At 74.0% G+C, this 112,421-nt stretch carries 117 protein-coding genes, 4 tRNA genes and 1 riboswitch (1 of these 122 running past the window's edge); of the genes, 26 read left to right on the top strand and 95 right to left on the bottom strand.

Annotated features, from left to right (window positions below; all coding sequences use genetic code 11):
• The 9 genes from rimI to glmS form a co-directional block, all read right to left on the bottom strand.
• A protein-coding gene (gene rimI / locus AB2L27_RS09720; protein ID WP_370441264.1) for a ribosomal protein S18-alanine N-acetyltransferase crosses the window boundary here: on the bottom strand, nt 1–492 show its beginning. Its footprint begins 495 nt before the window's first position; only the first 492 of its 987 coding nucleotides appear in the window; it begins with the start codon at nt 490–492; its stop codon lies off the left edge, out of view.
• Nucleotides 489–1,166 carry a tRNA (adenosine(37)-N6)-threonylcarbamoyltransferase complex dimerization subunit type 1 TsaB gene (tsaB, locus tag AB2L27_RS09715; RefSeq protein WP_370441263.1) on the bottom strand — a complete coding sequence of 226 codons (678 nt, stop codon included), beginning with the start codon at nt 1,164–1,166 and terminating at the stop codon, nt 489–491. The genes rimI and tsaB overlap by 4 nt, the downstream gene beginning before the upstream one ends.
• Before the next feature lie 9 nt (nt 1,167–1,175).
• Nucleotides 1,176–1,991, bottom strand: coding sequence for an alpha/beta hydrolase (locus AB2L27_RS09710; protein WP_370441262.1), 816 nt, complete (start codon nt 1,989–1,991; stop codon nt 1,176–1,178).
• On the bottom strand, nt 1,988–2,488 hold the full coding sequence (tsaE, locus tag AB2L27_RS09705; RefSeq protein ID WP_370441261.1) for a tRNA (adenosine(37)-N6)-threonylcarbamoyltransferase complex ATPase subunit type 1 TsaE: 501 nt from the start codon (nt 2,486–2,488) through the stop codon (nt 1,988–1,990). The genes AB2L27_RS09710 and tsaE overlap by 4 nt, the downstream gene beginning before the upstream one ends.
• Nucleotides 2,485–3,555 carry an alpha/beta hydrolase gene (locus tag AB2L27_RS09700; RefSeq protein ID WP_370441260.1) on the bottom strand — a complete coding sequence of 357 codons (1,071 nt, stop codon included), beginning with the start codon at nt 3,553–3,555 and terminating at the stop codon, nt 2,485–2,487. Before AB2L27_RS09700 ends, tsaE begins: the two co-directional genes overlap by 4 nt.
• The gene (alr, locus tag AB2L27_RS09695; RefSeq protein WP_370441259.1) at nt 3,552–4,772 is read right to left on the bottom strand and encodes an alanine racemase; all 1,221 of its coding nucleotides are present in this window, start codon (nt 4,770–4,772) and stop codon (nt 3,552–3,554) included. Before alr ends, AB2L27_RS09700 begins: the two co-directional genes overlap by 4 nt.
• A gap of 32 nt (nt 4,773–4,804) precedes the next feature.
• Nucleotides 4,805–6,244, bottom strand: coding sequence for an NAD(P)H-hydrate epimerase (locus AB2L27_RS09690; RefSeq protein ID WP_370441258.1), 1,440 nt, complete (start codon nt 6,242–6,244; stop codon nt 4,805–4,807).
• A 49-nt stretch (nt 6,245–6,293) separates the two neighbouring features.
• Nucleotides 6,294–6,647: a holo-ACP synthase gene (locus AB2L27_RS09685; RefSeq protein ID WP_370441257.1), complete on the bottom strand. Its 354-nt coding sequence runs from the start codon at nt 6,645–6,647 to the stop codon at nt 6,294–6,296.
• Between the two features lie 92 nt (nt 6,648–6,739).
• Entirely contained in the window at nt 6,740–8,608 is a 1,869-nt protein-coding gene (gene glmS, locus AB2L27_RS09680) for a glutamine--fructose-6-phosphate transaminase (isomerizing) (RefSeq protein ID WP_370441256.1), read from the bottom strand.
• 75 nt (nt 8,609–8,683) lie between these two features.
• On the opposite strand from glmS, the gene coaA reads away from it, so the two are divergent.
• On the top strand, nt 8,684–9,685 hold the full coding sequence (gene coaA, locus AB2L27_RS09675; RefSeq protein WP_370441255.1) for a type I pantothenate kinase: 1,002 nt from the start codon (nt 8,684–8,686) through the stop codon (nt 9,683–9,685).
• Here the strand turns inward: coaA and AB2L27_RS09670 are convergent.
• From AB2L27_RS09670 to AB2L27_RS09425, 50 genes are all read right to left on the bottom strand, one after another.
• Nucleotides 9,661–10,731 carry a GNAT family N-acetyltransferase gene (locus tag AB2L27_RS09670; protein ID WP_370441254.1) on the bottom strand — a complete coding sequence of 357 codons (1,071 nt, stop codon included), beginning with the start codon at nt 10,729–10,731 and terminating at the stop codon, nt 9,661–9,663. The two genes, coaA and AB2L27_RS09670, sit on opposite strands and share 25 nt — an antisense overlap.
• Nucleotides 10,732–10,774: 43 nt before the next feature.
• Nucleotides 10,775–12,139, bottom strand: coding sequence for a phosphoglucosamine mutase (gene glmM, locus AB2L27_RS09665; RefSeq protein WP_370441253.1), 1,365 nt, complete (start codon nt 12,137–12,139; stop codon nt 10,775–10,777).
• Nucleotides 12,140–12,290: 151 nt separating this feature from the next.
• Nucleotides 12,291–12,788: a 30S ribosomal protein S9 gene (gene rpsI / locus AB2L27_RS09660; protein ID WP_370441252.1), complete on the bottom strand. Its 498-nt coding sequence runs from the start codon at nt 12,786–12,788 to the stop codon at nt 12,291–12,293.
• A gap of 50 nt (nt 12,789–12,838) precedes the next feature.
• Nucleotides 12,839–13,282, bottom strand: a complete 444-nt coding sequence (gene rplM / locus AB2L27_RS09655) for a 50S ribosomal protein L13 (RefSeq protein ID WP_370441251.1) — start codon at nt 13,280–13,282, stop codon at nt 12,839–12,841.
• Nucleotides 13,283–13,450: 168 nt separating this feature from the next.
• Nucleotides 13,451–15,160 (bottom strand): ABC-F family ATP-binding cassette domain-containing protein, encoded by a 1,710-nt coding sequence (locus AB2L27_RS09650; protein ID WP_370441250.1) that lies wholly within the window; start codon nt 15,158–15,160, stop codon nt 13,451–13,453.
• 45 nt (nt 15,161–15,205) lie between these two features.
• Nucleotides 15,206–15,748 carry a SixA phosphatase family protein gene (locus AB2L27_RS09645; protein WP_370441249.1) on the bottom strand — a complete coding sequence of 181 codons (543 nt, stop codon included), beginning with the start codon at nt 15,746–15,748 and terminating at the stop codon, nt 15,206–15,208.
• A gap of 46 nt (nt 15,749–15,794) precedes the next feature.
• Entirely contained in the window at nt 15,795–16,685 is an 891-nt protein-coding gene (locus AB2L27_RS09640) for a tRNA pseudouridine synthase A (RefSeq protein ID WP_370441322.1), read from the bottom strand.
• A complete protein-coding gene (gene rplQ, locus AB2L27_RS09635) occupies nt 16,682–17,254 on the bottom strand; it encodes a 50S ribosomal protein L17 (protein WP_370441248.1) in 573 nt (190 codons plus the stop codon). Before rplQ ends, AB2L27_RS09640 begins: the two co-directional genes overlap by 4 nt.
• A gap of 56 nt (nt 17,255–17,310) precedes the next feature.
• On the bottom strand, nt 17,311–18,324 hold the full coding sequence (locus tag AB2L27_RS09630) for a DNA-directed RNA polymerase subunit alpha (RefSeq protein ID WP_367636854.1): 1,014 nt from the start codon (nt 18,322–18,324) through the stop codon (nt 17,311–17,313).
• 149 nt (nt 18,325–18,473) lie between these two features.
• Complete coding sequence (gene rpsK / locus AB2L27_RS09625) at nt 18,474–18,881, bottom strand: 30S ribosomal protein S11 (RefSeq protein WP_106209584.1); 408 nt, start codon at nt 18,879–18,881, stop codon at nt 18,474–18,476.
• 99 nt (nt 18,882–18,980) lie between these two features.
• The gene (gene rpsM, locus AB2L27_RS09620; protein ID WP_366172883.1) at nt 18,981–19,361 is read right to left on the bottom strand and encodes a 30S ribosomal protein S13; all 381 of its coding nucleotides are present in this window, start codon (nt 19,359–19,361) and stop codon (nt 18,981–18,983) included.
• Between the two features lie 186 nt (nt 19,362–19,547).
• Nucleotides 19,548–19,661, bottom strand: coding sequence for a 50S ribosomal protein L36 (gene rpmJ, locus AB2L27_RS09615; protein WP_106209588.1), 114 nt, complete (start codon nt 19,659–19,661; stop codon nt 19,548–19,550).
• Nucleotides 19,662–19,723: 62 nt separating this feature from the next.
• A complete protein-coding gene (gene infA, locus AB2L27_RS09610; RefSeq protein WP_012084955.1) occupies nt 19,724–19,945 on the bottom strand; it encodes a translation initiation factor IF-1 in 222 nt (73 codons plus the stop codon).
• A 171-nt stretch (nt 19,946–20,116) separates the two neighbouring features.
• Nucleotides 20,117–20,929, bottom strand: coding sequence for a type I methionyl aminopeptidase (gene map, locus AB2L27_RS09605; protein WP_370441247.1), 813 nt, complete (start codon nt 20,927–20,929; stop codon nt 20,117–20,119).
• Between the two features lie 11 nt (nt 20,930–20,940).
• Nucleotides 20,941–21,516, bottom strand: coding sequence for an adenylate kinase (locus AB2L27_RS09600; RefSeq protein WP_370441246.1), 576 nt, complete (start codon nt 21,514–21,516; stop codon nt 20,941–20,943).
• On the bottom strand, nt 21,513–22,814 hold the full coding sequence (gene secY / locus AB2L27_RS09595; protein ID WP_370441245.1) for a preprotein translocase subunit SecY: 1,302 nt from the start codon (nt 22,812–22,814) through the stop codon (nt 21,513–21,515). The genes AB2L27_RS09600 and secY overlap by 4 nt, the downstream gene beginning before the upstream one ends.
• A gap of 227 nt (nt 22,815–23,041) precedes the next feature.
• Complete coding sequence (gene rplO / locus AB2L27_RS09590; RefSeq protein WP_370441244.1) at nt 23,042–23,500, bottom strand: 50S ribosomal protein L15; 459 nt, start codon at nt 23,498–23,500, stop codon at nt 23,042–23,044.
• Nucleotides 23,500–23,682, bottom strand: coding sequence for a 50S ribosomal protein L30 (rpmD, locus tag AB2L27_RS09585; protein ID WP_370441243.1), 183 nt, complete (start codon nt 23,680–23,682; stop codon nt 23,500–23,502). The genes rplO and rpmD overlap by 1 nt, the downstream gene beginning before the upstream one ends.
• Nucleotides 23,682–24,332: a 30S ribosomal protein S5 gene (gene rpsE, locus AB2L27_RS09580; protein ID WP_370441242.1), complete on the bottom strand. Its 651-nt coding sequence runs from the start codon at nt 24,330–24,332 to the stop codon at nt 23,682–23,684. Before rpsE ends, rpmD begins: the two co-directional genes overlap by 1 nt.
• Before the next feature lie 31 nt (nt 24,333–24,363).
• Complete coding sequence (gene rplR, locus AB2L27_RS09575) at nt 24,364–24,741, bottom strand: 50S ribosomal protein L18 (protein ID WP_370441321.1); 378 nt, start codon at nt 24,739–24,741, stop codon at nt 24,364–24,366.
• 2 nt (nt 24,742–24,743) lie between these two features.
• Nucleotides 24,744–25,283 (bottom strand): 50S ribosomal protein L6, encoded by a 540-nt coding sequence (gene rplF / locus AB2L27_RS09570; protein WP_370441241.1) that lies wholly within the window; start codon nt 25,281–25,283, stop codon nt 24,744–24,746.
• 13 nt (nt 25,284–25,296) lie between these two features.
• Nucleotides 25,297–25,695, bottom strand: coding sequence for a 30S ribosomal protein S8 (gene rpsH, locus AB2L27_RS09565; RefSeq protein ID WP_367636841.1), 399 nt, complete (start codon nt 25,693–25,695; stop codon nt 25,297–25,299).
• 97 nt (nt 25,696–25,792) lie between these two features.
• Nucleotides 25,793–25,978 carry a type Z 30S ribosomal protein S14 gene (locus tag AB2L27_RS09560; protein ID WP_370441240.1) on the bottom strand — a complete coding sequence of 62 codons (186 nt, stop codon included), beginning with the start codon at nt 25,976–25,978 and terminating at the stop codon, nt 25,793–25,795.
• Nucleotides 25,979–25,980: 2 nt separating this feature from the next.
• Nucleotides 25,981–26,550, bottom strand: coding sequence for a 50S ribosomal protein L5 (gene rplE / locus AB2L27_RS09555; RefSeq protein WP_370441239.1), 570 nt, complete (start codon nt 26,548–26,550; stop codon nt 25,981–25,983).
• Nucleotides 26,550–26,921: a 50S ribosomal protein L24 gene (gene rplX, locus AB2L27_RS09550; protein WP_370441238.1), complete on the bottom strand. Its 372-nt coding sequence runs from the start codon at nt 26,919–26,921 to the stop codon at nt 26,550–26,552. The genes rplE and rplX overlap by 1 nt, the downstream gene beginning before the upstream one ends.
• A 2-nt stretch (nt 26,922–26,923) precedes the next feature.
• Entirely contained in the window at nt 26,924–27,292 is a 369-nt protein-coding gene (gene rplN, locus AB2L27_RS09545) for a 50S ribosomal protein L14 (protein WP_012084971.1), read from the bottom strand.
• A 130-nt stretch (nt 27,293–27,422) separates the two neighbouring features.
• Nucleotides 27,423–27,716, bottom strand: coding sequence for a 30S ribosomal protein S17 (gene rpsQ / locus AB2L27_RS09540; RefSeq protein WP_370441237.1), 294 nt, complete (start codon nt 27,714–27,716; stop codon nt 27,423–27,425).
• Nucleotides 27,713–27,961: a 50S ribosomal protein L29 gene (gene rpmC / locus AB2L27_RS09535; RefSeq protein WP_370441320.1), complete on the bottom strand. Its 249-nt coding sequence runs from the start codon at nt 27,959–27,961 to the stop codon at nt 27,713–27,715. Before rpmC ends, rpsQ begins: the two co-directional genes overlap by 4 nt.
• A 1-nt stretch (nt 27,962) precedes the next feature.
• Nucleotides 27,963–28,379: a 50S ribosomal protein L16 gene (gene rplP / locus AB2L27_RS09530; RefSeq protein ID WP_370441236.1), complete on the bottom strand. Its 417-nt coding sequence runs from the start codon at nt 28,377–28,379 to the stop codon at nt 27,963–27,965.
• 3 nt (nt 28,380–28,382) lie between these two features.
• Complete coding sequence (gene rpsC, locus AB2L27_RS09525; protein ID WP_370441235.1) at nt 28,383–29,186, bottom strand: 30S ribosomal protein S3; 804 nt, start codon at nt 29,184–29,186, stop codon at nt 28,383–28,385.
• Nucleotides 29,186–29,566, bottom strand: coding sequence for a 50S ribosomal protein L22 (rplV, locus tag AB2L27_RS09520; protein ID WP_366172914.1), 381 nt, complete (start codon nt 29,564–29,566; stop codon nt 29,186–29,188). The genes rpsC and rplV overlap by 1 nt, the downstream gene beginning before the upstream one ends.
• A gap of 56 nt (nt 29,567–29,622) precedes the next feature.
• Nucleotides 29,623–29,904 (bottom strand): 30S ribosomal protein S19, encoded by a 282-nt coding sequence (rpsS, locus tag AB2L27_RS09515; protein ID WP_367636833.1) that lies wholly within the window; start codon nt 29,902–29,904, stop codon nt 29,623–29,625.
• A 15-nt stretch (nt 29,905–29,919) separates the two neighbouring features.
• Nucleotides 29,920–30,756 carry a 50S ribosomal protein L2 gene (rplB, locus tag AB2L27_RS09510; RefSeq protein ID WP_370441234.1) on the bottom strand — a complete coding sequence of 279 codons (837 nt, stop codon included), beginning with the start codon at nt 30,754–30,756 and terminating at the stop codon, nt 29,920–29,922.
• A 58-nt stretch (nt 30,757–30,814) separates the two neighbouring features.
• Entirely contained in the window at nt 30,815–31,126 is a 312-nt protein-coding gene (gene rplW, locus AB2L27_RS09505) for a 50S ribosomal protein L23 (protein WP_370441233.1), read from the bottom strand.
• The gene (gene rplD, locus AB2L27_RS09500) at nt 31,123–31,827 is read right to left on the bottom strand and encodes a 50S ribosomal protein L4 (protein WP_370441232.1); all 705 of its coding nucleotides are present in this window, start codon (nt 31,825–31,827) and stop codon (nt 31,123–31,125) included. Before rplD ends, rplW begins: the two co-directional genes overlap by 4 nt.
• A gap of 5 nt (nt 31,828–31,832) precedes the next feature.
• On the bottom strand, nt 31,833–32,492 hold the full coding sequence (gene rplC, locus AB2L27_RS09495) for a 50S ribosomal protein L3 (protein WP_370441231.1): 660 nt from the start codon (nt 32,490–32,492) through the stop codon (nt 31,833–31,835).
• Nucleotides 32,493–32,505: 13 nt separating this feature from the next.
• Nucleotides 32,506–32,814, bottom strand: a complete 309-nt coding sequence (rpsJ, locus tag AB2L27_RS09490; protein ID WP_012084982.1) for a 30S ribosomal protein S10 — start codon at nt 32,812–32,814, stop codon at nt 32,506–32,508.
• 454 nt (nt 32,815–33,268) lie between these two features.
• On the bottom strand, nt 33,269–34,462 hold the full coding sequence (tuf, locus tag AB2L27_RS09485; protein ID WP_370441230.1) for an elongation factor Tu: 1,194 nt from the start codon (nt 34,460–34,462) through the stop codon (nt 33,269–33,271).
• Nucleotides 34,463–34,630: 168 nt separating this feature from the next.
• A complete protein-coding gene (gene fusA / locus AB2L27_RS09480; protein ID WP_370441229.1) occupies nt 34,631–36,733 on the bottom strand; it encodes an elongation factor G in 2,103 nt (700 codons plus the stop codon).
• A 62-nt stretch (nt 36,734–36,795) separates the two neighbouring features.
• On the bottom strand, nt 36,796–37,266 hold the full coding sequence (rpsG, locus tag AB2L27_RS09475; RefSeq protein WP_106209636.1) for a 30S ribosomal protein S7: 471 nt from the start codon (nt 37,264–37,266) through the stop codon (nt 36,796–36,798).
• A 1-nt stretch (nt 37,267) separates the two neighbouring features.
• Nucleotides 37,268–37,642 (bottom strand): 30S ribosomal protein S12, encoded by a 375-nt coding sequence (gene rpsL / locus AB2L27_RS09470; protein WP_012084987.1) that lies wholly within the window; start codon nt 37,640–37,642, stop codon nt 37,268–37,270.
• A gap of 287 nt (nt 37,643–37,929) precedes the next feature.
• Nucleotides 37,930–41,811, bottom strand: coding sequence for a DNA-directed RNA polymerase subunit beta' (locus AB2L27_RS09465; protein ID WP_370441228.1), 3,882 nt, complete (start codon nt 41,809–41,811; stop codon nt 37,930–37,932).
• Nucleotides 41,812–41,925: 114 nt separating this feature from the next.
• Nucleotides 41,926–45,435, bottom strand: coding sequence for a DNA-directed RNA polymerase subunit beta (rpoB, locus tag AB2L27_RS09460; protein WP_370441319.1), 3,510 nt, complete (start codon nt 45,433–45,435; stop codon nt 41,926–41,928).
• 407 nt (nt 45,436–45,842) lie between these two features.
• Nucleotides 45,843–46,232, bottom strand: a complete 390-nt coding sequence (gene rplL / locus AB2L27_RS09455; RefSeq protein ID WP_370441227.1) for a 50S ribosomal protein L7/L12 — start codon at nt 46,230–46,232, stop codon at nt 45,843–45,845.
• 84 nt (nt 46,233–46,316) lie between these two features.
• Entirely contained in the window at nt 46,317–46,844 is a 528-nt protein-coding gene (rplJ, locus tag AB2L27_RS09450) for a 50S ribosomal protein L10 (RefSeq protein WP_370441226.1), read from the bottom strand.
• A gap of 296 nt (nt 46,845–47,140) precedes the next feature.
• Nucleotides 47,141–47,857, bottom strand: coding sequence for a 50S ribosomal protein L1 (rplA, locus tag AB2L27_RS09445; RefSeq protein WP_370441225.1), 717 nt, complete (start codon nt 47,855–47,857; stop codon nt 47,141–47,143).
• 80 nt (nt 47,858–47,937) lie between these two features.
• Nucleotides 47,938–48,369, bottom strand: a complete 432-nt coding sequence (rplK, locus tag AB2L27_RS09440) for a 50S ribosomal protein L11 (RefSeq protein ID WP_367636821.1) — start codon at nt 48,367–48,369, stop codon at nt 47,938–47,940.
• A gap of 171 nt (nt 48,370–48,540) precedes the next feature.
• A complete protein-coding gene (gene nusG / locus AB2L27_RS09435; RefSeq protein WP_370441224.1) occupies nt 48,541–49,485 on the bottom strand; it encodes a transcription termination/antitermination protein NusG in 945 nt (314 codons plus the stop codon).
• 64 nt (nt 49,486–49,549) lie between these two features.
• Nucleotides 49,550–49,783 (bottom strand): preprotein translocase subunit SecE, encoded by a 234-nt coding sequence (gene secE, locus AB2L27_RS09430; protein ID WP_370441223.1) that lies wholly within the window; start codon nt 49,781–49,783, stop codon nt 49,550–49,552.
• 71 nt (nt 49,784–49,854) lie between these two features.
• Nucleotides 49,855–49,927 (bottom strand) — tRNA-Trp (locus tag AB2L27_RS09425).
• 115 nt (nt 49,928–50,042) lie between these two features.
• On the opposite strand from AB2L27_RS09425, the gene AB2L27_RS09420 reads away from it, so the two are divergent.
• The 6 genes from AB2L27_RS09420 to AB2L27_RS09395 all read left to right on the top strand — a co-directional run bounded on the left by AB2L27_RS09420 (nt 50,043) and on the right by AB2L27_RS09395 (nt 55,774).
• Complete coding sequence (locus AB2L27_RS09420; RefSeq protein ID WP_370441222.1) at nt 50,043–51,296, top strand: pyridoxal phosphate-dependent aminotransferase; 1,254 nt, start codon at nt 50,043–50,045, stop codon at nt 51,294–51,296.
• A gap of 56 nt (nt 51,297–51,352) precedes the next feature.
• Nucleotides 51,353–52,600, top strand: coding sequence for a sensor histidine kinase (locus AB2L27_RS09415; protein WP_370441221.1), 1,248 nt, complete (start codon nt 51,353–51,355; stop codon nt 52,598–52,600).
• Nucleotides 52,597–53,226, top strand: a complete 630-nt coding sequence (locus tag AB2L27_RS09410) for a response regulator transcription factor (protein WP_370441220.1) — start codon at nt 52,597–52,599, stop codon at nt 53,224–53,226. The genes AB2L27_RS09415 and AB2L27_RS09410 overlap by 4 nt, the downstream gene beginning before the upstream one ends.
• Nucleotides 53,227–53,362: 136 nt before the next feature.
• A complete protein-coding gene (locus tag AB2L27_RS09405) occupies nt 53,363–54,421 on the top strand; it encodes an adenosine deaminase (RefSeq protein WP_370441318.1) in 1,059 nt (352 codons plus the stop codon).
• Nucleotides 54,422–54,461: 40 nt separating this feature from the next.
• Nucleotides 54,462–55,388, top strand: coding sequence for a hypothetical protein (locus AB2L27_RS09400; RefSeq protein ID WP_370441219.1), 927 nt, complete (start codon nt 54,462–54,464; stop codon nt 55,386–55,388).
• Nucleotides 55,385–55,774 carry a GntR family transcriptional regulator gene (locus AB2L27_RS09395; protein ID WP_370441218.1) on the top strand — a complete coding sequence of 130 codons (390 nt, stop codon included), beginning with the start codon at nt 55,385–55,387 and terminating at the stop codon, nt 55,772–55,774. Before AB2L27_RS09400 ends, AB2L27_RS09395 begins: the two co-directional genes overlap by 4 nt.
• A 20-nt stretch (nt 55,775–55,794) precedes the next feature.
• Here the strand turns inward: AB2L27_RS09395 and AB2L27_RS09390 are convergent, their stop codons facing one another.
• The 8 genes from AB2L27_RS09390 to AB2L27_RS09355 all read right to left on the bottom strand — a co-directional run bounded on the left by AB2L27_RS09390 (nt 55,795) and on the right by AB2L27_RS09355 (nt 59,734).
• The gene (locus AB2L27_RS09390; protein ID WP_370441217.1) at nt 55,795–56,865 is read right to left on the bottom strand and encodes a UDP-N-acetylmuramate dehydrogenase; all 1,071 of its coding nucleotides are present in this window, start codon (nt 56,863–56,865) and stop codon (nt 55,795–55,797) included.
• Nucleotides 56,862–58,115 carry an MFS transporter gene (locus AB2L27_RS09385; RefSeq protein WP_370441216.1) on the bottom strand — a complete coding sequence of 418 codons (1,254 nt, stop codon included), beginning with the start codon at nt 58,113–58,115 and terminating at the stop codon, nt 56,862–56,864. The genes AB2L27_RS09390 and AB2L27_RS09385 overlap by 4 nt, the downstream gene beginning before the upstream one ends.
• Nucleotides 58,112–58,531 (bottom strand): MaoC/PaaZ C-terminal domain-containing protein, encoded by a 420-nt coding sequence (locus AB2L27_RS09380; RefSeq protein WP_370441215.1) that lies wholly within the window; start codon nt 58,529–58,531, stop codon nt 58,112–58,114. The genes AB2L27_RS09385 and AB2L27_RS09380 overlap by 4 nt, the downstream gene beginning before the upstream one ends.
• On the bottom strand, nt 58,528–59,007 hold the full coding sequence (locus AB2L27_RS09375) for an FAS1-like dehydratase domain-containing protein (protein ID WP_370441214.1): 480 nt from the start codon (nt 59,005–59,007) through the stop codon (nt 58,528–58,530). Before AB2L27_RS09375 ends, AB2L27_RS09380 begins: the two co-directional genes overlap by 4 nt.
• Before the next feature lie 32 nt (nt 59,008–59,039).
• Entirely contained in the window at nt 59,040–59,207 is a 168-nt protein-coding gene (rpmG, locus tag AB2L27_RS09370) for a 50S ribosomal protein L33 (RefSeq protein WP_369055894.1), read from the bottom strand.
• A 167-nt stretch (nt 59,208–59,374) separates the two neighbouring features.
• Nucleotides 59,375–59,447: transfer RNA gene (locus tag AB2L27_RS09365), tRNA-Met, on the bottom strand.
• A gap of 28 nt (nt 59,448–59,475) precedes the next feature.
• A tRNA-Thr gene (locus AB2L27_RS09360) sits at nt 59,476–59,547 on the bottom strand.
• Nucleotides 59,548–59,652: 105 nt separating this feature from the next.
• Nucleotides 59,653–59,734, bottom strand: a tRNA-Tyr gene (locus AB2L27_RS09355).
• 96 nt (nt 59,735–59,830) lie between these two features.
• Between AB2L27_RS09355 and AB2L27_RS09350 the strand changes: the two genes are divergently transcribed.
• On the top strand, nt 59,831–60,322 hold the full coding sequence (locus AB2L27_RS09350; protein WP_370441213.1) for a YajQ family cyclic di-GMP-binding protein: 492 nt from the start codon (nt 59,831–59,833) through the stop codon (nt 60,320–60,322).
• 1 nt (nt 60,323) lies between these two features.
• Nucleotides 60,324–61,304 carry an alpha/beta hydrolase family protein gene (locus tag AB2L27_RS09345; protein WP_370441212.1) on the top strand — a complete coding sequence of 327 codons (981 nt, stop codon included), beginning with the start codon at nt 60,324–60,326 and terminating at the stop codon, nt 61,302–61,304.
• Nucleotides 61,305–61,308: 4 nt separating this feature from the next.
• Here AB2L27_RS09345 and htpX read toward each other — a convergent pair whose 3' ends face one another.
• From htpX to AB2L27_RS09330, 3 genes are all read right to left on the bottom strand, one after another.
• Nucleotides 61,309–62,190 (bottom strand): zinc metalloprotease HtpX, encoded by an 882-nt coding sequence (htpX, locus tag AB2L27_RS09340; RefSeq protein ID WP_370441211.1) that lies wholly within the window; start codon nt 62,188–62,190, stop codon nt 61,309–61,311.
• Nucleotides 62,191–62,280: 90 nt separating this feature from the next.
• Entirely contained in the window at nt 62,281–63,645 is a 1,365-nt protein-coding gene (locus tag AB2L27_RS09335) for an LLM class flavin-dependent oxidoreductase (protein ID WP_370441210.1), read from the bottom strand.
• Nucleotides 63,642–64,964 (bottom strand): MFS transporter, encoded by a 1,323-nt coding sequence (locus tag AB2L27_RS09330; RefSeq protein WP_370441317.1) that lies wholly within the window; start codon nt 64,962–64,964, stop codon nt 63,642–63,644. The genes AB2L27_RS09335 and AB2L27_RS09330 overlap by 4 nt, the downstream gene beginning before the upstream one ends.
• A 15-nt stretch (nt 64,965–64,979) precedes the next feature.
• Nucleotides 64,980–65,081, bottom strand: a riboswitch (SAM riboswitch).
• 164 nt (nt 65,082–65,245) lie between these two features.
• On the opposite strand from AB2L27_RS09330, the gene AB2L27_RS09325 reads away from it, so the two are divergent.
• On the top strand, nt 65,246–66,046 hold the full coding sequence (locus AB2L27_RS09325; RefSeq protein WP_370441209.1) for an SGNH/GDSL hydrolase family protein: 801 nt from the start codon (nt 65,246–65,248) through the stop codon (nt 66,044–66,046).
• A gap of 82 nt (nt 66,047–66,128) precedes the next feature.
• Entirely contained in the window at nt 66,129–67,250 is a 1,122-nt protein-coding gene (locus tag AB2L27_RS09320; protein WP_370441208.1) for an alpha/beta hydrolase, read from the top strand.
• Between the two features lie 4 nt (nt 67,251–67,254).
• On the opposite strand, the gene AB2L27_RS09315 is transcribed toward AB2L27_RS09320, so the two are convergent.
• The 3 genes from AB2L27_RS09315 to AB2L27_RS09305 are packed head-to-tail and all read right to left on the bottom strand — an operon-like array spanning nt 67,255 to nt 70,455.
• The gene (locus AB2L27_RS09315; protein WP_370441207.1) at nt 67,255–68,256 is read right to left on the bottom strand and encodes an electron transfer flavoprotein subunit alpha/FixB family protein; all 1,002 of its coding nucleotides are present in this window, start codon (nt 68,254–68,256) and stop codon (nt 67,255–67,257) included.
• Nucleotides 68,253–69,056 (bottom strand): electron transfer flavoprotein subunit beta/FixA family protein, encoded by an 804-nt coding sequence (locus AB2L27_RS09310; protein WP_370441206.1) that lies wholly within the window; start codon nt 69,054–69,056, stop codon nt 68,253–68,255. The genes AB2L27_RS09315 and AB2L27_RS09310 overlap by 4 nt, the downstream gene beginning before the upstream one ends.
• Before the next feature lies 1 nt (nt 69,057).
• On the bottom strand, nt 69,058–70,455 hold the full coding sequence (locus AB2L27_RS09305; protein ID WP_370441205.1) for an FAD-dependent oxidoreductase: 1,398 nt from the start codon (nt 70,453–70,455) through the stop codon (nt 69,058–69,060).
• A gap of 102 nt (nt 70,456–70,557) precedes the next feature.
• Here AB2L27_RS09305 and rarD point away from each other — a divergent pair, with 102 nt between their 5' ends.
• From rarD to AB2L27_RS09290, 3 genes are read left to right on the top strand one after another with little or no spacing between them, the layout of a single operon-like run.
• Nucleotides 70,558–71,556 carry an EamA family transporter RarD gene (gene rarD / locus AB2L27_RS09300; RefSeq protein WP_370441204.1) on the top strand — a complete coding sequence of 333 codons (999 nt, stop codon included), beginning with the start codon at nt 70,558–70,560 and terminating at the stop codon, nt 71,554–71,556.
• Between the two features lie 57 nt (nt 71,557–71,613).
• Nucleotides 71,614–73,356: a bifunctional lysylphosphatidylglycerol flippase/synthetase MprF gene (locus AB2L27_RS09295; RefSeq protein ID WP_370441203.1), complete on the top strand. Its 1,743-nt coding sequence runs from the start codon at nt 71,614–71,616 to the stop codon at nt 73,354–73,356.
• 13 nt (nt 73,357–73,369) lie between these two features.
• Nucleotides 73,370–74,176 (top strand): hypothetical protein, encoded by an 807-nt coding sequence (locus AB2L27_RS09290; RefSeq protein ID WP_370441202.1) that lies wholly within the window; start codon nt 73,370–73,372, stop codon nt 74,174–74,176.
• A gap of 7 nt (nt 74,177–74,183) precedes the next feature.
• Here AB2L27_RS09290 and AB2L27_RS09285 read toward each other — a convergent pair whose 3' ends face one another.
• A complete protein-coding gene (locus AB2L27_RS09285; RefSeq protein ID WP_370441201.1) occupies nt 74,184–74,834 on the bottom strand; it encodes a DUF998 domain-containing protein in 651 nt (216 codons plus the stop codon).
• Nucleotides 74,831–76,087, bottom strand: a complete 1,257-nt coding sequence (locus AB2L27_RS09280; protein WP_370441200.1) for a four-carbon acid sugar kinase family protein — start codon at nt 76,085–76,087, stop codon at nt 74,831–74,833. The genes AB2L27_RS09285 and AB2L27_RS09280 overlap by 4 nt, the downstream gene beginning before the upstream one ends.
• A 70-nt stretch (nt 76,088–76,157) precedes the next feature.
• Here AB2L27_RS09280 and AB2L27_RS09275 point away from each other — a divergent pair, with 70 nt between their 5' ends.
• The 3 genes from AB2L27_RS09275 to AB2L27_RS09265 all read left to right on the top strand — a co-directional run bounded on the left by AB2L27_RS09275 (nt 76,158) and on the right by AB2L27_RS09265 (nt 79,966).
• Nucleotides 76,158–77,204, top strand: coding sequence for an ATP-dependent DNA ligase (locus AB2L27_RS09275; protein WP_370441199.1), 1,047 nt, complete (start codon nt 76,158–76,160; stop codon nt 77,202–77,204).
• Nucleotides 77,201–78,226, top strand: coding sequence for a non-homologous end-joining DNA ligase (ligD, locus tag AB2L27_RS09270; protein ID WP_370441198.1), 1,026 nt, complete (start codon nt 77,201–77,203; stop codon nt 78,224–78,226). The genes AB2L27_RS09275 and ligD overlap by 4 nt, the downstream gene beginning before the upstream one ends.
• Nucleotides 78,227–78,346: 120 nt before the next feature.
• Entirely contained in the window at nt 78,347–79,966 is a 1,620-nt protein-coding gene (locus AB2L27_RS09265; RefSeq protein ID WP_370441197.1) for a methyl-accepting chemotaxis protein, read from the top strand.
• A 73-nt stretch (nt 79,967–80,039) separates the two neighbouring features.
• Here the strand turns inward: AB2L27_RS09265 and AB2L27_RS09260 are convergent, their stop codons facing one another.
• From AB2L27_RS09260 to AB2L27_RS09250, 3 genes are read right to left on the bottom strand one after another with little or no spacing between them, the layout of a single operon-like run.
• On the bottom strand, nt 80,040–81,092 hold the full coding sequence (locus AB2L27_RS09260) for a polyprenyl synthetase family protein (RefSeq protein WP_370441196.1): 1,053 nt from the start codon (nt 81,090–81,092) through the stop codon (nt 80,040–80,042).
• On the bottom strand, nt 81,089–82,369 hold the full coding sequence (locus tag AB2L27_RS09255) for a geranylgeranyl reductase family protein (RefSeq protein WP_370441195.1): 1,281 nt from the start codon (nt 82,367–82,369) through the stop codon (nt 81,089–81,091). Before AB2L27_RS09255 ends, AB2L27_RS09260 begins: the two co-directional genes overlap by 4 nt.
• Before the next feature lie 45 nt (nt 82,370–82,414).
• Complete coding sequence (locus AB2L27_RS09250; protein ID WP_370441194.1) at nt 82,415–83,140, bottom strand: demethylmenaquinone methyltransferase; 726 nt, start codon at nt 83,138–83,140, stop codon at nt 82,415–82,417.
• Between the two features lie 439 nt (nt 83,141–83,579).
• On the opposite strand from AB2L27_RS09250, the gene AB2L27_RS09245 reads away from it, so the two are divergent.
• Entirely contained in the window at nt 83,580–85,259 is a 1,680-nt protein-coding gene (locus AB2L27_RS09245; protein ID WP_370441193.1) for a diguanylate cyclase, read from the top strand.
• A gap of 37 nt (nt 85,260–85,296) precedes the next feature.
• Here the strand turns inward: AB2L27_RS09245 and menD are convergent, their stop codons facing one another.
• A complete protein-coding gene (gene menD, locus AB2L27_RS09240) occupies nt 85,297–86,973 on the bottom strand; it encodes a 2-succinyl-5-enolpyruvyl-6-hydroxy-3-cyclohexene-1-carboxylic-acid synthase (protein ID WP_370441192.1) in 1,677 nt (558 codons plus the stop codon).
• Between the two features lie 62 nt (nt 86,974–87,035).
• Between menD and AB2L27_RS09235 the strand changes: the two genes are divergently transcribed.
• Complete coding sequence (locus AB2L27_RS09235) at nt 87,036–87,437, top strand: hotdog fold thioesterase (protein WP_370441316.1); 402 nt, start codon at nt 87,036–87,038, stop codon at nt 87,435–87,437.
• Nucleotides 87,438–87,441: 4 nt separating this feature from the next.
• Here AB2L27_RS09235 and AB2L27_RS09230 read toward each other — a convergent pair whose 3' ends face one another.
• The 5 genes from AB2L27_RS09230 to AB2L27_RS09210 form a co-directional block, all read right to left on the bottom strand.
• On the bottom strand, nt 87,442–88,530 hold the full coding sequence (locus tag AB2L27_RS09230; protein ID WP_370441191.1) for a DUF5808 domain-containing protein: 1,089 nt from the start codon (nt 88,528–88,530) through the stop codon (nt 87,442–87,444).
• Entirely contained in the window at nt 88,527–88,934 is a 408-nt protein-coding gene (locus AB2L27_RS09225; RefSeq protein ID WP_370441190.1) for a GntR family transcriptional regulator, read from the bottom strand. The genes AB2L27_RS09230 and AB2L27_RS09225 overlap by 4 nt, the downstream gene beginning before the upstream one ends.
• 58 nt (nt 88,935–88,992) lie before the next feature.
• Nucleotides 88,993–90,753 (bottom strand): phosphatidylglycerol lysyltransferase domain-containing protein, encoded by a 1,761-nt coding sequence (locus AB2L27_RS09220; protein ID WP_370441189.1) that lies wholly within the window; start codon nt 90,751–90,753, stop codon nt 88,993–88,995.
• Nucleotides 90,754–90,959: 206 nt separating this feature from the next.
• Complete coding sequence (locus AB2L27_RS09215) at nt 90,960–91,550, bottom strand: response regulator (RefSeq protein WP_370441315.1); 591 nt, start codon at nt 91,548–91,550, stop codon at nt 90,960–90,962.
• Between the two features lie 85 nt (nt 91,551–91,635).
• Nucleotides 91,636–92,673, bottom strand: a complete 1,038-nt coding sequence (locus AB2L27_RS09210; protein WP_370441188.1) for an o-succinylbenzoate synthase — start codon at nt 92,671–92,673, stop codon at nt 91,636–91,638.
• A 64-nt stretch (nt 92,674–92,737) separates the two neighbouring features.
• Here AB2L27_RS09210 and AB2L27_RS09205 point away from each other — a divergent pair, with 64 nt between their 5' ends.
• Complete coding sequence (locus AB2L27_RS09205) at nt 92,738–93,679, top strand: 1,4-dihydroxy-2-naphthoyl-CoA synthase (protein WP_370441187.1); 942 nt, start codon at nt 92,738–92,740, stop codon at nt 93,677–93,679.
• Between the two features lie 59 nt (nt 93,680–93,738).
• Here AB2L27_RS09205 and AB2L27_RS09200 read toward each other — a convergent pair whose 3' ends face one another.
• The 3 genes from AB2L27_RS09200 to AB2L27_RS09190 form a co-directional block, all read right to left on the bottom strand.
• Entirely contained in the window at nt 93,739–94,404 is a 666-nt protein-coding gene (locus AB2L27_RS09200; protein ID WP_370441186.1) for a Rid family hydrolase, read from the bottom strand.
• 44 nt (nt 94,405–94,448) lie between these two features.
• Entirely contained in the window at nt 94,449–95,999 is a 1,551-nt protein-coding gene (locus AB2L27_RS09195; protein ID WP_370441185.1) for a flavin monoamine oxidase family protein, read from the bottom strand.
• Between the two features lie 253 nt (nt 96,000–96,252).
• The gene (locus AB2L27_RS09190) at nt 96,253–98,661 is read right to left on the bottom strand and encodes a putative bifunctional diguanylate cyclase/phosphodiesterase (RefSeq protein ID WP_370441184.1); all 2,409 of its coding nucleotides are present in this window, start codon (nt 98,659–98,661) and stop codon (nt 96,253–96,255) included.
• A 201-nt stretch (nt 98,662–98,862) separates the two neighbouring features.
• Between AB2L27_RS09190 and menE the strand changes: the two genes are divergently transcribed.
• Genes menE through AB2L27_RS09170 form a run of 4 tightly spaced genes read left to right on the top strand, consistent with a single transcriptional unit; the run spans nt 98,863 to nt 101,640 of the window.
• Nucleotides 98,863–100,038, top strand: a complete 1,176-nt coding sequence (gene menE / locus AB2L27_RS09185) for an o-succinylbenzoate--CoA ligase (protein ID WP_370441183.1) — start codon at nt 98,863–98,865, stop codon at nt 100,036–100,038.
• 44 nt (nt 100,039–100,082) lie between these two features.
• Nucleotides 100,083–100,340 carry a PLDc N-terminal domain-containing protein gene (locus AB2L27_RS09180; protein ID WP_370441182.1) on the top strand — a complete coding sequence of 86 codons (258 nt, stop codon included), beginning with the start codon at nt 100,083–100,085 and terminating at the stop codon, nt 100,338–100,340.
• Between the two features lie 51 nt (nt 100,341–100,391).
• Nucleotides 100,392–101,312 (top strand): 1,4-dihydroxy-2-naphthoate polyprenyltransferase, encoded by a 921-nt coding sequence (locus AB2L27_RS09175; protein WP_370441181.1) that lies wholly within the window; start codon nt 100,392–100,394, stop codon nt 101,310–101,312.
• A gap of 37 nt (nt 101,313–101,349) precedes the next feature.
• Nucleotides 101,350–101,640, top strand: a complete 291-nt coding sequence (locus tag AB2L27_RS09170) for a hypothetical protein (protein WP_370441180.1) — start codon at nt 101,350–101,352, stop codon at nt 101,638–101,640.
• Nucleotides 101,641–101,667: 27 nt separating this feature from the next.
• Here the strand turns inward: AB2L27_RS09170 and AB2L27_RS09165 are convergent, their stop codons facing one another.
• From AB2L27_RS09165 to AB2L27_RS09130, 8 genes are all read right to left on the bottom strand, one after another.
• Complete coding sequence (locus AB2L27_RS09165) at nt 101,668–101,946, bottom strand: DUF4229 domain-containing protein (RefSeq protein WP_370441179.1); 279 nt, start codon at nt 101,944–101,946, stop codon at nt 101,668–101,670.
• Nucleotides 101,947–101,949: 3 nt separating this feature from the next.
• Entirely contained in the window at nt 101,950–102,936 is a 987-nt protein-coding gene (ccsB, locus tag AB2L27_RS09160; RefSeq protein WP_370441178.1) for a c-type cytochrome biogenesis protein CcsB, read from the bottom strand.
• Complete coding sequence (gene resB / locus AB2L27_RS09155) at nt 102,933–104,666, bottom strand: cytochrome c biogenesis protein ResB (protein ID WP_370441177.1); 1,734 nt, start codon at nt 104,664–104,666, stop codon at nt 102,933–102,935. The genes ccsB and resB overlap by 4 nt, the downstream gene beginning before the upstream one ends.
• Nucleotides 104,666–105,433: a cytochrome c biogenesis CcdA family protein gene (locus AB2L27_RS09150; RefSeq protein WP_370441176.1), complete on the bottom strand. Its 768-nt coding sequence runs from the start codon at nt 105,431–105,433 to the stop codon at nt 104,666–104,668. Before AB2L27_RS09150 ends, resB begins: the two co-directional genes overlap by 1 nt.
• On the bottom strand, nt 105,430–106,026 hold the full coding sequence (locus AB2L27_RS09145) for a TlpA family protein disulfide reductase (protein ID WP_370441175.1): 597 nt from the start codon (nt 106,024–106,026) through the stop codon (nt 105,430–105,432). Before AB2L27_RS09145 ends, AB2L27_RS09150 begins: the two co-directional genes overlap by 4 nt.
• Nucleotides 106,026–106,664 (bottom strand): histidine phosphatase family protein, encoded by a 639-nt coding sequence (locus tag AB2L27_RS09140; protein ID WP_370441174.1) that lies wholly within the window; start codon nt 106,662–106,664, stop codon nt 106,026–106,028. Before AB2L27_RS09140 ends, AB2L27_RS09145 begins: the two co-directional genes overlap by 1 nt.
• Nucleotides 106,661–108,019 (bottom strand): glutamate-1-semialdehyde 2,1-aminomutase, encoded by a 1,359-nt coding sequence (hemL, locus tag AB2L27_RS09135; RefSeq protein WP_370441173.1) that lies wholly within the window; start codon nt 108,017–108,019, stop codon nt 106,661–106,663. The genes AB2L27_RS09140 and hemL overlap by 4 nt, the downstream gene beginning before the upstream one ends.
• 132 nt (nt 108,020–108,151) lie before the next feature.
• A complete protein-coding gene (locus tag AB2L27_RS09130; RefSeq protein ID WP_370441172.1) occupies nt 108,152–108,739 on the bottom strand; it encodes a hypothetical protein in 588 nt (195 codons plus the stop codon).
• A 150-nt stretch (nt 108,740–108,889) separates the two neighbouring features.
• Between AB2L27_RS09130 and AB2L27_RS09125 the strand changes: the two genes are divergently transcribed.
• Together AB2L27_RS09125 and AB2L27_RS09120 are read left to right on the top strand one after the other, a co-directional pair.
• Nucleotides 108,890–109,507 (top strand): pyridoxamine 5'-phosphate oxidase family protein, encoded by a 618-nt coding sequence (locus tag AB2L27_RS09125; RefSeq protein WP_370441171.1) that lies wholly within the window; start codon nt 108,890–108,892, stop codon nt 109,505–109,507.
• Nucleotides 109,508–109,684: 177 nt separating this feature from the next.
• Complete coding sequence (locus AB2L27_RS09120) at nt 109,685–112,108, top strand: helicase-associated domain-containing protein (protein ID WP_370441170.1); 2,424 nt, start codon at nt 109,685–109,687, stop codon at nt 112,106–112,108.
• Nucleotides 112,109–112,421 lie beyond the last annotated feature (313 nt).

Raw genomic sequence — 112,421 nt, 5'->3', positions numbered from 1 at the left:
GAGGCCGAGCCCGGCCTCGCGGGCGACCAGGGCCCGCAGCTGCGGGCCGGGGTCGGGGACGTCGCCGAACCCCAGCCGCCGGTACCACGGCGCGTTCCACGGCACGTCGGCGAACGTCGTCAGCGTCAGCGCGGGGCGCCCCTGCGCGCGGGTCACGTCGGCGGCCAGCTCCAGCAACCGCCGGCCGGTGCCACGACGGGCGTGGTCGGGGTGGACGCTCAGCCGCTCGACGTGCCCGTTGCCGTCGACGGGTTCGAGGCCCAGCAGCAGGTACCCGACGATCTCCCCGGTCCCCTCCTCGACCGCCACCCAGGCCCGCCCGGCCTCCCGGTGCGCGGCGAGGACGTCCAGCGACGGCGGGTCGTCGTCGGCGACGGCCGCCATGCCCAGGGCCCGGAACGCCTCCCCCGCAGCGCGTTCGACGTCCTGCACCCTCGGCAGGTCGGCGGTCTCGGCCGGGCGCAGCCGCACGCCGGGTCCCCGGTCGCTCACGCCGTGACGCGCTTGCGCGCCCCCGGCGCGGTCGCGTCCGGCCGGCGCAGGTAGAGGGGTTCGGGCGGCAGCAGCTCCGGGCCGGGACGCCCGGCGAGGGCGTCCACGACGACCTGGGCCAGCGCCCCGCCGTCGACGTCGAAGGGGCCCTGCTCCCCGCCGAGGGCGTCGGGGTACAGCCGCGTCCCCGACCCCACGACCGGCACGTCGGCCCCGCCGTCGCCGAAGACGTCGGCCGGGCGCAGCACGTCCGGCCCCGCGGTGCGCCGCACCCCGTCGCCGTCGGCGACGTAGCGCGCCGTGTGGACCTCGCGGCGGCGGGCGTCGGTGGCGACGAGGAACTCCCCCGTCCGGCCCGCGGCGAGCGCCGCGGCGGCGAGGGCGTCCAGGGAGCAGACGCCGTGGACCCGCGTGCCCCAGGCGAGGGCCAGGGTGCGGGCCGTGGCGATCCCCACGCGCAGACCGGTGAAGGGACCCGGGCCCACGCCGACGGCCACGTCGGTCACGTCGCGGCGCTCGCGGCCGGCGGCGCGCAGCACCTGGGCGACGGTGGGGACGAGGACCTCGTTGTGGCTGCGGGCCGTCCCGGCCCGGGCGGCGGCGAGGACCCGCTGCCCGTCGTGGACGGCGACCGCCACCCCGTCGGTCGCGGTGTCGAGGGCGAGCAGCAGCACGGCGGGATTCTAGGCCGGTCCGCCGGGCGTCCCGTCCGGGCGGCCCGGGTGCGCCCGGCGCCGGGCGAAGCGCACCGAGGCGGCGAAGACGGCGGGGGCGTCCCGGTCCGAGGTCAGCTCGTGGAAGCTGCCCGCGTACACCACCTCCGAGACCTCGGCCGAGGAGATCCCGGCCAGGACGGCGCGCGAGGAGGCCGCGGGCACGACGTGGTCGACGCGCGAGCGCAGCAGCAGCACGGGCTGGCGGACCCGCGCGAGGTCTCGCCGCACGTCGCGCCACCCGGCGGTCTGGGAGACGAGGGCCCGCAACGGCGTGCGGTCGTAGGCCAGCACCCGCGCCTCCGGGTCCCGCAGGTCCCCGGCCACACCGGGCCAGCGCGGCAGGACCCGGCCCAGGACCTGCACCGCCGCCAGCTTCCACGGCTCCAGGAGGACGGCCGGGTTGGCCAGCACGAGGCCGTGCACGCGGTCGGGGCGCAGCTCGGCCAGCCGCAGCGCCAACCCGCCACCCATCGAGATGCCGGCCACGAGGACGACGTCGTGGTCCAGCCGGTCCAGCGCGGCCTGCGCCGCCGCGAGCCAGTCGGCCCAGGTCGTGCGGTCGCAGTCGGCGACGGTCGTGCCGTGCCCGGGCAGCAGCGGGACCTCGACGTCGAAGCCCGCGGCGTGGAACTCCTCGGCCCAGGCGGCCACCGACAGCGGGGTGGCCGTGAAGCCGTGCAGGACGAGGACACCGGTGCGGGGGCGCACGGCGTGCCGGCGGGCGAAACCGTGGACGCGGGCGTCGTCGGTGCGGTCGGCGAGCGCACCCGGGTCGGTCCTCACGCCAGGTCCACCTCCGCCCAGCGGGCGCCGATCCCCCGCACGAGCGCGCGCCGCGGTTCGACCGGTGCCTCGGCCTGCGGGTCCTGACCGGCCGGGGCGGCGCCGTGCGGGCGCAGGAGGTCGATCTCGAGCCGGTCCCCGGTCAGCTCCTCGACGAGCCCCCGCCCCCACTCCACGACCGTCACCGCCTCCTCCGCCGCGGTGTCCAGGTCGAGGTCGTCGACCTCGGCCAGCGAGCCGAGCCGGTAGGCGTCGACGTGGACGAGGACGGGCCCGCCCACGAGGGAGGGGTGCTCTCGCGCGATGACGAACGTCGGGGACGTCACCGGCCCCCGCACGCCGAGCCCCTGCGCGAGCCCGCGGGTGAAGGTCGTCTTGCCCGCGCCGAGGTCCCCGGACAGCAGGACGAGGTCACCGGCCCGCAGCAGGCGCCCGACGCGCTCGCCGAGGGCCGCGGTCTCCTCGGGGGTGCCCAGGAGCAGTTCGGCGGCGCTCACCGGCGCCTCCGGCGTCCGCGGCGGGCCAGGGGGAGGACGACCTCGTGCGCGGCGGCCGGTGGGCCGGCGGCGTCGGCGGCCCGGGCCAGCAGCCGCTCCAGCCGGGAGGTCACGACCCCGGGGTGCTCGAGCACGACGAGGTGCCCGGCGCCGCGGACGAGGACGTGCTCGGCCTCCGGCAGCGCGTCGGCGATCTCCCGGCCGTGGGCCGCCGGGGTCATGAGGTCGCGTTCGGCGGCGATCACGAGGACGGGCCGGCCCGCCAGTCCCGCGAGCGCCTCCCGCTCGTCGAGGGTGGCGAAGGCGGGCAGCAGGTCGGCGATGACGTCGACGGGGGTCTGCGCCATCATCCGGGCGGACAGCCGGACCAGCTCGGGGGCGACGGGCCCGGCGAAGCTCCAGTGCCGCACGAGCCGCTGCTCGAGGTCGGCCCCGGCGCGGCGGCTGCGTTCGAGGACGTCGTAGCGGCCACCGGCGCGTTCGAGGGCCAGCTCGGCCCAGCGCACGAGGTGGTGCCCCAGCAGCGGCAGCCCGTGGTCGACGGCCGCCAGCCCGCCCGCGGACGTCGCCACGAGCGCCACGGCCGCGGTGCGGGGCAGCAGGTCCGGCCGGCGCGCGGCGAGCTCCATGACGGTCATGCCGCCCAGGGAGTGCCCGACGAGCACGACGGGCCCGTCGGGGACGACGGCGTCGAGGACCTGGCCGAGGTCGTCGGCGAGGCGGGCCACGCTCACCGGGCCCTCGGGACCGCGCCCGGAGCGGCCGTGGCCGCGCATCTCGGGCAGGACCAGCCGGTACCGGCCGCGCAGGGCCAGGCGCTGGAAGTGCCAGCAGTCGGCCGACAGGGCGTACCCGTGGCACAGCACGACGGTGGGGACCGCGTCGGCGGCCGTCCCGGGGCGGTCGGCCTCGTCGACCTCGACGTGCAGCCGGGCCCCGTCGTCGGTGACGACCTCGACGGGGGTCCCGGCCAGCGGGGGCAGCTCCTCGGGCCGGCCGGACCGGTGACGGCGGACGGGCCGGCGGCGCGCGGGCAGTCCCGGCAGCGCGGTCAGGGCGGGCCTCACGCCGGGACCTCGGCGGGGGCTCCGGCGGGGGCTCCGGCGGGGGTCTGGCCGGGGGTCGGGACGCCGGCGGTCCCGGTGTGCCGGCGGGGCACGCGGGCTCCGACGCGGGTCACGACCTCCCAGGAGATCGTCCCGGCCACCTGCGCCCAGTCGTCAGCCGTCGCCTCCCCGTCGGCGCCGGGACCGAAGACGAGGGCCGCGTCGCCCGGGGCGGCGGTCGCGTCGCCGAGGTCGAGGACGACCTGGTCCATGCAGACGCGGCCGGCGATGCGGTGCCGGGCCCCGCCGACGAGGACCTCCCCGGAGCGCCGCCCGTCCCAGGAGGCGTGCCGGGGCACCCCGTCGCCGTAGCCGAGGGGCACCAGGGCCAGGGTCGTGTCGGTGGCGGTGGTGTACGTCAGGCCGTAGGACACCCCGGCCCCGGCGGGCACGCGGCGCACGTGGGCCAGCCGGGCCGCGAGCGTCATCGCCGGGACCAGGCCCAGCTCGGCCCCGGTGGCGAGGTCGGGGGCGGGGCTGAGGCCGTAGACGGCGAGCCCGGCCCGGACGAGGTCGTAGCGCGCCTGCGGGACGAAGAAGGCGGCGGCGGAGTTGGCGTGGTGGCGCAGGCCCGGGTCGACGCCGTGCTCGCGGGCGCTCGCCAGGGCCGCCTCGAAGGCGGCGAGCTGGGCGGTCACCGAGGGGTCGGCGGGGACGTCGGCGCTGGCGAAGTGCGCCCAGGTGCCGCGGACCTCGACGTCACCGGCGGCGACGTGGTCCGCCACCGCGTCCAGCAGCGCGGGCCACTCCGCCGGGGAGGCGCCCCCGCGGGACATGCCGGTGTCGACCTCCAGGTGCACGCGGGCCCGGCGGCCCGCCTCCCGGGCCGCGGCGACGACGGCCTCCAGGGACCAGGCGGCGGCCACGGACAGGTCGACGCCGGCGCGGACGGCGGGGACGAGGTCGGTGCCGGGGGTGAGGATCCAGGCCAGCACGTCGGCCCCGATCCCGGCCCGCCGCAGGGCGAGGGCCTCGTGGACGTGGGCGACGCCGAGCCAGGTGGCGCCCCCGGCGAGGGCGGCGCGGGCCACGGGGACCAGGCCGTGCCCGTAGGCGTCGGCCTTGACGACGGCCATGACCGCGGCCGGGCCCACGCGCCGCCGCACGGCACCGACGTTGCGGGCGACCGCGTCGAGGTCGACGAGCGCCACGGCCGGCAGCTCGGGAGGCAGGTCCACGCGCCCGACGGTACTCGGCGGGCGCGGAACGCTCAGGGCGTGTCCCACCCCGGCAGGGACGTCAGGGCCGCGGGCACGGCCTCGGCGACGTCGAGCGCGGCCAGCGGCCCGCCTGCCGAGGCCAGGGCCGCGGCGCAGCCGTGCAGGACGGCGGCGTCGGCGGCCGCCAGGGCGACGGCCTCGGGGTCGTGCGGGTCGCGCAGACCGGCGAGCGCCGTGCCGAGGATCCCGGCGAGCACGTCCCCGGCGCCGGCGGTGGCGAGCCAGGCGGGCGCGGCGGCGGCGGTGAGGACGCGGGCCCCCACGACCGTCGTCACGGTGCCCTTGAGCAGGACCGTCGCGCCGGTCTCCTCGTGGACGCGACGGGCGTGGGTCAGCGGGTCGGCCTCGACGGCGGAGCGCTCGGCGCCCAGCAGGCGGGCCAGCTCCCCGGCGTGCGGGGTCAGGACGTGCTGCGGGCCGAGGTCGGGCAGGTCGGTGAGGGCGCCGGCGTCCACGACGGCCGGTTCACCGCCGCGCAGGGCCTCGCGCACGTGGGCCTGCTGGTCGGGGTCGTCCGGGGAGACCCCCGGGCCCAGGACCCACGCCTGCACGCGCCCGGGGCCGGCGACGACCTCGGGCCGGGCGTGCCGGACGAGCTCGCTCGGGTGCGCCGGGCCCACGTAGCGGACCATCCCGGCCCCGGCGCGGACGGCGGCCTGCACGGCCAGGACGGCGGCGCCGGTGTAGTCCGGCCCGCCGGCGACGACGCCGACGACCCCGCGGGAGTACTTGTCGTCCGAGGGCCGGGGCCGGCGCCAGCGGGCCGCGACGTCGGCGGGTTCGACGCGCTCGAGCGCGGGGGCGGGCAGGTCGGTCAGGCCGATGTCGGCCACGAGCAGCCGTCCGCACAGGGCGGCGGCCGGGCCCAGCAGGTGCACCGGCTTGGCCGTCCCGAACGTCACGGTGAGGTCGGCGGCCAGGACCTCCCCGGTCACCGCGCCGGTGTCGGCGTCCAGGCCCGAGGGCAGGTCGACGGCGACGACGGCGGGCCCGTCGAGCGCGGACAGGCCCTCGAAGGCCGGGCGCAGGCCCCCGCGGCCGCCGATCCCGGCGATGCCGTCCAGGAGCAGGTCGGCGCCGGCGCAGACGTCCTCGTCGCCGGGGCGCCACGGCCGGCTGCGGACGCCGGCGCGGTGGGCGTCGGCCAGGGCCTCGTCGTGGACGCGGTCGGCGGTGCGCAGGGCGGTGACGGCGACGCCGCGGCGGGCCAGGCGGGCCGCGGCCAGCAGGGCGTCCCCGCCGTTGTCCCCGGCCCCGGCCAGGACGACGACGCGGCGGCCGGTGAGGCCGCCCGTGGTCTCGCGCAGGACGTCCGCGCAGGCCACGGCGAGGGCGGCGGCGGCGCGCTGCATGAGCGTGCCGGGGGGCAGGGCGGCCATCGCGGCGGCCTCGGTGCGGCGGACGTCCTCGACGGTGTGCGCGGCGATCACGCCCCCACCCTCCCCGCAGGTGCGCCCGGGCGCCCCCCGGGGGCGGCGCTCACCGCGACTCGGCGACCACCATGGCCGTCGCGATGCCCGCGTCGTGGGACAGGGACAGGTGGAAGGTCGCCACGCCCATCTCCTCGGCGGTCTTCCGCGCGCTGCCCTTGACGACGATCTCGGGGCGGTGCCCGTCCTCGCGCTCGACGACGACGTCGCGCCAGACGAGGCCGACGGGGGCGCCGAGGGCCTTGGCCACGGCCTCCTTGGCCGCGAACCGCGCCGCGAGCGACTCCGGCGGCAGGCCCCGCTCACCGTCGCCGAAGAGCCGTTCGAGCAGCAGGGGCGTGCGCTCCACCTGACGTTTGAAGCGGGCCACGTCCACGACGTCGATCCCGATGCCGATGATCACCAGTGCTGTCCCTCCGCCGACGGCGTCCGCGGGCGTCACGCTCCCACGCGGGCCCACGGGGAGGAACAGCGGGGTCCGCCCGACGGCGGGGGTCACTCCACGGTGACGGACTTGGCGAGGTTGCGGGGCTGGTCGACGTCCAGGCCCTTGGCCGCCGCCAGCTCGCAGGCGAAGACCTGCAGCGGCACCACGGCCAGCAGCGGCGAGAGCAGCGTCGACGTCCGCGGCACGCGGATCACCACGTCGGCGTACGGCTCCACGGCCGTGTCGCCCTCCTCGGCGATGACGAGGGTCCGCGCCCCGCGCGCCCGGACCTCCTGGATGTTCGAGACGACCTTGGAGTGCAGGGAGTCCCGCCCGCGCGGGCTCGGCACGACGACGAACACGGGCTGGCCCGGTTCGATGAGCGCGATGGGCCCGTGCTTGAGCTCGCCGGCGGCGAAACCCTCGGCGTGGATGTAGGCGAGTTCCTTCAGCTTGAGCGCGCCCTCCATCGCCACGGGGTACCCCACGTGCCGGCCCAGGAACAGCACCGAGCGGGTGTCGGCCATGTAGCGGGCGATCTCGCGGACCTGCTCGAGGCCGTCGAGGACCTGCTGCACCTGCCCGGGGATCTCGTGCAGCTGCGCGAGGACCTCGGCGACCTCGTCGGAGAACTTGTTCCCCCGCAGCTGGGCCAGGAACAGGCCGAGCAGGTAGCAGGCGGTGATCTGGGCGAGGAACGCCTTCGTCGAGGCGACGGCGATCTCCGGCCCGGCGTGGGTGTAGAGGACCGCGTCGGACTCGCGCGGGATCGTCGAGCCGTTGGTGTTGCAGATGGCCAGGACCTTCGCGCCCTGCTCGCGGGCGTGCCGGACGGCCATGATGGTGTCCATCGTCTCCCCGGACTGGGAGATCGCGACGACGAGGGTGCGCTCGGAGACGACGGGGTCGCGGTAGCGGAACTCGTGGGCCAGTTCCACCTCGACGGGGACCCGGCACCAGTGCTCGATGGCGTACTTCGCCACCTGACCGGCGTAGGCCGCGGTGCCGCAGGCGATGACGATCATCTTGTCGATCGTGCGCAGTTCCGCCTCGGAGATCTTCATCTCGTCCAGCTGCAACCGGCCCGTGCTCTCCTCGACCCGGCCCAGGAGGGTGTCGGCGATGGCCTTGGGCTGGTCGTGGATCTCCTTGGCCATGAACGAGGGGAAACCGCCCTTCTCGGCGGCCGCGGCGTCCCAGTCGACGTGGAACCGGCGGCCCTGGGCGGGCGAGCCGTCGAACCCGGTGACGACGACGCTGTCGGGGGTGATGGTGACGACCTGGTCCTGGCCCAGTTCGAGGGCCTCGCGGGTGGAGGCGATGAACGCGGCGACGTCGGAGCCGAGGTAGTTCGCCCCCTCGCCCAGACCCACGACGAGCGGGGAGTTCCGGCGGGCACCGACGATCGTGTCGGGGGCGTCGGCGTGCACGGCCAGCAGCGTGAACGCGCCCTCGAGCCGGGTGCAGACCGAGCGCATGGCCGCGGCGAGGTCCGCGGTGCCCTCGCAGGCGCGGGCCAGCAGGTGGGCGACGACCTCGGTGTCGGTCTCGCTGGTGAACTCCACCCCGGCCTCGGCCAGGTCGGCGCGCAGGGCCGCGAAGTTCTCCACGATGCCGTTGTGGATGACGGCGACGCGGCCGCCGGTCCCGACGTGCGGGTGGGCGTTGGCGTCGGTCGGGCCCCCGTGGGTGGCCCAGCGGGTGTGCCCGATGGCCGTGGCGGCCGCGGGCAGCGGGTCGGACGCCAGCTCCCCGACGAGGTTGGCGAGCTTGCCCGCCTTCTTGCGGGTCTGGACGCCGTCGGCCGTGACGACGGCGATGCCCGCGGAGTCGTACCCGCGGTACTCCAACCGGCGCAGCCCCTCCAGGACCACCCCGACGCCCGCCCCGTCGTCCCCCGAGCGCTGGGACCCCACGTACCCGACGATTCCGCACATGAGCACGAGGGTACGGTCCGCGGGGGCCCGTCCCGGCCAGGAGAGCCCGGTCCGTCACCCGGTAGCCTCACGCCGGTGAGAACGGGCGCGACGACCACTCCCCCCGCCACCACTCCCGCGACGCCCGGCCCGGCCCCGAGCGGCTCCCCCACGCCGTACGTCGTGCTGGACCGCGCGCACTGGAGCGCCCTGCGGGCCAGCACCCCGCTGACCCTGACCGCCGAGGACGTCACCCGGCTGCGGGGGCTGGGCGACCGGGTCGACCTGCGCGAGGTCGAGGAGGTCTACCTGCCGCTGTCGCGGTTGCTGACCCTGTACGACCGGTCGGCGGGGTCGCTGCACGCGGCGACGTCCACGTTCCTGGGCGAGGCCGTCCAGCGGACCCCGTTCGTCATCGGCATCGCCGGGTCGGTCGCGGTGGGCAAGTCCACCACGGCCCGCGTGCTGCGCGAACTGCTGTCGCACTGGCCCGAGACCCCGCGCGTCGAACTCGTGACGACCGACGGCTTCCTGCTGCCGAACGCCGAGCTGCAGCGGCGCGGCATCCTGCACCGCAAGGGGTTCCCCGAGAGCTACGACCGGCGGGCGCTGCTGCGGTTCCTCGCCGCCGTGAAGTCCGGGGTCCCGCAGGTGCGGGCGCCGGTGTACTCCCACCTCGTCTACGACATCGTCCCCGACGAGGAGGTCCTCGTCCGGCAGCCCGACGTCCTCATCGTCGAGGGGCTGAACGTCCTGCAGCCGGCGCGGGTGCGCGCCGACGGGACGCAGGGCGTCGCCGTCAGCGACTACTTCGACTTCTCCCTCTACGTCGACGCCCGCAGCGAGGACGTCCGCACCTGGTACGTGGACCGGTTCCTGGAACTGCGCCGCACCGCGTTCTCCGACCCCCAGTCCTACTTCCACCGCTACGCCTCGCTCACCGACGACGAGGCCGTGGCCCGGGCCCGTGGCATCTGGAACGAGATCAACGGCCCGAACCTCGCCGAGAACGTGCTGCCCACGCGCGGGCGGGCCACCTGCGTGCTGCAGAAGGGCCCGGACCACTCGGTCCGTCAGGTGCGGTTGCGCAAGGTCTGAACCACCCGCTCCAGCGGCGCCTCGCACTCCTCCTGGAACTCGTCGAGGACGAACCCCAGGGCCTCGTCGACCGCGACCATCGGGGTGTTCGACACCGCGTTCCACGTCGAGACCCGGTGCGCCGCGGGGTTGTCGAGCAAGGCGCGGCGCAGGCAGGCCAGCTTGACGAGCGTGCCGAGGCGGTGGCCGCGGTGCTCGGCCAGGACGAGGGTGTCGAGCTGGACGAGTCGTTCCGGTTCGTGGTCGGAACGCACGAGCACGGTGTGGGCGACGAGCCGGCCCGTGGCGTCCTGCGCGACCGCGACCCACTGGTGCCGCCCCTGCGCCGCCCGCACGGCCTCCACCTCGCGGATCCGCGCCGCGTCCCAGTGCTCCGGTTCGACCGCGAGGTCGCCGTTCGGGGCGTCGGTGCTCATCCGGGACGTCAGGTGGGCCATCTCCTCCAGGTCCTCCTCCGGGACGGGCCCGGCGTGGGCGCGGACCCGGTAGCCGGTGGCGTGCGGGGCGGCCGCGGCCTCCAGCGCCGCGAGCCGGCCCGCGTCCGGCGGGAGGGTGAGCTGCCGCCGCGAGTCGAGCAGCCCGGCCCCGAAGCCCCAGCGGGCCGCGGCGAGCGAGCCGGGCCAGTCCCGCGGCGGACGGTCGGCGGGGCGGTCGACGCACGCCCGCACGGTGGTCCGGCCCTGCGCCGCGGCCACGTCGAGGGCCGCCGCGAGCAGCGCCGACCCCACCCCGCGGCGCCGGTGGGCGGGCGGGACGGCGACGTGCACGTGGGCCAGGTGCCGGTTGTCGGCCAGGGGGCAGCGCACGTCGGCCACGCCCACGACGTCACCGTCCTCCTCGGCGAGCAGGACGTGCATCCGCTCGTCCGCGGCACCCCGCTCCAGCAGGGCCCGCAGTTCCCCGCGGCGCCACGTCGCGGGGTCCGGGCGGTCGACGGCCTCGGCCGCGGCCAGCGCGTCGTACCAGCGGTCGAAGTGGACCCGCGCCCAGTCGCTGCGCCCGGGATCGGCGGACGACGTGCTGCGCAGGGTCGGGGCGGGGGTCACGCGCCCAGTCAGCCAGACCGGACGACCGGAGCGCGAGAGGGTTTCAGAGCGCGAGGCGTTCGCGCACGACGCCCGCGAGGCGGTCGGCGACGTCCTGGGCGTGCTGCGTGTGCGCGGCCTCGACCATGACCCGCACGAGCGGTTCGGTGCCGCTGGGGCGCAGCAGCACCCGGCCGGTCTGCCCCAGCTCGCGCTCGGCGTCGGCGACGGCGGCCAGCAGGTCGGCGTCGCGGCCCGCGCGGGACTTGTCGACCCCGCGGACGTTGACGAGCACCTGCGGCAGCCGTTCGACGACCGAGGCGAGGTCGGCGAGGGACCGGCCCGTCTCGGCCATCCGGGCGGCCAGCTGCAGGCCCGTCAGGACGCCGTCGCCGGTGGTGGCGTGCGCGGGCAGCACGACGTGCCCGCTCTGCTCCCCGCCGATGCTCCAGCCGCCGGCGTTCAGCGCCTCCAGGACGTAGCGGTCCCCCACCCCCGTCTCCACGACGCGGACGCCCTCGCGCTGCATCGCGAGCTTGAGGCCGAGGTTGCTCATGACGGTGGCGACGAGGGTGTCCGCGGTGAGCTGACCGCGCTCGCGCAGGGCCAGGGCCAGGACGGCCATGATCTGGTCGCCGTCGACGGCCGCCCCGGCCGCGTCCACGGCCAGGCAGCGGTCGGCGTCACCGTCGTGGGCCAGGCCGAGGTCGGCGCCGTGGCGCAGGACCGCGGCCGTCACCGGCCCCAGGTGGGTGGAGCCGCAGCCGTCGTTGATGTTCAGCCCGTCGGGGGCGGCGTGCAGGGTCGTGACGCGGGCCCCCGCCTCGCGCAGGACGCGCGGGGAGACGGCGCTGGCCGCCCCCTCGGCGCAGTCCACGACGACGTGCAGACCGGCCAGGGACCCCGGGCCGCCGGGCAGGGTGGACAGCAGGTGCTCGACGTAGGTGTCCTGCGCGTCCTGCTCCACGTCGGGGCCGGCGTGGACCCGCCCGACACCACCGCCGGTGGGCCGTCGCGCCGAACCGGCGCGGTAGGCCGCCTCGATGCGGTCCTCCACCTGGTCGGGCAGCTTCGTCCCGCCGCGGGCGAAGATCTTCAGCCCGTTGTCCGGCATCGCGTTGTGCGAGGCCGAGAGCATGACGCCGAAGTCGGCGCCGGAGGTGTCGACGAGGTGGGCCAGGGCCGGGGTCGGCACGACCCCCACGTCGAGGACGTCGACGCCGGAGCTGGCCAGCCCGGCGACGACGGCGGCCGCCAGGAACTCCCCCGACGCGCGCGGGTCCCGGGCCACCAGGGCGCGGGGGTGCGCCGTCCCGCCCTCCTCGACGAGCACGGTGGCCGCGGCCGCGCTCAGCCCCAGCGCCATCTCGGCGGTCAGGTCGACGTTCGCCAGCCCCCGCACACCGTCGGTCCCGAAGAGCCGCCCCACCCTGTCGTCCTCTCCCTGCGTTCACGGGCCGTGCCCCTGCGGGCACCCGCCCCAGACACCACGACGGCCCCGGGAGAGTTCCCGGGGCCGTCGTGACGGTACTCGCTGCCCGCCGCACCGGGCGGCAGCGGCTGACCGGCGTGCGGCCGGATCAGCGCTTGCTGAACTGCGGCGCCTTGCGGGCCTTCTTCAGACCGGCCTTCTTGCGCTCGATGGCGCGCGGGTCGCGGGTCAGGAAGCCGGCCTTCTTCAGCGCCGGGCGGTTGGCCTCGAGGTCCACCGCGTTGAGCGCGCGGGCCACGCCGAGGCGCAGGGCGCCGGCCTGGCCGGAGGACCCACCGCCGTGGATGCGGGCGATGACGTCGAACGACCCCTCGAGCGCGGTCACGCGGAACGGCTCGTTGACGAGCTGCTGGTGGACCTTGTTCGGGAAGTAGTCGTCCAGCTCACGGCCGTTGATCTTCCACTGGCCGGAGCCGGGGACGATGCGGACGCGGGCGATGGCCTCCTTGCGGCGGCCGGTGGCCCCGCCGGGGGCGATGATGCTGTTGCCGCCGGTGGCCGGGGCGGACGACTCGGACGTGTAGGTCCCGTCGAACTCGTCCGTCTCGGTGACGTCCTCGACGACCTCTTCGGTGTACTCGCTCACAGTGCTCCTCGCTCAGACGGCCGGGACGGCGGATCGGGCTTCGCCGCGGCTCACTGCGCGACCTGGGTGATCGTGAAGGGCACGGGCTGCTGCGCCGCGTGGGGGTGCTCCGGGCCCGCGTAGACCTTGAGCTTGCTCAGGACCTGACGGCCGAGCGAGTTCTTGGGGATCATGCCGCGGATGGCCTTCTCGACGGCCTTCTCCGGGTTCTTGTCGAGCAGCTCGACGTAGCCGGTGGCCTTCAGGCCGCCCGGGTACCCGGAGTGGCGGTAGGCGACCTTCTGCTCGCGCTTGGAGCCCGTGAGGGCCACCTTGGCGGCGTTGACGATGATGACGTAGTCACCGCCGTCGACGTGCGGGGCGAAGGTCGGCTTGTGCTTGCCGCGCAGGAGGGTGGCGGCCTGGACGGCCAGGCGGCCCAGGACGACGTCCTCCGCGTCGATGACGAGCCAGCGGCGGTCGATGTCGCCCGGCTTCGGGGTGAACGTGCGCACGGGGGTTGCCCATCTCCTCGGACTTGTTGCGGACTGGGCCCGCGCTCGAGTCCTCCGGCGCCGGGGGTTCCCGGGCCTACGGCAGGCACTGCGTGGGCACAACGACCCATGACGTTACCCGCCGTCCACCTGACGGGTCAAAACGGCCCGGGCACCCGCTCCCCCGTCTCAGCGCACCCGCTCCACGCGCCGCACGTCCCACACGGGCTCGGGGGTCTCCACGACCCGCCCGTCCTCCCCGAACAGCAGGAAGCGGTCGAAGCCGCGGGCGAACCACCGGTCGTGGGTGACGGCCACGACCGTGCCCTCGAAGGCGGTCAGGGCCTGTTCCAGCGCCTCGGCCGAGTGCAGGTCCAGGTTGTCGGTCGGCTCGTCCAGCAGGAGCAGGGTCGCCCCCGACAGCTCCAGCAGCAGGATCTGCAACCGGGCCTGCTGCCCGCCGGAGAGGTTCTGGAACAGCTGCTCGGCGGCCTCGGCCAGCCCGTACCGGTCCAGCGCCCGCGAGGCGGCCTCGCGGTCCAGGCCGTCGCGGTGGGCGGTGCCGCGGTGCAGCACGTCGAGCAGGGACCGGCCCAGCAGGGCCGGCTGCTCGTGCGTCTGGGCGAACCAGCCCGGCCGCACGCGCGCCCCCAGCCGGACGCTGCCGGTGTGCCGCACCGCCTCCGGCACGTGCTCGTCGACGGGACGGTGCTCGGCGTCGGGGTCGGACCCGCCGGCGGCCAGCAGCCGCAGGAAGTGCGACTTGCCCGAGCCGTTGGAGCCCAGCACCGCGACGCGGTCCCCCAGCCACAGCTCGGCGTCGAAGGGCTGCATGAGCCCGGTGAGCTCCAGGCCCTCCACGACGACGGCCCGCTTGCCCGTGCGGCCCCCGCGCAGCCGCATCCGCACGTCCTGCGCCACCGGCGGCGCCTGGGGCGGCCCGGCCGCCTCGAACGCGGCCAGGCGCGTCTGCGCCGCCGCGTAGCGCGAGGACATGCCGTCGTTGAACTTCGACTTCTCCCGCAGCGTCACGACGAGGGTGCGCAGCTTGACGCGCTCCTCGTCCCAGCGGCGGCGCAGCTCCTCCAGCCGCTCCCCCCGGGCCTGCCGGGCGGCGCCGTAGTCGGCGAAGGACCCCCCGTGCGTCCACGCCACCGCCCCGGCCACGCCCGGTTCGAGCGTGACGATGCGGTCGGCCGCGGCGGCCAGCAGCTCCCGGTCGTGGCTGACGAGGAGCACCGACTTCGTCGTGGCGCGCAGCTGCCCCTCCAGCCACCGCTTGCCGGGCACGTCGAGGTAGTTGTCGGGTTCGTCCAGCAGCAGGACGCCCTCGGGCCCGCGCAGCAGCGCCTCCAGCACGAGCCGCTTCTGCTCACCGCCGGACAGCGTGCGGACCAGGCGGTTGCGGCAGGTGTCGAAGGACACCCCCAGGGCGGCGTGGGTGCACTCGTCCCACAGCACCTCCTGCTCGTACCCCCCGGCGTCGCCGAAGTCGGCCAGCGCCTGCGCGTACCGCAGCTGCGACTTCTCCGTCTCCTGCTCGACCATCGCCGCCTCGGCCGCCTCCACGGCCGCGAAGGCCTCCCGCAGCGGGGCGGGGGCCACGGAGACGAGCAGCTCGGCGACGGTCGTGCCGTCGCGGACCGAGCCGACGAACTGGCGCATGACGCCGAGGCCGCCGCTGCGGGCGACCGCCCCCTCCTGCACGGGCTCGTCGCCGGCGACGAGGCGCAGCAGCGTCGTCTTGCCCGTGCCGTTGGGGCCCACGAGGGCCGTCGTCGTCCCCCCGGCCACCCGGAAGGAGACCTCGCTCAGCAGGGGCCGGCCGTCGGGGAGCTCGTGGCTCAGCCCTGCGACGTCGACGTGCCCACCCGTTGTTCCCGCCACTGCTCCAGCCACTGCCCTGCTCCTCCTCGCGTGAGCGGCCAGTGTGCCGGGTCCGGGTCAGTGCCCGCCGCCGCTTTCCCGCCCGCCGCCGCTCTCGCGCCCGTCCGCGTCGGCGACCTCGGCGCGGGCGGTGTGCTGCACCCGCAGCGTGCAGCTCGTCGTGTCCGCGTCGGCCCACGCCCCGCTGACGTCGAGCACCGCGATGCCGGCCGTGCGCAGCTGCGTCACCTCGCCCGTGAGCGCCTCCACGAGCGCGCTGACGCCGGGGTTGTGGGCCACGAGGACGACCGTGGCGTCGGCGGTCTCGGTGTCCAGGCCGCGGACGATGCGCAGCAGGTCACCGAGGGAGGCCTCGTACAGCCGTTCCTCGTCGACGATGACGGGAGCGACGCACCAGCCGTCCAGGAGCCGGGCCGTGGTCTCCTCGGTGCGCCGGGCCGGCGAGCTCAGGAGCAGGTCGCAGCGGCCGACGTGCTCGCGCAGCCAGCGTCCCGCCTCCCGGGCGTCGGCCTTGCCGCGGTCGGCCAGGGGGCGGGCGATGTCCTGCAGACCGACCGGCGATTCGGCCTTGGCGTGGCGGACGACGACGAGCGTGGGCACACGCCCCAGCGTGCCGCACGGGTGGGCGCACGTCCCACCCGGCCCCTCACGGGAGGGTGCGCACGGAGCGCGCCTGCGCGGCGCGGGCGGCGAGGTCGGCGTCGGCGGGGTAGACGACCTCCTCCAGCGTCAGCCCCTGCGGGCCCACGACGGCGACCGCCGGGTCGCGCACGGCGCGGTCCTGCACGAGGCGGGGCCAGTCGACGTCGCGCCGGCCGTCGCCCACGGCGAGGGCGGCGCCCACGAGCGCGCGGACCATCGAGTGGCAGAAGGCGTCGGCCTGCACGTCGGCCACGAGCAGGCCGCCGGCGGTGCGCCGCCAGGAGTAGCCCAGCAGCGTGCGGACGGTCGTGGCCCCCTCGCGCGGCTTGCAGAAGGCGGCGAACTCGCGCAGCCCGACGAGGCTGCGCGCGGCGAGGTCCATGGCGGTGACGTCGAGGGGGCGGCGGTGGTGCAGCACGTCGAAGCGCCGCAGCGGGGGCACCCCGGCGGGGTCGTCGCAGACCCGGTAGGCGTAGCGGCGGCGCAGGGCGCCGAACCGCGCGTCGAAACCGGCGGGGGCCCGCCCGGCGCCGTGGACGCGCACGTCGGGCGGCAGGACGCCCGCCAGGCGCCGCACGAGGGCCTGTGCGGGCGGGGCGTCGGAGCGCCCCGGCACGGCCGCCCACGCGGCCGCGGGGACGTCGACGTGGGCCACCTGCCCGCTCGCGTGCACCCCGGCGTCGGTGCGCCCGGCCACCGTCAGGCGCGGGGCCGGGTCCAGGCGCAGCACGCGGCCCAGGGCGGCGGTCAGCTCCCCCTGGACGGTGCGCAGCCCCGGCTGCTCGGCCCAGCCGGCGAAGCGCGTCCCGTCGTAGCCGAGGTCGAGCCGGACGCGGACGAGCCCGCCCTCCCCGGTGGGGAGGACGGGCTCGTCGTGCGGGAAGGAGGCGCTCAGGCCTGGTCCTTCTTCTCGTCGCTCGGGTCGGCCTCGGCCGCATCGAGCTCGACGCCCTCGTCGGCGGTCGCCGGGGCGTCCGCGTCGGGCAGGGTGTCGGGCTGCTGCACGCCGCCGGCCTCGACCTCGGTGGTCTCCGGGGTCTCCTCGGCCGGGGTGGACGCCGCGGCGGCCTGCTCGGCCTCGCGCACGACGCCCTGCTTGGCGCTGACCGGCTCCATGACGAGCTGGATCACGGCCATGGGGGCGTTGTCGCCCTTGCGGGGGCCGATCTTCACGATGCGGGTGTAGCCGCCGTTGCGCTCGGCCATGGCCGGGGCGATCTCGGTGAAGAGGAAGTGCACGACGGACTTGTCGCGCACCGTCTTCATGACCTCGCGGCGAGCCGCCAGGTCACCCTTCTTCGCGAACGTGATGAGGCGCTCGGCGTGCGGGCGCAGCCGCTTGGCCTTGGCCTCGGTGGTGGTGATGCTGCGGTGTTCGAAGAGCGCAGTCGCCAGGTTGGCGAGGATGAGCTTCTCGTGGGCCGGCCCGCCGCCGAGCCGCGGACCCTTGGTGGGGGTGGGCATTGTGTTGTCTCCTCGGTGTTGCCGCTCGCGTTCTCAGCGCGTGCGGCTGCGGACGGTCAGAGCTGCTCGTCCTCGGCGAACGACTGGTCGTCGTCCTCGAAGTCGTTGACGACGGCGCTCGGGTCGAACCCGGGCGGGGAGTCCTTGAGGTGCAGACCCATGCCGACCAGCTTGGCCTTGACCTCGTCGATGGACTTCTGCCCGAAGTTGCGGATGTCGAGCAGGTCGGCCTCGCTGCGCGAGACCAGTTCGCCGACGGTGTGGATGCCTTCGCGCTTGAGGCAGTTGTAGGAGCGGACGGTGAGGTCCAGCGCCTCGATCTCGAGCGCGAGGTCGGCCGCGAGCGCGGCGTCGGTCGGCGAGGGGCCCATGTCGATGCCCTCGGCCTCGACGTTGAGCTCGCGCGCCAGGCCGAACAGCTCGACGAGCGTCTTGCCGGCGGAGGCGACGGCGTCGCGCGGGGAGATGGCGTGCTTGGTCTCCACGTCCACGACGAGGCGGTCGAAGTCCGTCCGCTGCTCGACGCGGGTGGCCTCGACCTTGTACGTCACCTTCAGGACCGGGGAGTAGATCGAGTCGACCGGGATGCGGCCGATCTCCTGCTCACCGGACTTGTTCTGCGCGGCCGAGACGTAGCCGCGGCCGCGTTCGACCGTGAGCTCCAGCTCGAGCTTGCCCTTGCCGTTGAGCGTCGCGATGTGCAGGTCGGGGTTGTGCACCTCGACCCCGGCGGGCGGGGCGATGTCGGCCGCGGTGACCGCGCCCGGGCCCTGCTTGCGCAGGTACATCACGACGGGTTCGTCGTGCTCGGAGGAGACGACGAGGTTCTTGACGTTGAGGACGATCTCGGTGACGTCCTCCTTGACCCCCGGCACGGAGGTGAACTCGTGGAGCACACCGTCGATGCGCAGGCTCGTGACCGCCGCGCCCGGGATGGACGACAGCAGGGTCCGGCGCAGGGAGTTGCCGAGGGTGTACCCGAAGCCGGGTTCGAGGGGCTCGATGACGAAGCGCGAGCGGTACTCGTCGACGACGTCCTCGGTGAGGGTGGGGCGCTGTGCGATCAGCACGGAGGTTCCTTCCCGCGGGCGTCCGCCATATGACGCCCCGCACGCCCGTCGACATCGGTCCGCCGACGGGGTCTGACTGCTAGAACTGGGTTCCGGTGGGGACGGTCCCGACGCCCGCCGCGCGGGTGGGCGTCAGGACCGGACCCTCGTCAGACGCGCCGACGCTTGGGCGGACGGCAGCCGTTGTGCGGGCTGGGGGTCACGTCCTGGATCGCGCCGACCTCCAGGCCGGTGGCCTGGAGGGAGCGGATCGCCGTCTCACGGCCCGAACCCGGGCCCTTGACGAAGACGTCGACCTTGCGCATGCCGTGCTCCTGCGCACGACGGGCGGCCGCCTCGGCGGCCATCTGCGCGGCGAACGGGGTGGACTTGCGCGAGCCCTTGAAGCCGACCTGACCGGCCGACGCCCACGCGATGACCGCGCCCGTCGGGTCGGTGATCGACACGATCGTGTTGTTGAACGTCGACTTGATGTGCGCGTGGCCGTGCGCGACGTTCTTCTTCTCCTTGCGACGCGGCTTGCGCGTCGCCGTGGCCTGACGGCTCTTGGGAGGCATGCTCTCCGGACTCCTGGTGGACTGCGACGACTGGGGTGCGAGGGCGAACCACGGGTTCGCGAGGCGGCCCGCTGGCGGACCGCACCGTCACGGGGACGGTTACTTGCGACCGGCCTTCTTCTTGCCGGCCACGGTGCGCTTGGGGCCCTTGCGGGTGCGCGCGTTGGTCTTCGTGCGCTGCCCGCGGACGGGCAGGCCGCGGCGGTGCCGCAGACCGGCGTAGCAGCCGATCTCCACCTTGCGGCGGATGTCGGCGGCCACCTCGCGGCGGAGGTCACCCTCGACGCGGTAGTTGCCCTCGATGTGGTCGCGCAGCGCGACCAGGTCGTCGTCCGTGAGGTCGCGGACGCGCAGGTCCGGGCTGACGCCCGTCGCGGCCAGGGTCTCCTGGGCGCGGGTGCGACCGACGCCGTAGATGTACGTGAGCGCGATCTCCAGCCGCTTCTCGCGGGGGAGGTCGACGCCGACGAGACGTGCCATGCGGGATGGTCCCTCTTCTGTCGCGGAGGTCTGCCGCAGGACCGCTCCCGCCGTCTCGAGCGGGCCCCGGCCTCCGACCGGGGGTGTCACCGCCCGCCCCGGGAGGGGCGGTCGGCGGGTCCTGCGAGTGAGTGGTGCGCGTCCTCGGCGAGGACTGCGGGTCGTGCGGCGGTGTGACCCGCTGCGTCAGCCCTGGCGCTGCTTGTGGCGCAGGTTGTCGCAGATGATCATGACCCGCCCGTGACGGCGGATCACCTTGCACTTGTCGCAGATCTTCTTGACGCTCGGCTTGACCTTCATCGTGTCTCCGGTCGTGCAGAACCCACCCCGGGGTCCGGGGTGGGCCGGCGGCCAGTGGGTGGTCACTTGTAGCGGTAGACGATGCGCCCGCGGGACAGGTCGTAGGGGCTGAGCTCGACGACCACCCGGTCCTCGGGGAGGATGCGGATGTAGTGCTGACGCATCTTCCCGGAGATGTGGGCGAGCACCTTGTGGCCGTTGCTCAGCTCGACGCGGAACATCGCGTTCGGCAGAGCCTCGATCACGGTGCCTTCGATCTCGATGACGCCGTCCTTCTTCGGCATGTCCTCCGCTTTTCATCAAGTGTCGGGTGGAGTCAGCCCGGCCCCGCTGGCGGAACCAACGGGAGGCATGGCGGACCGACGGTCAAGCTTACGCGACGGCGCGCCGTGGGCGAAATCGGGCGATCATGCCGTCCGACTGCGCTGCGGCGCAACCGAAGACGCATCCGGCGATCAGTCCCCCGGGACGGTGATGCCGTACGCGGCGAGCTCGGAGGCGCCGCCGTCGGGGGCGGTGAGCACCCACAGGCCCTCGTCGAGGACCGCCACCGTGTGCTCCCAGTGCGCGGCGCGCGCACCGTCGGACGTCACGACCGTCCAGTCGTCGGCCAGCACCTCGGTCTCGACGCCGCCGCGGGTGCACATCGGCTCGATGGCGAGCACGAGCCCGGGCTTGACCTTCGGGCCCTTCTCGCGGACGCGGTGGTTCAGGACCTCCGGGGCCATGTGCATGGCCGTCCCGATGCCGTGCCCGGTGTAGCCGTCGACGATGCCGAGCCGGCCGTCCACGGAGTCCTCCACGGCCGCCCCCACGTCCCCGACGCGACCGCGCGCGTCCAGCGCCGCGATGCCGGCCCACAGCGCCTGCCGGGTGATCTCCACCAGCTCGGCGTCCCCGGGGTCGGCCGCCTCCCCCACGATCGCGGTGAAGGCCGAGTCCCCGTGCCAGCCGTCGATGACGCACCCGCCGTCGACGGAGACCACGTCGCCCTCGGCCAGCACCTGCTCGCCCGGGATGCCGTGCACGACGACCTCGTTGACCGAGATGCACAGCGTCTTGGGGTAGCCCTGGTACCCGAGGAAGTTCGAGGTGCCGCCCCCGGTGCGGATGACCTCCGCCCCCAGGGCGTCCAGCTCGGCGAGGGTGAGCCCGGGCCGCAGGGCCGAGCGCACGCTCTCCAGCGCCGCGTACGTCAGCAGCCCGGCCTTGCGCATGGCCAGCACCTGCTCGGGGGTCTTGTACTCGACCCGTTCACGTCCGAACACGAGGGGCGGCCTCAGGCGTCGGGCAGGTCGAGGGCCTCGACCAGCCGCTCGGTGACGTCGGAGATCTCCCCCAGCCCGTCCACCGACCGCAGCAGGCCCCGCTCGGAGTAGACCTCGACCAGCGGGGCCGTCTGCTCCAGGTACACCTGCTGGCGGGTGCGGATGACGTCCTCGGTGTCGTCGCTGCGGCCCTGCTCGACGGCGCGCCTGGACAGCCGGCGCACGAGCTCGTCGGTGTCGGCGGTGATCTCCAGCACGTGCTCGAGCTTGCCCCCGGTCTCGACCAGCATGTCGTCGAGCTCGCGGACCTGGTCGGTCGTGCGGGGGTAGCCGTCGAGGATGAAGCCCCCGGCGGCGTCCGGCTGCTGCAGCCGGTCGCGGACCATCGCGTTGGTGACGGAGTCGGGCACGTACTTGCCGGCGTCCAGGTACTCCTTGACCGTCGTGCCCAGGTCGGTCTCCGCCGCGACGTTGGCGCGGAAGATGTCGCCGGTCGAGATGGCGGGGACGCCGAGGCGGTCGGACAGGAGCTTGGCCTGGGTGCCCTTGCCCGCACCGGGCGGACCGAGGAGGACGAGACGTGTCATCGCAAGAACCCTTCGTAGTTGCGCTGCTGGAGCTGGGACTCGATCTGCTTCACCGTCTCGAGCCCGACCCCGACGATGATCAGGATCGACGTGCCCCCGAAGGGGAAGTTCGTGTTCGCATTGAAGAGCACGAACGCGATGAGGGGAAGCAGCGAGATGAGCCCCAGGTACAGCGATCCTGGCAGGGTGATGCGGGTGAGGATGTAGTCGAGGTACTCCGCGGTGGGCCGTCCGGCGCGCACACCGGGGATGAACCCGCCGTACTTGCGCATGTTCTCGGCGACCTCGTCCGGGTTGAACGTGATCGCGACGTAGAAGTACGCGAAGAAGATGATGAGCAGGAAGTAGACCGCCATGTACAGCGGGTGGTCGCCCTTGGTGAAGTGGTCGGTGATCCACGCCACCCAGGCCGCGTTCGGGTCGTTGAACTGGGCCACGAGGGCGGGCAGGTAGAGCAGCGAGGAGGCGAAGATGACCGGGATGACCCCGGCCATGTTGACCTTCAGCGGGATGTAGGTGGACGTGCCCCCGTACATGCGCCGACCGATCATCCGTTTGGCGTACTGGACGGGCACCCGGCGCTGGGACTGCTCGACCGCCACGACGGCCGCCACGACGACGAGACCCACCGCGAGCACACCGGCGAAGGTCAGCCAGCCGCGCTCGCGGCCGATCGCCAGCAGCGACGTCGGGAAGGTGGCCGCGATCTGGGCGAAGATCAGCAGCGACATGCCGTTGCCGACGCCGCGCTCGGTGACGAGCTCACCGAGCCACATGATCAGGCCGGTGCCGGCCGTCATGGTCAGGACCATCAGCAGGATCGTCGGGACGCTCTGGTCGGGCAGGACCTCGGCGTTGCACGAGGTGCCGAACAGGCGCGAGGGCTCGCGGGCGATCGTGACGTACGTCGTGGACTGCAGGACGGCCAGACCGATGGTGAGGTAGCGCGTGTACTGCGTCAGCTTGCCGGTCCCCTGCTGGCCCTCCTTCTTGAGGGCCTCGAAGCGCGGGATGACGACCGTCAGCAGCTGCACGATGATGCTGGCGGTGATGTACGGCATGATCCCGAGCGCGAAGATGCTCAGCTGGAGCAGCGCCCCGCCCGAGAACAGGTTCGCCAGGCCGAGCAGGTCGTTGCCGGTCTGCGCCACGTCGATGCACTGCTGCACCGCGGAGTAGGAGACCCCCGGAGCCGGCACGAAGGAGCCCAGCCGGACCAGGGCGATGATCCCGATCGTGAAGAGCAGCTTGCGGCGCAGGTCGGGCGTCCGGAAGGCGCGACCGATTGCGGTGAGCACTACGACCTCCTGCACCGCGCTCCCGAGGGAGCCGGAGTCGTTCCTGACTGGTCGGACGGTTGGGCCGAACAGGGTACTTCGGGCACAACGGGTGCTGCGCCGTACACGGGGGCCCAGCGCCACACGGACGCGCAGCTCCGGCTAGACCCTACCTCCCCGCAAACGCACACACGGCGGTAGCGGGCGATCACTCGCCGCTACCGCCGTGTGAGCGGTCGTGCTGGGCGTCAGCGGACGGTCGTGGACCCGCCCGCAGCCGCGATCTTCTCGGCCGCCGAGGTCGAGAACTTGTCGGCCGTCACCTGCAGCGCCACGGACACCTCACCGGTGCCGAGGACCTTGACGGGCTGGCCCTTGCGGACGGCGCCCTTGGCGACGAGCTCGTCGACACCGACGGTGCCGCCCTCGGGGAAGAGGGTGGCGAGCTTGTCGAGGTTGACGACCTGGTACTCGACGCGGAACGGGTTCTTGAACCCGCGCAGCTTCGGCAGGCGCATGTGGAGCGGCATCTGCCCGCCCTCGAACGCCTCGGGCACCTGGTAGCGGGCCTTGGTGCCCTTGGTGCCGCGACCGGCGGTCTTGCCCTTGCTGCCCTCACCGCGACCCACGCGGGTCTTCGCGGTGTTCGAGCCCGGGGCCGGGCGCAGGTGGTGCAGCTTCAGGACGTGCTCACCCTGGTTGGGCATCAGTCGACCTCCTCAACCTTCACGAGGTGCGCGACGGTGTTGGCCATCCCACGGAACTCGGGCTTGTCGTCCTTGACGACCGACTGCCCGATCTTGTGGAGTCCGAGGCTGCGGAGCGTGTCGCGCTGGTTCTGCTTGCCGCCGATGCCGGACTTGATCTGGGTCACCTTGAGACGAGCCATCAGGAGCTCACCCCCGCGGCCTGGGCGCGCAGCAGCGCGACCGGGGTGACCTGCTCCACGGACAGACCGCGGCGGGCCGCGACCTGCTCGGGACGCTCGAGACCGCGCAGGGCCTCGATGGTCGCGTGCACGATGTTGATCGCGTTGTCCGAGCCCAGGGACTTCGACAGCACGTCGTGGATGCCCGCGCACTCGAGCACGGCGCGCACCGGACCACCGGCGATGACACCGGTACCCGGGGAGGCCGGGCGCAGCATGACCACGCCGGCCGCCTTCTCGCCCTGCACGGGGTGCGGGATGGTGCCCTGGATCTTGGGGACCCGGAAGAAGTTCTTCTTGGCCTCCTCGACACCCTTGGCGATCGCCGCGGGCACCTCCTTGGCCTTGCCGTAGCCGACACCGACGGTGCCGTCGCCGTCACCCACGACCACGAGGGCCGTGAAGCTGAAGCGACGACCGCCCTTGACGACCTTAGCGACGCGGTTGATCGTCACGACGCGCTCGACGAAGTTGCTGCGGTCCGCGTCGCCGCGTCCGCGGTTGTCGCGGCCGCCGTCGCGACCGCCGCGACCGCGGTCGTTCCCGCGGTTGTCGTTGCGGTTGTCGCCGCCGCCGGCCGCACCGGCGCCTCGGCGCTGGGGTCCAGGCATCAGACGTTCCTCATCTCATCGACTTCGTAGGTCACAGGGACAGCCCCGCCTCACGAGCGCCGTCCGCGATGGCCGCGACGCGCCCGGCGTAGCGGTTGCCGCCGCGGTCGAAGACCACGGCCTCGACACCGGCGGCCTTGGCCCGCTCGCCGACGAGGACGCCGACGGCCTTGGCCTTGGCCGACTTGTCGTCGCCGCTGGCGCGCAGGTCCGCCTCCATGGTCGAGGCCGACGCCAGGGTGTGACCCGCGGCGTCGTCGATGACCTGGACGAACACGTGACGCGTGGACCGCGTGACGACGAGACGAGGACGCACGGCGGTGCCGACGACCTTCTTGCGCACGCGGGTGTGACGACGCTTGCGCGCCGGCGCAGTGCCCTTCTGGGTCTTCTGGGTGGAGAGTCCCATCGTCACTTACCAGCCTTTCCGACCTTGCGGCGGATCTGCTCGCCGGCGTAGCGCACGCCCTTGCCCTTGTACGGGTCGGGCTTGCGGAGCTTGCGGATGTTCGCAGCGACCTCGCCGACCTGCTGCTTGTCGATCCCCGCCACGGAGAACTTGGTGTTGCTCTCCACCGCGAAGGTGATGCCCGCCGGCGCCTTGACGACGACCGGGTGGCTGTAGCCCAGCGCGAACTCCAGGTCGGAGCCCTTGGCCGTGACGCGGTACCCCGTGCCGACGATCTCGAGCTTCTTCTCGTAGCCCTTGGTCACACCCTCGACCATGTTGGAGATGAGGGTGCGGGTCAGGCCGTGCAGCGAGCGCGAGGTGCGCTCGTCGTCGGGACGGGTGACCGACAGGAGCCCGTCCTCGGTGCGCTCCACCGCGATGGGGGAAGCGACCGTGTGGCTCAGTTCGCCCTTGGGGCCCTTGACCGAGACGGCGGAGCCGTCGATGGTCACGTCCACGCCCGAGGGGACGGTGATCGGGAGTCGACCGATGCGCGACATGAGTTCTCCTCCCTCACCAGACGTAGGCGAGGACTTCCCCACCCACGCCCTTCTTGTTGGCCTGCTTGTCGGTCAGCAGCCCCGAGGACGTGGACAGGATCGCCACGCCGAGGCCACCGAGCACGCGGGGCAGGTTCGTCGACTTCGCGTAGACCCGCAGACCGGGCTTGCTCACGCGGCGCAGGCCGGCGATCGCACGCTCACGGTTCGGGCCGAACTTCAGGTTCAGCGTCAGCTTCTTGCCCACTTCGGCGTCCTCGACGGTCCAGGAGGCGATGTAGCCCTCGGCCTGGAGGATCTCGGCGATGTGGGACTTCAGCTTGCTGTACGGCATCTGGACGGTGTCGTGGTACGCCGAGTTGGCGTTCCGCAGACGCGTCAGCATGTCCGCGATGGGGTCGGTCATCGTCATCGGGCTCGTCCGCCCTTCCTCGCCGCGGTTTCCGTGCCTCGCAGTGCGGGCCGGACCTTCGGCGTCTCAGTGATCAGGGTCGTGAAGGAGTAGGAGGTCACCAGCTGCTCTTGGTCACACCGGGCAGCTCGCCGCGGTGTGCCATCTCGCGCACGCAGACACGGCACAGGCCGAACTTGCGGAACACGGCGTGCGGGCGACCGCAACGCTGGCAGCGGGTGTAGGCGCGCACCTTGAACTTGGGCTTGCGCGCGGCCTTGTGGATCAGAGCGGTCTTCGCCACGGTCAGTTCTCCTTGAACGGGAAGCCCAGAGCACGCAGCAGCGCACGGCCTTCGTCGTCGGTCTTCGCCGTCGTCACGACCGTGATGTCCATCCCGCGGACGCGGTCGATCTTGTCCTGGTCGATCTCGTGGAACATCGACTGCTCGGTGAGACCGAAGGTGTAGTTGCCGTTGCCGTCGAACTGCTTCGGCGACAGCCCGCGGAAGTCGCGGATGCGCGGCAGCGCCAGCGACAGCAGGCGGTCCAGGAACTCCCACATCCGGTCCCCGCGCAGGGTGGTGTGGCAGCCGATCGGCATGCCCTCGCGCAGCTTGAACTGGGCGATGGACTTCCGGGCCTTGGTGATCTGCGGCTTCTGGCCGGTGATGGCCGTCAGGTCGCGGACGGCGCCGTCGATCAGCTTGGAGTCACGCGCAGCCTCGCCGACACCCATGTTCACCACGACCTTGACCAGGCCGGGGATGAGCATGACGTTCGGGTAGGAGAACTGCGTGTGCAGCTGACCCTTGATCTCTTCGCGGTAGCGCTGCTTCAGACGAGGCAGGGCGGGCGCTTCAGTGGTGGTGGTCATCAGATGTCCTTGCCGGAACGCTTGGCGACGCGGATGCGGTTGGTCTTGGTGCGACCGTCGCGCTCGACCTTCTCCTCGCGGATGCCGACGCGCGTCGGCTTCCCGGTCTCCGGGTCGACGAGCTGCACGTTGCTGATGTGGATCGGCGCCTCGCGCTCGACGATGCCGCCCTCCACACCCGGACGGGCCTTGGTGTGGCGCTTGACGCGGTTCACACCCTCGACCAGGACGCGCTGCGTCTCGGCGTTGACCTCGAGCACCTTGCCCTGCTTGCCGAGGTCCGACGTCTTGGTGCCGTCCTCGTTCTTGCGCCCGCGCACGCGGGTGATGACCTGGACCAGGTCACCCTTCTTGATGCGCAACTTCGCCATGGTCAGAGCACCTCCGGCGCCAGCGAGATGATCCGCATGAACTTCTTCTCACGCAGCTCGCGACCGACGGGCCCGAAGATGCGGGTGCCGCGCGGGTCGCCGTCAGCGCGGAGGATCACCGCGGCGTTCTCGTCGAAACGGATGTAGGAACCGTCGGCGCGCCGACGCTCCTTCTTGGTGCGGACGATGACGGCCTTGACCACATCGCCCTTCTTGACGTTCCCGCCGGGGATGGCGTCCTTGACCGTGGCCACGATCACGTCACCGATGCCGGCGTAACGGCGGCCGGAACCGCCGAGCACGCGGATGCACAAGATCTCCTTGGCACCCGTGTTGTCGGCGACCTTGAGCCGCGACTCCTGCTGGATCACTCTCTACTCCTTCGTCGCGCCGGTTCTCGACCACCCGCGAGGGGGCGAGCCTGGCCGAACGGACATGGAATCTGGGGGTGGGCCGCAACCGCGGCCCACCCTCGGTCGAACGCGTCCGAGGACGCGCGCGTCACTTCGCGCGTTCGAGGACCTCGACGACGCGCCAACGCTTGGTCGCCGACAGCGGCCGGGTCTCGGCGATGAGGACGAGGTCCCCCACGCCGGCCGTCTCGACCTCGTCGTGCGCCTTGACCTTCGTCGTGCGGCGGATGACCTTCGCGTAGAGCGGGTGCTTCACGCGGTCCTCGACCTCGACGACGACGGTCTTCTGCATCTTGTCGCTGACGACGTACCCGCGGCGCGTCTTGCGGTAGCCGCGCTCGGTGCTCGCCTCGGACGACACGGCGGTGTCCTGCTCGCTCACTTCGCAGCCTCCTTCGTGATCGGCGCCTCGGTGATGCCGAGCTCGCGCTCGCGCATCGTCGTGTAGATGCGGGCGATGTCCCGCTTGACGGCCTTCAGCCGGGAGTTGTTCTCCAGCTGGCCGGTGGCGGACTGGAAGCGCAGGTTGAACAGCTCTTCCTTCGCCTTCTTCAGCTCGTCGACCAGCTTCGCGTCGTCGAACTCACGCAGCTCGTCGGCGCTCAGGCCCTTGGTCCCGATGGCCAACTCACTCACCACCTTCGCGGCGCACGATCTTGCACTTGACGGGCAGCTTGTGGATGGCGCGGGTCAGCGCCTCCGCAGCGACCTTCTCGTTGGGGAACGACAGCTCGAACATGACGCGTCCGGGCTTGACGTTCGCGATCCACCACTCCGGCGACCCCTTACCGGACCCCATGCGGGTCTCGGCGGGCTTCTTCGTCAGCGGCCGGTCCGGGTAGATGTTGATCCAGACCTTGCCGCCACGACGGATGTGGCGGGTGATGGCGATACGGGCCGACTCGATCTGCCGGTTCGTGACGTACCCGCCCTCGACGGCCTGGATCCCGTACTCACCGAACGTGACCCGGGTGCCGCCGGACGCCGCACCACGCCGCGTGGGGTGGTGCTGCTTGCGGTGCTTGACTCGCCGTGGGATGAGCACGACTCAGGCCTCCGTTCCGGTGCTGGCCGGCGCCGCAGCGGGGGCAGCCTCGGCTGCCGGCTGCTGCTCGGCGGTGGGACGGCGACGCCCGCGGCCCTCGCCGCGGTCACCGCGCTCACCACGACGCGGCGCGCGCGGGGCGGCGGCCTGCGACTGGGCGAGCTCACGGCTGGTGACGTCACCGTGGTAGATCCAGACCTTCACGCCGATGCGGCCGAAGGTGGTGCGGGCCTCGTAGAACCCGTAGTCGATGTTCGCGCGCAGCGTGTGCAGCGGGACGCGACCCTCGCGGTAGAACTCCGAGCGGCTCATCTCGGCGCCGCCCAGACGGCCGGCGCACTGCACGCGGATGCCCTTGGCGCCCGAGCGGAGCGAGGTCTGCATCCCCTTGCGCATGGCGCGACGGAACGAGACGCGGCTCGCGAGCTGCTCGGCGATGCCCTGGGCGACCAGCTGGGCGTCGGTCTCGGGGTTCTTGACCTCGAGGATGTTCAGCTGGACCTGCTTGCCCGTGAGCTTCTCCAGCTCACCGCGGATGCGGTCGGCCTCCGCGCCGCGACGGCCGATGACGATGCCCGGCCGGGCGGTGTGGATGTCGACGCGCACGCGGTCGCGGGTGCGCTCGATCTCGACCTTGGAGATGCCGGCGCGCTCCATGCCCTTGGACATGAGGCGGCGGATCGCGACGTCCTCCTTGACGTAGTCGGCGTAGCGCTGACCGGTCTTGGTGGAGTCGGCGAACCAGCGGCTCTTGTGGTCCGTGGTGATGCCCAGTCGGAACCCGTGCGGGTTGACCTTCTGTCCCATCAGCGGGTCCTCCTCGTCTTCTTGGCGCCGGCGACGGCGGGGGCCACGACCACGGTGATGTGGCTCGTGCGCTTCAGGATGCGTCCGGCGCGGCCCTGGGCCCGCGGACGGAAGCGCTTCATGGTCGGACCCTCGTCCACGTGGATCGCCTTCACGACGTACTCGTTCGGGTCGAACGCCTCGGAGTGCTTGTCCGCGAGGAACTTCGCATTCGCGATGGCGCTCTCGACGAGCTTGCGCACGGGCTCGGCCGCCGCCTGCGGGGCGAACGAGAGCACGGCGACGGCTTCGGTGGCCTGCTTGCCCCGGACGAGGTCGACGACTCGGCGCGCCTTCTGGGGCGTGACGCGGAGGTGCCGCGTCTGCGCCTTGGCTTCCATCCCTGTCCTGCTTCCTGGTTTCGGTCTCGAAAGGTTGTGTCGCGTGAGCCGGTGGCTCAGCGGCGACGACCCTTGCGGTCGTCCTTCTCGTGGCCCTTGAACGTCCGCGTGGCTGCGAACTCGCCGAGCTTGTGCCCCACCATCGACTCGGTGACGAAGACGGGGACGTGCTTGCGGCCGTCGTGCACCGCGAACGTGTGACCCAGGAAGTCCGGCGTGATGACCGAACGGCGGGACCAGGTCTTGATGACGTTGTGCGTACCGGCCTCGTTCTGCGCGTCCACCTTCTTCTGGAGGTGGTCGTCGATGAACGGGCCCTTCTTCAAGCTGCGAGGCATGGCTCTAGCTCCCTATCAGCGCTTCTTGCCGGTGCGGCGGCGACGGACGATGAGCTTGTCGCTCTCCTTGCCCGGACGCCGCGTACGGCCTTCAGGCTTGCCCCAGGGGCTGACGGGGTGACGCCCACCGGACGTCTTCCCCTCACCACCACCGTGCGGGTGGTCGATCGGGTTCATGGCCACACCGCGCACGGTCGGGCGCTTGCCCTTCCAGCGCATGCGGCCGGCCTTGCCCCAGTTGATGTTGGACTGCTCGGCGTTGCCGACCTCGCCGATGGTGGCGCGGCAGCGGACGTCGACGTTGCGGATCTCGCCCGACGGCATGCGCAGCTGCGCGTACCGGCCCTCGCGGGCGACGAGCTGGACGCTGGACCCCGCGGAACGGGCGATCTTCGCGCCGCCACCGGGACGGATCTCGATGGCGTGGATGACCGTGCCGACGGGGATGTTGCGCAGCGGCAGGTTGTTGCCCGGCTTGATGTCGGCCTCGGGGCCGTTCTCGATCCGGTCACCCTGCTTCAGCTTCGCCGGGGCGATGATGTAGCGCTTCTCGCCGTCCACGTAGTGCAGCAGCGCGATGCGGGCGGTGCGGTTGGGGTCGTACTCGATGTGCGCGACCTTGGCGACGACGCCGTCCTTGTCGTGACGACGGAAGTCGATGACGCGGTACGCGCGCTTGTGGCCACCACCGATGTGACGGGTGGTGATGCGCCCGGACGAGTTGCGGCCACCGGTCTTGGACAGCGGGCGGACGAGCGACTTCTCCGGCTCGCTCCGCGTGATCTCGACGAAGTCGGCGACGGACGAGCCACGGCGGCCCGGCGTCGTCGGCTTGTACTTGCGGATTCCCATTGCAGCGTTTCCTCGGGTTCGAAGGTGTCTACGGCAGTCGTGCGAGCCCCTGGCGGGCTCAGGCGACCGAGCCGCCGAAGATGTCGATCGTGCCCTCGCGCAACGTCACGATGGCCCGCTTGGTGTCCTTGCGCTTGCCCGTACCGAACCGGGTGCGACGGCTCTTGCCCTGACGGTTCGCGGTGTTGACCGCGGAGACCTTGACGCCGAAGACCTTCTCGACCGCGATCTTGATCTCGGTCTTGTTGGCCCGCGGGTCCACCAGGAAGGTGTACTTGCCCTCGTCGATGAGCCCGTAGCTCTTCTCCGAGACGACCGGCGCGAGCAGGATGTCGCGCGGGTCCTTCTGGGTTCCGCCGAGCGCGCTCACAGGGTGCTCCCTTCGGACTCCGCCGCCACCGCGGTCGCGGTGCGACCCTTGCGCGGGCCGGCGACGAAGGCGTCGAGGGCCGCGCGGGTGAAGACGACGTCGTCGCTCTTCAGGACGTCGTAGGTGTTGAGCTGGTCCGCCGGCAGGACGTGCACGTTGTCGAGGTTGCGCAGCGACTTCTGCGAGACCTCGTCGTCGCGGGTCAGGACGACCAGCACGTTCTTGCGGCCGGACAGCGTGGCGATGAGCGTGCGCGCCGTCTTGGTCGAGGGGACCTCGCCGGAGGCCAGGCCCTCGACGACGTGCAGACGCTCGTGACGCACCCGGTCGGACAGGGCACCGCGCAGGGCGGCGGCCTTCATCTTCTTGGGCGTGCGCTGGGCGTAGTCGCGCGGCTGGGGGCCGTGCACGGTGCCACCACCGGTGAACTGCGGCGCGCGCAGCGAACCCTGGCGGGCACGACCGGTGCCCTTCTGCTTGTACGGCTTCTTGCCGCCACCGCGGACCTCGCCCCGCGTCTTCGTCGCGTGCGTGCCCTGGCGGGCGGCGGCGAGCTGGGCGGTCACGACCTGGTGGATCAGGGCGACGTTCGCCTGGCGGGCGAAGTCCTTCGCCGGCAGCTCGACGGTGCCGTTGGTGCCACCGTCAGCCGTCCGCAGGGGGACGGTGACGTTCTCGGTGGCGTGAGTTTCGGTCGACATCTGGCTCAGGCCTCCTTCACGCGCGCCTTGGACGCGCTCTTGACGAGCACGAGCCCGCCGCGGGGACCGGGGATCGCGCCCGTGATGAGCAGCAGGCCCTTCTCCGCGTCGATGGCCTGCACGGTCAGGTTCTGGGTCGTCTGGCGGGCAGCACCCATGCGCCCGGCCATCCGCATGCCCTTGAACACGCGACCCGGGGTGGCGCAGCCGCCGATCGACCCGGGCTTGCGGTGGTTGCGGTGCGCACCGTGGGAGGCGCCCACACCGGCGAAGCCGTGACGCTTCATGACACCGGCGAAGCCCTTGCCCTTGGTGGTCCCGACCACGTCGACGGTCGTGCCGGTCGCGAAGACCTCGGCGGTGACCTCCTGACCGAGCTGGTACTCACCGGCGTCGGTCGTGCGCAGCTCCACCAGGTGACGGCGAGGCGCGACGTCCGCCTTCGCGAAGTGGCCGGCAGCGGGCTTGTTCGCCTTGCGCTGCGCGATCGCCGTGGTGGCCAGCTGGACGGCTTCGTAGCCGTCGGTGGTAGTGGTGCGGATCTGGGTCACGACGTTCGGCTCGACCTTGACGACCGTCACCGGGACGACGCGGTTGTCCGCGTCCCACAGCTGGGTCATGCCGAGCTTGGTGCCGAGCACCCCTCGCACTTGCCTGTCGCTCATCGTGTGCAGTCCCTCAGAGCTTGATCTCGATGTCGACCCCGGCCGGGAGGTCGAGCCGCATGAGCGAGTCGACGGTCTTCGGCGTCGGGTCGATGATGTCGATGAGACGCTTGTGCGTGCGCATCTCGAAGTGCTCGCGGCTGTCCTTGTACTTGTGCGGCGAGCGGATGACGCAGTAGACGTTCTTCTCCGTCGGCAGCGGCACGGGCCCTGCGACCGAGGCACCAGTGCGGGTCACCGTGTCGACGATCTTGCGCGCCGAGCTGTCGATGACCTCGTGGTCGTAGGCCTTGAGCCTGATGCGGATCTTCTGTCCCGCCATGGCGTCGTCTGACTCTCTCTCTTCGTACCGCTACTGACTCGCGCGCGGCGCGGCGCCCCGTGGGGTGGGGCTCCGACCCCCGAGGTCGGGCGTGTCGTGCTGTCGCACGATCTGCACCCTCGCCCGGTTGCCCGGTGTGGTCCTGTCGTCCTGTTCAGGTTGCCCTGGAGGTCCAGGTGAACCGTTCGCCGCCCGTCCGAGACGTTCGACGTTCGCGGTTGCCGGCCGGTGGTCTGGCCCGGTCCCCGGATCGGGTGGAATCGTGATCCAGGCGCGGTCCAGCGGCGCAGCAACCCCGACAGTCTGCCAGACGGAGGCGGCCCTTGGCGAATCGAGCAGCGGCGGACCGGTGCTGGGCTGCTCCCCCACGACGAAGGGGCGGGTCCCGGTGGACCCGCCCCTTCGCGTGCGGCGAGCGGTCCGCCGCGGGATCAGCGCCCCGCGGCGGCGTGACTCACTTGATGATCTTCGTGACCCGACCGGCGCCGACGGTGCGGCCACCCTCACGGATCGCGAACTTCAGGCCCTCTTCCATCGCGATGGGCTGGATGAGGTCGACCTTCATCTCGGTGTTGTCACCGGGCATGACCATCTCGGTGCCCTCGGGCAGCGAGACGACGCCCGTGACGTCGGTCGTCCGGAAGTAGAACTGCGGACGGTAGTTGTTGTAGAAGGGCGTGTGACGGCCACCCTCGTCCTTGGACAGGATGTAGGCCTGACCCTCGAACTCGGTGTGCGGGGTGATCGAGTTCGGCTTGGTCACGACCTGGCCGCGCTCGACGTCGTCACGCTTGAGACCACGCAGCAGCAGGGCGGCGTTGTCGCCGGCCTGGCCCGAGTCCAGCATCTTGTTGAACATCTCGATGCTGGTGACGGTGGTCTTCGAGGAGGTCGGCTTGATGCCGACGATCTCGACTTCCTGGTTGACGTTCAGGACACCGCGCTCGATGCGGCCGGTCACGACGGTGCCGCGGCCGGTGATCGTGAAGACGTCCTCGATCGGCATGAGGAAGGGCTGGTCGACGGCGCGCTCGGGCTCGGGGATCGCGGTGTCGACCGCGGTCATGAGCTCCATGAGCTTGTCGCCCCACTCGGCGTCGCCCTCGAGGGCCTTCAGCGCCGAGACGCGGACCACGGGGACGTCGTCGCCCGGGAACTCGTAGGACGAGAGGAGCTCACGCACCTCCATCTCGACGAGCTCGAGGAGCTCCTCGTCCTCGACCATGTCGGCCTTGTTCAGCGCCACGACGATGTAGGGGACGCCGACCTGGCGGGCCAGGATGACGTGCTCCTTCGTCTGCGGCATCGGGCCGTCGGTGGCCGCGACCACGAGGATGGCGCCGTCCATCTGCGCCGCACCCGTGATCATGTTCTTGATGTAGTCCGCGTGACCCGGGCAGTCGACGTGGGCGTAGTGACGCGCCTCGGTCTGGTACTCGACGTGAGCGATCGAGATCGTGATGCCGCGCTGACGCTCTTCAGGGGCCTTGTCGATCTGGTCGAACGCCGAAGCCTTGTTGAGCTCCGGGAACTTGTCGTGCAGCACGCGGGTGATCGCCGCGGTCAACGTCGTCTTCCCGTGGTCGATGTGACCGATCGTGCCGATGTTGACGTGCGGCTTGGTCCGCTCGAACTTCGCCTTCGCCACTGGGGGTCCTCCTCGGACTGTCGTTTCTTCCCGACCCGGTTCAACGGGTGGGTGGGTGACCTGGCTGGTCACTGGCCCACACGGCGGTGGTCCAGGGGTCGTACCGTGGGGAAGCGGTCTGCTGGCAACGGCTTCGCGGACCGCTCCCCCGGGTGTGTCAGGAGCGGGTCACTCCCCGCGGACCTTCTTGACGATCTCGTCCGCCACGTTCCGCGGAACCTCCGCGTAGCTGGAGAACTGCATCGAGTAAACCGCGCGGCCCTGGGTCTTGGACCGGAGGTCCCCGACGTAGCCGAACATCTCCGACAGCGGGACGGCGGCCTTGACGAGCTTGGCCCCGCTGACGTCCTCCATGGACTCGATCTGCCCACGGCGGGAGTTCAGGTCGCCGATGACTTCGCCCATGTAGTCGGCGGGCGTACGCACCTCGACGGCCATGACCGGCTCGAGCAGCACGGGCTGCGCCTTGCGGACAGCCTCGCGCAGGACCATCTTGCCGGCGATCTTGAAGGCCATCTCGGACGAGTCGACGTCGTGCGCCGCCCCGTCGACGAGGGAGGCCTTGATGCCCACCAGCGGGTAGCCGGCGACGACGCCTTCCTGCATCGCCTCCTGGATCCCGTTGTCCACCGAGGGGATGTACTCGCGCGGCACGCGACCACCGGTGACGGCGTTGACGAACTCGTAGAACGTCCCGTCGGTGGTGTCCATGGGCTCGATCGAGACCTGGACCTTCGCGTACTGACCGGACCCACCCGTCTGCTTCTTGTGGGTGTAGTCCTCCTTGAGCACCGCCCGGCGGATGGTCTCGCGGTAGGCGACCTGCGGCTTGCCGACGTTGGCCTCGACCTTGAACTCGCGCTTCATGCGGTCCACGAGGATGTCGAGGTGGAGCTCGCCCATCCCCTTGATGATGGTCTGGCCGGTCTCCTGGTCGAGCTCGACCTGGAAGGTCGGGTCCTCCTCGGCCAGGCGCTGGATCGCGGTGCCGAGCTTCTCCTGGTCGCCCTTCGTCTTGGGCTCGATGGCGACCGAGATGACGGGCTCGGGGAAGGTCATCGACTCGAGGACGACCTGCTGAGCCGGGTCGGACAGGGTGTCCCCCGTCGTCGTCTCCTTCAGGCCGATCATCGCGTAGATGTGACCCGCACGGGCCTCGTCGACCGGGTTCTCCTTGTTGGAGTGCATCTGGAAGAGCTTCCCGATGCGCTCCTTCTTGCCCTTGGTCGAGTTCACGACCTGCGAGCCGGCGGAGACGACCCCGGAGTAGACGCGGACGTACGTCAGCTTCCCGAAGAACGGGTGCGCGGCGACCTTGAAGGCCAGCGCGGAGAAGGGCTCGGTCGAGTCCGGCTTGCGCAGGATCTCCACCGACTCGTCGCCGACCTTGTGGCCGATCATCGGCTTCACGTCCAGCGGCGAGGGCAGGTAGTCCAGCACCGCGTCGAGCATGGGCTGCACGCCCTTGTTCTTGAACGCGGAGCCGCAGAAGATCGGGTAGACCTCGCTGCCGATCGTCAGCTTGCGGACGGCCGCCTTGATCTCTTCGGGGGAGATCTCCTCGCCGCCGAGGTACTTCTCGAGCAGGGCCTCGTCGGTCTCGGCCACGCGCTCCAGGAGCTTGGTCCGGTACTCCTCGGCCTTCTCCTGCAGCTCGGCCGGGATGTCCTCCTTGGTGTACGCCTCGCCCTTGGCGGTGTCGCCGCGCCAGGTCAGCGCGCGCATGTACACCAGGTCGATGACACCGAGGAAGTCGTTCTCGGCCCCGATCGGGATCTGCATGACCAGCGGCTCGGCGCCGAGGCGCTCGACGATGGTCTTCACCGTGAAGTAGAAGTCCGCACCCAGCTTGTCCATCTTGTTGACGAAGCAGATGCGCGGGACGTCGTACTTGTCCGCCTGGCGCCACACGGTCTCGGACTGGGGCTCGACACCCTCCTTGCCGTCGAAGACGGCGACAGCACCGTCGAGGACGCGCAGGGACCGCTCGACCTCGACCGTGAAGTCGACGTGGCCGGGCGTGTCGATGATGTTGATCTGGGTGCCTTCCCAGAAGCAGGTGGTGGCGGCGGAGGTGATGGTGATCCCCCGCTCCTGCTCCTGCTCCATCCAGTCCATCGTGGCCGCGCCGTCGTGGACCTCGCCGATCTTGTAGTTGATCCCCGTGTAGAAGAGGATCCGCTCCGTCGTCGTGGTCTTGCCGGCGTCGATGTGCGCCATGATGCCGATGTTGCGGACCTTGGTCAGGTCCGTCAGCACGTCCTGTGCCACGGTTTACTGCCTCTTCCCTGGGATCGAGGGTGTGGAACGGCGAGCGCAGCCCGCCGCTGGGGTCACCAGCGGTAGTGCGCGAAGGCCCGGTTCGACTCGGCCATCTTGTGCGTGTCCTCGCGGCGCTTCACCGCGGCACCGAGGCCGTTCGAGGCGTCGAGGATCTCGTTGAGCAGACGCTCGGTCATCGTCTTCTCGCGGCGCTGCCGGGCGTAACCGACGAGCCAGCGCAGGGCCAGCGTCGTGGAACGGCTCGGGCGCACCTCGATCGGCACCTGGTAGGTCGAGCCACCGACGCGGCGGGACTTGACCTCGATCGCGGGCTTGACGTTGTCGAGCGCACGCTTCAGCACGACGACGGGGTCGCCGCCGGTCTTGTCGCGGGCGCCCTCCAGGGCGCCGTACACGATGGACTCGGCGACGGACTTCTTGCCGTCGAGGAGGATCTTGTTGACGAGCTGCGTCACCAGCGGGGACTGGTAGACCGGGTCCACCACGAGGGGACGCTTGGGTGCGGGGCCCTTGCGCGGCATGTCAGCTCTTCTCCTTCTTCGCGCCGTAGCGGCTGCGCGCCTGCTTGCGGTTCTTCACACCCTGCGTGTCGAGCGACCCGCGGACGATCTTGTAGCGGACACCCGGCAGGTCCTTCACGCGGCCACCGCGGACCAGGACCATCGAGTGCTCCTGCAGGTTGTGGCCGACGCCGGGGATGTAGGCCGTGACCTCGATGCCGCTGGTCAGCTTCACGCGAGCGACCTTGCGCAGCGCCGAGTTCGGCTTCTTCGGCGTCGTGGTGTACACGCGCGTGCACACGCCACGGCGCTGCGGGCTGCCCTTGAGGGCGGGCGTCTTGGTCTTGACGACCTTGTCCTCCCGGCCCTTGCGGACCAGCTGCTGGATGGTGGGCACCCTGTCTCCGTCTGTCTCGATCTGGTGGTTCGGCTGTCCTGGGAACGCGCCGCCCGTCATGGGCCGGCGCTCGACCCCCGCCGACCCACGAGGTCGGGCGTGTCGTTCGGTCGAGGTCCCGCAGGAGTGACGTCCTGTCACCTGGTCGCGGGCGCGCTCGTGTCAAGCGGACACGAGACTACCCGCGCTGTTGCTGAGTGGTCAAAACGGGCGCACGCCACCGGCGACGGCCCGTGACGGGCCGCCCCCTCCCCCGTCGCCGGGGGAGGGAACGGCCCGGAGGGGCGTCAGCGGTAGTCGCTGCTGCCGTAGTCGAACTCCTCGAGCGGGACGGCCTGGCCGGAGCCCACCCCGAACTGGGCGTAGTCGACGTCGTCGTAGCCGGGCACCGAGTACATCTGCGCCTTGGCCTCCTCGGTCGGCTCGACCCGGATGTTGCGGTAGCGGGGCAGCCCCGTACCGGCCGGGATGAGCTTGCCGATGATGACGTTCTCCTTGAGCCCAAGCAGCGGGTCGCTCTTGCCCTCCATGGCCGCGTTCGTCAGGACGCGGGTCGTCTCCTGGAAGGAGGCGGCGGACAGCCACGAGTCGGTCGCGAGCGACGCCTTCGTGATCCCCATGAGCTCCGGGCGACCGGAGGACGGCTGACCGCCCTCGGCCATGACCCGGCGGTTCTCCTCCTCGAAGCGCGCGCGCTCGACGAGTTCCCCGGGCAGCAGCTCGGAGCCGTTCTGCTCGATGATCGTCACCCGCTTGAGCATCTGGCGGACGATGACCTCGATGTGCTTGTCGTGGATCGACACGCCCTGGGAGCGGTAGACCTCCTGCACCTCGTCGACCAGGTGCATCTGCACCCGGCGCGGGCCGAGGATGCGCAGCACCTGCTTGGGGTCGACCGCACCCTGGACGAGCTTCTGCCCGACCTCGACGTGCGTGCCGTCCTCGACCAGGAGCCGCTGACGACGCGTGACGGGGTACTCGACCTCGTCGGCGCCGTCGTCGGGGGTCACGACGATCTTGCGGCCCTTGTCGGTCTCCTCGATCCGGGCACGGCCCGCGACCTCGGAGATCGGCGCGTTCCCCTTGGGGGTGCGGGCCTCGAACAGCTCGACCACGCGCGGCAGACCGTGCGTGATGTCACCGGACTCCGACGCGGCACCACCGGTGTGGAAGGTGCGCATCGTCAGCTGGGTGCCGGGCTCACCGATCGACTGGGCCGCGACGATGCCGACGGCCTCGCCGATGTCGACGAGCTTGCCCGAGGCCAGCGAGCGGCCGTAGCAGTGGGCGCAGGTCCCCACGCGCGACTCGCACGTCAGCACCGAGCGCACCTTGACCGACTCCACGCCCTGGGCGACGAGGGCGTCGATGACGACGTCCCCGAGGTCGGCCCCGGCCGCGAGCACGACCTCCCCGCCGGCGAGCACGTCGGTCGCCAGGGTCCGGGCGTAGACGCTCGTCTCGACGTCGTCGTGGCGGCGCAGGGTGCCGTCGGCACCCTTCTCCGCGATCGGCATCGACAGGCCGCGGCTGGTGCCGCAGTCCTCCTCGCGCACGATGACGTCCTGGGAGACGTCCACGAGACGACGGGTGAGGTACCCGGAGTCGGCGGTCCGCAGCGCGGTGTCCGCCAGCCCCTTGCGGGCGCCGTGCGTGGTGATGAAGAACTCACCCACGGTCAGGCCCTCGCGGAAGGAGGCCTTGACCGGACGCGGGATGATCTCGCCCTTCGGGTTGGCCATGAGGCCACGCATCCCGGCGAGCTGACGCATCTGCATCCAGTTGCCTCGTGCACCCGAGCTCACCATGCGGTGGATGGTGTTGTGCTGCGGCATGGCCTGCTCGAGGTCCTTGGCGACCTCGTTCGTGGCCTGCGTCCAGATCTCGATGAGCTCCTGACGGCGCTCGTCGTCGGTGATCAGACCGCGCTCGTACTGCTGCTGGACCTTCTCGGCCTTGGCCTCGTAGGTCTCCAGGATCGTCAGCTTGTTCGGCGGCGCCACGACGTCGGCGATGGACACGGTGGTCCCCGAGCGGGTGGCCCAGCGGAAGCCGGCCTCCTTCAGGGCGTCGAGGGCGGCCGCGACCTGAACCTTGGGGTACTTCTCGGCCAGCTCGTTGACGATCGCGGACAGGTGCTTCTTGTCCACGGCCGTGTTCACGTACCGGAAGTCGACCGGGAGCGTCTCGTTGAAGAGCGCGCGACCCAGCGTCGTGTCGACCGTGAGGTCGTCCCCGGCGGTCCAGTCCTCGGGCAGCGTCCAGCCCTCGGCCGGCACGACGCCCTGCAGGCGGATGCGCACCTTCGCGTTCAGGTGCAGCTGCCGCGCGTCGAACGCCATGATCGCCTCGGCGAGCGAGGAGAACACGCGCCCGACGCCCTCGACGTCGTCCCGGTCGGCGGTCAGGTGGTACAGCCCGATGATCATGTCCTGGGTGGGCATGGTCACCGGACGGCCGTCCGCCGGCTTGAGGATGTTGTTCGAGGACAGCATGAGGATGCGGGCCTCGGCCTGCGCCTCCGCGCTCAGCGGCACGTGCACGGCCATCTGGTCACCGTCGAAGTCCGCGTTGAAGGCGGTGCAGACGAGCGGGTGGATCTGGATGGCCTTGCCCTCGACCAGCTGGGGCTCGAAGGCCTGGATGCCCAGGCGGTGCAGCGTGGGCGCGCGGTTGAGCAGCACGGGGTGCTCGGTGATGACCTCGGACAGGACGTCCCAGACCACCGGGCGGGCGCGCTCGACCATGCGCTTGGCCGACTTGATGTTCTGCGCGTGCGACAGGTCCACGAGCCGCTTCATGACGAAGGGCTTGAACAGCTCCAGGGCCATCTGCTTGGGCAGACCACACTGGTGCAGCTTCAGCTGCGGGCCGACGACGATGACCGAACGGCCCGAGTAGTCGACGCGCTTGCCGAGCAGGTTCTGGCGGAACCGGCCCTGCTTGCCCTTGAGCATGTCGGACAGCGACTTCAGCGGGCGGTTGCCCGGACCCGTCACCGGCCGGCCGCGGCGGCCGTTGTCGAACAGCGCGTCGACGGCCTCCTGCAGCATGCGCTTCTCGTTGTTCACGATGATCTCGGGAGCCCCGAGGTCCAGCAGTCGCTTCAACCGGTTGTTGCGGTTGATGACGCGGCGGTACAGGTCGTTGAGGTCGGAGGTCGCGAAGCGGCCACCGTCGAGCTGCACCATCGGGCGCAGGTCCGGCGGGATGACCGGGACGCAGTCCAGGACCATGCCGTCGGGCGAGTTGCGCGTGGTGAGGAACGCCGAGACCACCTTGAGGCGCTTCAGGGCCCGCGTCTTGCGCTGGCCCTTGCCCGTGGCGATGGTCTCGCGCAGGGACTCGGCCTCGGCCTCCAGGTCGAAGCTCTGCAGGCGCTTCTGCAGCGCCGCCGCCCCCATGCCGCCCTCGAAGTACATGCCGAAGCGCTCGCGCATGGCGCGGTAGAGCACCTCGTCGCCCTCGAGGTCCTGGACCTTCAGGGTGCGGAAGCGGTCCCAGATCGTCGTCAGGCGGTCGATCTCGGTGTCGGCGCGACGACGGATCTGCGCCATCTCCCGCTCGGCGGACTCGCGCACCTTGCGGCGCACGTCCGACTTCGCCCCCTCGGCCTCCAGCTCGGCCAGGTCGGCCTCGAGCGTCTTGGCGCGGGCGTCGACGTCGGAGTCGCGGCGGTTCTCGACCTCGCGCTTCTCGACCTCGATCTGGGCCTCCAGGGAGGAGAAGTCGCGCTGGCGACCCTCCTCGTCCACCGAGGTGATCATGTAGGCCGCGAAGTAGATGACCTTCTCGAGGTCCTTCGGAGCCAGGTCGAGCAGGTAGCCCAGCCGGCTCGGGACGCCCTTGAAGTACCAGATGTGCGTGACGGGGGCGGCGAGCTCGATGTGCCCCATGCGCTCACGACGGACCTTGGCCCGCGTGACCTCGACACCGCAGCGCTCGCAGATGATGCCCTTGAAGCGGACGCGCTTGTACTTGCCGCAGTAGCACTCCCAGTCCCGGGTGGGGCCGAAGATCTTCTCGCAGAAGAGCCCGTCCTTCTCCGGCTTCAGGGTGCGGTAGTTGATGGTCTCCGGCTTCTTGACCTCACCGTGCGACCACGTGCGGATGTCGTCCGCGGTGGCCAGCCCGATGCGCAGCTCGTCGAAGAAGTTGACGTCGAGCAACGTGATCTTCTTTCTCTAGGTTCTTCCGAGGTCTGACTTGTCCGAGGAACCCCGGTGCGGGGCTCCGTTGTCCGGCCGGAGGCGGGTGGGGGCGCTCCCCCACCCGCTCCTCCGTCAGACCTCTTCGACGCTGCTCGGCTCGCGCCGCGCCAGGTCGATGCCCAGCTCCTCGGCCGCCCGGAAGACGTCCTCGTCGCTGTCGCGCATCTCGATCGCCATGCCGTCGGAGGAGAGGACCTCCACGTTCAGGCACAGCGACTGCATCTCCTTGATGAGCACCTTGAAGGACTCGGGGATGCCCGGCTCGGGGATGTTCTCGCCCTTGACGATGGCCTCGTAGACCTTCACGCGGCCCAGGACGTCGTCGGACTTGATCGTGAGCAGCTCCTGCAGGGCGTAGGCGGCGCCGTAGGCCTCCAGGGCCCAGACCTCCATCTCGCCGAAGCGCTGACCACCGAACTGCGCCTTACCACCGAGCGGCTGCTGGGTGATCATCGAGTACGGGCCGGTCGAGCGGGCGTGGATCTTGTCGTCGACCAGGTGGTGCAGCTTCAGGATGTACATGTAGCCGACCGAGACCGGGTCCGGGAACGGCTCACCGGAGCGGCCGTCGAACAGCCGTGCCTTGCCGTCGCCCTGGACGAGGCGGTCGCCGTCGCGCGTCTTGAGCGTGGAGCTCAGCAGCCCGGTGATCTCCTCCTCGCGGGCACCGTCGAAGACGGGCGTCGCGATGCGGGAACCGGCCGGGGCCGAACGGATCTCCTCGGGGATGAGCTCGGCCCAGTCCGGCTGGCCCTCGATCTCCCAGCCGCGGCTGGCGATCCAGCCCAGGTGCAGCTCCAGGACCTGACCGACGTTCATCCGGCTCGGCACGCCGAGCGGGTTGAGGATGACGTCGACCGGGGTCCCGTCCTCGAGGAACGGCATGTCCTCCACGGGCAGGATCTTGGAGATGACGCCCTTGTTGCCGTGACGGCCGGCGAGCTTGTCACCGTCGGTGATCTTGCGCTTGTTGGCCACGTAGACGCGCACCAGCTGGTTCACGCCCGGGGGCAGCTCGTCGCCCTCGTCCCGGTCGAAGACCTTGACGCCGATGACGGTGCCGGTCTCGCCGTGGGGGACCTTCAGCGACGTGTCGCGGACCTCGCGGGCCTTCTCGCCGAAGATGGCGCGCAGCAGGCGCTCCTCGGGGGTCAGCTCGGTCTCGCCCTTGGGCGTGACCTTGCCGACGAGCAGGTCGCCGTCGCGGACCTCGGCACCGATGCGAATGATCCCGCGCTCGTCGAGGTCGGCCAGGACGTCCTCGGCCACGTTCGGGATGTCCCGCGTGATCTCCTCGGGCCCCAGCTTGGTGTCGCGGGCGTCGACCTCGTGCTCCTCGATGTGGATCGAGGACAGGACGTCGTCCTGCACGAGGCGCTGCGACAGGATGATCGCGTCCTCGTAGTTGTGGCCCTCCCACGGCATGAACGCGACCATGAGGTTGCGGCCCAGGGCCATCTCGCCGCCGTCGGTGGACGGGCCGTCGGCGAGGACGGTGCCGACCTCGACGCGCGCGCCCTCCTCGACGACGACCTGCTGGTTGTAGGCGGTGCCGTGGTTGGAGCGGCGGAACTTCGCGACCTTGTAGCTGGTCGTGGAACCGTCGTCGTTGGACACGGTGATGAGGTCGGCCGAGACCTCGGTGGCGACACCGGCCTTCGTCGCGACGACGACGTCACCGGCGTCGACGGCGGCGCGGAACTCCATGCCGGTGCCGACGAGCGGGGCCTCGGTCTTGACCAGCGGCACGGCCTGACGCTGCATGTTCGCGCCCATGAGCGCGCGGTTGGCGTCGTCGTGCTCCAGGAACGGGATCATCGCGGTCGCGACGGAGACCATCTGGCGGGCGGCGACGTCCATGTAGTCGACGTCGGAGTTCGGGACGAACTCCGTCTCACCACCCTTGGCGCGCACCAGGACACGGGCCTCGGCGAAGGAGCCGTCCGGGTTCAGCGGCGCGTTGGCCTGGGCGATGACGAAGGAGTCCTCCTCGTCGGCCGTCAGGTAGTCGACGTCGTCGGAGACCTTGCCGTCGACGATCTTGCGGTACGGCGTCTCGATGAAGCCGAACGGGTTGATGCGCCCGTAGGAGGACAGCGAGCCGATGAGGCCGATGTTCGGGCCCTCGGGGGTCTCGATCGGGCACATGCGGCCGTAGTGCGACGGGTGGACGTCGCGGACCTCCATGCCGGCGCGCTCACGGGACAGACCGCCCGGACCCAGCGCGGACAGGCGGCGCTTGTGGGTCAGACCCGCGAGCGGGTTGGTCTGGTCCATGAACTGCGAGAGCTGGCTCGTCCCGAAGAACTCCTTGATGGAGGCCACGACGGGACGGATGTTGATGAGCGTCTGCGGCGTGATGGCCTCGACGTCCTGCGTCGTCATGCGCTCGCGCACGACGCGCTCCATCCGGGACAGGCCGGTGCGGACCTGGTTCTGGATGAGCTCGCCGACGCTGCGCAGGCGGCGGTTGCCGAAGTGGTCGATGTCGTCGACCTCGACGCGGACGTCGACGGGCTGGCCGTTCCGCACGCCCGGCATCGAGACCTCGCCGGCGTGCAGCTTCACGAGGAACTTGATGGTGCGCACGATGTCGTCGACCGAGAGCACGCTGGAGCTCAGTGGCTCCTCCATGCCCAGCTTCTTGTTCACCTTGTAGCGGCCGACCTTGGCGAGGTCGTAGCGCTTGGGGTTGAAGTAGAGGTTGTCGAGCAGGTTGCGCGCGGCCTCCTGCGTCGGCGGCTCGCCCGGGCGCAGCTTGCGGTAGATGTCCAGCAGCGCGTCCTCGACGCCGGAGGTGTGGTCCTTCTCCAGCGTGGAGATCATCGACTCGTAGTCGGCGAACTCCTCGCGGATCTGGGACTCGCTCCAGCCGAGGGCCTTCATGAGGACCGTGACGGACTGCTTGCGCTTGCGGTCGACGCGGACACCGACGGTGTCGCGCTTGTCGATCTCGAACTCCAGCCACGCACCGCGGGACGGGATGATCTTCGCCGTCCAGGTGTCGCGGTCGGACGTCTTGTCCGGGACGCGCTCGAAGTAGATGCCGGGCGAGCGGACGAGCTGGGAGACGACGACGCGCTCGGTGCCGTTGATGACGAAGGTGCCCCGGTCGGTCATGAGCGGGAAGTCGCCCATGAAGACCGTCTGGGACTTGATCTCGCCGGTGTTGCCGTTGATGAACTCCGCGGTGACGAACAGCGGAGCGGCGTAGGTGAGGTCGCGCTCCTTGCAGTCGTCCAGGGAGTACTTCGACGGCTCGAACCGGTGGTCGCGGAACGACAGCGACATGGAGCCGGAGAAGTCCTCGATCGGCGAGATCTCCTCGAAGATCTCCTCCAGACCGGAGGTCGTCGGGACGGCGAGGCCACCGTTGGTGGACGCCTCCACCCGGTCCTGCCAGCGCTTGTTGCCGAGCAGCCAGTCGAAGCTGTCGGTCTGCAGCGCGAGCAGGTCGGGGACCTCAAGCGGTTCGTGGATCTTGCCGAAGGAGTACCGTCCGGAGACGGTGCGCGGCGACTGGTTGCCGACGACGGTGGTGCCGGTGCTGTTCGGTGCGGACGCTGGACGCGAGGCAGCCAAGAGGGGTCCTTCCACGGGCCTGCGAACGTTGCGCGCTCCCCGCCCCACTCGGTCGTTCTCACGGCGACGACCGGCCATATGACTTTGGGCAGCGCAAAACAGCAGCATAGCGCGCACAGGCGTGCAAGTCCAACCCCGGCCCACGGCGGACCCGGGCCGGACCCCCGGGGCACCCACGACGTCGGTGTCGTTGCGGTACCCGGGTCAGGGACGACCGGTGATGAGGATGCTCCGCCGGGACTGCCGCGTCAAGGCGACTCCCCGGACTGTGGACGACGCGTCACCCGGACGCCCCTCCCCCGGCACCCCCGGCACCCCCGGCGGGCCCCGGACGCGGACAGGGGCGGCCGGACGGGTGTCCGGCCGCCCCTGCGGCGTGGTGCGCCCCGGTCAGGCCGGGGCGGGCATCACTTGAGCTCGACGGTGGCGCCGGCGCCCTCGAGCTGCGCCTTCGCCTTCTCGGCGGTCTCCTTGTTGACCTTCTCGAGGATGGGCTTGGGGGCGCCGTCCACGAGGTCCTTGGCCTCCTTGAGGCCCAGGGAGGTCAGCGCGCGGACCTCCTTGATGACGCCGATCTTCTTGTCACCGGCGGCGGCGAGGATGACGTCGAACTCGTCCTTCTCGTCCTCGGCCTCGGCGGCGGGGCCGCCAGCGGCACCACCGGCGGCGGCGACGGCCACGGGGGCGGCCGCGGTGACGTCGAAGGTCTCCTCGAACTGCTTCACGAACTCGGAGAGCTCGATGAGGGTGAGCTCCTTGAACGCGTCGATGAGCTCTTCGGTGCTGAGCTTCGCCATGGTGGCGGTCCTTCCTGTGCTGGGGTGATCCGCAGGTGTGCGCCTGCGGGCGGGTGGTGTGGTCGAGCTCGTCGGTCCGCCGGGTCAGGCGGCTTCGGAACCGACCTGCTTCTCCCGCAACGCTTCCACGGTGCGGACGGTCTTCGACAGCGGCGCCTGGAACAGCGACGCGGCCTTGGACTGGGACGCCTTGAGGACACCGGCGACCTTGGCCAGGAGGACCTCGCGGCTCTCCAGGTCGGCCAGGGCCGTGACCTCAGCGGCACTGATGGCGCGACCGTCGAGCATGCCGCTCTTGACGATCAGCTGGGGGTTGGCCTTCGCGAAGTCACGCAGACCCTTGGCCGCCTCCACCGGGTCACCGGTGATGAAGGCGATCGCGGAAGGGCCGGACAGCTGCCCCTCGAAAGCCGTGACGCCGGCTTCCTTCGCAGCGATGCTGGTCAGCGTGTTCTTGAGGACCGCGTAGGTCGTGTCAGGACCCAGCGCCCGGCGCAGGTTGGTGATCTGCGCGACGGACAACCCCCGGTACTCGGTGAGCACGGCGGCGTTGGACGCCTCGAACAGAGCCGTGAGCTGCTTCACGGCCGCGATGTTCCTGGGCTTCGGCACGGGTGCCCTCCTTCCTTCGTCTCGGGGGGGCCGGTCGGGCCCTGGACGCACGAAACGCCCCGGCGCAGGCGCGGCACGGGGCGTCGACAGTCGAGACTTCGAAGCTGATGCTCACCTGCGCAGGTCGCCCGTGTGCACGGGGCCTTCGGCCGCTCCCCGGAGGAGGCGGCGACCGGCGGTCTTCGGTACTCCTCCAGCGTACACGCCGCCCCGGGGTGCTGCCGACCACGGGAACGCCGCAGGGACGGGACCCCTCGGTGGGATCCCGCCCCTGCGGACGGTGCTGCCGGCCGCTCTCAGGCGGTGGTGGCCTCGCCCGTGAGGTTGCGGGTCAGGGCCGGGTCCACGGGGATGCCGGGGCCCATCGTCGTGGTGATCGTCGCCTTGCGCAGGTAGCGGCCCTTGGAGGAGGACGGCTTCAGGCGCAGCACCTCGTCGAGGGCGGCCCCGTAGTTCTCGACGAGCTGGGTGTCGTCGAAGGACGCCTTGCCGATGATGAAGTGCAGGTTGGCGTGCTTGTCGGTGCGGAACTCGATCTTCCCGCCCTTGATCTCCGTGACGGCCTTGGCCACGTCCATGGTCACGGTGCCCGTCTTCGGGTTCGGCATGAGGCCGCGGGGGCCCAGCACCTTGCCCAGACGGCCGACCTTGCCCATGAGGTCCGGCGTCGCGACGGCGGCGTCGAAGTCGAGGCGGCCCTTGGCCACCTCGTCGATGAGCTCGTCGCCACCGACGATGTCGGCGCCGGCGGCCTCGGCCTGCGCGGCGCGGTCACCGACGGCGAAGACCAGCACGCGGGCGGTCTTGCCGGTGCCGTGGGGCAGGTTGACGGTGCCGCGGACCATCTGGTCGGCCTTGCGCGGGTCCACCCCGAGGCGGAACGCGACCTCGACGGTCGCGTCGTACTTCACGGTGGAGGTCTCGCGCGCCAGCTTCACGGCGTCGAGGGGGGCGTAGAGCTCGTCGCCGTCGATCTTCTCGACGGCGGCGCGGTAGGCCTTGCTGCGCTTCACTGCTGCTCCTTCGTTGCGGGAGGTCGTGGTCGGACGGGCCGCGCGCGGCCCTGCCACTGGGGGACCGGCCGAGCGGGTGCTCAGTCGGAGACGGTGATGCCCATGGAGCGGGCGGTGCCGGCGATGATGCGGGCGGCCATGTCCACGTCCTTGGCGTTGAGGTCCTGGAGCTTCTGCTCGGCGATCTCGCGCACCTGGGCCTGGGTGAGGTTGGCGACCTTCTTCACGTGCGGCTCGCCCGACCCCTTGTCGACGCCGGCGGCCTTCTTGATGAGCTCGGCGGCCGGCGGGGTCTTGGTGATGAAGGTGAACGAGCGGTCCTCGTACACCGTGATCTCGACCGGGATGACGTTGCCGCGCTGGGCCTCGGTCTGGGCGTTGTACGCCTTGCAGAACTCCATGATGTTCACGCCGTGCTGACCGAGCGCGGGGCCGATCGGCGGGGCCGGGGTCGCCTGGCCGGCCTTGATCTGGAGCTTGATGAGCCCGGCGACCTTCTTCTTGGGGGGCATGAGCGATCCCTTCCTCGGGTGCGTGAACGGCCCTTCGGTGCCCGCGGATCGGGCGACGAGTGGTTGGAGGCCGTCGTCCAGTCTACGACGCCGGCGGCACCGGTACCGCCACCGAACGCGGCGAACCCCCTGACCCGGTGCGGGGCAGGGGGTTCGCTCGCGCGGGGCGCCTCAGATCTTGGCGACCTGGTTGAAGTTGAGCTCGACGGGGGTCTCGCGGCCGAAGATCGACACCAGGACGGTGAGCTTCTGGCGGTCCGCGGAGATCTCCGAGATCGTCGCCGGGAGCGTCTCGAAGGGGCCCTCCATGACGGTGACCGACTCGCCGACCTCGAAGTCGACGACCTTCGTCGGCGCCGCGGTGGCGGTGCCGCCGCCACCGGTGGAGGCCTTCTCCCCCGCCTGCGGCGTAGGGGTCAGCGCCGGGGCGAGCATCGAGAAGATCTCGTCCTGGGACAGCGGGACGGGCTGGTGGGTGTTGCCCACGAAACCGGTGACGCCGGGGGTGTGCCGCACGGCGCCCCACGACTCGTCCGTCAGGTCCATGCGGACGAGGACGTACCCGGGGATGCGGACGCGGCGCACGTTCTTGCGCTGGCCGTTCTTGACCTCGACGACCTCCTCCATGGGCACCTCGACCTGGAAGATGTAGTCCTCCATGTTGAGGGACGTCATGCGCGTCTCGAGGTTGGTCTTCACGCGGTTCTCGTACCCGGCGTAGGAGTGGATGACGAACCACTCACCGGGCATGCGCCGCAGCTTCTTGCGGAACTCCTCGGCCTCGTCGACGTCGCCCTCGCCGGGGTCCAGTGCCTCGCCCGGCGCCTCCTCGGCGGCCGCGTCCTGCGCCGGCACGTCGTCCGTCGGCGCGTCGTCCGTCAGCACGTCGTCGGCCTCGGCGGTCAGGTCGCCGGTCTGCGCGCCGGCCGTCTGCGCCTCGGGCGCACCGAGGGCGTCGCCCACGGGGGCGTCGGGGGTGTCAGCGGACTGCTCGTCGTCGGCTTCGACGTCCGCCGCGGCGTCGTCGCGGACGTCCTCGGCGTCGTAGGACTGGGTCGCGTCGAACGGCTCGTCCGACCGGTCGTCGTCCGAGGGACGACCCCACTGCTCCGACACGTGCTGACCTGCTTCCTTGGGTTCGGGACTGACGCGCCCCCAGGTGGGGCCGCGACGACGCTCGTCAGGACCCGAACACCAGCAGGATGAGCTTGCCGATGCCGTAGTCCAGCAAGGAGACGAAGAGCATCATCGCCACGACGAAGACGAGGACGACGCCGGTGTAGCTCAGCAGGTCCCGGCGGCTCGGCCAGACGACCTTGCGCAACTCCTCGACGACCTGCCGCAGGAACAGGACGAGACCGGTGCGCCGCTTGGACTCGCCGGGATCGACCACGGCCTTCGTCGTCTGGCTCACGTCGGCCGCCCCGCTCCTGTGCTCGCCTCCTGGGAACGCGGACCGGGAGGCCGGCCCGCGGGTGGTGCTCGCAGGGCAGGAGGGACTCGAACCCACAACCGCCGGTTTTGGAGACCGGTGCGCTACCAATTGCGCCACTGCCCTTCGCGGATCACCCGCCGTGAGGCGCGTTCCACCGCAGCGGTACGGGGACCGCCGGGACCACCATAGGTGACGGCGGCCCCGTGAGTCGAACCGTCCCCCCGGGGAGGGTGGGAGGATGACCCGCGTGACCGCGCAGACGAGTCCCCAGCCCACCGCCCCCGAGCAGGCCCGGTCGCGGGTCTCGGCCCGCGTCGGCGGCATCGCCGAGTCCGCGACCCTCGCGGTGGACGCGAAGGCGAAGGCGCTGAAGGCGGCGGGCCGGCCTGTCATCGGCTTCGGCGCGGGCGAGCCGGACTTCCCCACCCCCCAGGCCGTCGTGGACGCGGCCGTCGCGGCCTGCCAGGACCCCGCCAACCACCGCTACACCCCGGCCGGGGGGCTGCCCGCCCTCAAGGAGGCGATCGCGGCCAAGACGCTGCGCGACTCCGGGTACGAGGTCTCCCCCGGGCAGGTCCTCGTGACCAACGGCGGCAAGCAGGCCGTCTACGAGGCGTTCGCGGCGATCCTGGACCCGGGCGACGAGCTGCTGCTGCCGGCGCCGTACTGGACCACCTACCCCGAGGCGGCCCGGCTGGCCGGCGGGGTGGCGGTGGAGGTGTTCGCCGGGCTCGAGGCCGGCTACAAGGTGACCGTCGACCAGCTCGAGGCGGCGCGCACCCCCCGCACCAAGGCGCTGCTGTTCTGCTCCCCCTCCAACCCCACGGGCGCCGTCTACGCGCCCGAGGAGGTCCGGGCCATCGGGCACTGGGCCCTGGAGCACGGCGTCTGGGTCGTCACCGACGAGATCTACGAGCACCTCGTCTACGACGGCGTGCGCGCGGCCTCGATGCCCGTGGAGGTCCCCGAGCTCGCCGACACCACGATCGTCCTCAACGGCGTGGCCAAGACGTACGCCATGACGGGCTGGCGGGTGGGCTGGATGATCGCCCCCGCCGACGTCGTCGGGGCCGCGGGCAACCTGCAGTCCCACCTGTCCTCCAACGTCGCCAACGTCTCCCAGCGCGCGGCCGTGCAGGCCCTCACCGGCGACCTGACGGCGGTGGCGCAGATGCGCGAGGCCTTCGACCGGCGCCGCCGCACGATGGTCTCGATGCTCGACGCGATCGAGGGCGTGGACTGCCCGCTGCCGCAGGGCGCCTTCTACGCCTACCCCAGCGTCGAGGGCCTCATCGGCAGGACGTTGCGGGGGCACGAGATCACCTCCTCGGCGCGCCTGGCCGAGCTGATCCTCACCGAGGCCGAGGTCGCGGTCGTGCCGGGTGAGGCGTTCGGGCCCAGCGGGTTCCTGCGCCTGTCCTACGCCCTGTCCGACGCCGACCTCGTCACCGGCGTCGAGCGGGTCCAGCGGCTGCTGGCCGAGGTGCGCTGAGGCGACGTCCCCCCGGGTCCCCCGGTGACGGGCGCGCGGGCGGCACCATGAGGACCGTGCCGACACCCCGGGAGCGCTGGTCGGCCACGGGCCCGCAGAGCGCGGGGTCGTGGTGGGTGCGCAGCGTGCCCGGGTGGCACGGGGCCTTCGGCCTGTTCGTCGTCATCGCCGGGGTCGTCCTGCTCACCTCCCCCGACCCCGACGCCGGCCTCGCCGCGCTGGCCGTCGGGGTCGTCGCGCTCGCCTACGGCCTCCTCGCCGTGCCCGGGGCCCGTCGGCGCGACTGGCGGGCCCGGGCGTACCTGGCGGTCGCCGTCGTCGGGCTGTGCGGGGCCTACGCCGCCGACCCGCAGCTGAGCTTCCTGCTGTTCATCGCCTTCCCGCAGACGTGGTTCCTCACCGACACCCGCCGCGAGGGCGTGCTGTGGACGGTCGCGACCGCGCTGGCCGGGCTCGTCGGGATGGCCGCCGGGTACGGGCCCACGGTCGCCACGGTGGACATCGCCGTGTCCATGCTCGTGTCCGTGGGGTTCACCTGCGTGCTCGGGGTGTGGATCTCCTTCGTCGTCGAGCAGAGCGCGGACCGGGCCCAGCTCATCGCCGAGCTGGAGGCGACCCGGGCCGAACTGGCTGCGGCGCACCACGACGCGGGGGTCGCGGCCGAACGCGCGCGGATGGCCGCCGACATCCACGACACCCTCGCCCAGGGGTTCACCGGCATCGTCCTGCTCGCCGCGTCCGCGGCCACCCTCGCGCGGGAGGAACCCACCCGGCGGGCCCTGGGCCTCATCGAGGACGCCGCCCGGTCCGGGCTGGCCGAGGCCCGCACGCTCGTGGCCGCCATGAGCCCCGTCGGCCTGGAGGACGCGGACACGCTCGCCGAGGCCCTGCGCCGGCTCGCCGACCGGGTCTCGCGCGAGAGCGGCGTCCGGGTGGACGTCGTGGTGACCGGTCAGGACCCGGTGACGCTCCCGCAGGCCCAGCAGGTGGTGCTGCTGCGCGCGGCGCAGGAGGCCCTGGCCAACGTGCGCAAGCACGCCGGGGCCCGCCGGGCGCAGGTGCTGCTCTCCAGCGCGGACGGCAGCGCGTCCCTGGAGGTGCGCGACGACGGCGTGGGGGTCGAGGCGGCCGACCTGACCGGCGGGCACGGCTTCGGCCTGGCCGGGATGCGCCGGCGCGTGCAGGAGGCCGGCGGAGCGGTCGAGGTGGCCGGGCAGCGCGGGCAAGGGACCCGCGTGCGGATCGCCGTGCCGACCACACCCGGCGGGGACACCACCGGGGACACCACCGGGAGCGCGCGGTGACCCGGGTGCTGGTGGTGGACGACCACCCGGTCGTCCGCGGCGGCATCGAGGCGCTGCTGGCCACCACCGACGACCTGGAGGTCGTGGGCAGCGCCGAGGACGGGCTGCAGGCCCTGCGGCTCGTCGCCGCGCTGGCCCCGGACGTGGTCCTCATGGACCTGCGGATGCCCGGACTCGACGGCGCCGGCGCGACCGGGCGGATCCGGCGGGAGCACCCGTCGGTGCGCGTGCTCGTGCTGACCACGTACGAGACGGACACCGACATCGTGCGGGCCGTGGAGGCGGGTGCCACGGGGTACCTGCTCAAGGACACCCCGCTCGCCGACCTCGTGGCCGCGGTGCGCGCGGCCGCGCGGGGCGAGACGGTCCTGGCGCCACCGGTGGCCGCCCGGCTCGCGGCGCGGTTGCGGGCCCCGGCCCAGGAGACGCTCACCCCGCGCGAGCTGGACGTGCTGGGCGCCGTCGCCCGCGGGGCGACGAACGCCGAGATCGGGCGCGAGCTGTTCATCGGTGAGGCGACGGTCAAGACGCACCTGCTGCGCGTCTTCGCCAAGCTCGGGGTGGACGACCGGACGCACGCGGTGACCGTGGCGCTGCGGCGGGGGCTGCTCTCGCCCCCCGCGTGATGCGCGCAGGGGCGCGAGGTCGACCTCGTTGGCCCCACGCGGCCGATCATCGACCTCACGGGGCCACCGAGGCGTTCCACCAGGGCCCCTCCGACCCCGCGCGGAGCCGGCTGTGCTGGCAGACTCACGGAGCGTGATGCGCGCGGTCGAGACCCTCCCCAAGGCCCACCTGCACCTGCACTTCACCGGGTCGATGCGGACCTCGACGCTGCTCGAGCTCGCGCAGCGGCACGGCATCCGGCTGCCCGCGACGCTGAGCTCCCAGACCATGATCACGCTGTCCCCCGACGCCCGCGGATGGTTCCGCTTCCAGCGGCTCTACGACGCCGCGCGCGCCTGCGTGCGGACCGCGGACGACATGCGGCGCATCGTCCTGGAGGCGGCCGCCGACGACGCCGCGGAGGGCTCGCGGTGGCTGGAGCTGCAGGTCGACCCGACGTCCTACGCCGTGCACGTCGGCGGCATCACCCCAGCCCTGGAGATCGTCCTGCAGGCCGCGCGCGACGCCACGGCCCTCACCGGCACGCAGGTCGCGGTCGTCGTGGCCGCCAGCCGCGTCCGGCACCCGCTGGACGCCCGGACCCTGGCCCGGCTGGCGGCCCGGCACGCCGGGGACGGGGCGGGCACGGTCGTGGGGTTCGGGCTGTCCAACGACGAGCGGCGCGGGGACACGGCCGAGTTCGCCGGGGCCTTCGACATCGCCCGGGCCGCGGGGCTGGCGTGCGTGCCGCACTCCGGTGAGCTGCTGGGCCCGCGGCACGTCGAGACGACGCTGGGGGCGTTGCGCCCGGACCGGCTCGGGCACGGGGTGCGCAGCGGTGAGGACCCGGCGGTGCTGGAGCGGCTGGTCCACGCCGGCATCGCCCTGGAGGTGTGCCCGACGAGCAACGTCTCCCTCGGCGTCTACCCCGACCTGCCGCGGGTCCCGTTGCGGCAGCTGGTGTCCGCGGGCGCAACGGTCGCCCTGGGGGCGGACGACCCGCTGCTGTTCGGGCCGCGGCTGGCCGCGCAGTACCGCAGCGCCCGCGAGGACCACGGCTTCGACGACGAGGGGCTGGCCGGGCTGGCGAAGGCGTCGATCAGCGCCTCGCGAGCACCGGGCGCGACGAAGGCGGAGCTGCACGCGGCCGTGGACGACTGGCTGGCGCAGCCCGCCGGGTCAGCGGAACGGGCGACGCGGGACGTCCCGGTGTGATTGACTCAATGAGTTGATTCATTGAGTCCTGGAGGTCGCCGTGTTCGGACCGCTCGTCCTCGCCCTCCCCCTGACGATCCTGCTCCTCGGCGGACTCGTCGTGGGGTGCGTGCTGCTCGTCCGACACGTGCCGTCGAGGGACCTCACCGCCCCGGTGGCCCGGGCCCGGCGCCGGGGCACGGTCGTCGCCGGGACGGCGCTCGCCCTCGCGGTCGCGCTGCTCGTCGCCGGTCTCGCCCTGCCCCCGACCTCCCTGCCCCGCACGCAGCTCGTGGCCGTCGCACCGCTGGCCGCGGCCGCCCTGCACGCCGGGGTCCTCCTGGCCGGCGAGCTCACCTGGCCGCGGCCGGCGCAGCGGCTGCGGTCCGCGCGACTGGTCGTGCGGACCGTCCGGCAGGACGCCCCGCGCGGGCTGGTCGTGCTGTTCGCCGTGGCCGGCGGGCTGCTCTGGGCCGTCTGCGTCGCCGGCACGGCGCTCGCCGACGACTCCGGCCGGGCGATCTCCGTGCACGACGCCGTGAGCTCGGCCAGCGCCAGCCCCTTCCCCGGCGCCCACTACGCGGCCCCGATCGCCCTCGCGTCCGCCCTGGCCGTCGTCCTCACCGTGGCCGTCCTCCTCCAGGTCCCCCGGCGACCGGCCGTCCCCGCCGCCGACGCGGCGACGGACGGGACGCTGCGCCGGGCCGCCGCCCACCGCGCCCTGCGGGTCACGACGGCGGCGCTGCTGGCGACCACCGCGGCCCTGGTCGTCGTGGGCGGGACCGCCGCGCACCGGGTGGGCGGGTCCTGGAGCGTCGAGGTGAGCGGTCGCGTGGTGGAGGGGGGCACGGGCCTGTCGCCCGTCCTCGACGCCGTCTCGGCGGGCGTCGCGCTGGCGGGCGTCCCGCTGCTGCTCCTGGCCCTGGCGGTCCTGCTCGTCCCGGCGCGCGGACTGCCGCGGGCGGCCCCGGCGACGGTGCCGGCGTGAGCGAGCTGCGCGTCCTCGTCGACACGGCCTCGGCCGTCCCGGCCTACGAGCAGCTGCGCGAGCAGGTCACGACCCTCGTGACGACCGGTGCGCTGCGCGAGGGCGACCGGCTCCCCGCGGCGCGGGCGCTCGCGGCGGACCTCGGCCTGGCCGTGGGGACGGTGCAGCGGGCCTACCGGGAGCTCGAACTCGTCGGCACGGTCGTCTCCCGGCGGCGGACGGGGACCGTCGTCGCGGCCGGGGTGAGCGTGGAGGAGGACGTGCGGTGGGCCGCGGAGGGGTTCGTGGAGCGGGCCCTCAGCTCGGGGCTGACCCCCGACCAGGCGCTGGACGTCGTGCGCGCGGCCCTGGACTCGGTGGGCCGGTCCCGGCGCACCGTCGGCTGAACCCCGTCGGCTGAGCCCCGTCAGTCCAGCGAGGCCCCCACCAGCACGGGCTCGTTGACGAGCCGCACGCCGAACGCCTGCTCGACACCGTCGGCCACCGTCCGGGCCAGGTCCAGGAGGTCGGTGGCGGTCGCGGACCCGCGGTTGGTCAGGGCCAGGGTGTGCTTGGTCGACAGGGTCGCCGGGCCGGGGGCGCCGAAACCCTTGCCGAACCCGGCGCGGTCGATGAGCCAGGCCGCGGACGTCTTGACCAGGCCGCCGTCGGCCGGGAACCGCGGGGCGTCGGCGGGCAGGGCGTCGGCCTGGTCCGGGGCCAGCACGGGGTTGGTGAAGAACGACCCCGCGCTCCAGGTGTCGTGGTCGCTGCGGTCGTCCGGGTCCCAGACCATCCCCTTGCCCGCCCGCAGCTCCAGCACCGCGCGGCGGACGTCGCGGGCCGGGGCCAGGTCGCCCACCTGCACGCCGAGGCGACGGGCCAGTTCGGGGTAGCGCACCGGCGAGCCGTGCGCGCGCAGCGGGAACTGGAAGGTGACGGCCAGGACGACGTAGCGGCTCTCGGGGTGCGCACCGTGCAGGGCCACGCGCGAGCGCTTCAGCAGCGACGTGCGGTAGCCGAACTCCAGCTCGGCCGCGACGAAGGTGCGCTGCCGGCGCTCGACCCGGTCCCAGGTGCGGACGGTCTCGACCGTCTGGGCGATGTCCTGGCCGTAGGCGCCGACGTTCTGCACGGGGGTCGCCCCGACGCTGCCGGGGATGCCGGACAGGGCCTCGACCCCGGCCCAGCCGCGCTCGACGGCCGTGGCGACGAAGTCGTCGAACGTGTGACCGGCGGCGACGGTGACGATCCCGCCCCCGCAGGCGTCCTCCGAGGCCACCTGCAGACCCTCGGTGGCGACGTGGACGACGGTGCCGTCGAAGCCGGTGTCCGCGACGAGGAGGTTGGACCCCCCGGCCAGCAGGAGCAGCGGCTCCCCGGCGTCGTCGGCCTCCCGGACGGCCGTCACCAGCTCCGCCTCGGTGCGGGCCCGGACGAGGCGGCGGGCCGGTCCCCCGACGCGCAGGGTGGTGAGGTCGGCGAGCGTGGTGGTCACGAGGACAGCTTGCCCTCCGGGCGGCGGCGGGCCGAGCCGAGGGCGGTGCCCTCGGCGTGCGGGGCGGCGGCCGAGGCGACGAACAGCCCCACGACGGCGGCGACGGCCGCGGCGGTCACCGCGGTCGTGACCCCGACGTGGTCGGCCAGCAGCCCCAGCAGCGGCGGACCGGCGAGGAAGGCGGCGTAGCCCACGGAGGAGACCACGCTGACCCGGACGGCGGCGTTGACCTCCTGGTCCCCGGCCGCGCTCATGCCCGTGGGGAAGCCCAGGGCCGTGCCCAGCCCCCACAGCAGGGCCCCGGCCATCGCCACGCCCACGGTCGGGGACAGCACGAAGGTGGCGATGCCGACGGCCGCGACCGCGGCGCTGGTGCGCAGGGTCCGGACCCGTCCGAACGTCTCCAGCAGCCAGGGGCCGCTGAGCCGGCCCACGGTCATGGCGACGACGAAGACGGTGAAGCCCGCCACGCCCACCGAGTGGGCGGCGTCGTGGCCGTCGACGATGCCCAGGGCCAGCCAGTCGTTGGCGGTCCCCTCGACGAAGGCCGTGCACAGCACCAGGACGCCGATGACGAGGGTGCGCGGCTCCCGCCAGGCCTGGCGCAGGGTGATGCTGCCCGCGGGCCGTTCCCGCCCCTCCCCCGGCACGGCCGCACCCGCGAGGTAGGAGCGGGTGGTGACCGCCGTCCCCGCGACCGCCAGGACGGCGACCCCCGCCAGGTGGGCCCAGGTCGGGACGCCGAACCGCAGCAGCAGGACCCCGAGACCGGCGGAGACCACCGTCCCCAGGCTCCACGCGGCGTGGAAGCGGGACATGATCGAGCGGTCCAGCCGCCGCTCGACGGCCGAGCCCTCGACGTTCATCGCGACGTCCCAGCTCGCCGTGCCGGCGCCGGCGACGAACAACCCCAGGGCGGCCGGGGCGAGGAGCCCGGCGCCGTCGACCGAGGCGGCCACGACCGCCAGCCCCGCCGCGACGGCCACCGCCCCCAGGAACACCGTGCGGGCCGGCCCGACGCGGAGCACGACGGCCCCGGCCAGCGGCATCGCGACGACCGAGCCGAGGGAGAACGCCAGCAGCAGGAGGCTCATGCCGCCGTTGGACAGCCCGAGGGTGTCGCGGACCGAGGGGATGCGGGACACCCACGCCGACATGAAGACGCCGTTGAGGACGAACGTCGCGTGCACGGCCGTCCGCGCCCGCAGGGCCGCGGTGGCGGGGGCGAGCGGGGTGGCCGGGGCGGTCACCGGAGCGCGACGACGGCGCGCGCCCGGGTGAGGACCTTCTCGTCCCCGCTGGTGACGACCAGGTCGACCTCGGCGGTGCCGGCGGCCGCGTCGAGCCCGACGACGGTGCCGGCGACCTCGACCACGGCCGGGGCCCCGGCCGGCACGACGACCGGGGCGGTGAACTTCGTGCCGTAGGACAGGACCCGGGCGGGGTCGCCGACCCAGTCGGCCACGACGGTGCCCGCCAGGCCCATCGTCAGCATCCCGTGGGCGATGACGTCGGGCAGCCCGACCGACCGGGCCGTCGCCTCGTCGAGGTGGATGGGGTTGCGGTCCCCGGAGGCCTCGGCGTAGGCGCGCAGGTCCTCGCGGGACAGCTCGTAGCGGGCGGTCGGCAGCTCGGTGCCGACCTCGACGCGCTCGTCGGTGCTCACGCGGGGACCTCCGCCTCGGGGGCCGCCTCGGGGGCGCGCACGACGAGCATCGAGACCACCGTGGTCAGCGGGGTGCCGTCGGCGAGGGTGAGCTCGGTGCGGGTGGTGACCATCGCGTTGCCGCGCACGACGCGGACGCGGTCGACGTGCAGCTCGGCGGCCACCTCGTCGCCGGCCACGATCGGGCGGTGGTGGGTGAAGCGCTCCTCGCCGTGCACGACGCGGGAGAAGTCGATGCCCGCGGCCGGGTCGGCGACGAACTGCTGCTCGGCGGCCTGGGCGAGGGTGACGGCGAACGTCGGGGGGGCGACCACGTCGGCGTGTCCGACCGCCCGCGCCGCGCCGGCGTCGTGGTGGCTGGGGTGGGCCGCCCGCACGGCCCGGGCGAAGGCCCGGACCGCGTCGGCGGTCACCAGGGTCGTTCCGGTGGACGGGTAGACGCGCCCCGCGAAGGACTCGTCGACGGTGACGGTCACGGCGGTGCGGCTCCCCTCCCGGGACGAGAGGGTCAGCGGGTCTCGCGGTGCGTGGTCTTGCGGCCGCAGCGCGGGCAGAACTTCGCCAGGTCCAGGCGGTCGGGGTCGTTCCGCCGGTTCTTCTTCGTGATGTAGTTCCGCTCCTTGCACTCGGTGCAAGCCATGGTGATCTTCGGGCGGACGTCGGTGGTCTTGGCCACGGCGGGTGCCTCTTCCTCGGTCTCTGCGACTGCGTGTCGTCAACTGCGGGCGGTGTCCAGGACTGCTCCGCCGAACTGCCTACCAGGGTACGCGATGCGCGCACGCCGCCCGGACGCGCGACGAGCGGCCACCGGATCGGTGACCGCTCGGAGCGCGTCGTGGGCTGTAGCGAGGGCCGGACTTGAACCGGCGACACAGCGATTATGAGCCGCTTGCTCTACCAACTGAGCTACCCCGCCGTGCGTCCGGCGGAGGCCGCCGGCTGCGAGCCCCGATCGAGGATTGAACTCGAGACCTCTTCCTTACCAAGGAAGTGCTCTACCACTGAGCTATCGGGGCAGTGCTGCGATGTTGCTGGTCGTGCTGCCGCGTGCGCGGCCGGTGACGACCTTACACGCCACGACCCGGTGCTCCGCGCGGAGCACCGGGTCGCGACTCGCGACGTGGCGGGTGATGGATTCGAACCAACGTAGGCTACGCCGGCGGATTTACAATCCGCTCCCTTTGGCCGCTCGGGCAACCCGCCAGTGCCACCAGCGAGCTGGTGACGGGTGAGACGATAGCAAGCCCGAGGCACTGCTCGGTAACCGAGATCCCGATCCACACCAGGAGGACCCCCCTCGTGCCCAGCGACTCGTCGTTCGACGTCGTCAGCAAGGTCGACCGTCAGGAGGTCGACAACGCCCTGAACCAGGCCGCCAAGGAGATCTCCCAGCGCTACGACTTCAAGGGCGTCGGGGCCGACGTCCGGTGGAGCGGGGAGTCGATCCTCATGGTCGCCAGCTCCGAGGACCGCGTGAACGCCGTCCTGGACGTGCTGCAGACCAAGCTCATCAAGCGCGGGGTGTCGCTGAAGGCCCTCGACACCTCCGAGCCGCTGCCCTCGGGCAAGGAGTACCGCATCACCGCCACCCTCAAGGAGGGCCTGGAGCAGGACGTGGCCAAGAAGATCGGCAAGATCATCCGCGACGAGGGCCCCAAGGGTGTCAAGACGCAGGTCACCGGCGAGGAGATGCGCGTCAGCTCCAAGAGCCGCGACGACCTGCAGGAGGTCATCAGCCTGCTCAAGGGGGCCGACCTCGACGTCGCACTGCAGTTCGTGAACTACCGCTGAGGTGACCGCGAACGCCCGCCGGGCCGCGGGACCGGACCGGCGCACCCTGCTCGGTCTGGCCCTGGCCGGCGGCGTCCTGGCCGGCTGCTCGGGCGGGGACGACCCCGCCCCGGCCGCCCCCGGCCCCGCGACACCCACGGGGACACCCACTGCAGCACCCACCGCGACGGGCACCCCCGACGCCGGGACCGACCCCTCGTTCGTCCCGGACGGGCTGAGCCCGACCCAGCGGACCGTCTACCGCTACGGCGAGCACCACCGGCAGGTCAGCGACCTGTGGCTGCCCACCGGCGAGCGCCGGGACGTCCTGCTCGTCGTCGTGCACGGGGGCGGCTGGCAGGCCGGGTTCGACCGGCGGGACGTCAACGCCCTCGTCGGCGACCTGGTCGGGCGGGGCTACCCCGTCCTCAACGTCGACTACCGCGGCCACGGGGACGGCGGCGGCTGGCCCTCGACGTTCACCGACGCCGCCACGGCCGTCGACCTCGCGACCGTGGCGGCCTCGCAGTTCTCCCTGCCGGTCGACCGGGTCTGCTGCGTGGGGCACTCCGCCGGGGGGCACCTGGCGATGTGGGCGGCGGCCCGGCGCGGGCTGCCGGCGGGCGCCCCGGGGGCGGACCCGCGGCTGACCCCGGCCCTGGCGGCCTCGCTGTCGGGGGTGCTGAACCCGACGGCGGCCGCCGGGTCGGACCCGAACGTGGTGGGGGTGTTCGGCGGCTCCCCCGCCGAGGTCGACGACCGGTTCGCCCTCGGGGACCCCGCGCGCCTGGCCCCCTACGGGATGCCGCTGTGGGCCGGGGCGGGCACCGCCGACGAGATCGTCCCGCCCGCCCAGACCGAGGTCTTCTGCGACGCCGTGCGGGCCGCCGGGGACACCGTGGAGGAACAGCTCGTCCCCGGCGCCGACCACGGGGCGGGCAAGGACCCGGGCGGCCCGCTCGTGGCCTCGTTCCGGGCGTGGCTGGAGTCGCGGCTGGGCTGAGCGCTCAGCGGCGGTAGCCGGCCAGCGCCTCCAGGCGCGCGATGCGCTCGGCCATGGGCGGGTGGGTGGCGAACAGCTTGGCCACCCCCTGCCCGCGGAACGGGTTGGCGATCATCATGTGGCTGGAGTTCACCAGCTCGCGCTCGGGCGGCAGCGGGAGCTGGCGGGTGCCCATCTCCAGCTTGCGCAGGGCCGAGGCCAGCGCCAGCGGGTCCCCCGTCAGCTTGGCGCCGTCCTCGTCCGCGTCGTACTCGCGGGTGCGGGAGATGGCGAGCTGGATGACGGTGGCGGCCAGCGGGGCCACGAGCGAGAGCAGCAGCATCGCGAGCGGGTTGGGCCGGTCCTCGTCCCGGCCGCCGCCGAGCATCGAGCCGAAGAACAGCCCGAACTGGGCGATGGAGGTGATGATCCCGGCGAGCGCCCCCGCGACCGAGCTCGTGAGGATGTCGCGGTTGTAGACGTGCATGAGCTCGTGCCCCAGGACCCCCCGCAGCTCGCGCTCGTCGAGCACCTGCAGGATGCCCTCGGTGCAGCACACGGCGGCGTTCTCGGGGTTGCGGCCCGTCGCGAAGGCGTTGGGCGCCATCGTCGGGGACACGTACAGCCGGGGCATGGGCTGCTGCGCCCTCGTCGACAGCTCCCGCACGATCCGGTACATCGCGGGCTGCTCGGCCTCCGAGACCGGGCGGGCCCGCATGGCGCGCAGCGCGAGCGTGGCGGAGTTCCAGTAGCCGTAGGCCGACGTGCCCACGCCCAGGAGCACGAAGACCAGCAGGATCACGGGCGCCCGGAACGAGGACGCCAGCAGACCCCCGATGAGCAGCAGCACGGCCCAGATCGCGCCGAACAGCACGGCGGTCTTGACGCCGTTGTGGTGCCGGTGCATTCCGTCCCTTCCCCGCGAGAACCCGTCCTCGGGGATGAACGTGGCAGACCCCCCGGGCGTTCCGCGCGGCCGGCACCGCCCGCGGCGGGCTCAGGGCCGTCGGAACCCGGCCCCGGTGTGGGTGGCGGCCAGCCGCGGGCCGTCCCCGGTGCCGAGGCGTTCGCGCAGGGTCGTCCCGGGGGCCGGGGGCGGGGCCGTGCGGCCGCGGCGGGCCAGCTCGGGCACGAGGTGGTCCACGACGTCGGTGAAGGTCCCGGGCATCGTGGCGTACATGAGGTTGAAGCCGTCGACGTCGGCCTCCTGCGCGAACGCCTCCAGCTCGTTGGCGACGGTCTGCGGGGAACCGGCCAGGACCGGGCCGCGCCCGCCGACGGCGACGAAGCGGGCGAGGTCCTCGACCGTCCACTCCCGGTCGGGGTCGTCGGTGAAGTTGCGCAGCGCCGAGCGGTTGGCGTCGGTCGTGACGTGCTGCAGCACCTGCCCGGGGGCCGCCCCCGCGAGGTCGACCCCGGTCCAGCCGCCGAACAGGGCGAGCGCCCCCTCCCGGCTGGCGTGCTCGCGGTAGTCGGCCAGCAGGGCGCGGGCCTCGGCGTCGGAACTGCGCACCACCGCGGTCAGCCCCGCGTACACCTGGACCGACCGCGGGTCGCGCCCGGCCTCGGCGACCTCGCGCCGCAACGAGTCCACCGAGCGGCGGGCGATGGCCGCGGTGGGGGCGATGACGAAGACGCACTCGGCGTGCCGGGCCGCGAACCGCTGCCCGCGCGGGGAGGACCCGGCCTGGAACACGACGGGGGTGCGCTGCGGGGACGGCTCGCACAGGAACGCCCCGGGCACGTCGAAGTACCGGCCGTGGTGGGCGATGTCGTGGACCTTGGCCGGGTCGGCGTACACCCCGCGGGCCGCGTCGCGGACGACGGCGCCGTCCTCCCAGGAGCCCTCCCACAGCTTGTAGCAGACCTCCAGGTACTCCTCGGCGACGTCGTAGCGCTCGTCGTGGGCGACCTGGGCGGTGAACCCGAGGTTGCGCGCGGCGGAGTCCAGGTAGCCCGTGACGACGTTCCAGGCGACCCGGCCCTGCGTGAGGTGGTCCAGCGTCGTGAGCCGGCGGGCCAGGGAGTACGGCTGCTCGTACGTCGTGGTGACGGTGAGGCCGAACCCGAGGTTCTCCGTGACCGCCGCCATCGCCGAGACCGCACCGAGCGGGTCGTTGACGGGGACCTGCGCGGCGGCGCGGACGGCGGCGTCGCGCGAGCCGCCGTGGACGTCGTAGGTGCCGAGGACGTCGGCGAGGAACAGGGCGTCGAACCCGCCGCGCTCGAGCAGCCGCGCGAGGTCGGTCCAGTGCCGCAGGGTGCGGTAGTCGGCGCTGCGGTCCTCGGCCCGCGTCCACAGGCCGGCGGCCTGGTGCCCGACGCAGGCCATGGCGAAGGCGTTCAGGCGCAGGGGTTTCACGGGGTCGGACCCTCCAGGGGCTCGTGCGCGGTCTCGCGCGTGCAGGCGGCGGCGACGGTGGTGAGCACCGCCAGGAACGACAGGTAGCCGGCGACCAGCCAGGGCGATCCCCCGCCGGCGGCCAGCAGCGAGGCCGCGATCAGCGGCGTCAGGCCGCCGCCGAGGACGGCCCCGATCGAGTAGCCCAGGGAGGCGCCGCTGTAGCGCGTGCGGTCGTCGAACTGCTCGGCGAAGAACGCGCCCTGCGCGCCGTACTGGCTGTCGTGGCCCAGGTTCACCGCGACGACGACGGCCCCCACGACCAGGGCCGTGGACCCGGTGTCGAAGAGCCAGAACGCCGGGACGGCGAACAGGGCGGTGAGCACGGACCCGGCCAGGTAGACCGGGCGGCGGCCGACGCGGTCGGACAGCCAGCCCCAGAACGGGGTCGTGGCCAGGCTCAGCACCGAGGCGACGAGCACGGCCAGCAACCCGACGTCGGCCCCGTCCGCGCGGACCTCGCTGCCGAGGTAGCTCAGCGCGAACACGGTGTACAGGACGTAGGACCCGTTCTGCCCCAACCGCATCCCCGTCGTCACGAGGACACCGCGGCGGTTGGTCCGCAGCACCTCGGCCACGGGCCGGCGGGCCGTGGCCTCGGCGGCGCGGACCGCGGCGAACGCGGGCGACTCGGTGACCTTCAGCCGGATCAGCAGACCGACCACGACGAGGACCGCGCTGGCCAGGAACGGCACCCGCCAGCCCCAGGACAGGAACGCGTCGTCCTCGGTGAGGGAGCGGGTCAGCCAGAACCCCCCGCTGGCCAGGACCATGCCCGCGGCCGACCCCGTCTGCGGGATCGCCCCGAACAGGCCGCGGCGTCCGGTGGGGGCGTGCTCGACGGCCAGCAGGACGGCCCCGCCCCACTCCCCGCCCGCGGAGAACCCTTGCAGCAGACGGCAGAGCACGAGCAGGACCGGCGCCCAGGCCCCGATCTGCGCGTGCGTGGGCAGCAGCCCGACGGCGGCGGTGGACACGCCCATGACGAGCAGGGAGGCGACGAGGACGGCCTTGCGGCCCACCCGGTCGCCGAGGTGGCCGGCCACGGCGCCCCCCAGGGGGCGGGCCAGGAACCCGACGGCGTAGGTGGCGAAGGCCGCGACGACGCCGACGGCCCCGCCGACGTCGGGGAAGAACAGCGGGCCCAGGACGATCGCCGCGGCCGTGCCGTAGAGGTAGTAGTCGTACCACTCGATCGTGGTGCCGACGAAGCTGCCGAGGGCCGCGCGACGGCGGGCCGTGCGGGCCGCGGGGCGCGCGGCGACGTCAGAGGACTGCAGGGTGCTCACGGAGTTCTCCCATCGGTCCTGGCGGAAGCACCTGCCCCTCCCTCACGTCGAGGGGGGTGGTTGCTGCGACGTCGACGAGCCAGGTCTCTCGGTCGCTCTGGATGGCTGTCCCGAACCTAGCGCACCTCCGACCGGGTGCCGCAACCCCTGGCCGGGCGGGCGCGGCGGGGTCCGCGGTGGCGGGCGGGCCGCGCCGGGCCGACCATCGACGGTGGCCGGGACGTCCCCCGCCGCACGGGTCGAGCACGGGTGGTGGTGTCACGGTGCGGAGCGTGAGACCCGTGCGCGCCGGGGCCGTCGTGCTGCTCCTGCTGGGCAGCGTGGCCGCCTCCCTGCCCGAGCAGACCGCCGCGGCCCCCGGCCGCACCCACGACGCCACCCACGGCGGGGCCGGGTGGCCGACGCGCGTCATCGCCCTCGGTGACTCCGTGGCCACGGGTGCCGGGTGCGCGTGCTCCCCCTTCCCCGTCCTCGTGGCCGCCGACCTCGCCGCGCCCGGCCGGCGCGTGGGCCTCGACCGGCTCGCGCAGGACGGCGCCACGTCCGACGACGTCGCCGCCGCGGCCGCCGAGCACCTCGGGGAGGTCTCCCCCACCGACGTGGTGCTCCTGCAGGCCGGGGCCAACGACCTGGCCGGCCTCGTCACCGACGACCCGCTGCCCGACCCGGCCCAGGTGGACGCGGCCGCGGCGCGGGCCGTCGCCACCGTCGCGGCCACCGTCGACCGGCTCGTGCCCACCGGCGCCCGGATCGTCGTCCTGGACTACTGGGCCGTCGGGCTGGACGGCGACCTCGCCGCCGCGCGGTACACCCCCGCGCAGCGCGGCGTCCACGAGGAGCTGACGGACGCCTTCGACGACCGGCTGCCGGCGGCCCTCGCCGCCGACGGCGGGCAGGTCTCGGTCGTGGGGCTGCGCCCGGTCTTCCACGGCGACCGCGGCGACGTGGACCCCACGTCGCTGCTGGCCGACGACGGGGACCACCCGGACGCGCGGGGCCAGCGGGCCATCGCCGACGCCGTGCTCGCGGCGCTCACCTCCGAACACGCCCCACGTTCGCCGGGCATCGGCTGAGAACGACCCCACCGCCGGTCCCCGTCGGCCACGATCGTCCGGGACGCCCGCCGGCGTCCGTCGGTGCGGGGGGAGTTCCACGGTGGGTCTGTCGAGCCCGGTCACCCAGGGGGTGGCCATCGCGGTGGCGTGCGCGGCGCTGGTCGCGGTCGTCGCCGGCTGGCGAGTGCTGGCGCGACGGGGGGTGGCGGCGCTGCTGGGCCGGGCGGTCTCGCTCGTCGCGGTCAACCTGACCGTCCTGGTGGCGGTGTTCCTCGTCGTGAACTCGCGGTTCGGCCTGTACTCCGACTGGGACGACCTCCTCGGCACCCGGTCCGCGCAGACCACCACGACGACCACGACGACCACCACCACCACGACCACGACCGCGACGGGCACCGCCGCGGCCCCGGCGGCGGAACGGCTCGACGGGTACGACGGGCGGGTGTTCCGCGCCCAGGTACCCGGCCCGGCGTCGGGGGTCACCGGCACGGTGCTCGTCCTGCTGCCCGCCGGGTACGGCACGCAGCCCGCACCCGCCGGCGGGTACCCCGTCGTCGAGGCGTTCCACGGCTACCCGGGGACCCCGCAGCAGTGGCTGGAGGCGATGGACGTCGTGCCGTCGGTCGACGGGGCCGTCGCCCACCGGCAGATCGCCGCCCCCATCGTGGTGTTCCCCGACGTGGAGGTCCCCGCGGGCCGCGACACCGAGTGCGTCGACGGCGGACCCGGTGCGCCGCAGCTGGAGACGTGGCTGGCGACGGACGTCCCGGACTGGGTGCAGAGCCACTACACCGCCGCCCGCGCGGCCTCCTCGTGGGCGACCGCGGGCCTGTCGATGGGCGGGTGGTGCGCCGGCGAGCTGACGATGCTGCACCCGGACCGGTTCGGAGCGGCGATGACCTTCGGCGGCTACTTCACGCCCGACTTCGGCGACTGGAAACCGTTCACCACCGGCAGCGCCGCCGGCCGCCGGCTGGACCTCGTCGCGCTGGCGCGGACCGCCCCGCCGGCGGTGCGGGTGTGGGCCCTGGCCTCCAGGAGCGACGCGCTGTCCTGGCCCACGACCTCGGCGCTGGCCGCGGCCGCGCACGGACCGCTGCAGGTGACGCTCGTGACCCAGCAGCAGGGCGGGCACCGCACGAGCATCTGGGCCGGGTTCGTCCCGCAGGCCCTGGCCTGGCTGGGGCAGAACCTCGACGGGTTCGCCCCCCGGCCCGGCTGACGGGTCAGCCGCGGCGGCGGCGCAGTTCGGCGGTCAGGGCGGGCAGGACCTCGGTGAGGTCGCCCACGATGCCGTAGTCGGCGAACTCGAAGACCGGGGCGTCAGGGTCGTTGTTCACCGCGACGACCGTGGCCGAGGCCGCCATGCCGCCCTTGTGGTGCACCGCGCCGGAGACGCCCACGCCGATGTACAGCCGCGGGGAGATCGTCACCCCGGTCTGCCCGACCTGGGCCTCGTGCCCGATCCAGCCCTCGTCGGTGGCCACGCGCGTCGCCCCGACGGCGCCGCCGAGGACGTCGGCCAGCTCCTCGACGCCGGAGAAGTCGCCCTCGACGCCACGGCCGCCGACCACGACCACCTCGGCCTCGGCCAGCGGGGGACGCTCGCTCGTGGGGCGGCGGGTGCGGGAGACGACGGTGACGGCCCGGGCCGCGGCCGAGGCCTGGGCGGTGTGCCGCACGAGGGACGGTGCCGCCGCCTCCTGGGCCACCGCCTGCACGGCGTGCGAGGCGAGCGCGACGACCGCCAGCGGCCCGGTGAGGGCGCAGGCGGTGTCCCAGCCGCCGGCCAGGACGGTCTTGCGCGCGGTCCAGCGGCCGTCCTCGACGGCCACGCCCGAGGCGCCGGTGACGACCCCGGCGCCGGTGCGGACGGCGAGGCGGGCGGCGACCTCACGGCCCTCGAAGGTGGAGGGCACGAGCAGCAGCCCGACGTCCCCGACCGCGGTGAGCACGGCCTGGAGGGCGTCGACGACCGAGGCGGTCAGCCGGGCGTCGGCGCCGGCGACCTCGACCTCGTGGACGACGTGGGCGCCGTGGGCGGCCAGCTCGGCCGCCGGGGCCTCCGCACCACCCTCGGAGCCCACCCACACGGCGTGGACCTGCCGGTCCAGCCCGCGGGCCAGGGTCAGCAGCTCCAGCGCGGTCGGGCGCACGGCCCCGTCGAGGTGGTCGACGAGGACGGCCACCGCTGCGCCGGGACGTCCGCTGTTCTGCTGCTCGCTCACGCGAAACCCTTCTGCGACAGGTAGTCCACCAGGGCCGGCACCGTCTCGGCGTCCCCGGTGACGAGGACCCGGTCGGGCCGGTCGGGACGTTCGGCGGCGTGCACGACGCGCGTCGTGGAGGCCTGCAGGCCGACCGTGCCCGGGTCCAGGCCGAGGTCGGCCAGCGACCACGTGGTGACGGGGTGCTTGCGCGCGGCCATGATCCCCTTGAAGCCGGGGAAGCGGGCGCGGAAGGCCTGGTCGGTCACCGAGACCACGGCCGGGGCCGCGGCGGTGAGCTCCTCGACGTCGGTGGACGTCTCGCGCCGGACCGACACCACGCCGTCGGCGACGGTGATCCGGTCGGCCAGGGTGAGCTGGGGCCAGTCCAGCAGCTCCGCGAGCGCCGCCGGGACCAGGGAGGTCAGGCCGTCGAGGGCGGCCATCCCGGCCACGAGGACGTCGACGGGCGCCTCGGCGTGCAGCTTGGCCACGGCGGCGGCCAGGACCCGCGCGGTGGTCAGCGCGTCGGAGCCGGCCACGGCGTCGTCGCGCACGTGCACCGCGCCGGAGGCCCCCATGGCGACCCCGCGGCGGACGGCCTCGACGGCGGCGGCCGGCCCGACGGTCAGGACGGTGACGTCGTGCCCCTCGCCGGGGAACCCGGCCGCCTCGGCCGTGCGCAGACCCGCCTCCAGGGCGTCCTCGTCGAGCTCGTTGAGGGTGTCGTCGTCCCCGCCCCGGGCGAGCAGGCCGTCGGCCCGCAGCGACCGGGGCTGCTGGATGTCCGGGACGTGCTTGACGCAGACGACGACGCGCACCTCAGGCCTCCCCGGCGCCCGCGCGGCGCGAGGCGGCGATCATGTCCTCGCGGGAGACGACCTTGACGCGCTCGCGGCCGCGGGGTTCGCCCAGGGACCGCTCGTAGGCGTCGAGGGTCTCCCAGTCCGTCCAGGTCAGGACCTCCACGCCCTTGCCGCGCAGGAAGTCCAGCACGGCCTGCGGGTCCGGCTCGCTCGCCCGGGACAGCCCGGCGGCGTCGGAGACGAGGTGGCGCACCGTCTCGGAGGCGTCGGACTTCGTGTGGCCGATGAGGCCGACGGGACCGCGCTTGATCCAGCCCGTGCAGTAGACGCCGGGCAGGGACCCGCCCTCGGGGTCGGTGACGCGGCCCTCGTGGTTGGCGATGACGCCGGCCAGCGCGTCGAACGGCACGCCCGGCAGCGGCGAGCCGACGTACCCCACCGCGCGGTAGACGGCCTGGACGTCCCAGTCGTGGAAGTCCCCGGTCCCCTCGACCGTGCCGTCACCGACCAGGCGGGTGCGCTCGGTCCGCAGACCGCTGACCCGGCCGTCGTCGCCGGTGAGGATCTCGGCCGGGGCGTGCAGGAAGTGCAGGTGGATGCGCCGCGAGGCCGTCGACTCCCCCTCCTTGAGGGTCCAGTCGGTCAGCGTCTTGACGACCTGGCGGGTCTGGTTGGACGAGGCGATGGCCTGCTCGGAGCCCTCGTCGAAGTCGAAGTCCTCCGGGTCGACGAGGACGTCGACGTCCGGGACGTGACCGAGCTCACGCAGCTCCAGCGGGGAGAACTTCACCTGCGCCGGGCCGCGGCGGGCGAAGACGTGCACGTCGGTGACCGGGGAGGCCTTCAGCGCCTCGTAGACGGTGTCCGGGATCTCCGTCGGCAGCAGGTCGTCGGCGTGCTTGGCGAGGATGCGGGCCACGTCGAGGGCCACGTTCCCGGCCCCCAGGACCGCGACGCGCTCGGCCTCCAGGGGCCAGGTGCGCGGGTAGTCGGGGTGGCCGTCGTACCAGGAGACGAAGTCGGCCGCGCCGTGGCTGCCGGGGGCCTCGACGCCGGGGATCTCCAGGCGGGCGTCCTCGATGGAGCCGGTGGAGAAGATCACGGCGTCGTAGAACCGCTGCAGGTCCTCCAGCGACGCGTCGGTGCCGAAGTCGACGTTCGTCAGGAGCCGGATGTCCCCGCGGGAGAGCACCTTCTCCAGGGCGACGACGATCTGCTTGATGCGCGGGTGGTCGGGGGCGACGCCGTAGCGGACGAGGCCGAAGGGCGCGGGCAGCCGCTCGAAGAGGTCGATGCCGACGCCGTCGAACCCGGTGCCCGACAGGTCGGCCTTGGAGAGGATGTCCGAGGCGTAGATCCCGGCCGGCCCGGCTCCCACGACGGCGACGCGCAGCGGACGGTTCGAATCGGTCACGGGTCTCGGTGTCCCTCTCGGTCGGTGCAGCTGGTGGTGGAGCGAACGTGCGTAGGTGAGCCTAACGCCGCGCGCCGACACGGCCGTCGTCACGATGGCCCCGTGGACCACCTGGACGAGGACAGGGGCGGAACCCGCCCGGCGCACACACGGATCGTTCACCGCCCACCGGCGCCCCGCAACGGGACGCCCGGCACCCCGGCCGGTACGACGGGGGTCGCCGCGGGCCTGGCCTGCTACGCGCTGTGGGGGCTGTTCCCGTTCTACTTCCACGCGCTGCGCTCGGCGGGCGCGGTGGAGCTGCTGGCCTGGCGGATCGTCTTCTCCCTCGTCCTGTCCGTGCTCCTCGTCACGGTGCTGCGCCGCTGGGCGCGGGTGCTGGCCGTCCTGCGCGACCCCGCCCAGCGGGGGCTGCTGGCCCTGGCGGCGCTGGTCATCGCCGTGAACTGGGGCGTGTACGGCCTGGCCGTCGTCACCGGGCACGTGCTGGAGGCCTCGCTGGGCTACTTCGTCAACCCGCTGCTGACGGTGCTGCTGGGGGTGCTCGTGCTGCGCGAGCGGCTGCGGCCGGGGCAGTGGGCGGCCATCGGGGTGGGCCTGGTGGCGGTCCTGGTCATCACCGCCGACCTGGGGCGGCTGCCGTGGATGGCCCTGACCCTGGCGGTGTCCTTCGGCAGCTACGGCCTGCTGAAGAACCAGCTGGCCCGCCGGGGCGCGGGGGTGGACCCGCTGACGGGGCTGACGGTGGAGACCGGGGTCCTGCTCGTGCCCGCCGTGGTGGCCCTGGCCGTCCTGGGCGACCGGCTGACCTTCGCCGCCGAGGGGCCGCTGCACACGACGCTGCTCGTCCTGGCCGGGCCCACGACGCTGGTGCCGCTCGTGCTGTTCGCCACCGCCGCGGCCCGGGTGCCGCTGACGGTCATCGGGATGCTGCAGTACGTCACCCCCGTGCTGCAGTTCGTGGCGGCGCTGCTGCTGGGGGAGACGATGCCCACGTCGCGGTGGATCGGCTTCGGCCTGGTGTGGGGGGCGCTGGTCCTGCTGACGGTGGACGTGCTGCGGCACCAGCGGCGGGTCCGGGTCCTGGAACCGACCGGCTGACCCGGGGATCGGCTGTGCCGCTGCGGTGAGCGCCGGTGGACCAGCAGACTGCTGTTCGTGCTCCCCCCGCTCCTGGCCGGCCGTGCCCGCCGCGCCCGCACCCGCCGCCTCGGCGCCGGGGCCGTGGCCGTGCTGGCGGTCCTCGGCCTCCTGTCCGCGGTCACCGCCCCCGCCCGCGAGCGCTTCGGCCCCCTGCTGGAGGTCCTGCCGCTGGGCGTGCCGCTGCTGGGCAAGACCGTCCTGGTGCCGGTCTCGCTGGCCCTGCTCCTGCTGGCCGGCGGTCTGCGGCGCGGTCAGCGGCTCGCGTGGGGCACCGCGGTCGGGCTGCTGGCGGTCTCCGTCGTCCTGCACCTGGTCAAGGGCATCGACGTGGAGGAGGCCGTCCTCGACGTCGCGGCCCTCGTCTGGCTGCTGGCCAACGCCCGCGCGTTCCCGGTGCTGCCCAGCCCCGCCCGCGCCCGGCGCGCCGTCCGCGTCCTCGTCGGCGGGACGGTGCTGACGCTGGCGGTCTCCGCCGCGCTGGTCGTGGCCGTCGGGCAGGAGCGGCACCCGCGGGAGACGACGGCCGCCGTCGTGGAACGGCTCGTCGGGGACGACAGCCGCCCGCTGCCCCGCCTGGGCGACGAGGACCACGTGGTGCTGCCGCTGCTGACCCCCTCGCTGCTGGCCCTGGGCCTGACGCTGCTGGTCGTCCTGGCGTGGCTGCTGTTCAGCCCGCACCGGCCCCCGGTGCTGACCGCCGGGCAGCGCCTGGCCCAGCGCGAACGGGCCCGGGCCGTCGTGACCGCGCACGGCGGGGACACCCTGGACTTCTTCGCCCTGCGCGACGACAAGGACTTCTTCTTCGCCACCTACCCCGAGGGCGAGGGGGTCGTGGCCCACAGCGTCCGCAACGGCGTGTGCCTGGTCTCCCCCGACCCCATCGGCCCGGCCGAGCGCCGGGGAGCGCTGCTGGTGGACTTCCTGGAGCACGTCGAGCGCTCGGGGTGGTCGGTGGCCGTCGTCGGCGCCTCGGCGGAGTGGCTGCCCTCCTACGAGGCCGTCGGCCTGCGGCCGGTCTACCTCGGCGACGAGGCCGTGCTGGACTGCTCGACGTTCTCCCTCAAGGGCTCGGGCATGAAGAGCCTGCGCGGGTCAGTCAACCGCGTGGCCAGGGCCGGGATCACCGTGGAGTTCCACGACGGCCCGACGATGCCGGAGGCGGTGCGGGCGGAGCTGCTGGCGATCGCCGGGCAGTCGCGCCACGGCGAGGCCGAGCGCGGGTACTCGATGACGCTGTCGCGGTTGTTCGACCCCGCCGACACCGGCGTGCTCGTCAGCCTCGCCCGCTTCGCCGACGGCCGCCCGGCCGGGTTCGTCCAGTGGGCCCCGGCCCCGAAGGTGCAGGGGTACTCCCTGGACGTCATGCGCCGCTCCACCGCGCAGGACGTGCCCAACGGCCTCACCGACGCGCTCATCGTCGCCACCGCCGCGCACCTGGCCGAGCACGGGATGCGGGGGCTGGGCCTGAACTTCGCGGTGCTGCGCGAGGTCGTCGCCGGGGAGCGCGAGGGCGTCCTGGCCGGGCTCGGCCGCCGGGCCCTGCACGCGCTGTCGCGCAGCGCCCAGATCGAGTCGCTGTGGAGGTTCAACGCCAAGTACGACCCGCAGTGGCGACCGCGCTACGTCGTGCTGGACTCGGTGGAGTTCGCCGCGGCGCAGGGCTTCACCATCGCCGACGCCGAGGGGGTCGCCGAACTGCCCGTCATCGGCCGCTTCCTGGGCCGCCGGCCCGCCACCGCGCCGTCCACGGCGTCCTGAGCGGGGCGGCGACGTGGAACTGGCACTGGCCGCGGCCGTCCTGGGCGCCCTGGGGTACGCGGCCGGCTCGATCCTGCAGGCCGTGGGGGTGCGCGGCGGGTCCGGGGCCGCCGCGCTGACCCGCTCACCCCTCTACCTCACCGGCCTCGGGGTCGACGGCCTGGCGTGGCTGCTGTCGCTGGTGGCGCTGCGGCGGCTGCCGACGTTCGCGGTGCAGTCGCTGCTGGCCGGGTCCCTCGCCCTGACGGTCGTGCTGGCGCGGGTGTTCCTCGGCTCCCGGCTGCGCCGGCGCGACACCGCCGCCGTGCTGGCGCTCGTCGCGGCCCTCGGCGTCGTCGGCGGGGCCGGGACCGAGCAGCCCTCCCCCACCGTCGGGCCGGGTGGGCAGGTCGCGCTGTGCGTGGCCGCGGGACTGCTGCTGCTCGCCGTGCTCGTGCTGCGGCGCAGCGGGTCGGCGACGTTCGCGGTGCTCGCCGGGCTCGGCTACTCCGTCGCGGCGCTGGGGGCGCGGGCGCTGACGCTGCCCGGGGCGTGGTCGCAGGCGTGGCGGGTCGCCGGTGAACCCCTCGCGTGGGCGCTCGCCGTGGCCGGGGTCGCCGGCACGCTGGCGTACGCCGCCGCGCTGGAGAAGGGTCCCGTCGGGCCGGCGACGGCGCTGCTGTGGTCGGTGGAGGTCGTCGTGCCGGCCGTCGCCGGGTTCGGGCTGCTCGGGGACGTCGTGCGGCCCGGCTGGTGGGCGCCGACCGCGGTGGCCCTGGTCGTCGTCGTGGGCTGCTCGGTCGTGCTCGCCGGGTCCCCGGCGGTCCCCGAGGAGACGTGAACGGCCGCTACCCCGACGCGGGCCGCCGCCAGCTCAGCGCCTCCAGCACCAGCCACGCCGAGACGGCCAGCACCTGCCAGCGCTGGGAGTCCCCCCCGCCGCCGTTGCCGCCCTGCAGGAACGTCACGACCTCGTAGAGCCCGCAGCCGGCCGAGACCAGCGCCACGAGGACCGCGAGCACCTTCAGCACCCCCCGCGCGCGCCAGGCGAGCTCGAGGCCCCCCAGCACCGCGCCCGTGGTGGCCAGGACCGAGACGCCGTCGTGGACGAGTTCGGCGGTCTGCGACGAGGCCGGGCACGGGCCGAGCGAGGGCGCGCACGTGATGGGCACCACGGCCGAGACGAAGGTCCCCACCCCGAACGCCAGCAGGCACGCCGAGCGGAACCTCCCGTGCCGGGAACCGCTGCGCCACAGCACGATCCCGAGCACCGCGGCGAGGACGCCGGCGGTGCCGTCACCGAGGCGGAACCACACCGACCCCGGTTCGGAGGGCACCGACAGCTCGCTGACGACACCGGTCGCGAGGTCGATGCGGGCCCCGACGAAGGGGGCCAGGAGGAAGTTCGCGTTCGCGACCGCCGCCACGACCGCCGCCACGACCGCGGCCACGACGGGGGCGGTGAGGGCGGGACCGGCGGCGGGTCCGCGCTCCCTCACCGGCCCAGCGCGGCCACGGCGTCGGCGACCGCGTCCGGGCCGCCGACGTTGCCGGGCACGACGACCTGCAGGACGTCGCGCCGCCCGTCCGGGGCGCGCATCCGCCACACCGAGATCCCGGCGGCCACCTGGCCCTCGACGTGCGCGGTGTCGGCGCCGATCCCCGTGCGCGCGACCTCGGCCGCGGTGATCCCGCCCTTGCTGACGACGGCGTCGGCGTCGGGGACCAGCAGGCGCACCGCCGTGACCAGGGCCGTCATGACCCGCTCGCCGTGGTCGAGGGTGCCGTGCTCGCCGGAGCGGACCCGTTCGGTGGCGACGACGGCCAGCCCGCCGGACAGGTCGGCGCGGGCGCGGCGGGCCAGGTCCTGCCCCGCCGCGACGGGGTCGGCGAGGGCGTCGGCCGTGGACAGGACGTGCGCCGGGCCGTGCCGGTCGGCGAGCGCCTCGAGCTGGGCGCGGGCACCGTCGGTGTGCGACCCGCAGGCCACGAGCACGCGGGGCGTGCCCGGCAGCAGGGGCCGCGGCAGGAACCCCCGGCTGCTCACCCCGGCCAGCGCCGCCGCCAGCGGGGCGGCGCAGCGCACGACGACGTCGCGCCCCGGCGGCGGGGTCCAGGCGCGCACCACGTCGGCCAGGGCCCGCACGTCGGCGTCGTCGCGCACGTCGGGCAGCAGGACGGCCCCCGCGGGGGCCTCGTCCAGGGCCCGGGCCAGGGCGGCGGCGTCGGCCAGCGGCACCGGCGTGCGGTCGGACTTCTCCCGCACGTAGTCGCTCAGCCGGGAACTGCTGAACCCGAAGACCGGGTCGGCCGCGTACTCCGTCCGTCCCGCCGGCACGTCCCCCTCGGCGGTCCGGACCAGGTGCACGCCCTCGACCGTGGTGCGACCGCCGGCGGGGAAGGCCGGGACGAACAGGACGACGTCGTCGGGGCCGGTGAACACGTCCGTCTCGGCCACGACGTGCCCGCGCAGGGTGGAGTCGCCGCGCAGCACGCACCGCACGTCGGCGCCCAGGCGCCGTCCCGCCTCGCGCGCGGCGTCGCGGATGCCGGTGACGAGCGCGACGGCCGCGGACTCCTCCAGCGCCCGGGAGTTGGTCTGGACGTAGACGCCGTCGGCCTCGCGCAGGGCGTCGGTGAGGAGGTCGGCCAGGGGCGGGTGCGGGGCGTCCCAGCGCAGCAGCACCCCCACCCCCGTCGCCGACTGCGTCCCGGTCGGGTCGTCGTCCAGGACGACGGTCTTGTGGCTCACGCCCCGCAGTAGACCAGACCCCCGGTGCGACCTCTCGTGCCGCCGCGCCCGGTGCGGCAGGGTGGAGGTCGTGGACCTGCCGGTGAACCCACCCGTCTCCCCGATGCTGGCCCGGGCGGGCACCGCCGTCCCCGCCCAGCCCGACGACGGCCCGGCGTGGCTGTACGAGCCGAAGTGGGACGGCTTCCGCTGCCTCGTGTTCCGCGACGGCGAGGAGGTCGTGCTCGGCTCGCGCACCGGCCGGGACCTCACCCGGTACTTCCCGGAGGTGGAGGCCGCGGTGCGGGCCGAGCTGCCCGGGCGCTGCGTGGTGGACGGGGAGGTGTTCGTGCCCCGGCCCGACGGGGGCCGGCTGGACTGGGACCTGCTCTCGCAGCGCGTCCACCCGGCCGCCAGCCGCGTGGAGAAGCTGGCGCGGGAGACGCCCGCGCAGTTCGTCGCCTTCGACCTGCTCGCCCTCGGCACCGAGGACCTCACGGGCCTGAGCACGGCCGAGCGGCGCGCGCGGCTCGTGGCGGCGCTCGCCGGGTGCGGTCCGGTCACCCACGTCACGACGGCCACGCGGGACGCGGCCGTGGCGGCGCGGTGGTTCACGACGTTCGAGGGCGCCGGGCTCGACGGGGTCGTCGCCAAACCCCTGGCCGCCCCCTACGAGCAGGGGCAGCGGGTCATGACGAAGGTCAAGCACCGGCGGACCGCCGACTGCGTCGTCGTCGGGTACCGCCTGCACAAGAACCTGCCGGGGATCGGGTCGATGCTGCTGGGCCTGCACACCGACGGCGAGGAGGGCGTGGCGTTCGTGGGCGGGGCGACGGCGTTCACGGCGAAGCGGCGGGCCGAGCTGCTCGAGCTGCTCGCGCCGCTGCGCACCGGGGACGAACCGGCGCCGGGCGAGAAGAACCGGTGGAACGCACGGCGGGACGACTCCTGGGTCCCGGTGCGTCAGGAGCTGGTGTGCGAGGTCGAGTACGACCAGCTGGAGGACCGGCGGTTCCGGCACAACCCGCGGTTCCTGCGGTGGCGGCCGGACAAGACGCCGCGGGAGTGCCGGCTGGACCAGCTCGACGTCCCCGTCGGCTACGACCTCGCCGACGTCCTGTCCGGGGCGTCGCGGTGAGCCCGAAGGCCCCCGCCGAGGAGATCGACGTCGACGGCACGCCCGTGCGGCTGACGTCGCCGGACAAGGCGTACTACCCGGAGCTGGGCGCGGCCGGGACGAAGCGGCACGTCGTGGAGTTCTACCGGCTCCTGGCCCCGGGGCTGCTGACCGCCCTGCGGGACCGGCCCACCCACCTGCAGCGGTTCCCCGACGGGATCGAGGGCGAGGAGGTCTACCAGAAGCGCGTCCCGCGGTCGGCCCCGGAGCACGTCGAGACCGTGCGGGTGACGTTCCCCTCGGGGCGCTCGGCGGACGTGGTGCGGCCCACGGGCGCGGCCACCCTGGTCTGGGCCGCGCAGCAGTCGACGATCACCTTCCACCCCTGGCCGTGCACCGCCCCCGACGTCGACCACCCCGACGAGCTGCGCGTCGACCTCGACCCCCAGCCGGGCACGGGGTTCGCGCAGGCGCGGACGGTGGCCCGCGACGTGCTGCACCCGTTGCTGACCGAGCTGGGCTGGGAGGGGTTCGTCAAGACCTCCGGCGGGCGGGGCCTGCACGTGGTCGTGCCGATCGAGCCGCGGTGGACCTTCACCGAGGTGCGCCGGGCCGGGATCGCGCTGGCCCGGGAGGTGGAACGGCGCGCCGGCGGCCTGGTCACCACGGCGTGGTGGAAGGAGGAGCGCGGTGAGGCGGTGTTCGTGGACTACAACCAGAACGCCCGGGACCGGACGATCGCCAGCGCCTACTCGCTGCGCCGCACCGCGCGGGCGACGGTGTCGGCGCCGCTGCGCTGGGCGGAGCTGACCGACGACCTGGACCCGGACGACTTCACGCTGACGAGCTTCCCGGCCCGGTACGCCGAGGTGGGTGACCTGTGGGCGCGGCGGGGTGAGCGGGCGCACTCGCTGGACCCGCTGCTGGCGCTGGCCGAGGCCGACGCCGAGGCGGGTCTGGGGGACCTGCCCTACCCGCCGACCTACCCCAAGGTGCCCGGGGAGCCCAAGCGCGTGCAGCCGTCGCGGGCGCGGAACCCCTGACCCCGGGGCGGGCCGTTGCGGAACCCGTGGACGCGGAGTGGAACCGTTCAAGCGGGACCGGGTACCGACCGACAGGGAAGGGGAGCCGGGACGTCCCGGCGGTACCCCCCGGGAGCCCAGATGTCCAGCACCGCCGCTCGCACGCCCCGTCCCACCCGGTCCCTGTTCACCGACCGCAGCGTCCGCACGAAGGTCCTCAGCGCCCTCGGCGCCCTCGGCCTGGTGACCGTCGCCGTCAGCGCCGGCGCGCTCACCGCCCTGCACGAGGGCACGACGCGCTCCGAGGAGCTCTACCAGGACAGCGTCGTGGGCCTGACCGCCCTCGGTCGCGTGCACCAGGAGGAGCTGAAGACCCGGATGCTCGTCGCCCAGCACGCGGCGACCCCGGACGCGGCCGGCAAGGCCGAGGTGGCGCAGGAGATCCGGGACAGCGACGCCGAGCTGGACGAGTGGGCCGCGCGGTACGCCGCGACCCCGCTGGCCGACCCGGCGAACTGGGAGGTCTTCACCGACACCTGGGCGCAGTGGCGCCAGGTCCGGGACGGCCGGCTCCTGCCGGCCTCGGACACCGGTGACCTCGCCGCCTGGGCCGCCGCCGAGTCCTCCCTCGCCCAGCCCGTCGTGAGCGGGGCCGCCGACGCCCTCGACGCCATCGAGGCCGCCGAGGACGCCGCGGCACGGGCCGGCGCGCAGGACGCCGCGGACGCGGCCGCGCGCTCGCGCACCCTCGTCGTCGTCGGCCTCGCCCTCGGGCTGGGCCTGTCCACCGCCATCGGCCTGGCCGTCGTGCGCTCGATCACCCGCCCGCTGCGGGAGGTGTCGCGGTCGCTGGAGGCCATGGCCGGCGGGGACCTCACGGTGGCCGCGCACGTCGACAGCCACGACGAGGTCGGGCAGATGGCCGCCTCCCTGGAACGGGCCCGCGACAGCGTGCGCAGCACCGTGTCCGCCATCGCGTCCTCCTCGGCGTCCCTGTCGGCCGCCTCGACCCGGCTGGCCGCCGACAGCGAGCGCATCGGCTCCACCGCCGGGCAGACCGCCGCGGTCGCCGCCGAGGCCGCCGAGACCGCCGCCACCGTGGCGGCCAGCGTCGCGACCGTCGCCGCCGGGGCCGGCGAGATGCAGGCCGCCATCCGCGACATCGCCTCCGGCGCCTCCGAGGCCACCGCGGTCGCCGCCCGCGCCGACGACCTCGCCGGCCGGGCCGGGGAGACCGTGGCCCGCCTCGGGGTCAGCTCCACCCAGATCGGCGACGTCGTCAAGGCCATCACCGCCATCGCCGAGCAGACCAACCTGCTCGCCCTCAACGCCACCATCGAGGCCGCCCGGGCCGGGGAGGCCGGCAAGGGCTTCGCCGTCGTCGCCGGGGAGGTCAAAGAGCTGTCCGCCCAGACGGCCCGCGCGACCGAGGACATCGCCGCCCGCGTGGGGTCCATCCAGGCCGACACCGCCGAGGCCGTGCGGGCCATCGAGAGCATCGCCGAGGTCGTCGGGGAGATCAGCGACCACCAGGTGACCATCGCCTCGGCCGTGGAGGAGCAGTCCGCCACGACGGCCGAGATGAGCCGCAGCGTCGGGGAGGCCGCGGCCGGTTCGGAGTCGATCTCCGAGGGCATCCGCGGGATCAGCGGCTCGGCGCGCACGACCGCCGGGGTCGTCACCGGCACCCGCGCCGCGACCGACGACCTGCACCGGATGGCGGGCGAGCTCAACGCCCTCGTCGGCCGCTTCCGCGTCTGACCCGTCCCGGCTGACCCCGTCCCCGCGGGCCGCGGGCCGGGCGTGGGGTCCCCCGGGGGTGCGCGCCGGCGGCTCAGGCCACCCGGTCGGCGACGGTCGCGGCGTACGCCTCGAGCGCCTCGCGCGCGGGCGAGGGCGGCAGGTCGGCGAGGTGGGTGGCCGCGCGGTGCGCCCACTCGCGGGCCGTGGCGCGGGCGTCCCCGGTGACCCGGTGGGCGCGCAGGGCAGCGACGGCCTCGGCCAACACGTCGTCGTCGGCGAGGCGGCCGGAGTCGACGAGGTCGACCACGGCGCGCGCGTCGGCGTCGCCCTCGGTGGCGGCGCGGCGGGCGAGCAGCACCGGCAGCGTGGGGACGCCCTCGCGCAGGTCGGTGCCGGGGCGCTTGCCGGACTCGTCGGGGTCGCCGGCCAGGTCCAGGACGTCGTCGGCGAGCTGGAAGGCGACGCCGACGTCCTCGCCGTAGCGGACCATCGCCCGCACGACGTCCTCGGAGCCGCCGGCGAACATCGCCCCGAAGCGGCCGGCGGTGGCGATGAGGGAGGCCGTCTTGTCGCTCAGCACGTCCAGGTAGTGCCGCACGGGGTCCTCCTCGGGCCGGGGCCCGACGGTCTCGTGCAACTGCCCCAGGCAGAGCCGCTCGAAGGTCTCGGCCTGCAGCAGGACGGCCTCGGGCCCGAGGGCGGCGACGACGTTGGAGGCGCGGGCGAAGAGCAGGTCACCGATGAGGATGGCGGTGTTGTTGCCGTAGAGCTGTTGCGCCGCAGGGGCTCCGCGGCGCGTGGGCGCGGAGTCCATGACGTCGTCGTGGTACAGCGAGGCGAGGTGGGTCAGCTCGCAGACGACGGCCGCCTCCAGGACCTGCGCGGGCACGGTGGCGCCGCCCGGGGCGGCCAGGTGGGCGCCCAGGAGGGTCAGCATGGGCCGCACCCGCTTGCCGCCGGCCTCCACGAGGTGCCGGGCGGGGGCGTCGGCGATGGGGTCGGTCGTGCTCACGGCGCGCCGCAGCCGCACCTCGACCGCGTCGAGGTCGTCCCGCAGCGCGTCCTCGAGCGCGGGGTCGGTGGTCGGCAGCGCGCCTTGCGCCTGGCCGGAGGCGTTCCGGGCGGTGTTCGCGGACGGGTTCACGAGGCAGGGGCCAATCGCTTCAGCGCCACGACCACCCGGTCGGTGGCGTCCTTCGACGTCGGGTCGGCCAGGTTGGCCAGGAGCTTCACGACGAGCTTCATCAGGCCGGGGCGCGGCAGCCCGAACCGGGTCGCGACGCGCATGACCTCGGGGTGGCCGATGAGGGAGACGAACACACGACCCAGCGTGTAGTACCCACCCAGGTCCGCGCGAACCGCGGCGGGGTAGGACTGCAGCGCCCGTTCGCGGGCGCGCTCGTCACCGGCGGCGAGGGCGTCGTCGACGGCACGGGCCGCGAGCCGCCCGGACTGCATGGCGTAGGCGATGCCCTCGCCGTTGAACGGGTTGACCATGCCGCCGCAGTCGCCGACGAGGACGAGCCCGCGGGTGTAGTGCGGGGTCCGGTTGAAGGCCATCGGCAGGGCCGCGCCGCGGATCGGGCCGACCTGGTCCTCCTCGCGGAAGCGCCACTCCGGCGGCATCCCGGACATCCAGCGCCGCAGCAGGTCCCGGTAGTCGATGTCCCCGGAGCCGGGGTCGAGGACGCCGAGGCCGACGTTGGAGGTGCCGTCGCCGACGCCGAAGACCCAGCCGTAGCCGGGCAGCAGCGGGCCGGTGGAGCTGTCGCCCTCGCGCAGCTCCATCCACGCCTCCATCCAGTCGTCGTCGTGACGGGGGCTGGTGAAGTACGTGCGGACCGCGATGCCCAGCGGGCGGTCGTCGCGCTTGGCCAGGCCCATCGACAGCGCCAGGCGGCCACCGACGCCGTCGGCCGCGACGACGACGGGCGCGCGGTAGGTGCGCTCCTCCCCCGCCCTGCGGCCCTTCTCGTCGACCGGGCGCGCGGTGACGCCGACGACGTGGCCGGTGCGCTCGTCCAGGACCGGGCCGGTGACGCTCGTGCGCTCGGCGACGGTCGCTCCCCCGGCGCGGGCGTGCTCGACCAGGGCCTGGTCGAAGCTCGAGCGCGTCGCGACGAGGCCGTGGTCGGGGAAGTCGGTGATCTCCGGCCACGGGACCTGCATCCGCACCCCGCCGCCGAGCAGGCGCAGCCCCTTGTTGCGGATCCAGCCCTCGGAGGTGCCGGTGCGCAGGCCGAGCTGGTCCAGCTCGTGGACGGCGCGCGGCGTCAGCCCGTCACCGCAGACCTTCTCGCGGGGGAAGGAGGACTTCTCCAGCACCAGGACGCGCCGGCCGGCGTCGGCGAGGTGCCGCGCCAGCGTCGAGCCGGCCGGCCCGGCCCCGACGACGAGCACGTCCGCGTCCTGCGTCTGCATGGCCCCTCCGCTCGTGAAAGTTTTCACGGAGACTAGTCGTCCCCCTCAGGCCGCGGCGCGCACGGCCCGGTGCATCGCGACGACCCCCAGGGACAGGTTGCGCCAGGCGACCCGTTCCCACCCGGCCGCACCGATGCGCCGGGCCAGCTCGGCCTGGTCCGGCCAGGCGTCGATGGAGTCCACCAGGTAGCTGTAGGCCTGCCCGTGCGAGCTCACCAGCCGCGCCACCCGCGGCAGCCCGTGGTGCAGGTAGGCCGTGTACGCCTTGCGCAGCAACGGGTTCGGGATCGTGGAGAACTCGCAGACGACGAGGCGGCCACCGGGGCGCACCACCCGCGCCATCTCCCGCAGCCCCGCGTCGGGGTCGACGACGTTGCGCAGGCCGAAGGAGATCGTCGCCGCGTCGAAGACCCCGTCGGCGAACGGCAGCCGGGTCGCGTCGCCCACGACGAACCCCAGGTCCGGACGGCGGCGCTTGCCCGCGCGGACCATGCCGGCGGAGAAGTCGCACGGCACCGTCAGGACGCCGCGGTCGGCGAAGGGTTCGCTGGAGCGGCCGGTGCCGGCGGCCAGGTCCAGGACCCTCTCCCCCGGCCGGGCGTCCACGGCGCGCAGCACGGCCCGGCGCCACAGCCGGTCCTGCCCGGCGGACAGGACGTCGTTGGTGCGGTCGTACTTCTCCGCGACGTCGTCGAACATGCCCGCGACCTGGGCCGGTCGCTTGCTGAGGTCGGCCAGTTCGCGCCGGGTCGAGACGTCGGGGGTACCCACCCCCCCAGTCTCGCAGCCGCGGACGATCCCGCCGTCCGGGTCACCCGCCCGGGGGCGGTGATCCCCGACACCCCGCCCGGTGGGCCGTCGCACGCTCCCGCGCGGCGGGCGGCCCGCTGACCCCCTTCCGGGGGTGGAAGTGCTCGATCGAGGCCGGTCCGGGGGTCGCCGATGGGATGATCGTCGTGCGTCGGCCCTCGTGCGGTCCGCCTCCCCGGCCGTGCCGTCCCGGGGGTCCGCACCGGCCGTCCACGGCACGGCGCAGCACCGCCCACGTCACCACCCCGGCCGGGGTCCCGCGGCCGGCGAGAGCCTCGGAGCGTCCGGCATGTGCCTTGCCCGTCCCGACCACGCCGTTCGCCGGGCCGGGCTCCGCGGGCCGCAGCGACGACACCCGGCAGCACGACCGCCGCTCCGGAGCCGCCGTCTGCCCCTGCTGGTGCCCGGCGCGTTCGTCGTCGCCTGCGCGTGGAGCCTGATCGCCGGGCGCACGCACGCCTTCGACGCCAGCGTCCTCGCGCTGGAGGTGGCCGCGACGACCGCCGCGGCGGGGTGCGCGCTCCTGACCGGTACCGCCCACGCCCGCCGGGCCCTGCTCCTCCTGTCCGCCTACTTCGGCCTGACGCTGCTCGGTGACGGCTACTGGCTGCTGAGCGTGGACCCCGGCGGTCTGGACTACGCCGCGGGTGAGTTCGAACCGGGCTTCACCGTCGCCGCCGAGATCGTGCGCTACCTGGCGCTGGTGCTCCTGCTGCACCTCGCCGTCCCTCCCGGCCTCGGCGGTCCGGCGGTGCGCCCCCCGGCGCAGGTGGAGGACGCGGCACCGGCACCGGCACCCCGGGCCGCACGGCGGGGCAGGACCGGACGCGGGGGGCTGGACCGCAGCTCGGCCCTGGTGCTGCTGCAGGCCAGCGCCTGCACCGCCGCCGTCGTCCTGCTGCTCACCCCCGTGGGAGCGGTCGTGACGGAGGGCAAGAGCTACTCCGTCTACTCCTTCTTCGACGTCGTCGTCACGGCCGTCGCAGCCGCCGTGGTGGGTCGTGCGCTCACGTCCCGGGCCCGGCCTCCCCGCCGTCAGCTGCGCCAGCTGGTCGCCACCGCGACCGGTGTCGTCGGGCTCGTGCTCGGGGACGCGCTCACCGCAGTGGGCCTGGCCCGCGCCTCCTCCCCCGGCTGGACGGTCGGGGTGGTCGTCACGGTGACCGGGGCGGTGGTCGTCCTGGTCACGTGGCTGCACCCCGCGCCGCGCCCCACCGGCCCGGAGTCCGCCCTGCCGCCGCCCCCGGCCCGCCCCCACCCCCGGCTGAGCGTCACCGCCGCCGTCGTCGTGCAGCTCGTCCTGCCGGTGGTCATCGCCGTCCTCGCCACGGCGCACGTGGTGGCCCCCCAGCACGGTGGCGGGGACGAGGTGCAGGCGGCGACCGTCGGGACGGCCGCCGCGGCGGTGGCGCTGTCCCTGCTGCACGCCGGGCTCCGGCTGGTGCGCGCCCACCGCGACGAGCAGCACGCCGCCGCCGCGGGCCGCGACGAGCTCACCGGCGCCTACACCCGCCGCGGGTTCACGGCCTTCGCCCGCCGCCACCTGCAGCACCACCACCCCGACCAGCACCACCCCGACCAGCACCGTCCCGCGGGCCACCACCCGGCGCCCGGGCCCCACCGCCGGGCCGGGCTCGTCCCGGCGCAGCCCGGCCCGGCACCGGCGGACCCCACCGGCGGGACCGGCTGGAGCGTCGCGCTGCTGGACCTCGACGGCTTCAAGGCCGTCAACGACACCTTCGGCCACGACGCCGGCGACCAGGTGCTCCGCGTCGTGACCCGGCGCGCCGCGGACGTCATCGACGGGCACGGCGTCCTCGCCCGGTTCGGGGGCGACGAGTTCGTGGCCCTCCTCGACACCGGCCCCCCGGCGACGACGGCCACCCGGCACCTGCTGCAGCGGCTGCGGGAGGCCGTCACCGAGCCGATCACGCTGCCGGGCCACGCCGTGCAGATCACGGTCGGCGTCTCCCTCGGGGTCGCCGCCGTGCCCGCCCCGGGGAGCGGGGACGACGTGAGCACCGCCCTGACGCGGGCGGACGCGGGCATGTACGCGCACAAGCGCCGCCACCACGCCTGACGCCGCGGGGCCCCGGGGCCGGGCGGCCCCGCGTCCCTCAGGCGTCCAGGACCGCGGCCCGCACGGCGGCGGTGAGGCGTTCCAGCCGCGGGCGCACGGCGGCCCGGTCGGTGACCAGCTCCACCACGCGCAGACCCGCGGGCGGGGCGGCCAGGGCGGCCGCGGCCTGCGCGCGCGTGGCCGGTCGCACGTGGGGGACGCCGAAGGCGGCGCACAGGGCGGCGACGTCGACGCCGTGGGGGGTGGCCACGACCCGCTCGAACGTCGACCGGGCCACCACCGCGGCGTGCTCCAGCGTCTCGAAGATCCCCCCGCCGTCGTCGTTGACGAGGACGACGGTCAGGTCCGGGCGCCGCTCCCCCGGCACCGGCAGCAGCGCGTTCGCGTCGTGCAGGAAGGCCAGGTCACCCACGAGCAGCCGGGTCGGCCCCAGCGCCGTGGCGACCCCCTCGGCCGTGGCCAGGGTGCCGTCGATGCCGGCCAGGCCCCGGTTGGAGACCGTCCGCACGCCCGCGGGGGGCCCGGCGAGGTCGACGTCGCGCACGGCGTTGCTGGCGGCCACCACGAGCACCGAGCGGTCGGCGGCGCAGGCGCGGACGACCTCGCGGGCCGCCCACGGGCCCGTCAGCGCGCTCTCGGCGTCCACGACCGCGTCCACGGCGTCGGCGGCCAGCTTCGCGGCGCGGTCCCAGCGGGCGGCGAACTCCTGCTCCCCGTCCCCGGCGGGCCCGGCCACGGTCGCGGCCGCCAGGACGCGGGAGGCGCGGAACCCGGCGTCGGGCCAGGTGCCGTCGGGGCTGACGACGACGAGCTCGACGTCGCCGCGCGCCAGCAGCCGGGTCACCGGCCGCGACAGCGTGGGGTGGCCGAACAGGACGACCCGCTCGACGTCGCCGAGGCGGCCCTGGCCGTCCTCGGCGTCCAGGAGGAGGCGGTAGGCCCCCACGGCGCGCGGGCCGCCGCGGGCCCCCGAGCTCGGTTCGGCCAGCAGCGGCCAGCCGCCCTGCTCGGCCAGCTCGCGGGCCGCGCGCCCGGTCGCCGGGTCGGGCGCGTCCCCGGCCAGCACCAGCGTGCGCGGTCCCCGGTCCAGCACGACCGGCTGCGGCGCACCGGGTCCGGCCACGAGCGTGAGTCCGGTGGCCGAGGGCGGCAGGGTGTCCGGGGAGGGCGTCAGCGGGTCGGCGAAGCCCACGTCGAGGTGCACCGGCCCCGGCCCGTCGCCGCGCAGCCCCCGGGCGGCGGCCACCGCCCGCGAGACCACCGAGCGCCAGGCGGGGGCCTGGGCGGCGGGGTCGACGGGGGCGGGCAGGTCGGCGCTGTGGCGCACCGAGGGCAGGAACGTCCGCGCCTGGGCGTCGGCGGTCTGGCTGGCCCCGGACCCGCGCAGCTCGTGCGGGCGGTCCGCGGTGAGCACGACGAGGGGCACCCCGGCGTGGTGGGCCTCCAGGACGGCCGGGTGCAGGTTGGCCACCGCCGTCCCGCTCGTGGTGACGACCGCGACCAGCTCGCCCGCGCGGGCCAGGCCCAGGGCCAGGAACCCGGCGCTGCGCTCGTCGATGCGCACGTGCAGCCGCAGCCGGCCCTCGTCGGCGGCGCGGGCGGCCGCGTAGGCCAGCGGCGCGCTGCGCGAGCCGGGGCTGAGGACGAGGTGTCGCAGGCCGAGCCGGACCAGGGCGTCGACGAGGACCGTCGCGAGGGCGGTCGAGGGGTTCACCCCTCCATGGTGCGCCCGGCGGCGTGTGGCAGCCTGCCGCGGTGACCGCATCGCCACCGTCCATGGACGAGATCCTCGCCACCTTCGCCGCGGACACGCTGGTGGACCGCCTGGGGATCCGCTTCCTGGAGATGAGCCCGCAGCGCCTGGTGGCGACGATGCCCGTCGAGGGCAACACCCAGGTCGCGGGGTTCCTGCACGGCGGGGCGAGCTGCGCGCTGGCCGAGACGCTGGGCTCGGTCGGGGCCTACCTGCACGTGTGGCCCGGCGGCCTCGCGCTGGGCACGGACATCAACGCCACCCACCACCGCTCGGCCCGCTCGGGGACCGTCACGGGGGTCGCCACCGCGATCTCGCTGGGCCGCACGCTCACCAGCCACGAGGTCGTCATCTCCGACGAGGAGGGCCGGCGGCTGTGCACGGCGCGCATCACGAACTACGTGCGGGCCGCCGAGGGGTCCTGAGGGGTCAGGACCCCAGGACGGTCCCGGCGACCCCCAGCCCCAGGCCCGCCAGCACCAGGAGCAGCAGGACCGCGGTGAGCACCCGCCCGGCGGGGTGACCGACGTTGAGCGTCCAGCCGACCCCGACGCGCTTGGGGACCAGCAGGGCCGGGTCCTCGCGGTTGACGTAGAGCAGGCCGCCGCGCCAGTGCCGGTCGTCGTCGGGCGCGTCCGGGGCACCCGGCGCCGGCGCGGGACCGCCCACCCGGCTGCGGACGACGGTCACCACCACGGCCACGACGAGCCCGGCCCCGAAGACCCCGAGGGTGGACGCCGTCCAGCGCAACCGGTCCGGGTGCAGCCACCCGTCGACGACGATCGCGCACACCAGCCCCGCTCCCAGCAGGGCGCTGACCCCCAGCAGCGACTGCCCGGCGCGTTCGGTCGCCAGCGGCCGGGCGAGGGGGTCGGCGTCGCCGGCGCGCGGGCGCAGCGGGGCGAGCCGCACCAGCCGGGCGAGCACGAGCAGGAAGGCCGTGAGCCCGAGGGCGACCAGCAGCGGGCCGAAGGCGGTCCAGAACGACCGGGCCGCGTAGGCGTCGGGCAGGCCGCCGTCGCCCCAGTGCGTCGGGTACGGGTCCGGCAGCGCGTCGTAGCGGGTCCAGCCGAACGCCGCCGTCGCCAGCACCAGGGCGAGCGCGAGCACGTACCAGTGCACCGGCACCGGCGGGCGGGGGACGTCGCCGAGGGGTGCGGTGAGCCGCACGGGGACGCCCCGGAACCAGCCCTCGGCCGTCTTCGTCGTCTGGATCGGCCTGCGGCACACCACGAACGCCGCGAACCCGAGGACGAGCAGGCCGTAGGTGGACGGCAGCAGCCCCGCCGGGGACGGCACGAGGCCGGCGACGACGGCGGCCAGGGCGGTCAGCGCCACGACCACCACCCGGTAGCGGCGCACGGCGTGCCGCACGACGGGGGCGTCGGCGCGCTCGCGCGGGACGGCGACGCCGAGCGGCAGGGTGCGGGCCGACAGCGACGGGACGAGCAGCAGCGTCAGCCCGACGAGCAGGCAGGCGCCGACGCCGATCGCGGCGGTGGTGCTGGCGTGGTTCACGACGCCTCCTCGCGGGTGGGGGGTGCGAGGTCGCCCAAGACCTCGCGGCAGACGGCGACGACGTCGGGCACGCCGTGGGCGTGGCCCTCGGCGAGCAGGGTCCGCAGACGGGCCCGCCAGTCGTCCAGGACGTGCGGCGGGGACGGCGGGTCCCCCGGCCCGCGGGCCACGACGGACCCGGACTTGCTCGTGGTGCGCAGCAGGCCCTCGGCGCGCAGGCGGTCGTAGGCCTTGGCGACGGTGGCCGTGTTGATGCCGAACCCGGCCGCCAGCGACCGCACCGACGGCAGCGGGGCCCCGGCCGGCAGGGCGCCGGCGGCGACGGCCTCCACGACGCGGTCGCGGATCTGCTGGTAGATCGGGACCGGCGACGTCGGGTCCAGCTCGAGCAGCGGTGCACTCACCGACCCACCCCCCATCTGTCACACCAACACTAGTACAGGTGGGACAGATGGGCGAGGGTCAGGACCGGTGCGGACGTCCCGGCAGGAACTGCTCGACCCGCGCGACGGCCAGCCCGATCCGCGGCAGGTCGGCCGTGCGCTCGAAGCAGACGAAGCGCGGCACCCAGCACGGCTGGTACTTGGCGTTGCTGCGGTACAGCTGCTCCAGCTGCCAGGCCCGCGAGAACACGACGAGCACCCGGTACCACAGGCGCAGGACCGGACCCGCCCCCAGCCGCGACCCCCGGTCGAACACCGACCGGAACACCGCGAAGTTCAGCGAGATGCGCTCCAGGGCGCGCTCGCGAGCGAAGGCCACGACGTCGGTGACGACCAGTTCGACGGTGCCGTTCGGCGCCTCGGGCCGGCGGCGCATGAGGTCCAGCGACACCCCGTGCTCACCCCACGGGACGAACGTCAGCACCGCGAGCAGCTCCCCCCCGGCCCCCCGCGCCGTCGCCACCAGCAGGTCGGGGTCGGCCGCGTCCCCCAGCCGCCCCAGGGCCATCGAGAACCCCCGTTCCCGCCCCTCGCGCCACGCCGCCGCGCACGCGGCGAGCTCGGCCAGCTCCCCGGCCGCGACGTCGCGCTGACGGCGGACCTGCACCCGCGTCCCGCCGCGGCGCGCGCGGTTGACGGCCTGGCGCAACGAGCGGACGGCCCGCCCCTCCAGGCTGAACGCCGGCACGTCCAGCACGGCCTCGTCGCCCACCTCCAGGACCTGCAGCCCGGCGCGGTGGTAGACCGCGGCGCCCGCCTCGGAGGTGCCGACGACGGCCGGGGTCCAGGCGTGGGCCGCGAGCTGGTCCCGCCAGGCCTGCACCGCCGCGGGCCAGGACGTCTCGTTGCCGACGGGGTCGCCGCTGGCCACGCTCACCCCGCCCACGACGCGGTGCACCACGGCCGCCCGCCCGTTGGGGGCGAAGACGGCCGTCTTGTCCCGGCGCAGGCTGAAGTAGCCCAGCGCGTCCCCCTCGCCCTCGGTGGCCAGCAGGTGCCGCAACCGGTCCTCGTCGGCGCCGAGCGCGGCCGGGTCGGCGGCGGGCTGGAACAGGAGCCAGGTGACGAGCAGCACCAGCACGGTGCCGGCGGCGTTGAGCACGACGTCGACCCAGCTCGGGACGAGGACCCCGTCGGGGAAGACCACGAAGCTGTCGACCGAGAACAGCGTGCCGGCGGCGGCGTACCAGACCCGCTCGAACAGCGCGCCCGCGTGCTCCTGGGTGGCGAGGACGAGCCCCGTGCCGACGGCCAGCCACGCGGCGACGGCACCACCGCCGGTGCGCACGGCCCGACGCACCCCCAGCCGCGAGGGCAGCACCGGGAACCGCGGCCGGGCCAGGGCCAGCAGACCCAGCACCGACAGCTGCACGAGCAGCAGCCCCAGGGGCAGCGTCACCTCGTACACCGCGCTCCACAGGGCGTTGAACAGGGCGTTCAGGCCCGTCACGACCACGGCCGTCCACCACGCGGCGCGCTTGCGCTGGTGCAGCGAGCGGGCCAGCAGCAGCAGGACCGTCCCGTAGCCCAGGCTGGGCCAGCTCGTGGCGAAGACCAGGTCCACCACGACCGGCACGGCGCGCTGGGCCCCGTCCGACAGGGGGGCGTGGACGGCCATGGCCAGCGACAGCACCCCGGACAGGACGAACACCCACGTCACCGCCCGGGCCGCTTCCGACCGGGCCCGGTCCCCCCACCGGCCCGGTGCGGCGTCCCGGGCCCCCGCCCGGGCCGCCGCCCGTCCCCCCGTCCGCACCTCGCCGCGCACGTCCGTGCTCACGACCCCGCCCCCCTGCGTCCCGCCGGCCCCCCGGCCCGTCCCCCGCTGTCGAGGGTGCCCGGGGCGGTGGCGGCACCGCGTCCGTCCCGGGGACGGGATCACCACGACCGGCCCCCCTCCGACGGCGGGGGGCGCCTCCCCCCGGGGGACGACGCGGGGGACGACGCGGGGGACGACGCGGGGGCTGCGCGAGCGGGTGGCCGGGGTCAGCCGGCGGGCGGCACCTGCCGGGCCAGGAGGGCGGCCTGCATCCGGCTGCGGACGGCGAGCTTGCCGAGGATGGAGCTGACGTGGTCCTTGACCGTGCCCACCCCCAGGGCAAGCTCGGCGCCGATGGCGGCGTTGGACAGCCCCTGCGCCAGCAGCCCGAGCACGTCGCGCTCGCGCGCGGTCAGCGAGGCGAGCCGCCGCACCACCTCCGGCGGCGGGCCGACGGCCTCGGGGTGGTCGGTGAGCAGGGTCCGGGCCGCGCGCGGGGAGAGCACCACCCCGCCCGCGGCCAGCGTCCGCACCGCCTGCAGCAGCCCGGCGGGGTCGGTGTCCTTGAGCAGGAACCCGCAGGCCCCGGCGCGCAGGGCCTGCGCGACCTGCTGGTCGGTGTCGAAGGTCGTGAGCATCGCCACGGCCGGCGGGGACGGGGCGCGCAGGACCTCGGCCAGGACCGTCAGCCCGTCCACGACCGGCATCCGCACGTCCAGCAGGACGACGTCGGGCCGTTCCCGGGCGATGAGGGCGACGGCCTCGTGCCCCGCACAGGCACCCACGACCCGCACGTCGGCGCCGGAGTGCAGGATCATCGTCAGCCCCGACCGGACGAGGGCCTCGTCGTCGACGACGACGACCCGGACGACGCCGGCGCTCCCGGGGGCGGACCGGTCCACCTCAGCGCACCGGGGTCAGGGTGGCGTGCGCGGCGCGGAGCCGGTCGTGCCAGTGCTCCACCCGGTCCGGCGGTGCCGCGAAGCGCTGCAGCAGTTCGGGATCGGCCGCGACGGCTCCGACGGGCAGGCTCCCGCCCGCGGGCAGCAGCGGCGCCCCGGTGACGTCGGCCGCCAGCAGCGCCGCCGTCCCCAGCCCGCAGGCGAACGGCAGCTCGGGCAGGGCCGCGGCCAGCGCCGTGCCGGCGGCGATGCCCACGCTGGTGTCCAGCGCGGAGGACACGACGACGGGCAGCCCGCACGCCCGCGCCACCGCGAGCGCCGGCCGCACCCCGCGCAGGGGCGCGACCTTGACCACGACGACGTCGGCGGCCTCCAGGCCCGCGACCCGCAGGGGGTCCTCGGCCTTGCGGACGCTCTCGTCGGCCGCGAGGGGCACGACCGTGCCGGCGGCGGCGAGCCGGCGGCGCAGCAGGGCCATCTCCTCCAGCGTCGCGCAGGGCTGCTCGGCGTACTCCAGGCCGTGCGGGGCCAGGTCGCCCAGGACCCGCTCGGCCTCCTCCACGCTCCAGCCCGCGTTGGCGTCCACCCGGATCCGCCCCGCCGGGCCCAGCACCTCCCGCACGGCCGCGACGCGGGCGACGTCCTCGCGGCGGCGGGTGGCGGCGTCGGCGCCCGCCTCGGCGACCTTCACCTTCGCGGTGCGGCAGCCGGGGAAGGCCGCCAGCACCGCCGGGACGTCCTGCGCCGCGACGGCGGGGACGGTGGCGTTGACCTCGACCCGGTCGCGGCGCGGGGCGGGCCAGCCGTGCCAGGCGGCCTCGATCCCGGCCTCCAGCCAGCGGCCCGCCTCGGCCGGCCCGTACTCCAGGAAGGGGGCGAACTCCCCCCAGCCGGCCGGACCCTCCAGCAGCACGGCCTCGCGCTCGAGGATGCCGCGGAAGCGGCGGCGCAGCGGGAGCCGGACGACGTGGGCGCGGGCGAGCAGGTCCTCGACGGGCGGCGGGTCGAGGGGCGGGACCCCGGGGATCGTGGCGGGCACGGGCCCAGCATGGCGCGCGCGGACCGGGCGGGGTCGCGCCGGGCCCGGGCCCTAGGCTCGGGGTGTGTCGGCCCTTCCCGGTGTGAGCGAGACCTTCGACCCGACGGCGTGGGCGGAGGTGGCCGGGTTCGAGGACCTGCAGGACGTCACCTACCACCGCAGCGTCGTGGACGGCCCGGCCCGCGGGACGGTCCGGATCGCCTTCGACCGCCCGGAGGTCCGCAACGCCTTCCGGCCCGGCACGGTCGACGAGCTGGCCCGGACCCTGGACCACGCGCGCCGGACCCCGGACGTGGGGTGCGTGCTGCTGACCGGCAACGGGCCGAGCCCGAAGGACGGCGGCTGGGCGTTCTGCTCCGGCGGGGACCAGCGCATCCGGGGCCGGTCGGGGTACCAGTACGCCGGCGGTGAGACGTCGGACACCGTCGACGCGGCGCGCGCGAAGGCCGAGGGCGGCCGGTTGCACGTCCTGGAGGTGCAGCGGCTCATCCGGTTCATGCCCAAGGTCGTCATCGCCGTCGTGCCGGGGTGGGCCGCCGGGGGCGGGCACAGCCTGCACGTCGTGGCCGACCTCACGCTGGCCAGCGCCGAGCACGCCCGGTTCAAGCAGACCGACGCCGACGTGGGCTCGTTCGACGCCGGGTACGGGTCGGCGTACCTGGCCCGGCAGGTGGGGCAGAAGTTCGCCCGCGAGATCTTCTTCCTGGGCCGCCCGTACACGGCCCAGCAGGCGCACGAGATGGGCATGGTCAACGAGGTCGTCCCGCACGCCGAGCTGGAGGCGACGGCGTTGCGGTGGGCGGCGGAGATCAACGGCAAGTCGCCCACGGCGCAGCGGATGCTGAAGTTCGCGTTCAACGCCGTCGACGACGGGATGGTCGGCCAGCAGGTGTTCGCCGGGGAGGCGACGCGGCTGGCGTACATGACCGACGAGGCCGTGGAGGGCCGGGACGCGTTCCTCGGCAAGCGGGACCCGGACTGGTCGCCGTTCCCCTGGTACTTCTGACCGGTTCCCCGGGGTGGTCACCCACCCCGGGGAACGTCGGGCCGTCGGACCGTCGGGTCTCAGTCGACGGGGTGCTGCTCGGGGTAGACGGCGTCCACCTCGATCTCCACGAGCCAGCCCGGCACCGGCAGCGTGGCGATCTCCAGGGCGGCGCGCGAGGGCACGGCGGCGTTCTCCCGCAGCGGGGCGGCGGGGTCGCCGGTGCCCATCGGGACGAGCACCGGTTCGCGGGTCTCCAGGTCGACGTTGGCGAAGTACTGCCGGTAGGCGCGGTTCCAGCCCGCGAAGTCGGCGACCTCGGCCCCGGCCTCGTTGTCGAGGAACACCCGCATGGTGATGACGTCGTCGAAGTCCAGGCCCACCGAGGCCAGGTTCTCCCCGATCGCGGCGAGCGCGTTGAGGCCCTGCGCCTCGGTGAGGGTGACGCCCTCGGGCAGTTCCCCGCCGAAGGCGGCGTAGTCGACGTACCCCTCGGCCGACCCGGCGGGGGCGTCGGGGTTCATCAGCGTGGGCCCGGTGCCCGACGACTTGTAGATCGCGGTCCCGGCGCCGATCCCGACGCCGCGGGCGATGCTCGGGTTGGTGCTGCCGACGGGCAGGTTCACCGCGACGGTCCCGGGTGCGGGGGTCGAGAACCGCTCGGCGGCGACCCCGGCGCCGGCTCCGGCCCCCAGCAGCAGGGCGGCGCCGGCGGCGATCGCCAGGGGACGGCGGTGCTTCTTCACGACGGGCCTCCAGGAGTTCTCTCCGGTCGGGGACGGCGGGGTGGTCACGAGGTCATGACCCGTTCGTGCAGGGCGGTGACGGCGGCGCGGGCCGAGGTCATCGCGCCGTGCTGCCAGGCGATCGCGTGCGAGAGGTGGTCGCCGGCGAAGTAGACGTTGCCCTGGGGGGCGAGCAGCGTCCGGTAGTCCGGGCCCTCCTGGTCGGCCCAGCCGACCCAGCCACCCTCGGAGAACCTCGTCGCGCTCCAGGACACCGAGAACGAGGACGTGATGTCGCGGCCGTAGACGTCGCCGTGGATCTTCGCGCCGTTGACGACGGCGCGGCTGCGGCGGGCCGAGTGCGGCAGGGCGGCGTAGTCCAGGGCGTCCTGGCCGTAGTTGTAGTACCCGACGACGACGCCGGAGGACCCGTGGAAACCGGACGACGGGTACCAGATGTGCGACAGGTCCAGGTCGGTGTTGGTGATGCCGCCGTAGATGCGCCGGTCCTCCTCCCACCAGCGGCGGGAGTACTCCAGGCCGATCTTCCCGGTCGCGCCCGGCCGGGGGGCCTGCAACGCGGTCGTGACGGCGGGGCCGAGGTTGTGCGGGATGCGGGCGGCGAGGTGCGGGGGGATCGTGTTGACGACGAAGTCGGCGGTGGCGGTGTGCGGGACGCCCGCGGCGTCGGTGTAGTCGACGTCGGCGCCGGTGGGGGTGGTGCGGATCCCGGTGACCGTCGCGCCGTAGCGGATCTTCGCCGGGCCGACGGCGCGTTCGAGGGCGTAGGCGATGCGGTCCATCCCGCCGACGGGCTGCAACATCATGACGGCCTGGTCCCAGCCGAACTCGAAGGAGAACTCCCGGCCGATGCCGCTGGCGATGACGTCGCCGAGGGCGGGGGCGGGCGAGACGGTGCCGGACTGCAGACCGGCGCCGGGGGCGACGTCGTAGCCGCGCCGGCCCGAGCCGCCGAGGTAGAGGTTGGCGGCGGCGTCGTCGCCGGTGGAGTTCCCGAGGTCGCCGAAGTCGCGCAGGAACTCGATGAGCGATTCCCGGTCGTCGGCGGACAGTTCCCCGTCGAGGGCCCCGGCGTCGGTGGCCTTGGCGAGCAGTTCGGAGACGTACCCGTACACGTCGGCCTTGGCCGCGCGGTGGGTGACGGCCTGGTTGGAGACCGCGGTGTCGCCGGTGTAGTAGAGGAGCGCGTTGGCGTTCTGGTTGACGAAGGGTTCCAGCGGGACGCCGAGCTCGCGGCAGTAGTCCATCGTGACGTGGTGCTGGGGGATGCGGCCGGGGCCGGCGTTCATGTACTGCCCGTCGGCGAACCGGACCCGCTGGGTCTCGCCGTTCAGGTCGGTCTCGGTGTCCCCGCCGCGGACCGTCCAGTTCCGGCCGCCGGGGCGGCCACGGCCCTCCAGGAGGGTGACCCGGTACCCGGCCTTGCCGAGCTCGTACGCCGTCGTCAGCCCGGCGATGCCGGCGCCGAGGACGAGGACGGTGCGGGCCGAGCGGCCCGAGAGGGTGAAGTCGGAGGGGTTGGGCGGGGTGAAGGCGGTGGCGGGGGTGGCGACGGCGGCGGGCGCCAGGCCCAGCGCTCCCATCGCCCCGAACATGGCTCCGGCTCCTCCGGTGGCACCCACGCCACGGAGGAAGTTCCTGCGGGAAACGCGCACGGTTCTCCTCGAGCTCCTCGGCCGGTCCGGGGGTGGGCCGGTCGGGAACACCTTCGTGATCACGTGTTTCGTGTGCGTTTCCTGTGCGTTGTCTTCGCATGAAGTGTGTACACCCCCGCTGAACGGCGGCGGGAGGAACCCGGGCCGGCTCGTCGCCGCGGGCGAGCACGGCGCTCACCCCCGCCGCCCACGATCAGGCGGTGAGCCTGGGCGCCAGCGGCGCGGACAGCACGTCCTCGATCTCCTCGACGGACACCGGCCGGCAGTACAGGTGCCCCTGGGCGAGGTGGCACCCCATCTCGCGCAGGATCTCGGCCTGCTCGACGTGCTCGACGCCCTCGGCGACGATCGTCAGGCCCAGGGCCTGACCCATCTTCACCATCCCCTCGACGAGGGCGCGGGCCGTCGGCTCGGTGGCGATGTCGCGCACGAAGCTGCGGTCGATCTTGAACGAGGAGAACGGCCGGTGGCGCAGGTAGCCCAGGGAGGAGAACCCCGTCCCGAAGTCGTCGATGGTGAGCTGCGCACCGGTGTCGGCGAGGTCGCGCAGCCGGTCCACGACGTCGTCGTCGATCATGACGGACTCGGTCATCTCCAGGTGCAGCCGGCAGCCGCTGGCCCCGGCCTGACGCACGGCGGCCGCGACGCGCACGGTGAAGTCGGGGTGGCGCAGCTGCACCGGTGAGACGTTCACCATGAGGTCGAGCCGGCGGCCGGCGGACCCCTGGATGCGCTCGGCGTCGCGGGTGACCTGGCGCAGCACGGAGTCCCCGATGCCGACGACCGTGCCGGAGCGTTCGGCGAGCCCGATGAACTCCTCCGGTCCGACGAGGGGTTCGACGGCGCCACCGCGGTCGCGGCGCCAGCGGACGAGGGCCTCCAGCCCCACGACGGGCGCGCCGGTGACCCCGGCCCCGGCGCCGGCGTGCTGCAGGTCCACGATGGGCTGGTAGTGCACGACGAACGCCTCGGCGGGGGCCTGCTGCAGGTCCTCGATCACCTGCAGGCGGGCGATCTCCTCCTCCAGCAGTTCCGGGCGGAACTCCACCCAGCGGTTCTTGCCCGTCGCCTTGGCCCGGTACATGGCGGTGTCGGCGTTGCGCAGCAGGGTCCCGACGTCGTCGCCGGGGCGGGCGCGGGACAACCCGATGGACCCCTGGACGCGCAGCACGTGCCCGCGCATCCGGACCTCCACCCGCAGGGCGACGAGCACGCGCCGGCACAGACCCTCGACGTCGACGCAGTCGGGCAGCAGGACGGCGAACTCGTCGCCGCCGAGGCGGGCGACGGTGCTGCCCCCGCGCAGGGTGTCGCGCAGCCGCGACCCCACGAGCCGCAGGAGCTCGTCGCCGGCCTCGTGGCCGAAGCGGTCGTTGACGCCCTTGAACCCGTCGAGGTCGAGGTAGAGCACGACGAGGCGGTCCAGGCGGCCGGCCTCGCGGGCCCGGTCGAGCTCGGTGGCCAGCCGCTCGGAGAACTGCAGGCGGTTGGGCAGGCCGGTCACGACGTCGCGGCGGGCCAGGCCGTGCATCTCCTCGCTGGCGCTGACGCGGAAGAACGCGGCCTCCCCGACGGAGGCGAGCGCCTCCAGCGCCTTCTCGTCCGCGGCGCGCTGGTTGGGGTCCCGGCGCCGGGGCGCGGTGATGTGCAGGACGACGCCGTCGCCGGCGACGACGGGGACGCCGATCTCCTCCTCGCCGGGCCCGACGGAGCGGACCATCGCGGCGGGGGTCCCGGCGACCATGCGGGCGTGCTTCTGCAGGGCGCGCGCCAGGTCCGCGCGCCGGCCCTGGGTGTGCAGGGCGGTGGCGGCCTCGAACAGGGCCTCGGTGCGGCGGGCGACGTCGCGGGTCTGGCGCATGGCCCGGGTGGCGACCATGGTGACGATCATGGGGATGACCAGCAGCAGGGCCACCCAGTGCGGCAGCTGGAAGTACACGAGCCCACCGAGGTAGCCCAGCCCCCCGACGGCGACGATGGTGCCGCCGGCCAGCCAGGCGCCGGAGTGCAGCAGTTCCCGGCGCAGGCTCGTGCGCTCCTGCACGGCGACCGAGACGGCCGAGACGGCGACGTCGACGACGAACACGGCCAGGACGGCGACCAGGACCGCGACGAGCTCGGTCGGCGTGGCCCGCACGGCGATGGCGTGGACGGGGCCGGTGCCCTCGACCGGTCCGGCCACGTCGAAGGCGGCGAGCACGAGCAGGGCCACGGGCAGGAACAGCACGCCGATGCTGGCGTTGTAGACGCGGCTGACCCAGCTCTTGCGCTGCAGCAGGTTCGTCGGCACGACGCACAGGCACCAGGCCAGGGCCGCGCTCGTCGGCCGGGCGAAGCAGAGCAGGAACACCAGGACGCCGACGTCGAACTGCACCTCGATGCCGGCGTGCTTGGTGTTGATCTGGTAGGGGAACCGCGTCAGCAGCTGCATGAGCGGCAGCCCCAGGACGAGGCACCACGCCAGTTCGCTCCAGGCCGGGCCGCCGCGGGCGCCGAGGAAGAACGTCACGGCCGTGACGACGGCGGCGAGGGCCAGGAGGGTGACCGCGCCGTCGAACAGCACGCTGCCCACCGGCCGGCGTTCCCGCACACCTGCGCTCATCGACACCTCCTCCTGCCCCGAACGAGGCTCATCCTGACACTCCGGCACCATCCGGTCACGCTCGATCAGGGTTCGCGACCCGGTTGCACTCGATCGGACCAGCCCGCCACCCACCCTGACCTGCGACGTCCCACCCGGTGACGACCTCTCGCCACGCACGGCGGTGACCGGTGCGGCACGGTCCGGCCGTACCCTGCGCGCGTGCGACCGCTGCTCCCGCTCGCCGTCCCGGCCGGCGAGGCCGTCCTGGACCTGCTGCCCACGCTCGCCCGGGCCCTGGCCGGCGAGCTCGACCACGCCCTGCTCCCCCACGCCGCGGACGCCGCCCCGGACCCGGCGCTGGGCCCGGGGCGGGCGCTGGCCCCGGCCGAGGACGACCCGGCCGACCCCACCGCGGTCGTCGTGGCCACGTCCGGCTCGACCGGGACCCCCAAGGGCGCGCTGCTGCCCGCCGGCGCCCTGCGCGCCTCCGCGGCCGCGACCGACGCCCGGCTGGCCCCCGGCGCGGGCACCCGGCAGTGGGTGCTGGCCCTGCCCGCCCACCACGTCGCCGGTCTGCAGGTGCTGCTGCGGTCGGTGCGGGCCGGGACCGAACCCGTCGTCCTGCCCGCCGGTCCCTCCACCCCCGCGGCCTTCGTCGCGGCCACGGCCGCCGCGACGGGGACGCACCTGCTGACCTCCCTGGTGCCGACCCAGCTCGTCCGGCTGCTCGACGCCGGCGAGGAGGCCGAGGCCGCCCTGCGCCGCTACGCCGCCGTCCTCGTCGGCTCGGCCGCGACACCGGCCCCGCTGCTGGCCCGGGCCCGCGCGGCCGGGGTGCGCGTGGTCACCACCTACGGCTCCAGCGAGACGTGCGGGGGCTGCGTCTACGACGGCCGGCCCCTCGACGGCGTCCACGCGGACGTGCGCGAGGGCCGGCTGGTGCTGTCCGGGCCGGTCGTGGCGCGCGGCTACCGCGGGCTGCCCGGGCACCCCGCCTTCCCGGCGGGCCCGGGACCGCGCACGTTCCGCACCGACGACACCGGCGAGGTCGCGGGCGGGCGGGTGCGGGTCCTGGGGCGGGTGGACGACCTCATCACCACCGGCGGGCTGAAGCTGGCCCCCGGGCTCGTGGAGGAGGCGCTGAGCGGGACGCCCGGGATCGGGGAGGTCGTCGTCGTCGGCGTCCCCGACGCCGAGTGGGGCCAGCGCGTCGTGGCGTGCGTCGTGCCGGCCGGGACCGCCCCGACGCTGGCCGAGGTCCGCGACCGGGTCGCGGGCGTCCTGGACCGCTGGGCCGCGCCCCGGCAGGTGCTGGTCCTGCCCGAGCTGCCGCTGCGGGGCCCGGGCAAACCGGACCGGGCCCGGCTGCGGGCCCTGGCGGCCGGGGACCGCTGACCGTCCCCGCTGGGGCGAGCGCGCCGCGGGTGCGAAAATGGGGCATGACCCGCCTGGTGCCGCTCGTGCTCGTCCTGGCCCTCACCGTGTGGTGCCTGGTGAGCATCGCCCAGGCCCCCGAGGGCACGCTGCGGAACCTGCCGCGGTGGGCGTGGGTCCTGCTGGTCCTGCTCGTCCCCCTCGTCGGGGGCATCGCCTACGTCGTGGCCGGGCGCCCCACCGACCAGCCGCCCCGCCCCCACGGGTCGCGGCCGGCGCCGCGCGGCCCGGACGACGACGAGGAGTTCCTGCGTGGCCTGTGACACCCACCCCGTCGCCGGGGCCGCCGCGCGGGGTTGGCACGATGGACGCTCGTGTCCGACCCCGCGCCGCTCCCCCTGCCCTCCAGCCCGGTGACCCACCGGCGCGCCACCGCCCGGCAGTGGGCCGCCGCGGCCCGCCCGCGCACGCTGCCCGCGGCCATCACGCCGGTCCTCGTCGGGACCGGCGCCGCCGCCGCCGTCGACGGGGTCGCGTGGGTCCCGGCGGTCCTGGCCCTCGTGGTGGCGCTGGCCCTGCAGGTCGGCGTCAACTACGCCAACGACTATTCCGACGGCATCCGCGGCACCGACGACGACCGCGTCGGCCCGTTCCGGCTCGTGGGCTCCGGCGCGGCCGAGCCGCGCCACGTCCGGGACGCGGCCTTCGCCTGCTTCGCCGTCGCCGGCCTGGCCGGGCTGGTCGTGGTGGCCCTGTCCGGGGCGTGGTGGCTGCTGCTGGTCGGGGCCGCCAGCGTCGCCGCCGCCTGGTACTACACCGGCGGCAAGCGCCCCTACGGCTACGCCGGGCTCGGGGAGGTCTTCGTCTTCGTCTTCTTCGGCCTCGTCGCCGTCACGGGCACCACGTACGTCCAGGCCGGCCGCATCGACGGCACCGCCGTCGCCGGCGCCTTCTGCGTCGGGTTCCTGGCCTGCGCGATCCTCGTGGCCAACAACCTGCGCGACGTGCCCACCGACGCCCTGGCGGGCAAGCGCACCCTGGCCGTGCGCCTGGGCGAGCAGCGCACCCGCACCCTGTACGCCGCCCTCGTCGTCGGCGCGTTCGTCGCGGCCCTGACCACGGTGCCGTGGCACCCCTTCGCGGCCCTCGTGCTCCTGGCCGGGGTCCTGGCCCAGCGGCCGGTGCGCGCCGTCCTGGGCGGGGCCGGCGGCCGCGACCTCATCGCGGTCCTGAAGGACACCGGCCAGCTGGAACTGCTGGCCGGTGCGCTGCTCGCCCTCGGACTGGCGCTGTGACCGGCGGCGCGGGACAGTTCGGCCATGGGTGAGATCCGTGGCTGAGACGCAGGGCGACATCGACGTCTGGGCGGACGGGGAGCACCGCTACCGGGCGGTGCTGGAGACGTCGGCCGGCCGGCGCAGCGAGCACGTCGTGACGAGCGACGCCGACCTGCTCGAGCGGATCCACGCGACCGACGCCGAGGAACCCTTCCTGGTCCGGCGGGTCCTGGAGGTCCTCCTCGACGCCGCCGAGACGTCCGGCGGTGACGTGCCCGAGGTCGTCGACCTGCGCGAGCTGGACCGCGAGCGGCCCGAGCTGCTGCCGAGCGTGCCGCTGCGCTGAGGCGCGCCCGAACCCCGGGGTCCGCCGTCAGTCCTCGGCGGCGTTGTCCTCGTCCAGGCCGCGGTCGAAGCGCGACTTCTTCGCCGTGCCGTTCTGGCGGGCCTCGATGCGCCCGTCGATGCGCTGCTGCAGCGCCACGGCCATCTGCTCGCGCTGGCGGCGCAGCAGGACCAGGGAGAGCAGCACGGACACGACGGCGGCGATGAGGATCGCGAGCCAGCCGACGGCACCGGCCTCGCGGGCCACGACGAGGCACAGCACGAAGATGCCGAGCCGCAGGATGGTGTAGCGCAGCGTCACACCCATGGTTCAGACCCCCGCGTAGGAGTGCAGGCCGGGGAAGAAGATGTTCACGACCAGGTAATTGAAGAGCATGCAGGCGAAGCCGAGGACCGAGAGCCAGGCGGCGCGCTTGCCGTCCCAGCCGCGGGTCGCGCGGGCGTGCAGGTAGGCGGCGTAGACGACCCAGATGACGAACGTCCACACCTCCTTGGAGTCCCAGTTCCAGTAGCGGTTCCAGGCCACCTGCGCCCACACCGCACCGGCGATGAGGGTGAACGTCCACATGACGAACGCCACCGCGTTGAGGCGGAACGCGGTGCGCTCCAGCTCCACCGACCCCGGCAGGGCGTCCATGAAGACCCCACCCGGGCGCCCGCCGGCGGCGCGGGTCGCGTCGCGCTTCTGCTGCACGAGCTGCAGCACCGTGGCGGAGAACCCCAGCGTCGACAGCGCCGTGGCGAGGATCGCGACGAAGACGTGGATGATCAGCCAGTAGCTGTCCAGGGCGGGCACGAGCTGGGCCGCCTCGACGTAGAAGCTGCGCAGCGCGATGCCCAGCGTCGCCAGCACGGGGCCGGCGACGAAGGTGCCGAGGTAGCGGGCGTCGCGCCCGCCGCCGAGGCCCGCCCGGTGGGCCCGCAGGACCGCGACGAGGTAGCCGACGGCCACCACGCACGAGCCGGTGAGGGCGAACTCGAACATGTTGCCCCACGGCACCCGGTGCACCGACAGCCCGCGCGTGACGACGGCGCCGAGGTGCAGCAGGGTCGCCACGACGAACAGCGACGTCCCCACGGCGGCGGCGCGGCGCCGGCGCGCGGTGGCCGGGCGTTCCAGCGTCGTCGTGCCGCCCCCGGCGCTCGCGGCAGCGGTGCGGCGCGCCTCGCGGGACTTGATCTCCTTGGCGCCCTCGGCCAGGTCGCCCGCGTAGGCGATGAAGGAGAACAGGTACGCGGTCATCCCGCCGTAGAGCAGGACGTTGCTGACGTTCGCGATGTTCTCGTCGACGGTCACGGTCTCTCCTCGGGCACGTGCACTGACTGCTCATGGTCCCCCACCGCGGGGGGTGCTGGCGAACCACCGGGGTCCGGCGCGGGCTCCGGCTCGGGGTCCGGCTCACCCACGGCCTCGCGCAGCCGGCGCAGGACGCCCTCGACCTCCTCGGCCAGCCCCGCGTCGTTGCCGCGGGCGAGCCCGCCGACCTGCACGGTGGTCCCGGCGGCGCCGGCGCTCGCCGTGACCCACACGCGGCGGCGGGGCAGGAACAGCGAGAGCACCAGACCGGTCGTGGCGAGCAGGGAGAAGACGAGCGCCGCCGTCTGACCCGGGGTGTAGCGGACGTCGAAGCTGGCGAAGCGTTCCAGGCCGGCGAACTCCACCGTCCCCAGCCCGTCCGGCAGCGCGACGGTCTGCCCGGGGCTCATCGTCAGCGGGAAGGGCTGGCCGTCCGGCCCCAGCACCTCGCTCATGCCCGAGGTGTCCAGCGTGTAGACGTTCTGCGCCACCCCGTCGCCGAGGCCGAGGTCACCGGTCCACACGCGCGCGACGAGGACGGGGTTGGCGGCGTCGGGGAAGGCCGAGACCGGCTCCCCCGCCGCGTTGGTCGACGCGGTCGGCAGGAACACCCCCTGGATCCCCAGCTGCACCGGGCGGCCGTCGGCGCCGACGGCGTCGGGCACCTTGACGACACCGGTGGAGTCGTAGTTCCCCGTCTGCGGGAGGAAGGGCGTCGCGCCGTCCTGGACGACGTTCCCCTGCCCGTCGCGCACGACGAGGACCGGCGCGTACCCGTTGCCGGACAGGGAGACCTGGGTGTGCCCCACCTTGGCGGGGTGGTTGACCCGGATCGTCTCCTCCCGCGGCGCCGCGCCCGGCTCGTCGGCCAGGGTCACCGTGGCCGCGAACCGGCGGGGTTCCCCGATCTGGGAGGTCTGCTGCGCCTCGAAGGCGACGTCCATCGAGTCCAGCGTCAGCGCGAACGGCGGGACGTCGTCGATGGTGCTCCAGGTGCCGCCGGAGAAGCTGTCGAGCTGGGTGCCGACCATCGTGCCGCCGGTCGTGACGATCCGCTGCCCCGCGTAGGAGAACAGCGAGCTGGAGGCGATGGCGATGAGCAGACCGACCAGGGAGAGGTGGAACAGCAGGTTCCCGGTCTCGCGGTGGTGCCCCTTCTCGGCCGCGACCGACCCCTCGCGCCGCTCGACGCGGAAGCGCCGCCGGGCCAGCACCGAGCGGGCCGCGTCGAGCACCTCCTCCGGCGCCGTCGTGAGCGTCGCCGCGCGCTGCTCGGGCAGCCGGTCCAGCCGGGCCGGGGTGCGCGGGGGCCGGGAGCGCAGCGAGCGCCAGTGCACCGCCACCCGCGGCAGCACGCACCCGATGAGGGAGATGAACAGCAGCAGGTAGATCGCCGAGAACCAGACCGAGGAGTAGACGTGGAACCCCTGCAGCCGTTCCACCCACGGCCCCGCGGTGGGGTGGTCGCTCATCCACGTCGCCACGCCGGAGGGGTCGTTGTTCTCCTGCGGGAAGGTCGAGCCGGGGACGGCCGCGACCGCGAGCAGCATGAGCAGGAACAGCGCCGTGCGCATGCTCGTCAGCTGCCGCCAGCAGTAGCGGGCGAACTCCAGCGGCTTCAGCTCCGAGGCCAGTTCGCGCTTCGGCTTCGGGGCGCGCCCGGCCTCCTGCCCCGCGTCGCGGTAGGCGTCGCGGAGGTCGTCGAGGTGGGTCTCGTCCGTGCGGGCCATCAGATCACCGGTTCGAAGTTGTTCACGAGGTGGACCTGCAGCCAGCTCACGAGGGGCTGGAACTGCCCGGTCACGAGCAGCAGACCGATGGCGACGAGCAGCAGGGCGCCGAAGCGGTCGAGCGCGACGCGGTGCCGGCGCAGCACACCGATGACCTTCATGCCGCGGCCGTAGGCCAGGGCGACGAGGACGAACGGGATCCCCAGGCCGAGGCAGTAGACCAGCCCCAGGGCCGTGGCCCGGGACCCGTCGCCCGTCGTGAACGCCATCGCGGAGATGGCCGCGAAGATCGGGCCGATGCACGGGGTCCAGCCCAGGCCGAACAGGACCCCCAGGACGGGCGCTCCGAGGAGGCCGGCGCGGGGCCGCCAGCGCACCTTGACCTCGCGCTGGGCCCAGGCGGGCGAGAACAGCAGCAGCAGACCACCGCCGAGGACCACGACCCCCAGCACCCGTTGCAGCACCCGCTGGTGCTCCAGGAGCAGGTCCCCGGCGGCCCCCGCGGTGAAGCTCACCAGGACGAAGACGGCCGAGAACCCCAGCACGAACAGCGAGGCACCGAGGACCATCCGCCCGCGCCGCTGCTGCTCCAGCCCCCCGCCGGACAACCCCGTCACGTAGGCGAGGAACCCGGGGACGAGCGGCAGCACGCACGGGGACAGGAACGAGACGAGACCGGCGAGCGCCGCCAGCGGCACCGCGAGCAGCAGCGGTCCGCTCTGGACGTACTGCGGCAGCGTCGAGGCCGTGCTCAGCGCGGAGGTCATGCGGGCGCGCCCTCCGGGGCCGGGGCGGCACCGGCGTCGTCGAGCATCCCGGACAGGTCCAGGCGACGGACGATCCCGGAGGCGCGGGCGGCGACCCTGCCCTCGGCGTCCAGCACGAGGGTCGTGGGGGTGGCCTGCACCGAGTAGGTCCGCAGCGCCAGCATCGCGGTCCCGGAGTCGGCGTCGAGGATCGAGGGGTAGGTGATGCCGAAGCTCCGCTGGAACGAGTCGGCGATCGCGGCGGTGTCCCGGGTGTTGATCCCCAGGAACTGCACGTCGCGGCCGGAGTACTCCTGCCAGACGGCTTCGAGGTCCCGTGCTTCCGCACGGCACGGCGCGCACCCGGCGTACCAGGCGTTCAGCACGACGACCTCGCCGCGGTACTGCGACAGCTCGATCGTGGACCCGTCCACGGCGGTGCCGGTGAACTCCACCGGGTCGCGGCGCTCGTCCGGCCCCCACTGCACGATCGAGCCGTCACCGTCGATGTAGTTCTTGCCCTGCGGTTCGGGCAGCCCGTCGCCCCTGCCGCAGCCCGCGACGACGAGCGTCGACAGCGCGGCGACCCCGAACGCCCGGCGAGACGGCCCCATCAGGCCCCCGGGACCGGGTCGGCGCCGATCAGGAGGTCGGCGGCGGGTTCGGTGTAGGCGACCGAGACGAGGGTGCGGCCGGAGAACTCCAGCGACGTGACCGAGGCCAGGGCGCACTGGCGCCGCCGCGGGTCGTGGACCAGGGGCCGGCCCTCGGCGCGCAGCCGGGTCACCCAGACGGGCAGCTGGTGGCTGACGAGCACCGACTCCCGGCCCGGGAAGGCGTCCCGGGCGTCGCGGACGACGGCGGTCATGCGGGCGATCTGCTGCTCGTAGGGCTCGCCCCAGCTCGGCTGGAACGGGTTCCACAGCCGCGGCCACACGCGCGGGTCGCGGATGGAGCCGGCGCCGTCGGTGACGCGGTGGCCCTCGAAGCTGTTGCCGGCCTCGATGAGGCGGGCGTCGGTGCCCAGGGCGAGGTCGTGGGTGCGGGCCACGGGGGTCGCGGTCTCCTGGGCCCGCTGCAGCGGGGACGCGGTGACCGAGGCGACGTCGTGGTCGGCGAAGAACTCCCCCAGCCGGGTCGCCATCCGCTGCCCGCGCTCGGACAGCCGGTACCCCGGCAGCCGGCCGTAGAGGACCCGCTCGGGGTTGAAGACCTCGCCGTGGCGGACGAGGTGGACCGTCGTGCGGGTCACAGTGCCCCACCCCCCTGCGCCGCGGCGCGCGCCGCTCCCGGCAGCGCCTCCAGGACGCGGCCGATGGCGTCCTCGTCGTGGCTGGCGGACAGGAACCACGCCTCGAAGGCGCTGGGCGGCAGGTGCACCCCCGCGTCGAGCATGGCGTGGAAGAAGGCCCGGAAGGCGCCGAGGTCCTGCCGGCGGGCCTCGTCGTAGTTGCTCACCGCGTCCAGGCCGGTGAAGAAGACGCTGAACATCGAGCCCGCGGTGTTGACGACGTGCGGGACGCCCGCGGCGCTCAGGGCGGCGCTGGCCGCGTCGCGGACCGTGGCCGCGTTCGCCTCGACGGCGGCGTAGACCTCCGGGGTCGCCCCCCGCAGCGTGGCGAGCCCGGCGGCCGTGGCGATCGGGTTCCCCGACAGCGTGCCCGCCTGGTAGACGGGACCGGCCGGGGCCAGGTGGGCCATGACGTCGGCGCGGCCGCCGAAGGCCGCGGCCGGGAACCCGCCGCCCATGACCTTGCCGAAGGTCAGCAGGTCGGGGGCGTGCTCCAGGCCCAGGCCCTCGTACCCGTACCAGCCGGCGGCGCTGACGCGGAAGCCCGTCATCACCTCGTCGGAGACCAGGAGCGCGCCGTGCTCGCGGGTGAGCCGCCGCAGCAGGGCGGTGAAGCCCGGCGCCGGCCGCACCACGCCCATGTTGCCGGCGGCGGCCTCGGTGATGACGCAGGCGATGCGGTCACCGTGCTCGCGGAAGACCCCCTCGAGCGCCTCGGGGTCGTTGTAGGGGATGACGAGGGTGTCGGCCGCGGCCGGCCCCGTCACGCCCGGGGTGTCGGGCAGCGCGAAGGTCGCCAGCCCGGAGCCCGCCGAGGCCAGCAGCGCGTCGACGTGGCCGTGGTAGTGCCCGGCGAACTTCACGACGACCGGGCGGCCGGTGAACCCGCGGGCCAGCCGGATGGCGCTCATCGTCGCCTCGGTGCCGGAGCTGACCAGGCGCACCTGCTCGACCGGCTCGACGCGGGCGACGATCTCCTCGGCCAGCAGCACCTCCCGCTCGGTCGGGGTGCCGTAGGAGAAGCCGTCGAGCACGGCGGCCTGCACGGCGGCCAGGACGTCGGGGTGGGCGTGCCCGAGGATCATCGGGCCCCACGAGCACAGCAGGTCGACGTACTCCCGGCCGTCCACGTCGGTCAGCCACGGCCCGCGGGCCGAGGCCACGAACCGCGGGGTGCCCCCGACGGCGCGGAAGGCGCGCACGGGCGAGTTCACCCCGCCGGGGATGACCGCGGCCGCGCGCTCGAAGAGGGCGGCCGAGGCGGGAGCGGGGTCGGAGTCGGGGAGGGTCGTCGGGGCGGGCGTCGACGCGGTCACGAGGCCCAGTGTCGCAAGCTCCGGGGGGTGCGTCCGCCCCAGGGGCGTCTACGACCGCGTGTCGGAGGTCTGGCGTGACGGACCTCACGCCCCGCGGCCCGGGCACCCGCACAGCCGGCACCGGAGGCACCGTCAGGTCCACCACAGGTACCAGCCCCTCCGGCCCGTCCGGCGGCACGTGCGCGGGGCGATGACCTGCGGGCCGCCGCCCGCGTCCGCCAGGCCGAACGAGGCCTGCACCGACGACCAGAACGCCCGGCACTCGCACCCCGTCTGCGCGCACGGGGCGTCGTCGTCGACCAGGCGGAACTCCTCGAGCTCGGGGTGGTCGTAGACGACGATCCCCTCCGCGGCGATCCGCTCGTCCGGCCGGCACGGCGGGACGAGGTAGCCGTGGACCTCGACCTCGGCGGGGTGACCGACGGCCGCGACCAGGACCGCGCCGAGGCTGGGCGCGGAGTTCTGCTTGTCCCGCAGGTGCCCGGGCGGCACGCGTTGCAGCAGCGCCGCCGCGGCGGTCCAGGACAGGTCGCGGTAGCGGACGACGTCGCCGGGGTGGTCGGGGCGCCCCAGCACGTACGGCTCCAAGACGTCGAGCACGTCCAGCGTCCAGCTCGGCCCGCCGTCGGCCAGGCGGTGCCAGCACTGCTGGAGGGTCTCGCGCGAGCGTGCCGCCGGGGCCGGGGCCGGGGCCGGGGCCGGGGTGGGGTCGAGGTCCATGCGCCGACCCTGCGCCCGTGCTCGGTCCGCCCGTGGGCCGGCGGTGGGCGGGTGTGGACGACACGCCGCCGGGCCCGGCCTGGGGATCCTCCGGTGGCACCGGCGACCGCCGTCCCCAGCGCAGGAGGACCGCAGGAGGACACTCGCGGTGTGCGCGAGATCACGGACGAGCAGGAGCTGCGACGGCTCGTGGGTGAGCCGGCGCCGCAGGCGCTGGCCAAGGAGCGCGACCACCTGCACGAGCTGGACCGGGCCTGGCTGGCGGCCTCCCCGTTCTGCCTGCTGGCCACCTCCGCCCCCGACGGGACGTGCGACGTCTCCCCCCGCGGAGACCCGCCCGGGTTCGTCCAGGTCCTCGACGACCGGATCCTCGCCCTGCCCGAGCGGCCCGGCAACCGTCGCGTCGACGGGCTGCGCAACGTCCTGGGCAACCCGCACGTCGGGCTGCTCAGCCTGTTGCCCGGCCGCGGGGACGGCCTGCGCATCAACGGCCGCGCCCGCCTCGTCACCGACGCCCCGTTCCTCGACGACATGGTCGTGGCGGGGCACCGTCCGCTGCTGGCGGTCGTCGTGGAGGTCGAGCAGGTCTTCTCCCACTGCTCCAAGGCGTTCCTGCGCTCGGCGCTGTGGGACCCGACGACGTGGACGCCGGAGGCCGTCCCCTCCCGGCCCCGGCTGGCCCAGGCGCTGGAGCGGCCGGAGGTGCCGCTGGAGGAGCTGGAGCGGTACTACGGCCCCAGCTACGCTGCGGGGCTGTACCGCAGCTGACGGTCGCCGGGGTCCGGACCCGTGCGCCTCCCGACACGCGGCCGCGGGGGTCCGCGACGGCATCCGGTCCGCGCGCGAGGACCGCGGCCCCGGAGCCGACCCCTTGCGCTGAGCCGGACCGCGTCGTCGCGGGACCGAGGCGCACGGTGGAGCGTTCGCGCCGCGTAGGTTCAGGCCGTGTCCTCCCACGACCCCCTCCCCGACGTCGCCGCCACCGAGCCGGACGAGCAGGACCTGGTCCGCGACCACCTCCGTTCGCTGAGCGAGGACGCGCTGGTCGGGTTGTTGACCGACAGGCCCGAACTGCTGCGCGGGGCCGTCCCGGCCGACCTGGACGACCTCGCGCAGCGGCTGGCCGCCCCCGGCTACGTGGCCGAGGCCGTCGACCGGCTCGACGCCCCCACCTCGGTCGTCCTGGACGCCGTGTCGTTCCTCGGTCGTGGCGCCCGGCTCAGCCGGCTGGTCTCGCTGCTGACCCCCGACGGTCCCGTGGGCGACCCCGCGGGCGCGGTGCGGGCCCGGGTTAAGGACCTGCTGCGGGCGGGTCTCGTGGTGCCCGCCCCCACTCCGGCGCACCCCGACGGGCTGCGGACGACCACGGGGGTGCAGCGCGTGCTGGTCCCGCTGCTGGGCGGCGTCCCCCTGGACGACCTCCTGGAACGCACGGACGCGCCGGACCTGGCGCGGCGGCTGCGCGCCTGGGGGCTGCCCACCAGCCCCGCCGGTGCCGTCCACCGGGTGCGGAACGTCCTGAACGACCCCGACCTGGTCCAGCGGCTGGCCGCCCGCGCCGACGCGCGGATCGGTACCGCGTTGCGGGAACTGGCCGAGGCCATCCTGCAACCCCGCGAGCAGTTCCGGCCGAACCGGAGGCCGATGGCCGACGCCGTGGCCTGGGCGCTGGAGCACGGGCTCGCCTGGGACCTGACCCACGGCGCCCGCGTCCTGCCCCGGGAGGTGGCCCTCGGATTGCTGGAGGGCTCGGTGCGCGTGCCGTTCCCCGTCCGCGGCCCGGACCTGTCCACCGTCCCGGTCGCCCCCGAGACCGCCCACCGCGCCGCGGCCGGCGCAGCCGTCGAGACCCTCACCGCCGTCTCGGCCGTCGTCGAACTCCTCGGCCGCGCTCCCGTGCCCACCCGCAAGGACGGGTCCATCGGGGCCCGCGAGATCGGCCGGACCGCCAAGACCCTGGCCACCGACCCACGGCTCGTCCGGTTCGCCCTGACCGCCGCCAACCAGCTGGGCCTGCTGGCCCGGGCCGGGGAGACCTCCATCACCGCCTCCGACCGCGCTCCGCAGTGGCGGCGCCACCCACCGGCCGAACGCTACGCCGACCTCCTGCGCACCTGGTGGGACTGGCCGACCCTCGTCGTGCGCGACCGCGACGTGGACGACAAACCCACCGCGATCGGCGGGGCGACGACCGCGCCGCGGGCGGCGGAAATTCGCCGGGAACTGCTGCGCCACCTGGGCCGGCTGCCCGCCGACCGCGGCGTCACCTCCGCCGGGGACCTCGTCGCCCACCTCGCCTGGACCCGGCCGCGGGCGCTGGAACCCCACGACGCCGACGACGTCGTCGACGTGCTGGCCGAGGCCGAACTCGTCGGCGCGGTGGCCGTGGGCACCCTCAGCAGCGTCGGCCACGCCCTGGTCGGGGACGACCGGGACGCCCTGGTCCGCGACGCCGACCTGCTCCTGCCCGCCGTGAACGCCCGTGCCACCTTCGGCTCCGACCTGACCGTCCTGGTCGCCGGCGACCCCGCCGCCCACGTCGTCGACGTGCTGGACACCGTCGCCGCGCGCGAGACCCGCGGCGCGGCGAACTCCTGGCGGTTCACCGACGCGACTTTCCGGGCCGCCCTCGATGCCGGGCACACCGTCGAAGGCCTCCTGGACGGCCTGCGTGAACTCAGCGACAAACCGCTGCCGCAGACGCTGGAGTACCTCGCCCGCGACGTCGGCCGCCGCTACGGCAAGGTCGGGATCCGCCCCGCGGGCACCGTCCTGGTCGGCGAGGAAGCCCTGCTGGCCGAACTCCGCACCCACTCCGGGTTGCGCCGGTTCGCCCTGGTCGCGCTGGCCCCCACCGTGCTGGCCTCGGCGGCCAAGCCGGCCGACGTGCTCGCGGGCGTGCGCGCGGCGGGGTACCTGCCGCGGGAGGAAACCCTCACGGGACAACCTCTCGGCCACACGGTGACGCGGGCCCGACCCCACCTCGACGACCTGGACGGCCCCGGCGGGCAGGGCGTCTCCCCGCACGTGCCGACGGACGCCGGGAACGTCGACGCCGTGGACCGCGACCCGGTCGCGCACGCCCTGCGGTTGCGCGCCGGTGTCCCGCCGGCCCCCGACCCCGCCGTGGAGAAACTCGTCCGCTCGCTGCGCAAGCGGGCCGAAATCCTGCCCGAGGGCGACGTCCGCCAGCTCGCCCACGCCGTCGTGCACCGGCGACCGGTGCACCTGACCGTGCTGTTCGGGGGTTTCTACGAGGACGCGGTGGTGCTGAGCGAGCCGACGCTTCGCGGTCGGGTGCTGCACGACCGCGGCTACCCCGCCGTCGCGGATGTGGCGCTGGTGCTGACGGTGACCCCGCTGGGGTGAGCGGGTTCCGCTGTCGGACAGGCGGCGCGTCAGCTGAGCAGCGCGCGGGCCCACCCGCCGAGGCGGTCCTGGACGCGTGCCAGCTCGACCTCGCCGACGCCGTACTGCTCCACGCGCCGAGGCGTGAGGGTCACCACCAGATGCAGCTGCTGCGCGAAGAGTCGGCGGTCGAAGCCGTCGTCGTGGCTCTCAGAGGTTGTCCTCAAAGGGGGTGATGTGTGCACGGTAGGACCATGAGCGTCCCCACCAGGACTCCCTACCCCTCCGACCTCACCGACGCCGAGTGGGACATCGCCCAAGCCCACCTACCCCA

Origin of the sequence: Kineococcus halophytocola (assembly GCF_041276425.1) — a bacterium.
GTDB lineage: Bacteria > Actinomycetota > Actinomycetes > Actinomycetales > Kineococcaceae > Kineococcus > Kineococcus halophytocola.
Note: the sequence above shows the minus strand (reverse complement) of the source record. Positions and strands in the feature narration are given on the sequence as shown.

Excerpts from the sequence above, each read along its gene's own strand:
- glmS (WP_370441256.1), bottom strand. The coding sequence starts at position 8,608 with ATGTGCGGAATCGTCGGGTACGTGGGGTCCCAGCGCTCGGGGGACGAC.
- rplQ (WP_370441248.1), bottom strand. The coding sequence starts at position 17,254 with ATGCCCACCCCCACCAAGGGTCCGCGGCTCGGCGGCGGGCCGGCCCAC.
- rpsK (WP_106209584.1), bottom strand. The coding sequence starts at position 18,881 with ATGCCTCCCAAGAGCCGTCAGGCCACGGCGACGCGCAAGCCGCGTCGC.
- rpsM (WP_366172883.1), bottom strand. The coding sequence starts at position 19,361 with ATGGCACGTCTCGTCGGCGTCGACCTCCCCCGCGAGAAGCGGCTGGAG.
- rpmJ (WP_106209588.1), bottom strand. The coding sequence starts at position 19,661 with ATGAAGGTCAAGCCGAGCGTCAAGAAGATCTGCGACAAGTGCAAGGTG.
- infA (WP_012084955.1), bottom strand. The coding sequence starts at position 19,945 with ATGCCGAAGAAGGACGGCGTCATCGAGATCGAAGGCACCGTGATCGAG.
- AB2L27_RS09600 (WP_370441246.1), bottom strand. The coding sequence starts at position 21,516 with ATGACACGTCTCGTCCTCCTCGGTCCGCCCGGTGCGGGCAAGGGCACC.
- rplO (WP_370441244.1), bottom strand. The coding sequence starts at position 23,500 with ATGCCCAACCAGGGTGAGCACGTCCTGAAGCTGCACCACCTGCGCCCG.
- rpmD (WP_370441243.1), bottom strand. The coding sequence starts at position 23,682 with ATGGCTCGTCTCAAGGTGACCCAGATCAAGTCCGGCATCGGCGGCAAG.
- rpsE (WP_370441242.1), bottom strand. The coding sequence starts at position 24,332 with ATGCCTGGACCCCAGCGCCGAGGCGCCGGTGCGGCCGGCGGCGGCGAC.
- rplR (WP_370441321.1), bottom strand. The coding sequence starts at position 24,741 with ATGGGACTCTCCACCCAGAAGACCCAGAAGGGCACTGCGCCGGCGCGC.
- rplF (WP_370441241.1), bottom strand. The coding sequence starts at position 25,283 with ATGTCGCGCATCGGTCGACTCCCGATCACCGTCCCCTCGGGCGTGGAC.
- rpsH (WP_367636841.1), bottom strand. The coding sequence starts at position 25,695 with ATGACGATGACCGACCCCATCGCGGACATGCTGACGCGTCTGCGGAAC.
- rplE (WP_370441239.1), bottom strand. The coding sequence starts at position 26,550 with ATGACCACCACCACTGAAGCGCCCGCCCTGCCTCGTCTGAAGCAGCGC.
- rplX (WP_370441238.1), bottom strand. The coding sequence starts at position 26,921 with ATGGCGAAGTTGCGCATCAAGAAGGGTGACCTGGTCCAGGTCATCACC.
- rpsC (WP_370441235.1), bottom strand. The coding sequence starts at position 29,186 with ATGGGACAGAAGGTCAACCCGCACGGGTTCCGACTGGGCATCACCACG.
- rplV (WP_366172914.1), bottom strand. The coding sequence starts at position 29,566 with ATGGAAGCCAAGGCGCAGACGCGGCACCTCCGCGTCACGCCCCAGAAG.
- rpsS (WP_367636833.1), bottom strand. The coding sequence starts at position 29,904 with ATGCCTCGCAGCTTGAAGAAGGGCCCGTTCATCGACGACCACCTCCAG.
- rplB (WP_370441234.1), bottom strand. The coding sequence starts at position 30,756 with ATGGGAATCCGCAAGTACAAGCCGACGACGCCGGGCCGCCGTGGCTCG.
- rplD (WP_370441232.1), bottom strand. The coding sequence starts at position 31,827 with ATGTCGACCGAAACTCACGCCACCGAGAACGTCACCGTCCCCCTGCGG.
- rplC (WP_370441231.1), bottom strand. The coding sequence starts at position 32,492 with ATGAGCGACAGGCAAGTGCGAGGGGTGCTCGGCACCAAGCTCGGCATG.
- rpsJ (WP_012084982.1), bottom strand. The coding sequence starts at position 32,814 with ATGGCGGGACAGAAGATCCGCATCAGGCTCAAGGCCTACGACCACGAG.
- rpsG (WP_106209636.1), bottom strand. The coding sequence starts at position 37,266 with ATGCCGCGCAAGGGCCCCGCACCCAAGCGTCCCCTCGTGGTGGACCCG.
- rplL (WP_370441227.1), bottom strand. The coding sequence starts at position 46,232 with ATGGCGAAGCTCAGCACCGAAGAGCTCATCGACGCGTTCAAGGAGCTC.
- rplK (WP_367636821.1), bottom strand. The coding sequence starts at position 48,369 with ATGCCCCCCAAGAAGAAGGTCGCCGGGCTCATCAAGCTCCAGATCAAG.
- AB2L27_RS09420 (WP_370441222.1), top strand. The coding sequence starts at position 50,043 with ATGACCCGCGTGACCGCGCAGACGAGTCCCCAGCCCACCGCCCCCGAG.
- AB2L27_RS09405 (WP_370441318.1), top strand. The coding sequence starts at position 53,363 with ATGCGCGCGGTCGAGACCCTCCCCAAGGCCCACCTGCACCTGCACTTC.
- htpX (WP_370441211.1), bottom strand. The coding sequence starts at position 62,190 with ATGCACCGGCACCACAACGGCGTCAAGACCGCCGTGCTGTTCGGCGCG.
- AB2L27_RS09265 (WP_370441197.1), top strand. The coding sequence starts at position 78,347 with ATGTCCAGCACCGCCGCTCGCACGCCCCGTCCCACCCGGTCCCTGTTC.
- AB2L27_RS09255 (WP_370441195.1), bottom strand. The coding sequence starts at position 82,369 with ATGCAGACGCAGGACGCGGACGTGCTCGTCGTCGGGGCCGGGCCGGCC.
- AB2L27_RS09235 (WP_370441316.1), top strand. The coding sequence starts at position 87,036 with ATGGACGAGATCCTCGCCACCTTCGCCGCGGACACGCTGGTGGACCGC.
- AB2L27_RS09215 (WP_370441315.1), bottom strand. The coding sequence starts at position 91,550 with ATGATCCTGCACTCCGGCGCCGACGTGCGGGTCGTGGGTGCCTGTGCG.
- AB2L27_RS09195 (WP_370441185.1), bottom strand. The coding sequence starts at position 95,999 with ATGTTCGGGGCGATGGGAGCGCTGGGCCTGGCGCCCGCCGCCGTCGCC.
- AB2L27_RS09190 (WP_370441184.1), bottom strand. The coding sequence starts at position 98,661 with ATGAGCGCAGGTGTGCGGGAACGCCGGCCGGTGGGCAGCGTGCTGTTC.
- AB2L27_RS09180 (WP_370441182.1), top strand. The coding sequence starts at position 100,083 with ATGACCCGCCTGGTGCCGCTCGTGCTCGTCCTGGCCCTCACCGTGTGG.
- AB2L27_RS09165 (WP_370441179.1), bottom strand. The coding sequence starts at position 101,946 with ATGGGTGTGACGCTGCGCTACACCATCCTGCGGCTCGGCATCTTCGTG.
- resB (WP_370441177.1), bottom strand. The coding sequence starts at position 104,666 with ATGGCCCGCACGGACGAGACCCACCTCGACGACCTCCGCGACGCCTAC.
- AB2L27_RS09150 (WP_370441176.1), bottom strand. The coding sequence starts at position 105,433 with ATGACCTCCGCGCTGAGCACGGCCTCGACGCTGCCGCAGTACGTCCAG.
- AB2L27_RS09145 (WP_370441175.1), bottom strand. The coding sequence starts at position 106,026 with ATGGGGCCGTCTCGCCGGGCGTTCGGGGTCGCCGCGCTGTCGACGCTC.
- AB2L27_RS09130 (WP_370441172.1), bottom strand. The coding sequence starts at position 108,739 with ATGGACCTCGACCCCACCCCGGCCCCGGCCCCGGCCCCGGCCCCGGCG.